Origin of the sequence: Xanthobacter sp. 91 (genome assembly GCF_000702385.1) — a bacterium.
GTDB lineage: Bacteria > Pseudomonadota > Alphaproteobacteria > Rhizobiales > Xanthobacteraceae > Xanthobacter > Xanthobacter aminoxidans.
This window is the reverse complement of the sequence record NZ_JNIB01000001.1, coordinates 3832996-3944277: the sequence shown is the minus strand read 5'-3', so window position 1 is coordinate 3944277 and position 111282 is coordinate 3832996. Positions and strand designations below refer to the sequence as shown.

Below are 111282 nucleotides of genomic sequence, written 5' to 3'. Positions count from 1 at the left end.
GGAGACGGCGGCGCAGCGCTGTCAGGCGCCCCCAAACGCATCCGACGAGAGCGACCTCAGCGCCGCGCGATACTCTTCCCGAAGCCGCGCGCAAAGCTCGGCCGCGCCGGGCAGATCGGCGATGCCGCCCACCCCCTGCCCCGCCGACCAGACATTCTTCCACGCCTTCGCCTCGTTCGACATGTCGAGCTTGGCGTGGCCCTGGAGATTGTCCGGGTCGAGCCCGGCGGCGCGGATGCTGGGCTTCATGAAGTTGGCGTTCACGCCGCTGATGGCCGGCGTGTAGAGGATGTCCGCCGCCGAGGAGGACAGGATCATGTCCTTGAATTCCTGCGGCACCATGGCCTCGCGCGTGGCGATGAAGCGCGTGCCCATGTAGGCGAGGTCCGCCCCGGCCGCGCGGGCGGCAAGGATCTGGGCGCCGGTGTTGATGGCGCCGGCCATGAGGATGGTGCCGGCGAACACCTGCCTGATCTCGGTGACGAGGGCGAAGGGGCTGAGCTGACCCGCATGCCCGCCCGCGCCGGCCGAGACGGCGATGATGCCGTCCACGCCGGCTTCCGCCGCCTTCTCCGCATGACGGCGACTGATGACATCGTGGAAGACGACGCCGCCATAGGAATGCACCGCCTTCACGAGATCGGGCACCGCCCCGAGCGAGGTGATGACGAGCGGCACCTTCTCCTCGACACAGATGGCGAGGTCCGCCTCCACGCGCGGGTTGGACTTGTGGACGATGAGGTTGACGCCGAACGGCGCCGCATTTTCCACCTCGGCAAGGCGCGCCTTGATCTCCCGCACCCAGTCGCGGAAGCCGTCGCTGGTGCGTGCGTTGAGCGCCGGGAAGGTGCCCACCATGCCCGAGCGCGAGACCTCCACCACGAGATCCGGACCGGAGGTGAGGAACATGGGCGCGGCCACGGCGGGGATTTTCAGGCGGCCCTCGAAGGCGGCGGGAAGCGGCATGGGATGGTCCTTGTTCTCGTGCGGCGGGGCCGCCGTCTCGTTTGTAAATTTCGAACCGTCATACCCCGGATCGAGGCACGGGATGACAAGCGCTTACGATGCCGCTCCACCCGCCTTGGCGGCCTGACGGGCAAAGAAAGCGGCGATTTTCTCCTGCGCCTGCGGGCTCTGAATGAGAGCAGCACAATAGTCGCGCTCCACCTTCAGCGCCTTGTCCATTGGCAGGCGCGCGCCCTCGAACACGCAGGAGAGGATGGCGCGCGGCGCTGGGTCTTCCCCCTTGGTCCGCGCCAGCACGCGGGCATTCCAGACTGCGAACAGGTCGCCCGCGGCGGTGCTGGTCGGCGCGAGGCCGGGCAGGCGGAAGCCCTTCACGTCCCATGGGGCGACAGGGTTGACCCGCCCCTCGCGCAAGGCGGCCTTGGCGGCGGGAAGGAGATCGTCCGGCGTCACGATCGCATCGATCAGCCCCACCGCCTGCGCCTCGGCGGCGGTCATGGGCCTGCCGTCCACCAGGATCGGCAAGGCGGCGGCGATGCCCAGGCGCCGCAGCACGCGCTGGGTGCCGCCGGCGCCGGGCAATATGCCGAGCGTCACCTCCGGCAGGCCGTAAAGGCCCTTCGGATTGTCCGCGACGAGCCGGTGATGACAGGCGAGCATCAGCTCCAGCCCCGCTCCCAGCGCCGTGCCGGGCGCGGCAGCCACCACCGGCTTGCCACACGTCTCCAGCCGGCGGAACAGCGCCCCCATGCGGCCGATGCGGCGCGCCGCTTCCGGCAATGTCACGTCCGGCGCCGCGAGGCCATTCATGATGGCAAGATCCGCCCCGGCGAGAAAGGACGACTTGCCCGAGGTGACGATGATGCCGGAGACGGCGCCATCCGCCGCCAGCCGCTCCACCTCGGCCTCCAGCGCCTCCACCAGCGCCCAGCCCAGCGTGTTCACCGATCGGCCGGGCTGATCGAGGATGAGAATGGCGATGCCGTCGCCGTCGATCTCCGTGCGCAGCATGGCTCAGACCCGTTCGATGATGGTGGCGACGCCCATGCCGGCGCCAATGCACAGGGTGGCGAGCGCGGTGGCCTTCCCCGTCCGCTCCAGCTCGTCGAGCACGGTGCCGAGGATCATGGCGCCGGTGGCGCCGAGCGGGTGGCCCATGGCGATGGCCCCGCCGTTCACGTTCACCTGCGCGGGATCGAGCCCCAAAGCGTCGATGAAGCGCAGCGCCACGGCGGCGAACGCCTCGTTGATCTCGTAGAGGTCGATGTCGGCGGCGCTCATGCCCGCCCGCTTCAGCGCCTTCTCGGCGGCGAAAGAGGGGGCGGTGAGCATGATGGTGGGTTCCGAGCCGATCTCCGCGAAGGCGCGGATGCGCGCGCGGGGCTTGAGCCCCGCCGCAGCCCCGGCCTCCCGCGTGCCGACGAGCACGGCCGCCGCGCCGTCCACGATGCCGGAGGAGTTGCCGGCGTGGTGGACATGGGCGATCTCGCCGACTTCGGGATAGCGCAGGCCCGCGATCTCGTCGAAGCCGGGGTCCGCCCCCATGGCCGCGAAGGCGGGCTTGAGGCGGGCGAGATCGTCCATGCTGGAATTGCCGCGCACCGTCTCATCGCGATCTAGCATCACCTCGCCGATAGCGTCGGTGACGGGCACGATGGAGCGGGCAAAGCGCCCCTCCGCCCACGCCCGCGCGGCGCGGTGATGGCTCTCCACGGCGAAGGCATCCACGGCGGCGCGGTCATAGCCCCATTTGGTGGCGATGAGATCGGCGCTGATGCCCTGCGGCACGAAGCGGGTGGCAAAGGCCACGTCCGGGTCCTGGCTCCACGCCCCGCCGTCCGAGAGGATGGGAATGCGCGACATGCTTTCACAACCCGCGCCGATCACCATGTCCGCCTGCCCGGCCATCACCTTGGCGGAGGCCATGTTGACCGCCTCCAGCCCGGAGCCGCAGAAGCGGTTGATCTGAACGCCCGCCACCTCGTCGTCATAGCCCGCGCGCAGCGCGGCGATGCGCGGCAGGCACTGGCCCTGCTCGCCGATGGGCATGACGACGCCCATCACGATGTCGCTCACAACCGCCGTATCGAGGGCGCTGCGGTCGCGCAGAGCGGAAAGCACGGTCGTGGCGAGATGCACGGGCGTCGCCGCATGCAGCGCGCCATCCGGCTTGCCGCGGCCGCGCGGGGTGCGCACGTGGTCGAAGATATAGGCGTCTGGCATGGAGGGTCCTTGCAGCCGCGCCGCTCAGGCGTAGAGGCCTTCGATCTCGGTGGCGTATTTCTTCTGGATGTTGGAACGGCGGATCTTCATGGTCGCCGTCACCTCGTCGTCGTCGTGGTCCAGCTCCTTGGTGAGGAGGTGGAAGCGACGGATGTGGGACACCTGCGCCAGCTCCGCATTGGCCTTGGCGACCTCGCCCTCGATCAGCGCGCGAACCTGCGAGTTTTCGACGAGATTGCGGAAATTGGTGTAGGCGAGCGACTTCTCTTCCGCCCACTTGCCCACCGTCTCGAAATCGATCTGGATGAGCGCGGAGACATATTTGCGCGCCTCGCCGATGACGATGCATTCCTTGATGAAGACGCTAGACTTCGCGACATTCTCGATCTCCGACGGGCTCAAATTCTTGCCGCCCGCTGTAATCATGATGTCCTTCAGGCGATCGACGATCTTCACCTGATCGCCCACAATCTCCACCACATCGCCGGTGTGCAGCCAGCCGTCGCGGAGCGCAGTGGCCGTCGCCTCCTCGTTGCGGTAGTAGCCGGCGAAGACGAGGTCGCCCTTCACCATGAGTTCGTTGTGCGGGCCGAGCTTCACCTCCATGCCCTCCGCGGCCGGGCCGACGCAGCCGGGGCGGAGATCGGTGAGCCGCTGGCCGGTGCACATTCCGGTGGTCTCGGTGGCGCCGTAGACCTCCACCAGAGGCACGCCGAGGGTGCGGAAGAAACGCACGATATTGGGCGAGATGGGCGCCGCGCCGGTCATCGCCACCTTCGCGCGCCTGAGGCCGATGAAGTTCTGCAGCGCGCGGAAGAAAAGCAGGTAGGCCACGAAGAAGAGCGCCCGCTCCTTCAGCGAGCGCTTCGACGGGTGCTTCTCGGCGAACGGCTCGCACGCCTTCACGAGGCGTTCGTACAGCGCGCGGCGCAGGCCGCCTGCCTCCATCATCTTGATGGTGATGGAGGCCGCCAGCTTCTCCCAGATGCGCGGCACGCCGAGGAACATGGAGGGCGCGACCTCCCGCAGGTCCTCCTGGATGGTGCGGATGCTCTCGCCGAAATTCACCTGCGATCCCAGATAGATGGGCGCCATGGTGGTGAGCATCTGCTCGGCCACATGGCAGAGCGGCAGATAGGAGACGTGGGTGGTGGTTTCATCCAGCCCCAGCCGCTCGGCGAGCGCGATCGCCTCGGCGCGCAGGTTGCGATAGGTGAGCATCGCGCCCTTGGGCTTTCCGGTGGAGCCCGAAGTATAGATCATCAGCGCCACATCGGAGAGCGACTGACGCGCCAGCGCGTCCTCGATGATCCCGGGCTGGGCCGCGCGATGGGCGGCGCCCATCTCGATCATCGTGTCGAAGGCGATCACCTCGCCGCCCGCGTAGGTGCGCAGGCCCTTCTTCTCCACCACCACGATGCGCCGGAGCTTGGGCAGTTCGGCCCGGCGCTCCAGCACCTTGTCCACCTGCTCCTGGTCCTCGCAGACGACGATTTCCGCCTCCGCATGGCCGAGCACATAGGCCACCTCATTGGCCGGGCTGGTGGGGTAGACACCCACCGTGACCGCCCCGAGAAGGCCGGCGCCGAGCTGCGTCAGCACCCATTCGATGCGGTTTTCGGAGAGCACCGCCACATGCCCGCCCTCGGGCAGGCCGAGGGCGCGCAGGCCGTGGCCGGCGAGGGCCGCGCGCTCGAAATAGGCCTGCCACGACACCGGATTCCAGATGCCGAAATCCTTCTGGCGGATGGCGGTGCGCGGGCCGATGCGCTGCGCATTGAGACGCAGCATCTGCGGCAGGGTGAGATCGGGGAAGGTGGGTGCGGTCATGGTCGCGCGCTCACGAAAGCCAGCGCTTGCGGCGCTTGTAGTGCTTGATGTCGCGGTAGCTTTTCGCCCCCGCCTCCCCGGCCATGCCGAGGTAGAATTCGCGCACGTCCTGGTCCGCCATCAGCCGCTCGGTGGGGCCGTCCAGCACGATCTTGCCGGTCTCCATGATGTAGCCGTAGTGCGAGACGGCGAGGGCCACCGCCGCGTTCTGCTCCACCAGCAGCATGGAGACGCCCCGCTCGCGATTGATGCGGGCGATGATGGTGAAGATCTCCTCCACCAGCTTGGGCGACAGGCCGAGGGAGGGCTCGTCCAGGAGGATCAGCTTCGGCTCCGCCACCAGCGCGCGGCCGATGGCCAGCATCTGCTGCTCGCCGCCGGAGAGATAGCCCGCGCGGCCGTTGCGGCGCTCGTGCAGGCGGGGGAAATACTCGTAGACCGCGTCGAAGGACGAGGGCTTCGTTTTGCGCCCGGTGAGCGCATAGGTGGCGGCGACGAGGTTTTCCTCCACCGTGAGGTCCTCGAAGATGCGCCGCCCCTCCATCACGTGGAACAGGCCGCGGCGCACGAGGTCGTGCGGCTTCAGCGCGCCGCTCGGCGCACCGTCGAAGGTGATGGCGCCGGAGGTGACGTCGCCGTCCTCCAGCGCGAGAAGGCCGGACACCGCCTTGAGGGTGGTGGATTTGCCGGCGCCGTTGGAGCCCAGCAGCGCCACCACCTTCCCGGCCTCCACCTTCAGCGACAGGCCGCGCAGCACCTGGATCGTCTTGTTGTAGACGACCTCGATGTTGGAGATGTCGAGTATGGCGTGCGCGGTCATATCAATCACTTCTTCAGGCTGATCCAGTCGGATGCCGGCTTCATCTGCTTGTCGGCGGCGTTGAACTGGTAGATGCGGCCGACGGGGACGGAATTTCCGGGCACCGAGATCGGGACGCCGATGATGCCGCCGGTGTCGAAGTCCTTGATGGAATTGAGCGCGGCCTTCAGCGTCTTGCCGTTCAGCTCCTGCCCGGCGGCGAGCGTGCGCTTTGCCGCCTCGCCCATGAGCATGGCGGTGAGGAAGCCCTGCATGTAGCCCGTCGCCTGATAGGTGGGGCGGAGCTTGCGGATCTTGTCGAGGATCGGCGCATCCGGAGCAGTGTCGTAATAGTAACGGTAGGGCATCACGCCCATGAAGCCGTCCGCCGGCGCGCCGACATTGGCCCATAGCGAGTTGTCCATGGACCAGAAAGTGCCCATGAACTTGGTCTTGAGCCCGAGTTGCTTGGCCTGAGACATGAATTCCGGCAGCGGCGCCAGCACATAACCGTGGAAGATGGTGAAGTCCGGGTTTGCGCGGCGCAGCTTCAGCACCTCGGTGGAGACGTCCACGGCGGTGGGCGGGGTGACGATCTGCGCCACCACATCGAGCCCCATGGCCTTCGCCCGCTTCACGCTCGCCTCGATGGGGTCGCGGCCGAATTCGGTGTCCGAGTTCACGAAGACGAGCTTCGCGCCCGGCTGCGCCTTGGCGATGTATTCGAGCAGGATGGCGAACATTTCCACATAGTCCGGCCCGGCCATGAACTGGAACGGATACTTCGCGGGATCGTTCAGCTCGCTGCCGAAGGACGCGCCGGCCATCATGATGGTGCCGCGGCGGTTCAGCTCCTCGTTGATGGTCTTGGCGAAGCCGGTGCTGTCGCCATAGTAGAGATGGATGTCGTTCTGGGTGGTGAGCTTGTTGAACACCGCAACGGACGTATCCACCTTGTAGGCGGTGTCCTCATAGGCGAGGCGCAGCTTGCGCCCGGCGATGCCGCCGGCCTCGTTGGTGAGCTTCACATAGTCCGACATGCCCGCCTCGATGGCGACGCCGGCGAAGGCGAACACGCCGGTGAGTGGGATGGAGCCGCCGATGACGATCTCCTTCTCCTGCGCATAAGCGGTGAAGCCGGGAAAGGCGGAGGCAAGGCCGGCGCCGGCGGCGAGGCCCATGATCTGGCGTCTGTTGAGACTGGTCATTGGCGTTTTCTCCCTTGGATCTTTTTACTTGGTCTTTTCTTGCGTCATGTGCGGAACGGCCACAGATGGAAAAAGCGGCGCGCGCGGCGCACCATTTCCGCAAGTCCATGCGGCTCGAAGACGAGGAACAGGATGATGAGCGCGCCGAACACGATGGTGCGCACCGGCGAGAGCGCCGCGCCGGCATTGGGGAAGATGGGCGCGAGCCAGTCCACCACATACTTCAGCAGCTCCGGCACGAGCGTCATGAAGGCCGCGCCCAGCACCGAGCCGATGATGGTGCCGAGCCCGCCCACGATGACCGCCGCGAGGAAGAAGATGGAGGTAGCGAAGGGGAAGCTCTCCGGCGTCACCACGCGGAAAAAATAGGCCCACATGCCGCCCGCCACGCCCGCGTAGAAGGACGAGAGGGCGAAACTCATCAGCTTGTAGCGCAGCAGCGGGATGCCCAGCACCTCGGCCGAGATGTCCCGGTCGCGGATGGCGATGAAGGCGCGGCCGATGCGGGTGCGGAACAGGTTCGCCGCGCCCAGCACCATCAGGCAGGTGATGGGCACGATGACGAAATAGAGCGCGAACGGGCTCGCCAGTTCCAGCCCGAACAAACGCGCCGGCGCGACATTGATGCCGCGCACGCCGCCCGTCACCGACACCCAGTGGGTGAAGACGAAATGCAGGATCACCGAGGCCGCGATGGTGGCGATGGCGAGATAGAGCCCCTTCACCCTGAGGCTGGGAATGCCCACCAGCACACCCACCAGCGCGGACACGAGGCCGGCGGCGAGGATGTTGAGGAGGAAGGGCGTTCCCACCTGCCCCTCGAAGAAGGCGACCGTATAGGCCCCCACCGCCATGAAGGCCGCCTGCCCGAGGCTGACGAGGCCAGTAAAGCCGGTGAGGATGTTGAGCCCCGTCGCGCTCGCCACGTTGATGGCGACGAGGCAGGCGAGATAAAGCCAGTATTGGTTGAGCACGAAGGGCGCGAGCACCAGCATGGCGAGGAGCACGCCCATCCACGCCCGTTGCGTCGAGGTGACGAGCAGCCCCTCGTCGGCGATGTAGGTTTCCTTGGCGGTTGCGATGCGCATCAGAGCCGCTCGATCTCCACGGTGCCGAACAGGCCGTAGGGCCGGATCATCAGCGCCGCGATGAGGATGGAGAAGGTGGTGACGAGCTTGTACTCGCCGCCGAGGAAGGTGCCGGCCCACGCCTCCACGAGGCCGATGAGGATGCCGCCGACGAGCGCGCCAAGCACGCTGTCCAGCCCGCCGATGATGACCACCACCAGCGCCGAGAGGCCGAACACGCCCATGGTGGGCGAGATGCCGCCGATGGCGCCCACCAGCAGCCCCGCCCCGGCGGCGGTGGCGCAGGCCACCATCCAGGCCAGCGAGAACACCGCCGGCACGTTGATGCCGCATGAATAGGCCGCCGCCTGGTCGGTCGCCGTGGCGCGCAAAGCGACGCCGCCGCGCCAGAACCGGAACAGCAGCAGGAACAGGGCGATCACCAGCGCGGACACCACGAAGCCGATGGCGATCTTGCGCGAGACATAGGCCTCGCCGATGAACACCGGCGCCTGCCCCATGAAGTCCGGCAGCGCACGCGGATCGGTGTTCCAGATCAGCTCCGTGGCGCCGATGAGCACGGACCCGAGCCCCACGGTGAGCATCAGCACCGAGATGGAACTTTCCCCCAGCATGGGCCGGATGAGCGTGCGCTCCACCACGAAGCCGAACAGCGCACCACCGGCAATGGCGAGCGGAATGGCGAGCCATGTGGCGAGGCCGAAGGCGGTGACGAAGGCGAAGAAGAGATAGCCGCCCAGCATCAAGATCTCGCCCACCGCGAGATTGATGACGCGGGTCGCCTTGTAGATCAGCACGAAGGACAGGGCCGTGAGCGATAGCAACGCGCCGGAGCCGAGCCCCGCCAGTGTCACCTCGGTGAAGAAGAGCCAATCCATCAGGCCGCCTCCCCCACGCCGGAGAGGCGGCGCATCAGCTCGGCCGGATCGCCGGAGCCGAGATAAGCGGCGGCGACTTCCGGATTGCCCTGCACCTCGGCGGGCAGCCCCTGCGCGATGACCTTGCCGAAATTCAGCACCACCACATGGTCGGAGATGTCCATCACCATCGCCATGTCGTGCTCCACCATGAGGATGGAGATGCCCCACTCTTCCTTCACGTCGAGGATGAAGCGGGCCATGTCCTCGGTCTCTTCCCGGTTCATGCCGGCGACGGGCTCGTCCAGCATCAGGAGGCGCGGACGCATGGCCAGCGCGCGCGCCAGCTCCACGCGCTTCTGGAGGCCGTAGGAGAGCGAGGCGACGGGCTTGTTGCGGATGTGGTCGATCTCGAGGAAATCGATGATCTGCCGCTCCACCTCGGCGCGCAGCTCCATCTCCTCGGCCCGGGCCGCGCCCCAATAGGTCAGCGCCTGCAACAGGTTGGTCTTCATGTGGGCGTGCCGACCGAGCTTGATGTTGTCGAGCACGGTCATGCCCTTGAAGAGCGCGATGTTCTGGAAGGTGCGCGCCAGCCCCGCCTTCGCCCGCTCCGGCGGGTGGGTGCGGGTGATGTCCGCGCCGTCGAGGCGGATCGCCCCGGTGCGCGGACGGTAGAAGCCGGAAATGCAGTTGAACAGCGATGTCTTGCCGGCGCCGTTCGGGCCGATGAGGGCGGTGATGGAGCCCTTCTTCACCTCGAAGGACACATCGGTGAGCGCCCTGAGCCCGCCGAACCACAGGCCGAGGCCGTCCACCGCCAGATGCGCGGCGACGGGCGCAGGCGTTGCCGCAGAGGCTGGCGCGGCGTTCATGCGCCCTCCCCCGGCCGCGGGCTGGCGCACGGGCGCCGCCCGGCCACAGGGACCGAGTTGACGTGTTCCAAGGCATTCCCTCCAAAGCCGCCGGTTTTCCGGCGATCATCTTGGCTTTACTTCACCTCAACTCTGCGACTTGCTCAGCGCATAGCGCGCGAAGATGCGCTCCACTGGCTCGTCAATCTCGCGGCCGGCCCGCACGAAGCCCTTGCGCCAGTCCACCAGATGCCGGCGCATCCAGGTGCGGGAGAGTTCAAGGTCGCGCGCCCTGACGGCGTCGATGATGAAGCGGTGCGCCTGCGCCATGCGCCCGGCGCCCTCGGGCACCCTCCGGCAGATCATCTCCGTGGAGGGAAAGAACAGCAAGGCGGCGGGCTCGCGCGCCATCTCCAGCACGCGGTTGCCGCAGGCGCGGGCGAGGAGCGCGTGAAATTCCGAATCCAGCTCGGCCACGACGACGGGATTGTTCACCGCCGCCTCGAGGCGCTCCTGGTTATCTTCCAGCGCCGCCAGCATGTCCGCATCCGCATGGACGACCGCGCCTTCGACCGACCCCACTTCCAGCACCATGGCGGTGTCGAACAATTCGCGGAATGTCACGTCCTGCAGCACCAGCGCGCGGCTGATGCGGGTGGAGAGGCCGCCGGCCCGCGGCTCGCAGACGAACAGCTTGCGGCTCGCCTCCCGCCGCACGAGGCCGCCCTGCTCAAGCACGCGGATACCCTCGCGCACCGTGGAGCGGTTCACCCCGAACTGCCGCACCAGCGCCGCCTCTGTGCCGATCTCGTCCCCCGGCCGCAGCCGGCCGGACACGATCTCGGCCTCGATGGCCTCGGCGACCATCTCGTAGGCGGAAGGGACCTTGATGCGGTCGAACCGTTCCATCGCGGGCGGAAAATCCTCAAAAGGACGCTTTGTCGGACAAAAGGCTATTTGTAGCGAAATAGGTTGTCAACGGGGAGAATGGGAAATGCATTTTACGTCATAAACAACTGATAAAAAACACTTTTACTTGTCTTCGCAATTTCGCCCGACATCTTTTGCATCGCATCATTGCAGGCGCACACTGATGCGTTCCCCCGATCGCGCGGCGCGTCGTATCCACCCGTCCCGGACAGTCCCCGGCCCTATTCTTGCGTCGCTCGCCATCGCGCGATCCGAACGCGCGACGTGCCTTGGACGGGTCTGGTCATGCCATTGTTTTTCCAACGAGATTACGCACATCAAGGGCGCGCCCCCGGCGTGTCGCAAAGCAGACGACGCGCAGCGGTCCCCAGCTTCGGGATGGCCGCGCGATGACGGCCGACCCGCCCGAGCCGCTCCGTCGCTTTTGCTGGGACATCCAGTCCATGGTGGAACTGGCGGACGATCCGCGCGAGATCCTGATGATCGGCCGCGACCTCATGGCCCGGCTGGTGGCGCAGGACGACTGGCTGCCGGAGGTGTTCGCCCGGCTCGACGGCGCGCCGTTCCGGCAATACCAGCTCTATGCGGACCAGATGACCCGCTTCACGGTCATCGCCACCGTGCTCGCCCCCGGCGCCGCGCTGCCGGTGAGCGAGCAGATGGTATGGGAACTGGCCGGCGTGCTGCGCGGCGAGGTCGTGCGCCAGCGTCTCGCGCTGCCGGACGGCGCACCGCCGGTGGCACGGGCGGCTTCGAAATGCCTCGGTGCGGGCGCGGTGGATGCCTTCGCGCCCAAGGACGGGGACGGGCTCGCCATCGCCAACGGCTCGTCCACCGCTCCCGCTATCCTGATCGAGGTGCATGGCGCGGAGATCGGCGACCAGCCCCGCCGCACGGTCGGGCCGGACGGCACCGTGGGCAGCTTCACCACCGTCTACGCCAACCCGCCGGAGGCGCCGGCCTGGGACATCCTGACCATCCAGGCGCGCATTGTGGACTGACGGTTGCCGGCTGGCGGGCGGCGGTGCTCTAGTCGTTCCGCGCCCGCCGGCGCGGAGACCTGCGAGATGCTGCGCCGCGCCGTCCTTGTCCTCGCTCTCCTCCTCGCGCCGGCCCTCGCCCATGCCGAGGACCGTTCAGCGGCGGACCGCGCCGCGGAAGCCGCCATCCGCGCCCGCCTCGCCGCCTGGACCGAGGCGTTCAACCGGGGCGACGCCGCCGCCACCTGCGACCTGTTCGCCGACGATCTGAAATCGGATGTCCAGGGCGCGCCCGCAGGGGACAAGGCGGCCGTCTGCGCGCGCATCGCGAAGGCGCTGGCGAGGTCCGGCGGCAAGCTCGCCTATGTCTGCCAGATCCACGAAATCCTGGTGTCCGGCGACCTCGCCGTGGTGCGCCTCACCTGGGTGCTCACCGAGCGGCCGGGCGGCAATCCGCTTTCGCGCGACGAAGGCATGGACATCTTCCGCCGCGACGCCGACGGCCTCTGGCGCATCGCCCGGTTCATGGCATTCGCGGTGGAGAGCGAGAGCACGCCGGGCGGGAAATAGCCACCACCAAGCCCCGCCCATAAAAAAGCCCCGGAGCAGCCTTCGCCGCTCCGGGGCCTGCCTCAGCGCGTGAGGATCAGTTCTTGGACTTGTCCACGAGGGCCTTGGCCTTGATCCAGGGCATCATGGCGCGCAGCTTCTCGCCGACTTCCTCGATGGGGTGGGCGTTGACGCGGGCGCGGGTGGCCTTGAAGGAGGCCTGGTTGACCTTGTTCTCCAGCATCCAGTCGCGGGTGAACTTGCCGGACTGGATGTCGTTCAGCACGCGCTTCATCTCGGCCTTGGTCTCGGCGGTGATGATGCGGGGGCCGGTGACGTACTCGCCGTATTCGGCGGTGTTGGAGATCGAGTAGTTCATGTTGGCGATGCCGCCCTCATAGATGAGGTCGACGATCAGCTTCACCTCGTGGAGGCACTCGAAATAGGCCATCTCGGGGGCGTAGCCGGCTTCCACCAGCGTCTCGAAGCCGGCGCGGATCAGCTCCACGAGGCCGCCGCAGAGCACCACCTGCTCGCCGAAGAGGTCGGTCTCGCACTCTTCCTTGAAGGTGGTCTCGATGACGCCGGCGCGGCCGCCGCCGATGGCGGAGGCGTAGGAGAGGCCGAGGTCATGGGCGTTGCCCGAGGCGTCCTGGGCGATGGCGATGAGGGTCGGCACGCCGCCGCCGCGCTGATACTCGGACCGTACGGTGTGGCCGGGGCCCTTGGGGGCGACCATCAGCACGTCGAGGTCCTTGCGGGGCTCGATGAGGTTGAAGTGCACGTTGAGGCCGTGGGCGAACAGCAGCGCCGCGCCGTGCTTCATGTTGTCGGCGAGGCTCTCGCGATAGATGTCGCCCTGCAGCTCGTCGGGGGTGAGCATCATCACCACGTCGGCGATCTTGGCGGCTTCGGCGGGCGCCATCACCTTGAAGCCCTCGGCCTCGGCCTTCTTGGCGGAGGCGGAGCCGGGACGCAGGCCGATGATGACATCCTTCACGCCCGAGTCGCGCATGTTGAGCGCATGGGCATGGCCCTGGCTGCCATAACCGATGACGGCGACCTTCTTGCCCTTGATCAGGTTCAGGTCGGCGTCGCTGTCGTAATAAACGCGCATCGTGGTCTCCTTATGGGCGTTATCTCGAATTGGGGGATGGCCGCGGCTCCTTTGCACCGGATCGCGGCAAATGGAAACAGGCGTTTCGCCCGGCACCGCTGCCGGTGAACGCCTGTTTCCGATTGGTCACATTGTCAGGCCGCGGTCCTCACATGGCCCATTTCACATGGCCTCCGGGCCGCGGGAGATGGCCACCACGCCGGTGCGCGCCACCTCCACGAGGCCGAGCGGCTCCATGAGCCAGGCGAACTGGTCGATCTTGTCCGACTTGCCGGTGATCTCGAACACGAAGCTCTCGCGGGTCGCATCGATGACGCGGGCGCGGAAGGCCTCGGCGAGCCGCAGCGCCTCGCCACGGGCCTCGCCCACGCCGCGCACCTTCACCATGGCCAGCTCGCGCTCCAGCGCCGAGGCCTCCACGGTCAGGTCGCGCACCCGGTGCACGGGCACGAGGCGGTCGAGCTGGTTCTTGATCTGCTCGATCACCATGGGCGTGCCGGTGGTGACGATGGTGATGCGCGAGAGGTGCCCCTCATGGCTCACCTCGGACACCGTCAGGCTGTCGATGTTGTAGCCGCGGCCGGAGAACAGGCCGATGACGCGCGCCAGCACGCCCGGCTCGTTGTCGACCAGGACGGAGAGGGTATGGCGCTCGATGGGCTCGGAAGAGTTGGGCATGGGTGTCTCGGATGGAATGGCGTGAGGGCGCGGGGGAAGAGGCTCCCTCTCCCCTTGCGGGAGAGGGATGGGGTGAGGGGTATGGTTCAGCTTGGCCAGCGCCGGGCGTTTCGACCCGGCGGCCTCACCCCCTCACCCCCAGCCCCTCTCCCGCGAGGGGAGAGGGGAGGAAGCGAAAGGGCCCGCCTCACACCAGCATCTTGCCCTCGTCGGTGATGGCCTCGTCGAGGTCCACGGCCATGTCGCCGAGGATCATCTCGTTATGGGCGCGGCCCGAGGGGATCATGGGGAAGCAGTTTTCCTGCTGGTCCACGATGCAGTCGAAGATCACCGGCCGCTTGATGGCGATCATCTCCTCGATGGCGGCGTCCAGATCCGAAGGCTTGTCGCAGCGGATGCCCACGCCGCCATAGGCGTCGGCGAGCTTCACGAAGTCGGGCAGCGCCTCGGAATAGGAGTGGGAGTAGCGCGCGCCGTGCAGCAGCTCCTGCCACTGGCGCACCATGCCCATGTACTTGTTGTTCAGGATGAAGATCTTCACCGGCAGGTCGAACTGCACGGCGGTCGACATCTCCTGCATGTTCATGAGGATGGAGGCTTCGCCGGCGATGTCGATGCACAGGGCATCGGGATGCGCCTTCTGCGCGCCGATGGCGGCGGGCAGGCCGTAGCCCATGGTGCCGAGGCCGCCGGAGGTCATCCAGCGGTTCGGCTCCTCGAAGCGGAAGAACTGCGCCGCCCACATCTGGTGCTGGCCCACCTCGGTGGAGATGTAGACGTCCTTGTCCTTGGTGAGATTGTAGAGCCGCTCGATGGCGTATTGCGGCTTGATGATCTCGTCCGACTGCCGGTAGGCGAGGCAGTTGCGCCCCCGCCAGCGGTCGATCTGCGTCCACCACGCATCCAGCGCCGCCTTGTCGATGGACAGGTCGCGGGCCTTCCAGGCGGCGAGCATGTCAGCGAGCACGCGGGTGCAGTCGCCGATGATGGGCAGGTCGACCTTGACGTTCTTGTTGATGGACGAGGGGTCGATGTCGATGTGGATCTTCTTGGAGCCCGGCGCGAAGGCGTCGAGGCGGCCGGTGATGCGGTCGTCGAAGCGCGCGCCGATGCAGACCATCACGTCGCAGCCGTGCATGGCCATGTTGGCTTCATAGGTGCCGTGCATGCCCAGCATGCCCAGCCACTGGCGGTTGGCCGCCGGGAAGGCGCCGAGACCCATGAGGGTCGAGGTGACGGGCACGCCGGTGAGGCGCGCCAGCTCGCGCAGGATGCGGCTCGCCTCGGGACCGGAATTGATGACGCCGCCGCCGGTGTAGAAGATGGGACGCTTCGCCCCGGCCAGCATCTCCACCGCCGCCGCGATTTGCGGCGCCTCGGCGTCGAGCTTCGGCCGGTAGGTCTTGTGCTGGATGTTCTCGCGGCCGACATAGGTGCCGGTGGCGAACTGCACGTCCTTCGGAATGTCGACCACCACCGGGCCGGGCCGGCCGTTCTGGGCGACATAGAAGGCCTCATGCAGCACGCGCGCGAGGTCGTTCACGTCCCGCACGAGGTAATTGTGCTTGGTGCAGGGGCGGGTGATGCCGACCGTGTCGCATTCCTGGAAGGCGTCGTTGCCGATGAGGTGGGTGGCCACCTGCCCGGTGATGCAGACGATCGGGATGGAATCCATCAGCGCGTCGGTAAGGCCGGTGACGGCATTGGTGGCGCCGGGGCCGGAGGTGACGAGCACCACGCCGACCTTGCCGGAGGAGCGGGCATAGCCCTCGGCCGAATGCACCGCCGCCTGCTCGTGCCGCACCAGGATGTGCTCGATGTGGTTCTGGTGGAACAGCGCATCGTAGATCGGCAGCACGGCACCGCCGGGATAGCCGAAGATGTGCTCGACGCCCTGGTCGGCGAAGGCCTGGATCACCATCTCGGCGCCGGTCATCTGCTTGCTCATGGTGCAACTCCCTGCGGGAACCATCCGGTCCCGGCCGGCGCGCTTCGCCGGACTTTTATCCTTGTCTCCACCCGGCCTGCGGCCCGGCTCGATCCTGAAATTCCGCGCCGGCGCCCCGGCTCAGAAACGACGAAGGGGCCCGAAGGCCCCTCGTCACGCGCCACTTCATTCGCCACGGCCTCAGGCCGGACGGAAAGTGGCGCACCACCCTACGAGAAGAATAACGATCTTGCGCATGGCCGCGCTGTCCCTTTCAAAAGTTGCGCGAAATTACCCACGCGCAAGGGGTCCGTCAAGCGCAGATGCACTCCGTTAGGGAATGCGTGGTAGCTTTCCGCGCGTTCCGCCGTGATATTGCCCAAAGTTGGGGGTCTGTATATCAAACCTGCGGTCCGAGAGGATCCCGATGAGGAGGGGCTCTGCCTCATGAAGACGTTCACGCTCGCGATTTCGGCCACTCTGGTCGCGACTGCGCTGTCCGCCGGCGTCGCGCTCGCGGATTGCCAGACCGATGTCGCGTCGGTTCGCGGTGAACTGGAGGAGAAGGGCAAGGCCCTGCAGGCGGTGGTGAACAAGAAGGAGAAGGACCCGCAGGTGCTCTGCCCCGCGTTCCGCGCCTTCGCCGCCGCCGAGCAGAAATGGGTGAAGTTCCTCACCGACAACAAGGACTGGTGCCAGATCCCGCAGCAGGCCGTCGATCAGGCCGCCGCCTCCAACAAGAAGACCGTGGACATCCGCAACCGGGTCTGCGAGGCCGCAGCCAACGGCGCGTCCGGCGTGGGCGGGCCGAACAAGCCGCCGCCGCAGGGCTCCATGTCCAGCGCGCTCGGGATCACCACCGGCTACAGCATCGATGCGGGGAAGAACACTGGCGTCTTCGGCACCCTCAACGGCAACGCACTGAAGTGAGGTCGCCGGATTGAGTGCCCGCGAAGGGGCTGCCGCCCCGCCGATCGCCGATGCCCCGCGTGGTAACTGGGTGGAGCGCCTGGCCCCTGGCCCGGTGCGGCCATACCTGCGACTCGCGCGGATGGACCGTCCGATCGGGTCGTGGCTCCTGCTCCTGCCCTGCTGGTGGTCCACGGCGCTCGCCGCCATCGCCAATGACGACCCCTATCCCTCGCCCAAGCTGCTGGTGCTGTTCGCCATCGGCGCCGTCGCCATGCGCGGGGCGGGCTGCACCTGGAACGACATCCTCGACCGCAAGATAGACCGGCAGGTGGCGCGCACCCGCGGCCGCCCCGTCGCATCCGGACAGGTGAGCGTTCCCGCCGCCTTCGCGTTTCTGGTTTTTCAGGCCCTTGTCGGCCTCGCGGTGCTGCTCTCGCTGCCGCATTTCGCCATCGTCACCGGCATCGCCTCCCTCGGCGTGGTGGCCGTTTACCCGCTGATGAAGCGCGTGACCTCGGTGCCGCAGCTCATTCTCGGCATCGCCTTCTCCTGGGGCGCGCTGATGGGCTGGGCGAGCGTCATGCGCACCATCGCCGATCCCGCCCTGCTGCTGTTCGCCGGCTCGGTGCTGTGGGTGTTCGCCTACGACACCATTTATGCCCATCAGGACAAGGAGGACGACGCCATCGTCGGCGTGCGCTCCACCGCCCTCCTGTTCGGGCGCAGCACCGGCCTTGCCGTGTCGCTGTGCTATGCGCTGGTGGTGTTCCTGTTCGCCGCGGCGCTCATGTCGGTACCGGTGGGGCCGTTCGCCTATCTCGGGCTGATCGGCTTCGCCATTCACCTGTGGATGCAGGTGCGCCGGCTCGACATCGACGATCCCGAGCGCTGCCTCGCCGTCTTCAAGTCGAATCGCGATGCCGGCCTGATCCTGTTCGTGGGCCTCGCCCTCGACACCCTCCTGCCCAACACCATCCTCCCTCTCCTGCCGTAAGGACACCCTTCGGGGCGGTCCGATTGACGCGGTGCAGCATGAGATGGCTTGCCTCGCGGCGTCCGCGCCCCTATTTGGCAGGCAATGAGCACCGAACCGACGCGCGCCGGCGGCGGGGATCATCCCCGTTTCGCCATCGACGACGCCTTCGCCCGCCGTATGGTCCATACGGTGGCCGAGGCCGGCGAGATGGCGCGCGGCATGTTCGCGGCCGGCGTGAAGACCTGGACCAAGGGCAACAATTCCCCCGTCACCGAGGCCGACATGGCGGTGGACGCCTTCCTGCGTCAGCACCTGACGGCGCTTGATCCCGCCGCCGGCTGGCTGTCCGAGGAATCGGCCGATACGCCCGCGCGCCTCTCGGCCTCGAGATTGTGGGTGGTGGACCCCATCGACGGCACCCGCGCCTTCATGGCTGCCGGCAGCGACTGGGCGGTGTCCGTGGCGCTGGTGGAAGCGGGACGGCCGGTGGCCGCCGCCTTGTTCGCCCCGGCCACCGACGAAATGTTCACCGCCATTGCCGGCGCCGGTGCCTTCCACAACGGCCGCGCCCTCGCCGTCGCCTCCCGCGCGCGGCTGGAAGGAGCCCGGGTCGCCGGCCCGCCGGCCGATCTCGACCGCATCGCCCGCGCCGCCCCCATCGAGCGCCTGCCACGCATCCGCTCGCTGGCGCTGCGCCTCGCGCGGGTCGCCACCGGCGAAATCGACGTCGCCTTCGCCGGCGGCAATTCCAATGACTGGGATCTGGCCGCCGCCGACCTCGTCGTCACGGAGGCGCAGGGCCGCCTCACCGGCCACGACGGCATTGCGCTGCGCTACAATGCGCCCATTCCCAGCCACGCCCCCCTCGTCTGCGCCGGTGCGCCGCTGCACCAGGCCGCGCTCGAGGCGATGGGCGCACCCGTTTCTTTCAAAGCCGCATTGGATACGCCATGACTGAGACGAAGAAGCAGTTGCCCCACCTGGTTTTCGGCGGGGAGCTCACCGCAATCGACAGCGCCGAGTTCAAGGATCTGAGCAAGCTCGACATCGTCGGCATTTATCCCGACTATGCCAGCGCAACGGCGGCCTGGAAGGCCAAGGCGCAGCAGACGGTGGACAACGCCATGATGCGCTACTTCGTGGTACACCTCCACCGCCTCCTCGATCCGGAAACCGGCAAGGTTCAGGGCGGGTGAAGATCGGGTTCCTCGTCCCTCACCCGGTGCGGGACGCAACAACAGTGGGCAAACCATAAGATGTGGCGGCGACTGAGGACAAACCGCGCCTTCAAGGTGGCAGCGGGAACGACGTTTGCGTCCTATTTCAAGCTGGTGGCGCATACGACCGATTTCGTCGTCGAGCCCCCGGACGTCTTCGACACCATCGACGAGCACCTGCCGGTGATCGTCACCTTCTGGCACGGGCAGCATTTCCTCACCCCGTTCGCCATGAAGCCCCACCACAAGGCCAAGGTGCTGATCTCCCGCCATGCGGATGCGGAGATCAATGCCATCGCCGCCGAGAAGCTGGGCGTCGGAACCATTCGCGGCTCCGGCGCCACGTCCAAGCGCGACTTCCACCGCAAGGGCGCGGTCTCCGCCACCTACCAGATGCTGGACACCCTGGCGGAAGGCATCAATGTGGCGATGACCGCCGACGTGCCCAAGATCGCCCGCAAGGTGGGCATGGGCGTCGTTACCATTGCACGCTACTCGGGACGCCCTATCATCCCCGTCGCCATGGCGACCCATAATCGCATCACATTGAAGAGCTGGGACCGTGCCAGCCTGAACCTGCCGTTCGGGAAGGGTGCCGCCGTCGCCGGTGCGCCGATCTGGGTCGACCGCGACGTGGACGAGGCCGGCCTCCTCGCCGCCCGCGATCAGGTGCAGGCCAGCCTTGAGGACGTGACCCGCCGGGCCGAGGCGCTGGCCGCACGGACCTCTCGTCGATGAAGGCCTCGACATGAAGGGGCGCAAGCTGCCTCTCACCCTCCGGGCCTACCGGCGGGCGAGTTCCGTGGCGGCGCTGCTGGCGCCGGCCTGGCTCTCCTATCGCGTCCGCAAGGGCAAGGAAGACCCGGCGCGCCTCGCCGAGCGGCGCGGCTATGCCAGCACCGAGCGCCCCCCGGGCCCGCTGGTGTGGGTGCATGGCGCCAGCGTCGGCGAAGTCATTTCCGTCCTTCCGCTGATCGAGCGGCTCTCCCAGCGCGGCTTCCGCGTGCTGCTCACCTCCGGCACGCTCACCTCCAGCCGCGTGGCTGAGCGGCGGGCGCCCCCCGGCGTCATCCACCAGTTCGTGCCGCTGGACGCCCGCGCCTTCGTCGCCCGCTTCCTCGACCACTGGACCCCGGACCTCGTGCTGCTGGCCGAATCCGAACTGTGGCCGAACCTGCTCGCCGAGCTGGGCCGCCGTGGCACGCCCGTCGTGCTGGTCAATGGCCGGCTGTCCGAACGCTCCGCCACCCGCTGGAAAAAGCTTCCCAAGAGCGCGCGGGCGCTGCTCTCCCGCGTGGACCTGTGCCTCGCCCAGAGCGAGGAGGACGGCGCGCGCTTCCGGGCGCTGGGTACGCCGCGGGTGGAAGTCTGCGGCAACCTGAAATTCGACGTGCCGCCCCCCTCCGCCGACACGGCCGAACTCCAGCGGCTCGACAAGGCGCTCGGCAAGCGGCCGATCCTGCTCGCCGCCTCCACCCATGAGGGTGAGGAGGCGCTGATGATCGAGGCGCACGAGATCCTCACCTCCAAGATCCCGGAGCTGGTGACGGTGATCGCCCCGCGCCATCCCGAGCGCGGGCTGGATGTGGCGGCGCTCGCCCAGGCGGCGGACCTCGCCACCCGCCAGCGCAGCCTCGGCGAGCTGCCGGACCGGGAAACCGACATCTACATCGCCGACACCATCGGCGAGCTGGGCCTCTTCTATCGCATGGCGCCGGTGGTCTTCATGGGCGGCTCGCTGGTGGAGCATGGCGGGCAGAACCCGATCGAGCCGGCGAAGCTCGGCGCGGTGGTGCTGCACGGCCCCCATGTCTGGAACTTCGCCAACATCTACGAGCGGCTCGATGCCGACGAAGGCGCGGCGGAAGTCACCGATGCACTGGGCATCGCCCGCGCCGCCTATGCCCTCATCAAGGACCCGCAGCTGCACGGCGAGATGGCCGATGCGGCCCACGCTGCCGTGACCTCGCTGGGCGGCGCGCTGGACCGCACGCTGGTCGCCATCGAGCCCTATCTCGTCCACATCCGCCTGCAGGCCCGCTGATGCTGCGCGCGCCCGCCTTCTGGTGGCGCGACCGGCCGGGCCTTGCCGCCGCTATGCTCTCTCCGGTCGCCGCCGTCATCGGCGGCGTCGCGCTGCGCCGGCTCGGGGAGGCCGGCGGCATGGTGGACGTGCCGGTGATCTGCATCGGCAATCCCACGGTCGGCGGCGCGGGCAAGACCCCCACTGCCATCGCCCTCATCGAACGGCTCAAGGCGCGCGGCGCGCAGCCCTTCGCCCTGCTGCGCGGCCATGGCGGCAAGGCCAAGGCCCCCCTTCGGGTCGATCCAGCCTCCCACACCGCGGCGGATGTGGGGGACGAAGCCCTGCTGCTCGCCATTCATGCGCCCACCATCGTCGCCGGCGGGGACCGGCTGGGTGGCGCGCGGCTGGCGGTGAAGGCCGGCGCGAGCCATGTGGTGATGGACGACGGCTTCCAGAACCCCTCCCTCCACAAGGATTGCACGCTGCTGGTGATCGATGCCGGCGTCGGCGTGGGCAACGGCTGCGTCACCCCGTCCGGGCCGCTGCGCGCTCCGCTGGCCCCGCAGATCGAGAAGGCCGATGCGCTGCTGCTGATCGGCGACGGCGCGCCCGGCGAGACGGTGGCCGGGCTGGCCCGCGCGGCGGATCTGGCCGTGCTGCACGGGCACCTCGCGCCGGAGCCCTCGGCCGTCGCGGCGCTCAGGGGCAAGCCTCTCGTCGCCTTCGCCGGCATCGGACGGCCGGAGAAGTTCTTCGCCACGCTGGAGGCGGAAGGGCTCAATGTGGTCGCGCGCCACGCCTTCCCCGACCATCATCCCTACCGGACGGACGAGATCGCCCGCCTCGCGGCGGAGGCGCGGCGCCTCGGCGCGCGGCTGGTGACGACGCAGAAGGACTTCGTCCGGATCGGCTTCGCGTACACCGTCAGCGCGAAGATCGCGAACCTGCCCGTCAGCCTCGCGCTGGACGGGGGCGATCGGCTCGACGCCCTGATCAGCTGGGCCGAGGCCCGCGTCGCCGCCCGCAGGCTGTAAGGCCGGACCGGCTCAGTGTCGCCGGGCGAGCAGCGCGGTCGCCGCCACCATCAGCCAGCCGAGGATCATCAGGCTGCCGCCAAATGGCGCACTGCCGCCCAGGAGCTTGACGTCCATCAAGGCCCTTGCGGCCAGATCGCCCGAAAAGAGAAGCGTGCCGAGCGCGATGGCGCTCGCCCCCACCTTCAGCAGCACGCCCCCGCGCGTGAGCTGGAGGGCAAGAGCGACCAGCGCCGCCAGCGTCGCGGCGTTGAACAGCAGGAAGTGCGACGCGGTCTCAAGGTTGGTGCCCCCGCCCACATGGGCCGCAGCAGCCGCGGCCGCGACACCGGCCGCACCGAACAGGCCGGCAAGAAGGACGAGAAGACGGGTCCAGAGGTCCATCGGGTGTATCCTGTCGGGCGTTTGCCGGGGCGTTTCCTGGGGCGTTTTTTGCGGGCGCATCGCGGGCGGTTGTCTATACGCCCGGCGGGCGGATCGCGGGAGCCGCGCCGGCTGCGGCATCGCGCGCCGCCACGGCGGTGCGCACCCCGGGGACCAACCAAGGGCTATGAGCCCAAAGTCTTGACCGGCGGTGCCTTGTGAAGCGTCGAGGCGCTCAGCATAATCCGCCCCAACCAAGGCGGGTACCGCCGTGAATGATGGACAGCGGACGAAGCGGTCCGCGCGAGGGAGGCAGAAGAATGTCCGACAAGGTCTATGACGTTCCGTCCCAGTGGGCCCAGAAAGCCTATGTGGACGACGCGCACTACAAGTCCATGTATGCCGCCTCGGTCAACGACCCGAACGCCTTCTGGGGCGAGCACGGCAAAAGGATCGACTGGTTCACGCCCTACACGAAGGTGAAGAACACTTCGTATGACCCGGGCCACGTCTCCATCAAGTGGTTCGAAGACGGCGTGACAAACGTCGCCTACAATTGCGTGGACCGGCACCTCGAGACCCGCGGCGACCAGGTGGCCATCATCTGGGAGGGCGACAGCCCCAACGAGAGCCGCAAGATCACCTATCGTGAGCTGTCCTCCGAGGTGAACAAGCTCGCCAACGTGCTGCGCAACCGCGGCGTGGAGAAGGGCGACCGCGTCACCATCTATCTGCCGATGATCCCCGAGGCGGCGTTCGCCATGCTCGCCTGCGCGCGGCTCGGCGCCATTCACTCCATCGTGTTCGGCGGCTTCTCGCCGGACAGCCTCGGCGGGCGCATCGCCGATTGCGGCTCGAAGGTCGTCATCACCGCCGACGAGGGCCTGCGCGGCGGCCGCAAGGTGCCGCTGAAGGCCAATGTGGACGCGGCCGTGAACCAGATCGACGGCGGCGTGGACCACGTGATCGTGGTGCGCCGCACCGGCGGCAAGGTGGACATGACCCCCGGCCGCGACGTCTATTACGACGAAGCCGCCGCCATGGTGACGGACGAATGCCCGGCCGAGCCGATGAATGCGGAAGATCCGCTGTTCATCCTCTACACCTCCGGCTCCACCGGCAAGCCGAAGGGCGTGCTGCACACCACCGGCGGCTATCTCGTCTATGCGTCCATGACGCATCAGTACGTGTTCGACTATCACCCCGGCGACATCTACTGGTGCACCGCCGACGTGGGCTGGGTGACGGGCCATTCCTACATCGTCTATGGCCCGCTCGCGAACGGCGCCACCACGCTCATGTTCGAGGGCATCCCGAACTATCCGAGCGTGTCCCGCTTCTGGGACGTGATCGACAAGCATCAGGTGTCGATCTTCTACACCGCCCCCACCGCCATCCGCTCGCTGATGCAGGCGGGCGAGGAGCCGGTGAAGAAGACCTCCCGCGCCTCCCTGCGCCTGCTCGGCTCGGTGGGCGAGCCCATCAATCCCGAAGCCTGGGAGTGGTACTACCGCGTGGTCGGCGAGGAGCGCTGCCCCATCGTCGATACGTGGTGGCAGACCGAGACCGGCGGCATCCTCATCACCCCCCTGCCCGGCGCGACGAAGCTCAAGCCCGGCTCGGCCACCCGTCCCTTCTTCGGCGTGCAGCCGGAAGTGGTGGATGCGGCGGGCGGCGTGCTGGAAGGCGCCTGCGAGGGCAACCTCGTGATCGCCGACAGCTGGCCGGGCCAGATGCGCACGGTCTACGGCGACCATGAGCGCTTCGAGCAGACCTACTTCGCCACCTATCCCGGCAAGTACTTCACCGGCGACGGCTGCCGCCGCGACGCGGACGGCTTTTACTGGATCACCGGCCGCGTGGACGACGTCATCAACGTCTCCGGCCACCGCATGGGCACGGCGGAGGTGGAAAGCGCCCTCGTCGCCCATCCGAAGGTGTCCGAGGCCGCCGTGGTCGGCTTCCCGCACGACATCAAGGGCCAGGGCATCTATGCCTACGTCACCCTGATGGACGGCGAGGAGCCCACCGAGGAGCTGCGCAAGGAGCTGGTGGCCTGGGTGCGCCGGGAAATCGGCCCCATCGCCTCGCCCGACCTGATCCAGTTCGCGCCGGGCCTGCCCAAGACCCGCTCGGGCAAGATCATGCGCCGCATCCTGCGCAAGATCGCGGAAGACCAGTTCGACAGCCTCGGCGACACCTCGACGCTGGCCGATCCCGGCGTGGTGGAAGACCTCATCAGCAACCGCCAGAACAAGCGCGACGCGGCCTGAGGGCACGTCTCAGGCGCCCTTCATCGTCACCGTCATGGCCCGGCGCGTCCGGGCCATCCACCGGGCCGATGGAGCGGTGGGACCGACGAAGATCCAGCCCGGCCGCACCGTGGATCCCCGGACAAGCCGGGGGATGACGGCGGCGAAAGCGAAACCAGGACCAAGCCGGCGTCCCTCGGGGCGCCGGTTTTCTTTTGGCACCGGCGCACAAGAAAAAACCGGACGTTCGCGAGAACGCCCGGCGGGAGGAATGCGACGATCATGGAAGCGGCGAGGGGGGCTCGCCGCGCCGCTCAGTGCGAGCGGCTGACCACGGTGTATTCGCCGGCGGCGACCCGCTCGGCGACGCGCGCCATATATTCGGAGCTGGCGGCCTCGCCATAGGTGGCGACGAGGCTGCGCAGGGCGGTGAAGAGCGCGGCCTGCACCAGGCAGTCCTCGTCCAGCCCTTCGCGCACGGCCTCGACCCACGCATCGTTCAGATAGGTCAAGGCGGCGTGGCGGTCATCGGCGGCCATGTCCGAGATTTCGGGCAGGTCGATGACGGGGTTGGTCAAGGTGGACACGTTTGGCTGCCTCCACGCCGCAGAACCGAACGGCGCACCGGATATCTAGCACTTCACGCTGGGGGATTCAGGCGAGTTCTGACCAAAAGGTTAACACAGAAGGGGTCAATTCCCCCCATACCGCACCACGATTTCGTGAGTTAGCCGCCCGCCCTCGTCGAGCTGGCGATCCACCGCCATGCGCGCGGCGGGCGTGCAGCTGCGGTAGACCTCGGCATAGCTGGAATAGCCGCGGTTGAAGCTGGCGATGATCTTGGAGCGGCGGGCGTCCGAGGGCTGCTCGGTGTCGATGAGCGCCTGCATCTCGTTGCGCCAGCGCTGGGCTTCGGCGGTGACGCCGCACAGGGGCCGCAGGTAATGCAGGGCGCCGAGAATCTCAGCGAGGCGCATCAGGTCGCCGTCATAGGGCGGGGGCGCGCCTTCCGTCGGCCCGGCGGCGCGGGACGCGGCGGGGCCGGCGAGCATGAGGCCGGCAGTCAGGAGAAGGGCGAGCGCGCGCATCATCATGGTTCCGCCGCCACTCCTGCGGCGCGCGGCGCGCGCGGTCAAGGGGGCCAACCGGCGGTTCACATCTCGCCCATCAGGAGCGCGGCCTTGGCCACCACCTCGGCGAGCCCCTCGGTGGTGGTGAGGGCGGCGACCTCGTTGGGTCGGAACCAGCCGACCTCGGCGGCTTCCGCGCCGGGCTTCGGCTCCCCGCCGCGCCAGCGGGCGGCGTGGGCGAGGACCACGAAATGCGCCTTCAGCTCCCCCTCCCGGTTGCGCACGATGATATCGCGGGCGGCGGCGAGGCCGACGATCTCGGCCTCGACCCCCACCTCTTCCATCAACTCGCGCACGGCGGCCTCGGCCACCGTCTCGCCCGGCTCCACCCGTCCACCCGGCAGGCTCCACAGGCCGGCGCCGGGATTGGCGGCGCGGCGGGCGAGCAGCACGAGGGGGCCGCGGAACACGGCGGCGCTGGCGGCGAGCGTCGGGCGCACCTCGACCCGCGGGGGAACGGCCGTTTCGCTATCCAGGGTGTCGGACATGAAGGATCTCGGGCGAGGCGATGCAGCCGGAGCCGTGACGGGCGGCTTGTGAGGTTTCGGCCGGAGCTTACCTTTCCCCGATCCGAGGAGCACGCGATTCGTGACTGAGCCAGACGTCCCCGCCAAACCCGTTGCCAAACCCGTTGCAAAGACGACCTCCCGTCGTGCCGGCGCCGCGCCGCGCGCATGGCAGCGCATGCTCTCCGGCCGCCGGCTCGATCTGCTCGACCCCTCCCCCCTCGACGTGGAGATCGAGGACATCGCCCACGGTCTCGCCCGCGTGGCGCGCTGGAACGGCCAGACATCGGGCGCCAACATCTTCTCCGTCGCCCAGCACTCTTTGCTGGTGGAGAAGATTTCCCGCCGCACCCATCCGGACCTGGACGCCCGCTGGCGCCTGTGCGTGCTGCTGCACGACGCGCCGGAATACGTCATCGGCGACATGATCTCCCCCTTCAAGGCGGTGCTGGGGGGCGACTACAAGACCGTGGAGGCGCGCCTCCTCAATGCCATCTGCGTGCGCTTCTCTCTGCCGGTGGGCTGGCCCGATCAACTTTTGAAGATCGTCAAGGCGGCGGACCGTGCCTCGGCCTATTTCGAGGCGACGCGTCTGGCGGGATTTGCGGAAGAGGAGGCGAAAGCCTTCTTCGGCCACCCCGCCCGCCTCGACGCTGGGGTGGAAAAGGACTATCTCACCCCATGGGAGGCGGAAACGGCGAAAGCCCGTTTCCTCAAGAGATTCGAGGAGCTTGCGCCATGATCCATGTCTGCTCCCTCGCCAAGCTGCACGATACGGTCGCGACGACCGGCGCGCGGCATGTCATCACCCTCATCAATGGCGGCACGGTGCTGACCCGGCCGAGCAACGTCGACCCCACCAACCACCTCTTCCTCGGCATCAACGACATCGCCGAGGAGATCGAGGGGCTGGTGGCGCCGGGCGAGGCGCACATGCTCGAACTGTTCGAGTTCGTGCGCGCCTGGCCGCGCCAGACGCCGCTGGTGATCCATTGCTATGCCGGCATCTCCCGCTCCACGGCGGCGGCCTATGCCACGCTCTGCGCGCTGCTGCCCGACCGCGACGAGATGGAGCTGGCCCAGCGCCTGCGCCACGCCTCGCCAACGGCGACGCCGAACCCGCGCATCGTGTCGCTCGCCGATGCAGCGTTGCAGCGGGAGGGCCGGATGGTTGCCGCCATTCACTCGATCGGTCGCGGCGCCGACGCCTTCGAGGGCGAGCCTTTCTCCCTGCCGGTGGCCTGAGCGCAGCCGGAACCTCGACGGGACGGCGCGCGATCTCAGCTCTGCATCGCGCGGGCAGCATGGATGCCGGCTGCGCGCGCGCCCCACTCGCGAGCATGGCGGGCATGGGCTATGCTGCGCCGCAACTTATCCCCGACAGACTGAGCTGCGGGCCTCTGGGCGCCTCTTCGCCAGCCCGCGCCGTCTGCCCTGCCCCGGCCGCCCCGGCCAGAGACCGCCCATGCCCGCTTCCGCCCCGAGCCCGAACCAGCTGGGCTTCGCCCGCATCTTTGCCATGGCCGCCGCAGCCGGCGTCGCCGTGGCGAACATCTATTACAACCAGCCCATGCTGGCGGTGATGGAGGCCGACCTGCCCGGCCCGTTGACGCCGCTGGTGCCCACCGTGACGCAGCTCGGCTATGCCGCCGGCCTGTTCCTGCTGGTGCCTTTGGCTGATCAGCTGGAACGGCGGCGGCTCATCGTCCTGCATTTCGTCGCGGTGGCGGCCGCCGCCGCCTTGTCCGCCTTGGCCCAAGGGCCTGCGGCATTGCTGGCCGCCTCGCTGCTGCTCGGCCTCGGCTCCACGGTGGCGCAGCAGATCGTGCCGTTCGCCGCCCATCTCGCGCCACCGGAGAAGCGCGGGGCGACGGTAGGCACGGTGCTGTCCGGCATCCTCGCCGGCATCCTGCTCAGCCGCACGCTGGCCGGCTTCGTCGCCGCCCACGCGGGCTGGCGCGCCATGTTCTGGCTGGCGGTGCCCATGGCGCTCGCCGCCGCGGGCCTGATGGCCGCCATGCTCCCCCGCAGCAAGCCGGAGGGCGGGCTGAGCTATGCCAGCCTCATGGGCTCGCTCCTCGGATTGTGGAAAGAGTTCCCGGCGCTTCGGCGGGCGGCGATCACGCAGGCGCTGATCTTCGCCTCCTTCATCGCCTTCTGGACCATCCTCGCCTTCCGGCTGGAAGGGCCGCCGTTCGGCCTCGGCTCGGAGGCGGCCGGCCTGTTCGGCATCCTCGGGCTGGTGGGCGTGCTCGCCGCGCCGCTGTTCGGCCGCTTCACCGACCGGCGGGGGCCTGCCAGCGTGGTGGTGCTCGGCGCCGTGCTGGCGCTCGCCGCGTGGCTGTTCTTCTCGCTGTGGCCGCAACTGGCGGGTCTCGCTGTGGGCGTGGTGCTGATCGACCTCGGCATCCAGAGCGCGCTGGTGGGCAACCAGCACCGCATCTTCGCCCTGCGGCCGGCGGCGCGGGCGCGGCTCAACACCATCCTCGTGGGCACCATGTTCCTCGGCGGCGCCTTCGGCTCGGCCGTCGCCACGATGGCGTGGACATGGGGCGGATGGGCCGCCGTCTGTGCCACCGGGCTCATCCTGTGCGTGGGGGCGCTGGTCATCACGCTGGTCGCCGGGCGGGGCGCCTCGGCCAGGGCCTGAACGGCTCAGCCGGCCGCCAGCACGCCCACCAGCCCCGGCACCGGCACGCCCTTCTCCGAGCGGGTGGAGGCCCGCTCCAGCAGCACGACGGTAAGCCCCGCCTCCGCCGCCAGCGTGCGGACATAGTCCTCCCCATGGGCATAGCGCAGCGTCTCGCGCAGCAGCACGCCTTCGCCCTCGTGCGTCTCCAGCGTGAAGGCGAAGAGGCCGCCCGGCGCCAGCGCCGCCCGCGCGGCGTGGAAGATGGGGGCGAGGTCGCCCACATAGCAGAGCGCGTCGGCGGCGAGGACGAGATCGAGGCCGCCGGCCGGCATCGCCCCCAGCGCCGCGCCCATCTCGCCGGCTTCGAGGGCGGCATAGAGGCCGAGCGCGCGGGCCTTTTCCAGCATGGCGGGGGAGAGGTCCACCCCGTCGAGCCGCTCCACGAGCGGCGCGAAGAGCACGCCGGCGAGGCCGGTGCCGCAGCCGAGGTCCAGCGCCGCACCAAAGCGGACGTCGCGCCCCTGGGTGGCACAGGCGGCCCGCACCGCCTCCAGCAGCAGCTCCGGGCCGCGATAGGCGAGTTTCTCGCGCAGCGCCGTGTCGAAGCGGTCGGCATATTGGTCGAACAGGGTGCGCACATAGGCCGCCGACATCACGCCTTCCGCCGCCTCGCCCCCGAGCCGCGCCCGGCGCAGCCCCGCGCCCAGCCGGTCGGCAGGATCGAGCGCCAGCGCCCGGCCATAGGCCTCCCGCGCCGACTCAGCCTCCCCCTGCCCTTCCCGCGCCTCGCCCAGCAGGAACCAGGCGGCGGCGAAAGCGGGCGCCGCCTCCACCGTCTCGGCCAGGAGCTCGGCAGCGGCGGCGAAATCGGCTTCGGCCAAGAAGGCGCGCGCCCAGTCGAGCCGTCGGTCGAGGACGGGATCGCCTGAGGTGTCGAAGGCAGCAGCGGACAAGCTCGATCTCGCAGTTCGAGGGAACCTCGCGCAGGGGCGCAAGTCTCCCCATATAGTGGTGAACCCGCCCGATAAAGTGATGCGCCCGGAAGACCTCCTTTGCCCCTCGCCCAAGGGCCTCTACAGCCCCGCCGGCGATTTCTACGTGGACCCCACCCGCGCCGTGCCGCGGGCGGTGATCACGCACGGCCATTCCGACCATGCCCGCGCCGGCCATGCCCATGTGCTCGCCACCCGCGAGACGCTGGACATCATGGCCTTGCGTATGGGGCCAGGCTTCGCGGGGGCGACGCAGGCGCTGCCCTATGGCGAGGAGATCATCATCAACGGGGTGAAGGTGAGCCTCCATCCCGCCGGCCATGTGCTCGGCTCGGCGCAGGTGCGGCTGGAGAAGGACGGCCTCGTGATCGTCGTCTCCGGCGACTACAAGGACGCCGCCGACCCCACCTGCGCCCCGTTCGAGCCCATTCGCTGCCATGTCTTTGTCAGCGAGGCGACGTTCGGCCTGCCGGTGTTCCGCCATCCCCCGGCGGCGGGGGAGGTGGACAAGCTGCTCGCCTCGGTGCGCATCTTCCCCGAGCGCACCCACATCGTCGGCGCCTACTCCCTCGGCAAGGCGCAGCGGATGATGGCGCTGATCCGCCGCGCGGGGCACGACGCGCCCATCTACGTCCACGGCGCGCTCACCAACATCACCGACTATTATGAAAGCTGCGGCATGGATTTCGGCGAGATCCTGCCGGTGAAGGGCGCGCCGAAATCCGCCTTCGCCGGAGCCGTCGTCATCGCCCCGCCCTCCTCCATGACGGACCTGTGGGCGCGGCGCTTCGCCGATCCCATCACCTGCTTCGCCTCCGGCTGGATGCGCGTGCGCGCCCGCGCCCGCCAGCGGGGGGTGGAACTGCCGCTGGTGGTGTCGGACCACGCCGACTGGGACGGCCTCTGCGCCTCCATCCGCGCCACCGGCTGCGAGGAGTTGTGGGTAACCCACGGCGCCGAGGACGCCCTCGTCCACTGGGCCCACACCCGGCAATTGCGCGCCCGGCCGTTGCACATGGTGGGCTACGGCGAGGAGGACGAGGAGGCGGTGGTGCCGGCGCCGGAGGGGGAGGCCCCTGCCCCATGAACCGCTTCGCCGCGCTGCTGGATCGCATGTCCTACGAGGCCGGGCGCAATGCCAAGATCCGGCTCATGGCGGACTATTTCCGCTCGACGCCGGACCCGGAGCGCGGGCTGGCGCTGGCGGCGCTCACGGGGGCGCTGTCGTTCGCCAATGCCAAGCCGGGCGTGGTGCGCACGCTGATCGCCGAGCGGGCGGACCCGGTGCTGTTCGAGATGTCCTACGACTATGTGGGCGACCTCTCGGAGACCGTCGCCCTCATGTGGCCCCGGCCGGAGGGCGCGCGGCCGCACGCGCCGCTGCTGTCCGAGATCGTCCACGGCCTCTCCACCTTCTCCAAGGTGTCCCTGCCCCGGCATCTGGCCGACTGGCTGGACGGCCTCGACGAGACCGGCCGCTGGGCGCTGCTGAAGCTCATCACCGGGTCCATGCGGGTGGGCGCCTCGGCGCGCCTTGCCAAGACCGCCGTGGCGAGCTTGGGAGAGGTCACGCCCGACGAGGTGGAGCTGGTCTGGCCCGGCCTTGAGCCGCCCTATGAGGAGCTGTTCGCCTGGGTGGAAGGGCGTGGGGCACGGCCGGAGACCTCCAACCCCGCCCCGTTCCGTCCGGTGATGCTGGCCCACGCCATCGAGGAGACGGATTTCACCGCCCTCGACCCGGCCGATTTCCGCGCGGAATGGAAGTGGGACGGCATCCGCGTTCAGGCCGTGGCTGGCACCGGGCCGGACGGCGCGCGCGTGGCGCGGCTCTATTCCCGCACCGGGGAGGACATCTCCGACGCCTTTCCCGATATGGCGGAGGCCATCGCCTTCGACGGCGCCATGGACGGCGAATTGCTCATCGTCCGTGACGGCCGGGTGGAGCCGTTCAACGTGCTCCAGCAGCGGCTGAACCGCAAAACGGTGACGGTGAAGATGCTGGCGGAATTCCCCGCCCACATCCGCGCCTATGACCTGCTGGTGGACGGCACGGACGACCTGCGCGGAGAGCCCTTCGCCGCCCGCCGCGCGCGGCTGGAGGCGCTCGTGGCGCGCCTCCACACCCCGCGCATCGACCTCTCGCCAATGGTGCCCTTCTCGACCTGGGAGGCGCTGACTACCGCCCGCCGCGATCCCGCCTCCGCCGGCGCGGGGGCGGATGCCGGGGCGGTGGAAGGGGTGATGATCAAGCGGGCGGACAGCCTCTATCTGCCCGGCCGGCCGAAGGGGCCGTGGTGGAAGTGGAAGCGCGATCCCCACACGGTGGATGCGGTGCTCATGTATGCCCAGCGCGGGCACGGCAAGCGCTCGTCCTTCTATTCGGACTACACCTTCGGGGTGTGGACGCAGGGGGATGAGGGCGAGGATGTGCTGGTGCCGGTGGGCAAGGCCTATTTCGGCTTCACCGACGAGGAATTGAAGCAGATCGACGCCTTCGTGCGCCGCGCCACCATCAACCGCTTCGGCCCGGTGCGCGAGGTGGTCCACGAGAAGGACGAGGGGCTGGTGTTGGAAGTGGCCTTCGAGGGCCTCGCCCGCTCCACCCGTCACCGCTCCGGCATCGCCATGCGCTTCCCCCGCATCGCCCGCCTGAGATGGGACAAGCCGCCGGGCGAGGCGGACCGGCTGGAGACGCTGGAGGCGTTGCTGGGGTGAAGCGGGCGATGGATTGAATGGCGAGGTGGCGCGGCTCGAGGTGGCGTGCTGCCTGCCCCCACAACACCGTCATGCCCGGCCTTGTGCCGGGCATCTACGTCGGGCCGACAGCGCAACCTTTGCATGCGGCAAACGCATGCTCCCCGGACCAGCGACGGCGGAGCCGGAGCGCCGAGCCGGGGGCCAGCGCAAGAATCCCCGCGCAGCGGGTCAAAGCCCCAGAGCGGTGGGGTTCGGAAGCGCCTTCGGCAGTCCGTTGCGCTGGGCCCCGGCTCGCATTCCGCTACGCTGCATGCGTCCGGGGCGCGAGAGTGGCTCATGCGCCACCGGGCATGACGGCAGGAATGTGCAGCATCGTCAGGCTGCGATTACCCTACTGGCTCGCCCACACGATCCGCGCGATCCAGTCCACCTGATCGAGCGGGATCTGCCGGTCCTCGTGGGCGGGGTTGAGGGAGCGCAGCTCGATGTGGCGGGCGGTCTTGCGCACCAGTTCCTTGGCGAGCACCTCGCCCTCCTTGGTCTTCAGCACCACCCGGTCGCCGCGGCGCGGCTCGGAGGCGGGGGAGACCACCACGATGTCGCCGTCGCGATAGACCGGCTCCATGGAATCCCCCGCGATCTCCAGCGCATAGGCATGGGCGTCGTGCACGTCGGGAAAGACGATCTCGTCCCAGCCGGCGCCCGCCGGGAAGCCCGCATCGTCGAAGAAGCCGCCGGAGCCGGCCTGGGCGAAGCCGATCTGCGGAATGGCATTGAGCGGCCGCGTCGGGGGCGGCGACGCGTCCTCCGCGAAGCCCGCGCCGCCATGGGCGGCTGTCCGGTCGGAGCCGTCCAGCAAGGAGAAGAAGTGCTCCGGGCTGGTGCCGGTGGCGGCCAGCGCCTTGGCGATGCTCTCGGTGGAGGGCCAGCGCGGCCGGCCGTCGATGGTCACGCGCTTGGAGCGGTTGAAGGTGGTGGGGTCGAGCCCCGCCCGCCGGGCGAGGCCGGAGGTGGACAACCCGTGCTGCTCGGCGAGTTCATCGACGGCACGCCAGATCTTACCGTGGGTCAGCATGGGAAAGACGTTCCTTGCCTCGAGCTTCCTTGGCCTCGACAGCGAATCCGGATGCGGACCGGGGCCACCCGCGCGACACCACGCCCCCCGATGCGTGGAAGATATGAATTTGTTCCCCATTTGTACAGGACTTCAGTCCGCATGCAACCATAAGGCGAACACAGTTGCCCTTTCGTTCGTGCCGGCCTATGTGCGTCGCCGATCCATTGAGGAGCATCGCCCGTGACTGCCGCCCCCCTCATCTACAAGATCGCCCCCGCCGCCTTGTGGGCCGCCGCCGAGCAGGCGGGCGTGTTCACCGGGGCGCCGGTGGATGTGGCCGACGGCTACATCCATTTCTCCACCTCCGCGCAGGCGCGCGAGACGGCGGCGAAGCACTTCGCCGGGCAGGCCGACCTGAAGCTGGTGGCGGTGGAGGCGGCGGCGCTCGGCGCGGCGCTGAAATGGGAGCCCTCGCGCGGCGGCGCCCTTTTCCCCCATCTCTACGCGCCGCTGCCGCTCACCGCCGTGAGATGGGTGCGCGACCTGCCGCTCGGCGCGGACGGGGCGCACGTCTTCCCCGATCTGGACTGAAACTCAGCCGAAGGTCCGCCGCTCCAGCGCCGGCAGCCGCAGGGCCTGGAAGCCGCCGCGCGCGAGGAGGAAGGCGAGCATCGCCAGCCACAGGCCGTGATTGCCCAGCGGCCGCAGGGCGAGGAACACGCCGAGATAGACGCCCAGCGAGGCGAGCATCAGGTTGCGCATGTCACGCGACCACAGCGCGCCGATATAGACGCCGTCGAAGGCATAGGCCGTCACCCCCGCCACCGGCAGCAGCGCGGCGTAGAGCAGATAGATGCGCGCCTCGGCCCGCACCTCCGGGCTGGTGCTCATGGCGTCCACGATGGCCGGGCCGGTGATGAGGTAGACCGCCCCCGCCAGCACCGCGAAGGCAAATCCCCACACGATGGACAGCCGCACCCCGGCGGAGAAATCCGCCCGCCGTCGCGCACCCACGGCCGAGCCGCAGATCTGCTCGGCGGCGGTGGCGAAACCGTCGAGGAAATAGGCCGCCACCATCACCATGTTCTGGAGAATGGCGTTGGCGGCGAGGGTCACGTCGCCCGCCCGTGCGCCCTGCGCGGCGAAGAAGGAGAAGGCGAACATCAGCGCCGCGGTGCGGATCATGATGTCGCGGTTGAGCATGACGGTCTGGATGAGGCGCGCCTTGTCGAGCAGCACCGCCTTCGCCACCCCGAGCCGCCCGCCCAGCAGCACGGCGCACAGGACGAGCCCCGCCGCCGCTCCGATGATTTCGGCGACGAGAGTTCCCGCCGCCGAGCCGGCGACGCCCCAGCCGGCGCCAAGCACGAGCGCGGCCGAAAGCACCATGTTGAGGACATTGATTCCCAGCTGGAGCACCAGCGCCCGCCCGGTGCGGCCGAGGCCCACCAGCCAGCCCAGCACCACGTAATTGGCCAGGGTGAAGGGCGCGGCGAAGATGCGGATGGCGTAATAGTCGCGCACCGCCGCGTTCACCTCCTCGCTCGCGCCCGCCAGCGACAGGGCCGCGCTCTCGATGGGCGTGCGCAGGAGCACAATCAGGAGGCCGAGCGCGCCGGCGACCAGCAGGCCGCGCGCCAGCACCGCCCGTTCCTCCACCGCATCACGCCGCCCCACCGCCTGCGCGGCGAGGCCCACCGTGCCCATGCGCAGGAAGCCGAACACCCAGAACAGCATGTCGAAGATGATGGCGGCGAGCGCCACGCCACCGAGCAGCGACGCGCTGCCGAGCCGACCCACCACCGCCGCATCCACCACGCCCAGCATCGGCGTGGTGAGGTGCGCCAGCGTCATCGGCAGCGCGATGGCGAGCACGCGCCGGTGCGTTACGCCCCCCGAGACGGCGGCGAGGGACACGACCTCAGCGCCGGCCGAACACGCGCATGAGCAGCCAGAGCGGAATGACGATGACGGCGCCGAGCAGGAAGTAGCGCCACATGCGCTCCACCGCCTCGAAGCTGAAGCTGAACAGGTTGCGCAGCAGGCGCTGGAGGCTGGTGAAAATGTTCATCGGGTCGAGCCCGAGGGCGGCGAGGATCACGCCCACCACCACCGAGAGCAGCACGAGCCGCACCAGCACCCAAGCGGGCGACCCGCCGAAGAAGCGCGTGAGATCGTTGTTCTCGGACATGGGCGGGGCTCCTGTGACGGCCGTGGTTTAGCACGACCGTCGCGCAGGGGGGAGACGGAGCCTGCCTCAGCCCGCCCGCAGGAAGTCCGTGACCAGCGCGACGGTGGCGGCGGGGTTCTCCTCCATGATCCAGTGGCCGCTGCCGGGCACCACGTCGCCCGTCACGTCGGTGGCGGCGAAGCGCATCACCTCGGCCATGCCGAGGCCGAAGGAATGCTCGCCGCCCAGCGCCAGCACCGGCATGGCGAGCTTGCCCGCCGTGAGGAATTCCGCGTTGTCGACGGCGTCCTGGTCGAAGGCGGCGAACTGGGCGAAGCCCGCGTGCATGGCGCCGGGCTGGGCATAGAGCGCGGCGTAATGTTCCCGTGCGGCCTCCGAGAAGTGGCTGGGATCGGCGGAAAACTCGTTCCAGAAGCGGTCGAGATAGATGCGCTCGCGCCCGGCGACGAGGCGCTCCATGTCCGGCCCGCCGAAGCGGAAATGCCAGAGCAGCGGGTTCTTCAGGATCTCCTCCCACGGGCCCACGCCGGGCAGCGGCGCGTCGATGAGGGCAAACTTCGTGACCCGGTCACGATGGAGCGCGGCGAAGGCGAAGCCCACCATGTTGCCGATGTCGTGGGTGACGAGGGCCACGGTGTCGATTCCGAGCGCATCGAGCAGGCCGGCCATGTCGGCGCCCTGGGTCTTCTTGTCGTAGCCGCCGGGCGGCTTGGCCGAGAGGCCCATGCCGCGCAGGTCCGGCACCACCACGGTGTGGGTGGGCGCCAGCGCCTGGGCGAGCGCGCCCCACATGTCGCCGGTCTCGCCATAGCCGTGGATGAGCAGCACCGCCGGCCCCTGCCCGCCCGTGCGGACATGGAGGGTGGTGCCGTTGGTCTCGATCTCCGCGATGCGGAAATCGGCGGGAAAGGGAACGATCTGGCTCGCTTCGGGGGCAGCAGTCGAAGGCGTCTGGGGCATGGTTTCCTCCCCGCCGCTGGCCGGCGGATGCGCGAGATGCGCTAAGGGAAAGTATGGTCTGTTCCGATGACGACCAGTAGTGGTGCTGCGCGCAAACTTCGCTTGCGCGGCGAAGCTTGCCTCATCGTGATGGCGGGCGCAGAATGAACGGGCACAGCGGCCGCGCGCCCTGCCCCGACGGCGGCAAATTTGCCTCCCGCGCCCAAACCTGCTAACAGCCCCAGCTTCACACGGACGGCCATGCCGATCCCGCCGACCGGGCCGAGAGCCCGGAGGCCCCCGCCCGACAGCGCGATGCGCCCTCGGGCGTGCTTTGCGTTGGCTTGATGTGGCATCCCCTGGATGCTCCTCATCCGGCCCGCGCGGCGCGGGAGATCATCGCCGTCCGGTGTGAAGCTGCAACACCCGGGTGCCCATGTTCGATACCCTTTCCGACCGCCTCGGCGGCATACTCGACAAGCTGAAGCGGCGCGGCGCTCTCACCGAGGCCGACGTCGGCGAGGCCATGCGCGAGGTGCGCCGCGCGCTGATCGAGGCGGACGTGGCGCTGGACGTGGTGCGGTCCTTCACCGACCGGGTGCGCCAGCGCGCCGTGGGCGTGGAGGTCATCAAGTCCGTCACCCCCGGCCAGATGGTGGTGAAGATCGTCCACGACGAGCTCGTGGCGACTCTCGGCTCCGACGCCGACCCCATCGACCTGAACGCCCCCGCCCCGGTGCCGATCCTGATGGTCGGCCTGCAGGGCTCGGGCAAGACCACCTCCACCGCCAAGATCGCCAAGCGCCTCACCGAACGCGGCAAGCGCAAGGTGCTGATGGCCTCGCTCGACACCCGCCGCCCGGCGGCCATGGAGCAGTTGGCCACGCTGGGCAAGCAGGTGGAGGTCGCGACCCTTCCCATCGTCGCCGGCCAGTCGGCCGTGCAGATCGCCAAGCGCGCCATCGAGGCGGCCAAGCTCGGCGGCTACGACGTGGTGATGCTCGACACCGCCGGCCGCGTGACGCTGGACGAAGGCCTGATGGCCGAGGTGGCCGAGGTGAAGGCCGTCACCAAGCCGCATGAAGTGCTGCTGGTTGCCGACAGCCTCACCGGCCAGGACGCGGTGAACACCGCCAAGGCCTTCGACGGCCGCGTGGGCCTCACCGGCATCGTGCTGACCCGCGCCGACGGCGATGGTCGCGGTGGTGCGGCTCTTTCCATGCGCGCCGTCACCGGCAAGCCCATCAAGCTGCTCGGCACCGGCGAAAAGATGGACGCGCTGGAGGATTTCGATCCCCATCGCGTGGCCGGCCGCATCCTCGGCATGGGCGACGTGGTCGCCCTGGTGGAGCGGGCCGCCGAGAATATCGACATCGAGAAGGCGAAGATCACCGCCGAGCGCATGCGCAAGGGCACCTTCGACCTTGACGACCTGCGCGGCCAGCTGGAGCAGATGTCCAAGATGGGCGGCCTCGGCGGGCTCATGGGCCTCATGCCCGGCGTCGCCAAGGTGAAGAACCAGATCGCCGCCGCCAACCTCGACGACAAGGTGTTCAAGCGGCAGGTGGCCATCATCAATTCGATGACCCCCAAGGAGCGCCGCGCCCCCAAGCTGCTCGACGCCTCGCGCAAGCGCCGCATCGCCGCCGGCTCCGGCACCAAGGTGGAGGAGATCAACCGCCTCCTGAAGATGCATCGCCAGATGGCCGACGTGATGAAGGCCATGGGCGGCGCCGCCGGCAAGCGCGGCCCGCTCGCGGGTCTCGCCGGCATGATGGGCTTCGGCGGCGGCGGCCCCTCCCCCGAGATGCTGCAGGAAATGGCGGAAAAGATGGGCAAGGGCGGCCCCGGCGGAATGCCCGGCGCGCCCGGCGGCCTGCCGCCGAACTTCCCCGGCCTGCCCGGCGGTGGCCTGCCGTCCAAATTCCCCGGCGGCCTCCCCGGCCTGCCGAAGGGCTTTCCTGGAGTGGGAGGGCCCGGCAAGAAGAAGTAATTCCGCTCTCTCCCGTCATGGCCGGGCTTGTCCCGGCCATCCACGTCCAGCGGCCGGGCGCATTCCTGCGAGAAGCGTGACGGCGGGACGACGTGGATGCCCGGGACAAGCCCGGGCATGACGGCCTCAGACACTCACATCCACCAATCAAACGACCCAAAGGAAAAAGACCATGTCCCTCAAGATCCGTCTCGCCCGCGGCGGCGCCAAGAAGCGTCCCTACTACCGCATCGTCGTCGCCGACGCCCGCGCCCCGCGCGATGGCCGCTTCATCGAGAAGATCGGCACCTTCAACCCGCTGCTCGCCAAGGATTCCGAGACCCGCGTGGTGCTCGACACCGAGAAGGCGAAGGCCTGGCTCGAGAAGGGTGCCCAGCCCACCGACCGCGTGGCCCGCTTCCTCGACGCCGCCGGCCTGCTGAAGCGCGAAGCCAAGAACAACCCGAAGAAGGCCGAGCCCGGCCAGAAGGCCCAGGAGCGCGCCAAGGAGAAGGCCGACAAGGCCGCCGCGGCTGCCGGTGGCGAAGCCGCCGAGTGAGGCTTTCCTTTCGGGAAGATGAGGAATGGGGGCGCCTGGCGCCCCCTTTTCTTTTGGGGGTGCTTGCCCGTGGCCAGCAGCTTCGACACTCTTTCCACCCGTCATGGCCGGGCTTGTCCCGGCCATCCACGCGGGCAGGCCGGGAATTGGTCTGCGGACGGTGGTGCCGTCGGCCCGACGTGGTTGCCCGGGACAAGCCCGGGCATGACGATTGCTCGTATCCCGCCCTTCTCCTAAAGCGCCCCGGCACCTATCTAAGCCCCAGCCCCGAAAGCTCGGGCGCGGCGGCACCACCGTGACGCTGAGGGCGGTTCCCCCTGTCCGCCGGCCGGGCTAGACAAGGGCGACGCATATTCTGAATCCATTCTGCCCCCTTTGCTGCTTCTGGAGCGCCTGATGTCCGATCCCGTCACCGTCTCGTTCGCCCGGCTCACCGCCGCCGCCAAGGGCGTCCTCGTGGTGCTCACCGACGAAAGCCTCGCCTTCGGCACGCAGGCGCAGAAGCTGGTGAAGGGGGCCGACAAGGCGCTGACCCGCGCGTTCGACGCCGAGAAGTTCAAGGGCAAGGCCTGGAGCGCGCTGGACCTGCTCGCCCCCGCCGGCATCGAGGCGCCGCGCCTCATCATCATCTCGGTGGGCAAGGCGGCGGACCTGAAGCCCAAGGACTTCCTGAAGCTCGGCGGCCTCATCGCCGGCAAGCTCCCCGCCTCCGCCCGCGAGGCGAGCGTGGTGCTCGACCTGCCCGGCACCAAGATCTCCGCCGATTCCGCCGCCGAGGTGGCGCTGGGCATCTCGCTGCGCAGCTACAGCTTCGACCGCTACAAGACCAAGAAGAAGGACGATGCCGAGCCGACCGCCCGCGCCGTGACCCTCCTCGTTTCCGACGAGGCGGCTACCCGCCGCTCCTATGCCGCCCGGCAGGCGGTGGGCGACGGCGTGCTGTTCGCCCGCGACCTCGTGAACGAGCCCGCCAACGTGCTCGATCCGCCGGAATTCGCCCGCCGCGCCGAGGAGCATCTGTCCGGCGTGGGCGTCGAGATCGAGGTGCTGGACGATGCCGCCCTCGCGGAAGCCGGCCTCAAGGCGCTGCTCGGCGTCGGCCAGGGCTCCATCAAGGAAAGCCGCGTCGTGGTGATGCGCTGGAACGGCGGCCCCAAGGATGAGGCGCCCGTCGCCTTCATCGGCAAGGGCGTCACCTTCGACACCGGCGGCATCTCCATCAAGCCGGCCGCCGGCATGGAGGACATGAAGGGCGACATGGGCGGCGCCGCCTGCGTCACCGGCCTCATGTATGCTCTCGCCGCCCGCAAGGCGAAGGTGAATGCGGTGGGCCTCATCGGCCTCGTGGAGAACATGCCCGACGGCGCCGCCCAGCGCCCCGGCGATATCGTCACCTCGCTCTCCGGCCAGACCATCGAGATCATCAACACCGATGCCGAGGGCCGGCTCGTGCTGTGCGACGTGCTCTGGTACGCCAAGGAGCGCTTCAAGCCCAAGTTCATGATCGACCTCGCCACCCTCACGGGCGCGATCCTGGTGGCGCTGGGGTCGGAATATGCGGGCCTCTTCTCCAACGACGACGAGCTGTCCCAGCGCCTCACCCAGGCCGGTCAGGAGACCGGCGAGCGGGTGTGGCGCATGCCGCTCGGCCCGGAATACGACAAGCTGATCGATTCCAAGTTCGCCGACATGAAGAACACCGGCGGCCGCAACGCCGGCTCCATCACCGCCGCCCAGTTCCTGCACCGCTTCGTGGACAAGACCCCGTGGGCGCATCTCGACGTGGCCGGCACGGCCATGTCCTCCCCCGCGAGCGACATCAACAAGAGCTGGGGCTCGGGCTGGGGCGTGCGCCTGCTCGACCAGCTGGTGAAGGATCATTACGAGGGGTGAGGCTCGGCCTCTCTCATCACGTCGTCCTCCGGTCATGCCGGAGGACGACGGCCTGACGAGACAGGACGCTCGCGCCCCCGCGTGCTAGCCTTTCCGCAATGACCGAAATCCTCTTCTACCACCTTGAGCGCCGCCCTCTGGAGCAGGTGCTGCCGATGCTGCTGGAGAAGTCGCTGGAGCGCGGCTGGCGGTGCGTGGTGCAGTGCGGGTCGGCGGAGCGGCGGGACGCGCTCGATTCCCATCTGTGGACCTATAGCGAGGCCTCTTTCCTGCCCCACGGCACGGAGGCGCAGCCGCTGCCCGAGCGCCAGCCGGTGCTGATCGCCACCTCCGAGGCCAACACCAACGGCGCGCAGGTGCGTTTTCTGGTGGATGCGGTGCCGCTCGCCGATGCCTCGCCCTATGCGCGCGTCGTCCACCTCTTCGACGGGCGGGACGACGAGCAGGTGGCCAAGGCCCGCGAGCGCTGGCGCGAGGCCAAGGCGGAGGCCGGCAACGAACTCACCTACTGGCAGCAGGACGAGAACGGGCGCTGGGTACGCAAGGCGTGAGAATTACCCTGCGTTACCGCAGGGAGAATCACCCCGTCGTCCGTCATCGCCCGCCTTGTGCGGGCGATCCACGGTGAGGCCGGGTCCACACCTTCGAACACGGCTCAAGCGGCAAAAGGTGGATCGCCCGGACACGCCGGGCGATGACGGCGCTCACGAAGGGAGGCATTCCTCCCGCACGCATAAGGCTCTGCCTGCCCCTTAAGCCCGCGGACTGCGGCGGAACAGGCGGGTGAGCAGCGTCAGCGCCGGCAGGATCAGCCCCGGCACGGCGGCGAGCGAGGCGTAGGAGGCGACGTTGGCCTGGGTGGCGCGCAGGTCCGCGGCCACCGCATCCATGGCCGATTGGCTCACCTGATTGGCCAGCGCCAGCTCGCGCGAGGGCTTCAGCATGGCGCCGATGATGGCCACGATGAGCGCGAGGAAAAGCCCGCCTCCGCCCACCACCACGGCCGCCCAGATCGGCCCCATGGATTGCTCAAGCGCCAGGAACAGCGCGACGCCCAGCATCACCACGCCGAAGCTCGCCACCAGAGCGGCGAAGGCGAACAGGCCGGCGCGGGCCGCGATGTGGCGCAGGTGGATTTCGGCAATGATGGTGTTGGTGCGCAGCAGAATCTTCAGATTCCGCATCAGCTGGTCGAAATTCATCCCGCGTCCCTTCCTCTGCGCACAACCCTGACCGGCCGGAGCAGCGAGCCTGCCACCGCCCCCGCCAGAAACGACACGGCCATCCATGCCAGGGGGTTCATCCGCACGGCCCGCCGCGCCTTCGCGCCGCCCGCCGCCTCAGGTCCGCCCGGCGGATCGCTTGGCGGCCCCTTGGCCATGGCCGCCTTCAGCGCCACCCCTGCCAGCTCGCTCTTGAGCTCGACCAGCTCGGATTCCCGTTCGTCGCCCATACCGCCTCCCGGAACGTCTCCGGGCGCCTGAGAGGGAAGCACCGTGCGCCGCCCTGTCAAGCCGCCCTGCGCAAGGACAACTTCCGGATCGGTCGATTGATCCCCGCGCCCGGGCTTCAAGGCGACGGAAAGAGGCTCTAGCATCGCCCTCCCGCCCAAGGACGATCCCAAGAGAAGGCCTGCCCCCAATGAGCCCGACCCCCGCCGCGCCGCGCACCCTCGACTATTTCTTCTCCAGCGTGAGCCCCTGGACCTTCCTGGGCCACGGCCCGGTGATGGCGCTCGCCGCGCGCCATGGCGTCAATGTGCGCTTCCATCCGGTGGCCCTCGGCCCCGTCTTCGCCGAAACCGGCGGCCTGCCGCTCGCCAAGCGCGCCCCACCGCGCCAGCGCTACCGCATTCTCGAGCTTCAGCGCTGGCGCCAGAAGCGCGGCGTGGACCTCAACGTCCATCCCGCCCACTGGCCGTTCGACGGCACCCTGGCCGACCAGACCATCCTCGCCGCCATCGAGGCCGGGCACGCGCCCGGCGCGCTGATGGAGCGGATCTTCTCCGGCGTCTGGGTCCGGCAGGAAAATCTCGGCCTGCCCGAGGTCATCGCCGCCTGCGCCGATGCGGTGGGCCTGCCCGGCGCCGAACTGGTGGCGGCGGCGGGCGAGGAGAAGATCGCCGCGCTCTATCTGGAGAACCGCGCCAAGGCGCTCGCCGCCGACGTGTTCGGCGCGCCGTCTTATGTGCTGGACGGCGAGGTGTTCTGGGGCCAGGACCGCATCGACCTCGTGGACGACGCCCTCGCCTCCGGCCGCGCGCCCTACCGGCCGGACGTGGCCTGAAGCCCCCTGCCCCCTTCCGGCCCCGATCGGCGTGATTATCTAGCGGGAATGACGCGGCGGAACGGGCCGCGGACGTGACGGCGGGATTTGGAGGCGCGCATGGTCTTCCCGGCTCATCCGGCGCATTCGGCCGGTCTCGCGGCGGCCCTCGCCGCGAGCCTTCTGGCGGCGCCAGCCCTCGCGCAGGCGCAAGTTCCGCCCGCGCCGCCCGGCGACACCACGGCGCCGCGCTTCTCCTTCGCCCCGGTGGAGGGCGGCGCGCTGAAGCTCGACCGGGAGACCGGCCGCGTCTCCCTGTGCGCCAAGCGCGGCACCGGCTTCACCTGCGAGGCGGTGCCTGATACGCGCGATGCCTATGAGGCGGAGATCGCCCGCCTTCAGGGGGAGGTGGACACCCTGCGCCGCTCGGCCCAGCTTCCGCCGCTCCCGCCCCTGCCGCCGACGCCGGGGCCAAACGCCAGCCCCGACACCTCAGACATGGACCGCGCCCTCGACTATGCCGAGCGCTTCTACAAGCGCCTGCGCGGCCTCATCGACGAATTCCGCGCGCCCAACGGACAGGAGAAGCTCTGAGGGCGCGAAAGGCCGAGGGGTGGGGGCTTCGCCATTGGCCCCGCCCGTCATGCCCGGGCTTGTCCCGGGCATCCACGTCGAGCCGTTTCGCGCTCGCCTGAGTCGTAGTCCCGGCCGAGCCACGTGGATGGCCGGGACAAGCCCGGCCATGACGGCGGGAAAAACAGGGGGCTGGCCGCTGACGCCCCTTCCCTCAGAACTCCGCCAGATACCCGTCGATGCGCTTCAGCGCCTGGTCGGCGATGGTGCCGGGGAAGGCGATGAAGACGTGGCAGCCGCCGGGATAGACCTCCAGCTCCGTGCCATTCCCCGCCGCCGCCCACGCATTGGCCATGAAGAGGGTGTCGTCCACCAGAGGATCGCGGCCGCCGACGATGAACAGCGCCTTGGGCAGGCCCTTGAGGCGCGCCAGCAGCGGCGACACGTCCGGGTCGTCCGCCTTGCCTTCAAGCCGCAGGTAGTTGTCGACGAAGAACTGGATGTCCCGCGTGTTCAGCACCAGCGGCAGGTCGCCCCAGTTGCGGACGGAGGGGGTCAGGCGCAGGTCGTAGCAGCCGGCGGTGAGCACGGCGGCGGAGAAGGGCGTCAGGCCGTGGCGGTCACGCAGCCGCACGAGGGTCGCGACCACCAGCGTGGCGCCGCCCGATTCCCCGCCGATGGCGAAGCGCTCGGTGCCGAAGCGGGCCTTCGCCTCCTTCACCAGCCAGAGGGCGGCCGCCTCGCAATCGTCCGGGCCGGCGGGATAGGGCACTTCCGGGGCCAGCGCATAATCCACCGAGACCACCGCCAGCCCGCAATTGGCGGCGATGCGGTCCAGCAGCGCCTCGTTCTCGCGCGCCGAGCCCAGCGTCCAGCCGCCGCCGTGGATGTGGAAATAGACACCCCTGGGCGCGCCGTCGGGCCTGTAGATGCGCACCGGCACCGGGCCGCGCGGGCCCGGAATTGTCTCTGCCGTGGCGCGCGGGCTCTCCGGCGCCAGCGGAAACACGCCCTTGCCGGCAAGGCGGGCGGCGCGAATCTCGGGCAGCGGGGTGGCCCACCGGTCGGGGATGGCGGACAGGACCTTCACGATGGCATCGTTGACCATGCGCGTGTCGGGCGCGATGGCCGCATCGGCGAACACGGCGGGATCGAGAACCAGCTTCGACATGGAAGAACCCTGATCGTTGGGCGTCGCCGCCCGAAAAGGCGGCGCGGCAGGCCGTGAACTGGTACGTGGCGGGCGAACACCGCGCAAGAAGCGAACACCGCGCAAGCAGGAGGAGACATCACCATGGCGCGCACCAGCCGCACCCCGGCGCGACTGAGCGGGGCCGTGCGCCACGCCGAGGCGACGCTTCAGGTGGAGACGCCCGGCGAGGGCTTCACCGACATCACCCGCGAGGCCACCGCCTTCCTCACCGAGATCGCCGCCGGCGACGGCGTGCTCACCGTCTTCTGCCGCCACACCTCGGCCTCCCTCACCATCCAGGAAAATGCCGACCCGGACGTGCAGACCGATCTTCTCACCGCCCTGCGCACCCTCGCGCCGCGCAATTTCCGCTGGGTGCACGACACCGAGGGGCCGGACGACATGCCGGCCCATGTGCGCACCATGCTCAGCGACGCCAGCCTCTCCATCCCCGTGCGCGGCGGGCGGCCGGGGCTCGGGACGTGGCAGGGCATCTACCTCGTGGAGCACCGCGAGCGGCCCCACCGGCGCGAGGTGGTTTTGACTTTCACCGGAACGCTTGGTCAATTTCCCTGATCGGCTTGTCACCGCTTCGCCACGGATTGATGATCGCAGAATCGATTCGCGCTAACGTTGTGGCGACCGCGCGACAAGAAGCTGAAGCCTTGCGGGGGAGGAAGCATGGTGGAAGATGCCGGGAACGGACTGCGCCTCGTCATCGCCGACGACCATCCCCTGTTCCGCGGTGCCTTGCGGGAAGCGGTGCTCGGCCGCAGCGCCGATGCCAGGATCGAGGAGGTCGGCACCTTCGACGACCTGACGGCGCTCTTGGAGCGCGACCCCGAGTTCGACCTGATCCTGCTCGATCTCACCATGCCCGGCGCGCGGGGCTTTTCCGGCCTCATCTATCTGCGCGCCCAGTACATGGCGATCCCGGTGGTGGTGGTCTCCGGCAACGAGGAGCCGGCGGTGATCCGCCGCTGCCTCGATCTCGGCGCCTCCGGCTTCATCCCCAAGAGCATGAGCGTCGGCAACATGCGCGATGCGGTGGCGCAGGTGCTGAAGGGCGAGACCTTCCTGCCGCCCGACATCAACGTGACCACCAAGGCCGACGCCGAGACCGACGCCATCATCGCCCGCCTCTCCACCCTCACGCCCCAGCAGGTGCGGGTGCTGATGATGCTGGCCGAGGGCCGGCTCAACAAGCAGATCGCCTACGAGCTGTCGGTCTCCGAGGCGACGGTGAAGGCGCACGTCTCCGCCATCCTCCAGAAGCTGGGCGTGGAAAGCCGCACCCAGGCCGTGATCGCGGTGTCCAAGGTGGAACAGGGCCTGTGGAGCCATCCGCAGGCGTGAGCACGGACCGGCCCGTTCTGCCACGGTAGGAACCTCTTCACCGGTCACGCTCATAAAGCAGGGCGAGGACCGGGATGCCGCGCGCAGCATCCCGCAGCGGCACGCCACCGGCGTTCCGGGAATGGCGGAAGGATCGAGATGACCGAGCAAAGCCTCAGCCCGACCGGCTCCGAAGCCCCCCGGCGGCGCACCCTGAAGGAGGCCGTCGCGCTCTATACCCAGCGCGACGTGCTCTCCGTCAGCCTGCTCGGCTTCTCCTCCGGCCTGCCTTTGGCGCTCACCGGCGGCACGCTCTCGCTGTGGATGAAGGACGTGGGGGTGACGCTCACCGCCATCGGCCTGTTCAGCCTCGTGGGCCTGCCCTACACGCTGAAGTTCCTGTGGGCGCCGGTGCTGGACGCGGTGGACGTGCCGATCCTGTCCCGCCTGCTCGGCCGGCGGCGCGGCTGGCTTCTGGCCTGCCAGGTCGTTCTCATCGCCGCCATCGCGGCGCTCGCGCTCCAGGACCCCATCAGCGCCCCCTTCGGCGTCGCCGCCTGCGCGCTGGCCGTCGCCATCGCCTCGGCGACGCAGGACATCGCCGTGGATGCCTTCCGCGTGGAACGGCTGGAGAGCGCGAGCGAACAGGCCGCCGGCATGGCCGGATACGTCACCGGCTACCGTATCGCCATGCTGGCCACCGGCGCCGGCGTCATCGCGCTGGTCGCCTATCTGGAAACGGCGCTGGGCCTGCCGCGCGGCACCAGCTGGTTCTGGGGCTACATGATCGCCGCCGGATGCGTCGCCATCGGCCTCGTCGCCACCCTGTTCGCCCGCGAGCCCAGGGCACCCGTGCGCGCGCCGGATGAAGGCACCGGGCACCGGCTGGTCGCCACCACCGTGGGCGCGTTCGGCGAGTTTCTGCGCCGCAACCAGGCGGTGATGATCCTGCTGTTCGTGATGCTGTTCAAATTCTGCGATGCCTTCGCCGGCGTGCTCACCGGGCCGTTCGTGCTGGACATCGGCTTCAGCAAGGCCACCTACGTGGAGATCGTGAAGGTGGTGGGCTTCGGCGGCACCATTGCCGGCAGCTTCGTGGGCGCGTGGATCGCCCGCGAGCGTCCGCTGGTGACGTGCCTGTGGATCTCCGGCGTCCTCCAGATCACCTCCAACCTCGGCTTCACGCTCCAGGCCTATGTGGGCCCGAACGAGGCGGTGCTGACGGGCGTCATCCTCATCGAGAACTTCACCAGCGCCATCGGCACGGTGATCTTCGTGGCCTATCTCTCGGCCCTGTGCGGCGCGCGGGAGCACACCGCCACCCAGTACGCGCTGCTGACGGCGCTGACCGCGGTGGGACGCACCCTGCTCGGCTCCTCCAGCGGGGCCATCGCCGAGGCGTCGGGCTGGCCGCTGTTCTTCGTCCTCACCGCCGTCGCCGGCCTGCCGGGCCTCGCCGCCCTCGGATGGCTCCAGATGAAGGGGCACTTCGCCGAACTGGCGCGGGACAGGGCCTGACCGGCCCCCTCAGCGCCGGCCGAAGGCGGGCCGGCTGAAGAACAGCAGCACGAGGGCGAGCGGGATCATGATGTGATCCAGGATCTTGCCCGGCGGGGCGTGGGTGACATCCAGCGGGCGCATGTGGCCGAGCAGGTAGCGGCCCGCATATTCCACGACGATGAACACCAGCAGCAGCGGAATCAGCGCCCGATAGCGCGCCAGGGCGACCACATAGAGCAGCCCCATGATGAGCTGCGACAGGCCCCAGAGCGCGAACACGAAGATCACCGCCTGCCCTGCCTGGACCGGCGAGAAGGTGTCGAGCGGAATGTGCGCCACCGACTGCGCCCCGCCATCCGGCGCGAACATGTGGAACAGGCTGCGCCCGATGGTCATGGCGGTGATCGCCGCGAACACCGCCACCACCGCACGGTGGCCGGGGAAGTGGTTGTCGATGCGGTCCGGCAGGATCCAGTTCATGCGGCGCTCCGGGCAGAAACAGAGGCGGCACGCGAGACGAAGCCGCCGCCCGGACTTATGGCATCGCTTGGCGCCCGGACCCGATGGCGGAAAATGGCCCGAAGGGTGGGTCCGTCATTGTCTGTCTCGGGCCGGCTCCCACGGCCCTCTCGCCGTCATGCCCGGGCTTGTCCCGGCTATCCACGTCGGGCCGATCGAGCGGGGGTCCCAGAACTGTTCCCGGCCGACCCACGTGGATAGCCGGGACAAGCCCGGCCATGACGGCGGTTCAGGGGATAATAGCCAGGACAAACCCCGAACGACCGCTGCGACGAGCGGCTGCTACCGCCGCCGCCCCGCCTGCTGGGCCACCTGCAACACCACCCGCTCGCAGATGGCGGGGGCGAGCGGCGCGTTGCGGCGGGCGGCGAGGACCGCGTCGTCGACGGCGAGCAGCGCCTTCATGCAGCGGTCGGGGTCGAGGCCACGCAGGGCCTTTTCCAGCTTGGGCTTGCGCGAGAAATGCACCGGCGGGCGGGCGGAGCCCACCACGCTCTCGGGGCTCGATCCCCCCGCCACGGCCAGCGTCATGGGGTGCAGCGCGGTGAGCGCGCGCAGCAGGCCGCCCAGCACGGCATCCGGCCGCGTCGCCGCGCCGAAGGCCTTGGAGAGGGCCGCCAGCGCATCCCGCGTCTCGCCGGCCAGCGCCGAATCCACCACGTCGTCCAGCGCCAGCGCCGAGGCGTCGCCGACGATGAGGCGCACGTCCTCCAGCGTCACGCGCTCGGTGCCCATGCCATAGAGGATGAGCTTGGCGATCTCCCCGCGCGAGGCCAGTCGGTCGCCGCCGATGAGAGAGACGAGCAGCTCGCGCGCGTCGCGATCGATGGAGAGGCCGGCCTCCGCCATCATCTGATCCACGAGGCGGGCGAGGTCGCGCTCGCTGTCGGCGTAGCAGGCGATGGCGAGGGCGTTCTGGGCGTTCTCGCACAGGGTGCGGAGCGGCGCGCCCTTCTTCAGGTCGCCGGCCTCCACCACCACCAGCGCGTCGCAGGGGTTGGAGAGCACCGGCTGGATCGCCGGCACGATGTTCTTGGAGCCGGCGCGCACCCACACCACCCGCTCGCCGCCGAACAGGCCGATGGTGGAGGTCTCGTCGATCAGCCGGCGGGGATCGGAGGCGATCTCGTCGCCCTCCAGCCGCACCAGCGCGAAGGGATCGTGGGCATCGGGCACGGCGCGGCGCACCAGTCCCTCGGCGCGTTCGCGCACGAGGCCGGTGTCGGGGCCGTAGATGAGGATGACGCTCTTGGACCGGTCGCGCCGGGCGAGCGCCGCGTCGGCGTCGCCGGGCCGGACCGCGACCATCCGCTCAGCTCGCCGAACGGGCCGGCGGCGCGTTGCCGGTGCGGATGAACCACGCGGCAAGCTGCGCCTTGATCTGGTCCGCCACGGAACGGGCGGCCCGCTTCTCGGCGTCGATCTGGGCGCTGTAGTTGGCGAAGCGCTGGTCGCTGGTGTCGATGGTGGCGGAGCCGGTGGCGGCGCCTTCCACCTGGGTGATCTTCTTCTTGTCGTCCGCCTTGATGATGCGCCAGTTGGCGGTGACGCGGATGATCTGGTTCTCGGGCAGGCCAGAGGCCGAATTGATGAGCGCGGTGGAGACGGACGAATCCACCGTGATGATCATCTGCAGCGGGGCGCCCTTGGGATTCCCCTCGCCGCCGGTGAGGGCGAAGATCAGGTCGTTGCGCAGATCATTGCCGAGCCGCCCCTGGATCTGGACGATCTCCACATCCCGCATCTTGTCGAGCAGCGCCGGGCCGCCGGTGGTGGAATTCTCGGCATAGAGCGGCTGGAAGCAGCCCGCGAGCGCCCCGGAAAGGGCGCACACCAGCATCAGCCGCCCCAGAAGGGCGGCGGGGCGCATGCGGAAGGACGGATCAGGCGACGACATTCACGATCCTCTGCGGCACCACGATGATACGCTTCGGCGCGCGTCCGTCGAGTGCCCGCTGGACGCTTTCCAGCGCGAGCACGGCGGCCTCGACCTCGGCCGGGGTCGCCTCGCGCGGGACGACGATATCGTCGCGCTTCTTGCCATTGATCTGGATCGGAAGTGTGACCGTGTCGCGGCGCAGCAGATCGGCCTCGGTGGCCGGCCAGGAGGCCTCCGCCACCAGCGTGCTCTCCTGCGACCCGTGGCCGAGCGCGACCCAGCACTCCTCGGCGAGGTGCGGCGTCATGGGCGCCACCACGCCCGTCAGCATCTCGGCGGCTTCGCGCAGCGCGAAGGCAAGGTCTTCCGGCACCTCGGGCGCCGAGCGGGCGGCGGCGACGGCCGAGCCGAACACGTTGGCGAACTCGTGGACATGCGCCACGGCCACGTTGAAGCGCAGCCGCTCGATGTCCTCGGCGACCGTCGCAACGAGCCCATGAGCGGCGCGGCGCAGGCCCAGGGCCTGCTCGCCAAAGGTCGCGGGGCGCGCGGCGCCCGGCTTGGCACCCAGCTCCACCGCCTCGTTCACCAGACGCCACACGCGCTGCACGAAGCGCCAGGCGCCCTCGATGCCGCCCTGCGTCCACTCGCTGTCGCGCTCGGGCGGGGTGTCGGAGAGCATGAACCAGCGGGCGCAGTCCACGCCGTAGGTATCCGCCACCACCTCGGGCGCCACCACGTTGCGCTTGGACTTGGACATCTTCTCCGGCGGGGAGACGGTGACGGGCGTGCCGTCCGAGATCCGCACTGCCTTGCCGTTGCCGAGGAGCTTCACCTCCTCGGGGAAGAGCCACTTGCCCTCGGTATCCTTGTACGTCTCGTGGACGATCATGCCCTGGGTGAAGAGGCCGGCGAACGGCTCTTCCAGGTCCACCCGGCCGCAATGCTTCAGCGCGCGGGTGAAGAAGCGGGAATAGAGCAGGTGCAGGATCGCGTGCTCGATGCCGCCGATATACTGGTCCACCGGTAGCCAGTGGCTCACCGCCGCCTTGTCCAGCGGCTTCTCCACGTTGTCGGAGGCGTAGCGCAGGAAGTACCAGGACGAATCCACGAAGGTGTCCATGGTGTCCGTCTCGCGCCGGGCCGGCTTGCCGCACTTGGGGCACGGCACGTCGCGCCACGCCTTGGCGCGGTCCAGCGGGTTGCCGGGACGGTCGAACGTCACGTCATCCGGCAGTTCCACGGGCAGCTGGTCGCGGGGCACGCCCACCGGGCCGCAGTCGTCGCAATGGATGACCGGGATGGGGCAGCCCCAGTAGCGCTGGCGCGAGATGCCCCAGTCGCGCAGCCGGAAGTTCACCCGCCGCGTGCCCTGCGGCTCGCCCGCCACGCGGAAGCGCTCCAGCTGGCGGGCCACCGCCTCCTTGGCCTCGGGCACGCTCATGCCATCGAGGAAGGCGGAGTTGAACAGGGTGCCGTCGCCGTCATACGGCCCATCGGCCACCGAGAAGGTGGCGGGGTCGGCGCCCTCGGGCAGCACCACGGGGGTGATGGCGAGGTCGTATTTGGTGGCGAAATCGAAGTCGCGCTGGTCGTGGGCCGGGCAGCCGAAGATGGCGCCGGTGCCGTAGTCCATCAGCACGAAATTGGCGACGTAGACCGGCACGGTGCGCGTGGCGTCCAGCGGATGGACGACGCTGAGGCCGGTGGCGTAGCCCTTCTTCTCCTGCGTCTCGATCTCTTCCGCCGAGGTGCCGCCGCGCTTGCACTCGGCGATGAAGGCGGAGAGCTGCCCGTCCGTGCCGGCGAGGTGCTTGGCCAGCGGATGATCGGGGGAGAGCGCGAGGAAGGAGGCGCCGAACAGGGTGTCCGGGCGGGTGGTGTAGACCTTCACCGCCTTGGTGCCGGCGGGCAGCTTCTCCGCACCCGCCTTGGCGAACTCGAACAGCACTTCGAGCCCTTCCGAGCGGCCGATCCAGTTGCGCTGCATGAGGCGCACCTTGTCCGGCCAGCGGTCGAGCGTGTCGATGGCGTCGAGCAGTTCCTGGGCGAACTGGGTGATGCGCAGGAACCACTGCGACAGCTTGCGCCGCTCCACGATGGCGCCGGAGCGCCAGCCGCGGCCGTCGATGACCTGCTCGTTGGCGAGCACGGTGTTGTCCACCGGGTCCCAATTGACCTCGCTCTCCTTGCGATAGGCGAGGCCGTTGTCCAGGAAGTCGAGGAAGATGCGCTGCTGCTCCACGTAATAGGACGGGTCGCAGGTGGCGATCTCGCGGTTCCAGTCGAGCGACAGGCCGAGCAGCTGGAGCTGCTCGCGCATGGAGGCGATGTTCTCGTAGGTCCAGCTCTTGGGGTGGATGCCGCGCTCGATGGCGGCATTCTCCGCCGGCAGGCCGAAGGCGTCCCAGCCCATGGGATGGAGCACGTTGAAGCCCTGCATGCGCTTGTAGCGCGCGAGCACGTCGCCCATCACATAATTGCGGCCGTGGCCGATATGGATGCGCCCCGACGGATAGGGGAACATCTCCATGACGAAGAATTTCGGACGCGGGTCGTCGTTGCGCGTGCGGAAGATGCCGCGCTCGGCCCAGGTCTTCTGCCACTTCGGCTCGGCTTCGCGGGCGTTGTAGCGGTCTTGAGTGCGGTCTTGCGCGCGCTCGGCGGCGTTGTCCGGCATACGATCTTGGGTCATGGGTCCGTCAGGCGTCGAAACGGCCGGGACTAGGACAGAAACAAACCCTGCGGTCAACCGTCCCGCACCGCCGAAGGTGCCCCGGACCAGCGACGGCGCAGCCGGAGCCCCCCGTTCCCCGGACAAGCGACACCGAAGGTGGAGCGCTGAGCCGGGGTCCAGCGCAAGACTCCCGCGCAGCGGGGCCGTCCCTCCCCTCTCCCCTTGCGGGAGAGGGGTCGGGGGGTGAGGGGGGCGGCCTCGTCATGCGTCGCGATGCCGGTTCTCGCGGCACCACACCCCTCACCCCACCCCTCTCCCGCAAGGGGAGAGGGGGCACGGCCAGCACCTTCCGTCGATGCTGCATGCGTCCGGGGCACGAAGGCGGTGCAAGTGCCCCCGCCCATTTCACTGAAGGACGACGGCGGCCGGTTTGGCCTTGCCACATGCCGGCCCATCGTCCATCAAACCGTGGGGACATCAATCTGGAGGGTGGCGATGACGGCGCCGGGTCGCGGGATGAGAGTCGCTTCGGGAATTGCCGCAACACTCCTCCTGACCACCCTATCAGCCGCGCCTGCGCTTGCGGCGGACGGGGTTCCCGCCCTCAACGGCGCGAAGCTTCCGCTGCTCTGGGGCATCCCCTTCGCCGGCATGCTGCTGTCGATCGCCCTGTTCCCGCTGCTCGCGAACCACTTCTGGCACCACCATTACGGCAAGGTGGCGCTGTTCTGGGGGCTGGCCTTCGCGGTGCCCTTCTCGCTCACCTACGGCCCGTCGGCGACGGCGCACGAGGTGGTGCACACGGCACTCTTGGAATACATCCCCTTCATCATCCTGCTGTTCGCCTTGTTCACCGTGTCCGGCGGCATCCTCGTCACCGGCAATCTCAAGGGAACGCCGCTGGTCAACACGGTGATCCTGGCCTTCGGCACGGTGATCGCCAGCCTCATCGGCACCACCGGCGCCTCCATGGTGCTCATCCGCCCGCTGCTGCGCGCCAATGACGACCGCCGGCACAATGTGCACACGGTGGTGTTCTTCATCTTCCTGGTGTCGAACATCGGCGGCTCGCTGACGCCGCTGGGCGACCCGCCCCTGTTCCTCGGCTTCCTGAAGGGCGTGAACTTCTTCTGGACCACCACCCACCTGCTGCACGACACGGCGGTGATCGCGGCCATCCTGCTCGTCGCCTATTACCTGCTGGACCGCTTCTTCTACGCCCGCGAGGACGAGGTGATCCGCAATCCGCCGGACCCCACCCCGGCGACCGACAGCCTCGGCCTGCGCGGGGCGCAGAACCTGCCGCTGCTCGGCGGCATCATCGGCGCCATCCTCATCTCGGCGCTGTGGAAGCCGGGCATCAATTTCGACGTCTACGGCACCCATCTGGAGCTGCAATGGGTGGTGCGCGACGTGCTGCTCGTGGTGTTCGCGCTGATCTCGCTGGCCATCACCCCGGCGCTGGTGCGCGAGCGCAACGGCTTCGACTGGGAGCCCATCCTGGAAGTGGCGAAGCTGTTCGCCGCCATCTTCCTCACCATCATCCCCGTCATCGCCATCCTGAAGGCCGGCGCCAGCGGCGCCCTCGCCCCGCTGGTCAACCTCGTCACCACGCCGGACGGCCAGCCGGTGAACGTCTGGTACTTCTGGCTGACGGGCGCCCTCTCCGCCTTCCTCGACAATGCCCCGACCTACCTCGTGTTCTTCAACCTCGCCGGCGGCGATCCCCACCAGCTCATGGGGCCGCTCGCGGTGACGCTGGAGGCGATCTCGGCCGGCGCGGTGTTCATGGGCGCGCTGACCTATATCGGCAACGCGCCCAACTTCATGGTGCTCTCCATCGCCCGTCATCGCGGCGTGAAGATGCCGAGCTTCTTCGGCTACATGGCCTGGTCGTTCAGCTTCCTGCTGCCGCCCTTCGCGCTGATCACCTGGCTGTATTTCGTCTGAGGGGGCGGGCATGACGGTGGCATACGCACCACCCTCGCGCCCCGGACGCATGCAGCGTGAGCGGAATGCGAGCCGGGGCCCAGCGCAAGGGACCGCCGTAGGCGCTTCCGGGCCTTACGATCCTCGGGCTTTGCCCCGCTGCGCGGGGAGTCTTGCGCTGGCCCCCGGCTCGGCGCTCCGGCTTTTGCCGTCGCTGGTCCGGGGAACAGGCCGCCGGCGTCGCCGGCGCCCGTCGGGCCCCCTACTCCCCCGCCAGCCGAAGCGGTGCACCCTGCGCCGCTTCCGCCCACCTGAGCCGCGCCTCGGCCTCGGCCATGTAGCCGCGGGTGAGCGGCACCGCCTCCTGGCGGCGCGCCAGCTGGATCTGGAACACGTTCAGGCCCTGATGGCGGAAGCCCATCTCGCTGGCGGCGAGGTAGAATTCCCACATGCGGCAGAAGCGCTCGTCGGTGAGCCGCGCCGCCTCCTCCCGGCGGGCGAGGAAGCGCTGGCGCCACGCCTTCAGCGTCTCGGCATAATGCAGGCGCAGCAGCTCGATGTCGGTGACGACGAGCCCGCTCTTCTCGATCTGCGGCGTCACCTCCGACAGCGCCGGAATGTAGCCGCCGGGGAAAATGTATTTGGCGATGAACGGGTTGGTGACGCCGGGCGGGTCGGAGCGGCCGATGGCGTGCAGCAGCATCACCCCGTCGTCCTTCAAGAGGCTCCGCGCCTTGCGAAAGAAGGCGCCGTAGTGGTCCACGCCCACATGCTCGAACATGCCCACCGAGACGATGCGGTCGAACGGGCCCTCCACGTCCCGATAGTCCTGCAAGGAGAATGAGACATGCCCCGCCAGGCCCCGCTCGTCGGCGCGGGCAGTGGCGAGCGCCAGCTGCTCCTGCGAGAGGGTGACGCCGGAGACCTCAGCCCCCGCCATCTCGGCGAGATAGAGGGCGAGCCCGCCCCAGCCGGAGCCGATGTCCAGCACCTTCAGCCCCGGCCGGTCCAGCACCAGCTTCGCCGCGATGTGGCGCTTCTTGGCGAGCTGGGCATCGTCGAGGCTCTGCCCCTCATGCTCGAAATAGGCGCAGCTGTACTGCCGGTCGTGATCGAGGAAGAGGGAATAGAGCCGGCCGTCGATGTCGTAATGGTGCGCCACGTTGCGCCGCGACCGCTCGGGCGGGTTGAACTGGGCGATGCGCCGCCCGAGCCGCCGCAGCACATGGAACGCCTTGGCCGGCACGCTGGGATTGAAGGATGCGGGCTGGGACATGAGCAGCGCGAGGAGGTCGGCGATGCTGCCTTCCTCCATCACCAGCGTGCCGTCCATATAGGCTTCGCCGAGCTTCAGCTCGGGATCAAGCACGATGCCCCGCTCGGCCTCGGCGGTGGTGAAGCGCACGGCGAGCGGCTCGGGGATCGGTCCGGCGCGGGGGGAGCCTTTCACGGTGAAGGTGCGGCCCGAGGCCGTCGTCACCTTCAGCGCGCCATCGACGACGACACGACGCAGAAGTGTCTCCAGCAACCGTTCCATCGGCCGCCTCCGGTTTCGTCCGCTCGATCCTTTCCCGCTTCCCGGCACCGGATGGTTCGGGCCACCCCCTGCGCCCCGAAATTCCCGGCCTGAAGCGCCGCAACCTCGAAATGAAAACACCAACCGTGCCGCACCGCAATACGGCACGCGACGATTTGACCCGCGGGGGGCGTGCGGGCCGGATGAGCCCGCCTCAGGGCGTCGGCCCGGTGCAGGCTTCCGAGCGTGTGGCGAGGGCGGTCCACACCTGCTCCACGGCGGTGCGGTTGTTGCAGCGGTCGGCGGTGGGCTCCAATTGCTCGTGCAGGTTCATCTGCACGGGCTTGGAGAGCCACCAGCTCATGGAGACCTGCCGGATCTTCTCCGGCGTCGCCGTGCCCACCGGGCAATGGCCGGCGCTGTCCTCGGGCCAGACCTTGATCTGCACGAGGTTCACCGCGCAGCGCCCGCCGAAGCGGCCATCGAGCCAGGCGGCGGCATGGGCCACGGCGAGCCGGCCGCGCCCGCTGCGCACCGCGCCGATGGCATCGACGGGGCCGACGACCTCAGGCAGAAAGCTCTGCTCCGCCGCGTCCGGCACCACCACGCCGCGGGCGGTGCGCTCCTCGGTGAGCACGCTCTGGGGATCGTTGGAGACGACGAGGACGAAGGGCGCGAGGGCCGGCTCCACGTCCACCATGGCCTGCGCCAGCTCCAGCGCGCTCTCGGCGCCGAAATTCTCGAAATAGCCGCCGTCCACGATGCGATCCACCACGTCCGTGTCCACCTGATAGATGGAGCCGGGGGGCGAGATCACCGGGAAGCGGGCCGAGTTGGTGGCCGCCGTGGAGAGCCGCACGTCGAGGTCCGAGCGCACGAGGCTGTGGAAGTCGATGGCGTGGGTGAAGATGGGGCATTCGGCCGTGGGGCCGCCGCTCGGGCAGCGGCTGGAGGCCGCGTAGGTCGGCAGGATGTCGGTGGTGATGATGCGCTGGCCGGTCTCCACCGACGTGCCGTTGAGCACGAGATAGGGCACCCAGTGCTCGGGATCGCGCGGGGCGCCGAGGAAGGGCTCGGAGAGGCGGCGCGCGGCGCCGGGGCCGGCATTGGCGCCCGCCGCCGCCACATGGCGGGCGAAGCTCGCCTCCCAGGCCTCCTCCAGCAGCGCGGCGCGATCGCGCAGGAAGAGCTGCACCTGATCGTGGAAGGCGAGGCCGAAGAAGGTGGCGGTGAGGAAGTCGTCCGCCGTCATGCTCTCCAGGCAGTCGCGCCAGCCGTGGATGGCGCCGCCGAACCAGTGGGCCGGCGCTTCGGTGGGGCACGGCGGCGCAGTCCCGGTGCGGGCGGACAAGGCGGCGGCCACCACCGCCGCGCCGTAGGAGCCGCCCGAGACGCCGGAGAGGGCGAAGAGGTGGGTGGCGACGTTCTTCCCCTGGCGTTCCTGGCCGTCGAGCACGCTCTGGATGGCCGCCGAGAAGCGCCCGTCGTCCCGCGCCGCGCGGCTCACCTTCGAGCCATCGGCGCGGGTGAAGCCGAAGGCCTGCTTCTGCCGGTCGTAGTCGAGGAAATGGCCGATCACGCTGGCGGTGAAGAAGCCCGCCCGGCTCGCCCCGCCCGCGGCGGCCACGATGATCGGGCGCGGACAGGATGAGGGCTGCTCCGCGCAGCCATTGGCCCGCATCCACAGATGGACGGCCTGGACGAGGCTGGTGCGGCGATAGGCCGGCTCGTCGGCGGTCACGGTGCGCACCGCGTGATTGTCGCCGAACACGTAGACGCCGACGGCCCCGGCGATGAACAGGCCGGTCAGGATCGGCACATGGAAGCGCCGCCCCACCGAGGACAGATAGGCGAGGATCGGCACCCAGCCGCCGAAGATGAGCGGCACGGCAAAGGCGAGCGGCAGGCGCGCGGCGAGCCAGTGCGGGCTCGCCACCAGCACCGCCACCACCAGCAAGGCGTAGAAGAGGAGCGCGAGGCGGCCGGAGGCGTGGAGTTGGCCCGCCGCATCGTCCCGCCTCGGCGCGATCGCCAGCAGGCCGAACACCGGCTTCAGCCACCGCCCGAGCACGCGGTCCAGCGCGGCGAGGGCTCTCACCCGCGTCAGCCGTCCGCGCAGCACGCAATAGAGATAGAAGAGCGGCACCGCCGCGAGCATGGCCCAGACGAGCAGCACCAACTGGTGGTGGGCGGCGGCGATGGCGGGGCGGTCGGCCAGCGTCGGCAGATTGCCGATGGCCGCATTGGCGCCCATGGCGAAGGCGAGGAAGGGCGCAAGGCCGATGAGGCGGGGCACCTCGCGCACCATCGCCGCCATCAGCCGGTCACGCCCGACGATGCCGCGGTGACCGGCCGAGGCATCGCGCCGGGCGACCAGCACCGCGAGGCCGTTGTCCGTCTCCACCAGCAGGCGCGCGGCGTAGTGCACCGGCATGGCCCATAGCAGGAAGACGGCGGCGACGAGGGAGAAAATGGCGCGGGAGAGGCCGGCCGCGGCGCCCACCGGGGCGCCGGCCATGGCCACGTCGAGGGTCACGTCCTGCGCCTGCGTCACCCCCGCCATCAGCGCGAGGCCGAGGAGGACGCTCAGCAGCGGAACCCGGACCACCCACAGCACGAGAGTGAGATCGAGGATGCGGCGCCAGAAATGCGAAACAATGCCCCTGGGCTTCTGCCGCAGGGGGACGTTTGCCGGCCGAGAGCCCGCACGCACACGCTCTATCCTCATGCGTGCCTCCCATCCCCCGCACGCATCTCTAGGATAGAAGTGTTCCGATCCCGCTTACAACTTACGCCCGGTTGAAGGTAGCAGGCGGACGTCGGGATGCGGGATCGAAGGGCCTCAGATCATCGCCATGCCGCCGTTGACGTGCAGCGTCTGGCCGGTGACGTAGGCGGCTTCATTGGACGCGAGATAGACGCAGGCGGCGGCGATGTCCTCGGGCGTGCCGAGCTTGGCGGCGGGCACGGCCTTGAGGATGCCCTCGCGCTGCTTCTCGTTGAGCGCGTCGGTCATGGGGGTGGCGATGAAGCCGGGGGCGATGCAGTTCACCGTCACCCCGCGCGAGGCGACTTCCTGCGCCAGCGACTTGGACATGCCGATCATGCCGGCCTTGGCGGCGGCATAATTGCCCTGCCCCGCATTGCCGGTGACGCCGACGATGGAGGTGATGGAGATGATGCGGCCGGAGCGGCGGCGCATCATGGTGCGCACGGCGGCGCGCGACAGGCGGAAGGCGGCGGTGAGGTTCACCGCGATCACCTGGTCCCACGCCTCGTCGGACAGGCGCATGAAGATGTTGTCGCGGGTGATGCCGGCATTGTTGACGAGAATGTCCACATGCCCGCCCAGCGCCTCCTCGGCGGCGGGGATGAGCTTCTCCACCTCTTCGGTGTTGCCGAGGTTGCACGGCAGCACGAACACGCGCTCGCCGCCCATCTCGGCGGCGATGGCGTCGAGCGCCTCGCGGCGGGTGCCGGAGACGGCGACGGTGGCGCCCTGGGCGTGCAGCGCCTTGGCGATGGCGCCGCCGATGCCGCCGGTGGCGCCGGTCACGAGCGCGGTCTTGCCGGTCAAATCGAACATGTCAGCCCCCAGTTTCTTTCGGGTGTCGCGGCTTTTGCGCCGCCGGTTGTATCGGCTTGGTCGGGTGGTGTCCCGACACAAGGGCGCCCTCGCCCGGATTTTTCCGGGGAGGGCGCCCGTCGGTGAGAAGATGTCAGGCGGCGGAAGCGGCCGCGTTGCGGGCGGCGATGAAGGCGGCCACGTCGTCGGGCGTGCCCACGGCGCTCGCCGCGATCTGCTTGTCGATGCGCTTCACGAGGCCGCAGAGCACCTTGCCGGCACCCACCTCGACCACGCGGTTCACGCCCGCGCCGGCCATGTAGATCACGCTTTCGCGCCAGCGCACGGTGCCCGTCACCTGCTCCACCAGCAGGCGGACGATCTCGGCCGGATCGGTGACGGGGGAGGCGCGCACGTTGGCCACCAGCGGCACGCGGGGCGTCATCACGGTGGAGCCGGAGAGGGCCACTTCCATGGCCTCGGCGGCCGGGCCCATGAGGCGGCAATGGAAGGGGGCGGACACCGGCAGCAGCACCGCCTTCAGCGCGCCGCGCTCCTTGGCGATGAGGATGGCGCGTTCCACGGCGGCCTTGGTGCCGGAGACCACCACCTGCCCGGGGGCGTTGTCGTTGGCCGCCTCGCACACGTCGTCGCCGGCGGCTTCCGCCGCCACCGCGACGGCCTGGTCGTAGTCGAGGCCGAGCAAAGCGGCCATGGCGCCCTCGCCCACCGGCACCGCATCCTGCATGGCGCGGCCGCGGATGCGCAGGAGCCGCGCCGCCTCGGTGACGGTGAGGGCGCCGGCGGCGGCCAGCGCCGAATATTCGCCCAGCGAATGGCCGGCGACGAAGGCCGCCTCGCGGGCAAGATCAAGCCCCGCTTCCGATTCGAGAACCCGCAGCGCGGCAATGGATACCGCCATCAGCGCCGGCTGGGCGTTGGCGGTGAGGGTCAGTTCGTCGGAAGGGCCTTCCCACATCACCCGCGTCAGGCTGTCGCCGAGGGCGGCATCCACTTCCTCGAACACGGCCTTGGCGGCCGGAAAATTGTCGGCGAGGGCCTTGCCCATGCCCACGGCCTGGCTGCCCTGACCGGGAAAAATGAAGGCAGTCTGGGGTGTTGTGCGCGACCCTTCGGTCATGGGCGGCCTCCGGCTGGAAATTGGCGAGCGGAGAGACACCGGGATTGTGGGCGAGTCAAGGCAAGGGGGTGGCAAGAGCCGCGTCAGGGCGATTCTCGAATCGCGTGTCAAGCCAACCTTACGATAAGGAAACTGGGGGTTGGCCACGCCCGCTTCACAATTTATCCATAACGAGCGATGGACATTGGGCGCAGCTCTGCACGTCCGCATCAGAAAGTGGTTCCGCCGTGAAGCCTGAAGTGAAGGCCATCCGGGGATTTCCGGCGCTTCTTGCCGCCGCTCTCCTCTCCGCCACCGTCATCGTCCCCGCCTGCGCGCAGACTCTGACGCCGTCCGGAACCGCGCCTTCCGCGCCGCCCACGTCGACCTTCACCGCGCCGCACCCCGCGCTGATGACCGGGCCCGTGCCCTCCTCCATGATGGAGCCGCCGCCGCCGAACCTGCCCTCGAGCACCGGCATGGCGGCGCCCGCGGCCGAGGCGACGGGCACCAACCCGCACAATCTCATCGCCTATTCCTCGGCGACGGTCGATGGCCCCTACATCGCCATGACCTTCGACGACGGCCCCAACCCCGAGACCACGCCGCGCCTTTTGAAGATGCTGGAGCAGCGCGGCATCAAGGCCACCTTCTTCGTGCTCGGCAGCCGCGCCGTCGCCTCGCCCAACATCATCAAGCAGATGATCGCGCAGGGGCACGAGGTGGCGAACCATTCCTGGGATCACCCCCAGCTGCCCAAGATCCCCGTGGCCGCCGCCGACAAGCAGATCGGCGACACCAACGCCGCCATCGAGCAGATCACCGGCCTCAAGATCCACAATCTGCGCCCGCCCTACGGCGCCATGACCCCGGCGCTGCGGGCGCATCTGCGCGAGAAGTTCGGCTCCACCTTCATCTACTGGTCCGTGGACCCGCTGGACTGGAAGGACCGCAACGCGCAGGTCATCCACGACCGCATCCTGAAGAACGTGCATCCGGGCGCGATCATCCTCTCCCATGACATCCACCCCACCACGGTGGACGCCATGCCGAAGACGCTCGATGACCTCATCGCCAAGGGCTACAAGTTCGTCACCGTCTCCCAGCTCATCGCCATGAACAAGGCGATGCCGGAGCCCAAGGTCGCCTCCCTGAACCCGGCGCCGAAGAAGAAGCCGAAGCCCCAGGGCGCGGCCGCCGCCGCCAACACCACCGGCTCCACCGGCACGAAGCCGGCGACGACCGCGACGGCCAAGCCCGCGAGCGCCAAGCCGACCGCCGCGCCGCGGCCGCCTGCCAGCGTCGGGCTGTATTGAGGGCAGTTCGCTTTCCGCCCCGGCTCAGGCGCTCCGGCGCTGCCAGGCGCGGGGGGAGAGGCCGGTCCAGCCGCGGAACGCCCGGGTGAAATGGGCCGGCTCCGAATAGCCGAGGTCCAACGCGACCGCGGCGATGGAAACTCGGCGCTGCCGCAACAGGCTCTCCGCCTCGGCCCTGAGGACCGACCGGGTGACCTGCTCGAACGTGATGCCGCGAAGCACAAGCCGGCGCTGCAGCGTGCGCGCCGACATGCCGAGCCGCCGCGCCACCGGCGCCAGCGCCGGCCGCCCCGCCAGAAGCTCCAGCCGGATCAGGTGCTCCACCAGCCCCACCAGATCGTCGGGGATGGTCTCCCGCCCCGCGGGCTCCACCCGCTGCGGCCTGGGTGCGGGGTTTTCCGCAAGGAGATGCGCCTCGGGAAAGCTCACAAGGGCGCGGGCGCTGCGGCCAAGATCCGTGCGCAGCACATCCTCGACCGCCGTCCGGCCAGGGAGGGGCGGCCCGGCCACCGCCGCCCGCAGTGGGGTGAAGCGCGGGCCGATGAACCGGCGCAGCAGATCGAGCATGTAGCCGAGGGCGAGGCATTCGTTGAACTGGCGCCCTTCGTCGGAGCGGTCGGTGACGCCATAGGTCCAGTGGGCGATCCCGTCTTCGGCCCAGAGTTCGATTCGCGTCGAGGATTGCAGCAGGGTGCCCATCATGCCGTTGGCGCGGGCGATGGCCACGTCGAGCCGGTCGGCGCCGAGAACGTGGTCGGCGAGGGCGCCGAGGCCGGGGATGCCGGCTTCCACCGACAGCCGCGCCCCCAGCGCCGGATCGCCGATCTCCCGCGCCGCGCAGGCGATGAGGCGCAACTGGTCGCGCAGGAGGATCAGCCGCTCGGGATGGTCCACCAGCCGCAGCGGGAGTTCGGCGGCGCGGAACACCCTCGCGGGTGAGCCGCCCGCGCGCTCCACCACCTCTGCGACCCGCCCCATGGAGCGGGCCTTGGTGAGGCCCCATCCGGTCATCCGCGTCTCGTCCTGTCGCGAAATGGCAAGAACCGCCGCCGGCCCCGCGCCATCCTCGCGGCTGACGGGCGGCACAACCGCCCGCGCACCTTCAGGGATGGAACGCAACATGAGCAAATCTTCTGAAATCGAGGCGCCGGAAGCGGTTCAGGCTGCCCTTCGCACAGCCGTTGGTGCGGTGCAGGCGGAGGTACGGGCGGGCGCAGTGCTCCACCTGCCGGCCCATGACGCCCAATGGATGGCGACTGGAATATCCGTCACGCGGGGCGAGACGGTCACACTCCTGTCTTCGGGCATCGCCTGGCTCTCCCGCGCTTTCGACCTGTTCGTCACCGGCGGTCTGTCGCTCTGGTACCGCATCGGCGACGGCCCCATCGGCAAGGTGGGAGGCGACACCTTCAGCTTCACCGCCGAGCGGGACGGGCCGCTCGAGCTGATCTGCCACCTGGCGGGGCAGTGGATCGACGAAAGCGGGCGCTTCGATCCCGCCTCGACCCTGGAGGACGGTGGCCTTTGCGTCGCGGCTCTGGTCTGGCGCGGCGACCGGGACGCGGGCCTTGCCGCCTTCGCGGCGGTCGATTCCACTGGCCTTGCGGCCCGCGAGGTCGCGCGGATCGCGGCCTTTCGCCCGCTGCCGCCGGGCTGGGCGCCCCTGTGGCGGGTGGGCGCCACCTCCATCTTCTGCGAGGCGGTGGACACGGACGCGCCCCCGCGCATCGCCTGCCGCTGCGTCGAGGATGCCGGCATCATCAAATATCCGCTCAGCCTGGAGCTGACCGACGACCTTGCCATCGCCTGGGACTGGCGCATCCAGCGCCTGCCCTCCACGGTCGCCGAGGACATCGCGCCGACCCACGACTATCTCTCCCTCGCGGTGGAGTTCGACACCGGGCAGGACCTGACCTATTTCTGGAGCTCCTCCCTGCCGGTGGGCACCACCTTCCGCTGCCCGCTGCCCTGGTGGGACCAGGTGGAGACCCATATGGCCGTGCGCTCCGGCGCCGAGGGCCTCGGCCAGTGGCTCGGCGAGCGGCAGCCGCTGCTGTCCGACTACCGGCGCTGCGTGGGCGGCGCCGATCCGGCGCGGGTGGTGGGTGTGTGGATCATCGCCCTGAGCGCCTTCCAGCGCGGCACGGGCCTCGCCGATTTCGCCCGCATCCGCCTGGAAGGCGCGGGTGGGCAAACCTGGATCGGGCCGTAGGAGAGAGAGCCTGGGCGGCCCCCTCCCGCCTTGCCTTTCCGCCGAAACCTGCTATACGCCCCGCTTCCGTCGCACCCGGCCGGGGGCTGAACGGACGGTCTTCTTTTGCCGCGGCCCATCCCACGGGTTTGGCCAAGGCGTCGGAAGACAGGGCGAAAGTCCGTCGTCCCGTGTCCCCGCCTTCCGAGCTTCGCGCCTTTCCGAAAGGCAAGAAGGGCTTGGCGCCGGTGGACGGAAGAGTGAAACCGAAAGGCAGTGAACACATGCCGCTCTACGAGCACGTGTTCCTCGCGCGCCAGGACGTCACGGCGCAGCAGGTCGAGGAACTCACCACCCGGTTCAAGGGTGTCATCGAGGCGAATGGCGGCTCGGTCGGTAAGACCGAGTATTGGGGCGTGAAGTCCCTCACCTATCGCATCAACAAGAACCGCAAGGCCCACTTCACCCTCCTCAACATCGACGCCCCCGCGGCGGCGGTGCAGGAGCTGGAGCGCCAGCAGCGCATCGACGAGGACGTCCTGCGCATCCTCACCCTGCGCGTCGAGGAGCACGAGGAGGGTCCCTCCGCCATGCTCCAGAAGCGTGACCGGGACGACCGTGGCGAGCGCGGAGAGCGTGGCGACCGCGGTGATCGTGGCGACCGCTTCGGCGGCCGTGAGGATCGGCCGCGCCGTCCGCGTCCGACCGATGAAGTGCAGGCCGAGGAGGGCAACTGATGGCTTTCGCATCGTCCGGTGGTGCCGGCGCCGGCGGCGGTCAGCGCCGTCCCTTCTTCCGCCGTCGCAAGACCTGCCCCTTCTCCGGCCCGAACGCGCCGAAGATCGACTACAAGGATGTGCGTCTCCTGCAGCGCTACATCTCCGAGCGCGGCAAGATCGTGCCCTCGCGCATCACGGCGGTCTCCGCCAAGAAGCAGCGCGAGCTCTCCGCCGCCATCAAGCGCGCGCGGTTCCTCGGCCTGCTGCCCTTCGTGATCCGCTGATCGCGTGATCCGCTGAACCGGTTCGCCCTCCTCCGGGAGGGCGAACTTTTTTGAAAGACGCGCTTCGGGGAATGACCCCCGGAACGTCTGCTGGGGCGGCGATGCCGCCTCTAACCGCATCCGCGGGACAGCTTGTCGAGATGGTGTACCTTCTTCTCACAGGCGTGGCTGCCGGCCTCGCATCTGCCCTTCTTGCCGCCGGAGCCGCGGCGGGATCGGCGCTGGCCGTGCCCCTGTTCTATCTCTCGCCTTTGCCGGTGATGATCGCCGGCATCGCCTTCTCGCCGCTCTCGGCGCTGGTGGCGGTTCTCGTGGGCGGGGCGGGGATCGGCCTCGCCTTCGGCGGCAGCCTCGTCCTCACCTACGCGGTCAGCATCGGCGGACCGGCCTTCGCCTTGTCCTATGCGGCCATGCTCGCACGGCCCGATCCGGCCGGCCGCGACGGGCTGGTGTGGTTCCCGGTGGGTGGGCTGGTGCTGCTCTCCGCCGCCGTCTCGACCCTCGCCGTCATCATCGCCTTGTTCGCCGTCGCCGGTGACTACGAGAGCTATCGCCGCACGGTGGTGGCCATGTTCGTGGTGATGTACGAGGCGTTCGTCTCGGGTCAGATGCTGCCCGACAAGCCACAGGCCGATGTCAAGGTCCTGGGCGCTGCCTTCGCGCACATGTTGCCTGCCATGGTGGCGGTGGCGGCCATGGTCTCGCAGCTCGTCTGCCTCTATCTCGCGGCCCGCGCCGCGCTGATCTCCGGCCGCCTCAGGCGTCCGTGGCCGACTTTGTCGGCCTTCCGCCTGCCGCCCGTCACCTCGCTGGTGCTGGCGGTGGCGATCGCCTTGTCCATGGCCGGGGCGATGCTGGGGCTGTCCGCCTCCGCCGCGGCCGCGACGCTGGTGTGCGCCTACGCGCTGGCGGGCTTCGCCGTGGTCCATGCGGTGACCATCGGCCACTCGGCCCGCTTCCTCATCCTCGCCGGGCTGTGGCTCACCGCCGCCGCGCTCAGCTGGCCGATCCTCGCCATGGCGCTGCTCGGCTTCGCCGACGCCATGTTCGACTTCCGCTCGCGCATGGGCTCCGGGCAAAGCCCGCCCGCCGCGAACGACCGCTGAAAAACACCGTAAATCCAACGATCAGAGACAGGAGAACCAAAATGGACGTCATTCTTCTCGAGCGCGTCGCCAAGCTCGGCCAGATGGGCGAAGTGGTGAAGGTGAAGGACGGCTTCGGCCGCAACTACCTGCTGCCGAACGGCAAGGCCCTGCGCGCCACCAAGGCGAACAAGGAGCGGTTCGAGACCATGAAGATCGAGCTCGAGGCCCGCAACCTGGAGCGCCGCAAGGACGCCGAGGCGGTGGCCGAGAAGCTCGCCGGCCAAGCCGTCATCATGATCCGTCAGGCGGGCGAGAGCGGCCAGCTCTACGGCTCGGTCTCCACCCGCGACATCGCCGAGGGCTTCACCGCCAACGGCTTCAGCCTCGACCGCGGCCAGATCGTGATGAACCACCCCATCAAGACCCTGGGCCTGCATGTGGTGCCGGTGAGCCTGCACCCCGAGGTCGAGGTGACCGTGCAGGTCAACGTCGCCCGCAACGCGGAAGAGGCCGAGCGCCAGGCCCGCGGCGAGGACGTGCGGACCGCCCGTGACGAGGACGCCGAGATCGAGGCCGAGCTCGCCATCGAGCGCGCCGCCGTGGCCGCCGAGATCGCCGCCGAGGAAGGCGAGGAAGCCTGATTCTGGCCTGAGGCCTGCGGCGCCGGCACCCCGGCGCCGGTTGCAAGCTTTGAACACGGCGTCCCGGCCTCACCGCCGGGGCGCCGTTTTCGTTTTGGGGAACCGCCCTCGCGCCCCGAACGCATGCAGCGCATGCGGAATGCGAGCCGGGGTCCAGTGCAAAAGGCCGCCGAAGGCGCTTCCTGCCCCCAACGCCCTCAGGTTTTGCCCGCTGCGCGGAACCCTTGCGCTGGACCCCGGATCGGCGCTCCGGCTGCGCCGTCGCTTGTCCGGGGAACCACCCTCGCGTCCCGGACGCATGCAGCGCAGCGGAATGCGAGCCGGGACCCAGCGCAAGAGACCGCCGAAGGCGCTTCCTTGCCCAACGCCCTCAGGCTTTGCCCGCTGCGCGGAACCCTTGCGCTGGACCCCGGATCAGCGCTCCGGCTTGCGCCGTCGGTTGTCCGGGGAACGAGGGCGGGAGAGCGGCGGGGCGATAAGGCGCGCCGTCCTTGTAACCTGGTGCCGTCATCGCCCGGCGCGTCCGGGCGATCCACGGTTGGACCGGGACGGATGATCGCACAGCGCACCAGCGGCGGGGTGGATCGCCCGGACGAGCCGGGCGATGACGATAGTGGGGGGCGGGCCTTCCGTTTCAGCCGAAAAGCAACAGCAGACGCAAAGGCGACGGCGCTCCGGCTGCGCCGTCGCTTGTCCGGGGAACGGCGGATTCCGTCTCCCGCAGGAATCCTCTAAACTCCCGCCATTTCATCGCCGCCGGCCCGACCGGCCCCCATATTTCAATCCTTGGAGCTGCCCGCCATGGCACGCGCCCGTACCGCCTATCTCAACCGGGCCGATGTGCCCGACCGTGCCGCGCTTCAGGCGGCGCTCGATGCCTTCAAGCTCAAGCTGGTGCTGGATGACGGCTATGTGCCGCTTTTAACCTCCGGCTACCTGCCCTGTACCCTCCAGGGCGAGGATGCCGGCTTCACCCTGCGATTTCGCGACGTGGGGGAGGATGGCGGCAAATCTCCCGCCCTCGCCCCCGTGCTGGGCGCGCGGGACGTGGCCGCCGACATCAAGTGGAGCGGCGACATCCGCGAGGAGGTGAGCGCCATGGCGGTGCTCGCCGCCCTCGCCGGCTCATTCGGCGCCGTGGTGCACGACCCGGAGAAGGACGCGCTCATCGCGGCGAAGACGCTCCTCGCCCGCGCCAAAGAGGGTGCCGAGGAGCTGTAGGCTTCAGTGCGCGACGCTTTTGGACATCAGGTTGATGACGATGACGCCGGCGATGATGAGCCCGAGGCCGATCAGCGCCGGCAGGTCCAGCTTCTGGCCGTAATAGACCCAGGCGAATCCGGTGACGAGCACGATGCCGACGCCGGACCAGATGGCATAGGCGATGCCCACCGGCAGCGTGCGCAGGGTGAGCGACAGGCAGAAGAAGGCGATGCAATAGCCCACCACCACGATCACCGAGGGGCCGAACTTGGTGAAGCCTTCCGCCTGCTTCAGCGCCGAGGTGGCGATGACCTCGGCAACGATGGCGATCAGAAGATAGACGTAGCTCATGTGACCCTGCCCCCCGCCGCGGTCGCCCGCAGCCCCATGCGCAGAAGAGGCGCCGGCCCGGCCGCTGTCAACGCTGGGAAATTCCGCAGCGCCCGCCGGCCAGCCTTTCCGTTGGAGGTGCCGTCATCACCCGGCTATCCTCCCTCCTCTTCCTCCTCCCAGCATGACGGCCACCGTGACCGAGCCCTTCACCCCCCGCGACCCCGCCTATGAGACCAAGGTGCGCGACAGCTTCGCCCGCCAGCCCTTCATGACCCTCATCGGCGCCACCCTCGGCGCGGTGGCGCCAGGGCGGGTGGAGATCGTGCTGCCCCATGCGGAGAAGGTGACGCAGCAGCACGGCTATTTCCACGGCGGCTCCATCGGCGCCATCGCCGACACCGCCGGCGGCTATGCCGCCTACAGCCTGTTCCCGCCGGATTCGACCGTGCTGACGGTGGAGTACAAGATCAACATCATGGCCCCCGGCAAAGGGGAACGGCTGGTGGCCGTGGGCGAGGTGACGCGGGCGGGGCGCACCCTCACCGTGGCGAAGGTGGAGGTCTATGCCGAGGCCGGCGGCACCCGCACCCATTGCGCCACCGCCACCCAGACCCTCATGTGCCTCGCCGGCCGCAGCGACGATCGCGATGCGGCCCCGACCCGCGCCCCTTCCGGCGACGCGACGGCCTGATGCTGTTCGCCGCCCCCCTGCTGCCGGGCCGCCTCGTGCGGCGCTACAAGCGCTTCCTCGCCGACGTGGTGCTGGACGACGGCACCGAGACCACCGCCCATGTGGCCAATTCCGGTGCCATGCTGGGGCTCGATGCCCCCGGCAGCCGCGTCCTCCTCTCCCGTTCCCTCAACCCCGCCCGCAAGCTGGCCCTGAGCTGGGAGCTGGTGGAGGCGGATTTCGGCGCCGGGCCGGAATGGGTGGGGGTGAACACCATGCACCCCAATCTGCTGGTGGCCGAGGCCATCGCCGCCGGCCAGGTGCCCGCCCTCGCCGGCTACGCCCGGATGCGGCGGGAGGTGAAATACGGCAAGGCCAGCCGCGTCGACATCAAGCTGGAAGACGACGCCCGCCCCGACTGCTTCGTGGAGGTGAAGAACGTCCACCTCATGCGCGCGCCCGGAAAGGCCGAGTTCCCCGACTGCGTGACCGCCCGCGGCGCCAAGCACCTCGATGAACTGGCCGGCGAGGTGGCGGCCGGGCGGCGGGCGGTCATGGTCTATATCAGCCAGATCGGCTCGGCCGGGTCCATCGCCCTCGCCCGCGATCTCGACCCCGGCTATGGACGCGCCTTCGACCGGGCGCGGGACGCCGGGGTGGAGGCCATCGGCCTCGCCTGCCGGATCACGGCGAACGGTATTAACGTGGAGCGAACCGTGCCCATGCTGGGATGAGGTATCGATTCGAGAGCTGACACCATTGGACAGGCCCCGAACCCCGGGCGAAAACGTGGTGAAACCCGATTCGGAAACCTGGGGTGAATCGCCGATGGCCGTCCCGTTCAGCCTCTCCCGCCGCGGAACCCTGAAGCTCGCCGCGACCCTCGCCGGCGCCCTTGTGGCGGACTCCCTGCTGCCCGCCACCGCCGCCGACGATCCCGACATCGCGGAAATTAAGGCCCTGAAACCAGGCACTTACGTCTGGTATCCCGAGCGCTCGCCGGACGGCTTCGTGGCCATCGTGGTGAATCTGTCGGACCAGCTCTGCTTCGTCTACCGAAACGGTGTCCGTATAGGGGCCTCCACGGTCTCGACCGGCAAGGACGGGCACGAAACCCCTACCGGGGTATTCACAATCCTGGGCAAGGACGTGGACCACCATTCCTCGCTTTATAACGACGCATCAATGCCTTACACGGAGCGCCTGACATGGTCGGGCGTGGCGTTGCACGCAGGCGGCCTCCCCGGATACCCCTCCTCCCACGGCTGCGTGCACCTGCCCCTGGCCTTCTCCAAGCTGGTCTTCGGCATCACCCACCTGGGCACCCCGGTCATCATCGCCGACCGCCATTCGGCGCCAGAAGATGTTTTGCATCCGGGACTTATCATGAGCGAGGGTCTGGAGCAGCAGCTCGCCACCTCCGCGACCGGCGAAGGCGCCCCCCAGGATGCCACCGCCGCCCCGGAGCCCGTCTCCATGGTGGTGAGCCGGGCCGACAGCTCCATCACCGTCCTCAAGGGCGCACAGACCGCCGTGCAGGGTCCGGTGAGCATCCGCGATCCGCAGAACCCCTTGGGAAACCTTGTCTATGTGCTCATGAGCAAGGACGGAGCCGCGCCCCGCTGGAGCGCCGTCTCCTATGAGGGGAACGGCGTCGTGGCCGGCCTGGCGCAGGATGCGCTGGCCCGGATCAGCGTCGATCCCTCCATCAACAAGCAGGTGGCCGCTCTGGTGACGCCGGGCACGACCTTGTTCCTCACCGACCTGCCCGCCCACCCCGGCACCCGGAGCGACGGCGGATTCGTCGTGATGGCACAAAAGGTTACGAGCTGATGCGTCGGCTCGCCGCCGCGGCAATCCTCGCCCTCCTCGGCACCGCCGCGTACGCCCAGAACAACCCCGCAGCCCCGGTGCCGGCCAAGGAGCTGTTCGGCCGCGCCGCCCAGCCCGCCCCCATGGCCGCGCGCAGCATCGGTTTCTATTCCAAGGGCTGCCTCGCCGGCGCCCAGGCGTTGCCCGTCAACGGTCCGAACTGGCAGGTCATGCGCCTGTCCCGCAACCGCAACTGGGGCCATCCGGACCTCGTCGCCTTCCTGGAACGCTTCTCGGCGAAGGTGCCGCAAGTGTCTGGCTGGCAAGGCATTCTCGTCGGCGACATGGCCCAGCCGCGCGGCGGCCCCATGCTCACCGGCCATGCCTCCCACCAGATCGGCCTCGACGCCGACATCTGGCTGACGCCCAGCCCCGGCCGCGAACTCACCCGCGAGGAGCGCGAAAAGCTGTCCGCCTCCATGATGGTCCGCGCCGACCGCAAGGACATCGATCCCGCCAACTGGCGGCCGGACACCTGGAAGGTGATCCGCGCCGCCGCCGTCGAGCCGCGGGTGGAGCGCATTTTCGTCAATGCCGCCATCAAGAAGGCGCTGTGCCGGGAGGCGACGGGCGACCGGTCCTTCCTCGCCAAGGTGCGGCCCTATTGGGGGCACGACTACCACATGCACATCCGCCTCACCTGCCCGGCCTCCAGCCCCGACTGCCGGCCGCAGGAGGCCCCGCCGACGGGGGATGGCTGCGGATCGGAGCTGGATTGGTGGTTCACCGACGCCGTGCTGCACCCCAAGCCGGAGAAGGAACCCTCCAAGCCCAAGCCGCCCCTCACCCTCGCCGATCTGCCCGACGCCTGCGCCGCCGTGCTCGACGCGCGCTGACGGCCTCGCGCGAACGTGCTTGGCCGGGGAGCCGGCCTCCGGCTGGTGCCGCTCCGTTCCCCGGCGCATCATACCGGCGCAGGCCGAAACGGCCGCAGCATCATGGGAGGGCGCAATGCTGAAACGTCTTGGTGTTGGTGCAATCGTCCTGTTTGCGGGCCTGAGCCCGGCGGCGGCAGAGAAATGGGATCTTTCGACCATGACCTGCCAGCAGTTCCTGCAGGCGGACAAGGATACGATCACCATCATCCTTACGTGGCTCGATGCCTACTACAAGGACGACGACGCGCCGCCGGTGATCGACACGGACAAGTTCGTGAAGAATGCCGAAAAACTTGCCGGATTCTGCGCGTCCTCGCCGAGCCTCGGTCTCATCACTGCGGCCGACAAGGTGTTCGACTGATCCCGGAACCCGCCGCCTTAGTCCCGTCTTGAAGAGCTGTCCGCAATTCCGGCCGCCCCGGCCCACGGGACGGCGAGAGGGAGGTTCATGTGTCCGATCTGTCTGATCTGTTTCCCGGATTTGCCTCGCACTACGTGGATACGAAGGCCGGCCGCATCTTCCTGCGGCAGGGGGGAACGGGTGCTCCCCTGCTCCTGCTCCACGGTTTCCCCCAGAGCCACGTGATGTGGCATCGCGTGGCACCCAAGCTCGCCGAGCAGCACACCCTCATCATTCCCGATTTGCCCGGCTACGGCTGGAGCGCGGCGCCGGAGGGCGGAGCCGATCATTTTCCCTATTCCAAGCGCGCCATGGCAGCCGCCATGGTGGAGGTGATGGAAAGCCTCGGCTTCGCCCATTTCTCCGTCATGGGCCATGACCGCGGCGCGCGGGCCGCCTACCGGCTGGGGCTGGACCATCCGGGCCGTCTCGACCGGCTGGTGCTGCTCGACATCGTGCCCACCTACGTGATGTGGCATCGTATGGACCGGGCGCGGGCGCTGCAGGTCTATCACTGGGCGATGCTGGCCCAGCCGAAGCCCCTTCCCGAGAAGCTGGTGGGTGGCAATCCCGCATGGTTCCTCGACTGGACCATGGCGAGCTGGACGGCGCACAAGGACCTTTCGGCCTTCGATCCGCGCGCCATGGCGGCCTATCGCGCAGCGATTTCCTCGCCCGACCGGCTGCACGCCCTGTGCGAGGATTACCGGGCCGGGGCCACCATCGACCTCGCCCATGACGAGGCGGACATCGCCGCCGGCCGAACCCTCTCCTGCCCGACGCTCGCGCTGTGGGGCGCCGCCGGCATCCCGAGCCGGGGCGCCAGCCCGCTGGAGGCCTGGAAGGCGTTTGCCCCGCAGGTGGAAGGACAGGCCATCGAGGCCGGCCACTTCGTGGCGGAGGAAGCCCCGAAGGCGATGCTCGATGTGGCCATGCCGTTCCTGGCGCAGGGACGGCCGTAGACCGACTACCGGCGTTCCTGGAAGAACGCCCGCAGCACCTCGGCCGCCTGCCGCTCGGCGATGCCGCCATAGACTTCCGGCGCGTGGTGGCAGGTGGGCTGGGAGAAAAAGCGGGGGCCGTGCTCCACGGCGCCCCCCTTGGGGTCGGGTGCGCCGAAATAGAGCCGGCGGATGCGCGCGAAGGACAGCGCCGCCGCGCACATGGCGCAGGGTTCCAGCGTCACGTAGAGGTCGCAGTTCATCAGACGTTCGGTCTTGAGCTGCGCGCCCGCCGCGCGGACCACCAGCATTTCCGCATGGGCGGTGGGATCGTTCAGCTCGCGCGTGCGGTTGCCGTTGCGGGCGACAACCTCCGACCCGCGCACGAGAACCGCGCCGACCGGAACCTCGCCCCGCTCGGCTGCCGCGCGCGCTTCGTTGAGCGCCATCTGCATGAAGGTTCCCGACATGGTGCCTTTAACCGCCCCTGATCTCGCCCAGCCCATCGCCGCGCTCGCCGCGCAGCCTGCGCTGTGCTAACTCCCCCTCATGCCGCGCACATCACCGCCCCGCAAGGACAAGAACCGCGTTCCGCGCCAGAAGCGCGAACTCCCCGCCGCCCCTCAGAAGGAGGCAGAGCGCGTCGCCAAGGTCGTCGCCCGCGCCGGCCTCGGCTCGCGCCGCGAGATCGAGGAATGGATCGAGGCCGGCCGCGTGGCGGTCAACGGCGAGGTGCTCACCAGCCCTGCCGTCACCGTCACGCCCGCTGACGCCATCACCATCGACGGGGAGCCTCTCCCCGAGCGGGAGCGCACCCGCCTCTTCCTTTACCACAAGCCCAAGGGCGTCGTGACCACCAACCGCGACCCGGAAGGCCGCACGACGCTGTTCGAGATCCTGCCCAAGGGCCTGCCGCGCCTCGTCAGCGTGGGCCGGCTGGACCTCAATTCCGAGGGCCTGCTGCTGCTCACCAATGACGGCGGCCTCGCGCGCGTGCTGGAATTGCCCGAGACCGGATGGCTCCGCCGCTACCGCGTGCGCGCCAACGGCGAGATCGATCAGGCCAAGCTCGACACGCTCATCAAGGGCATCACCGTGGATGGCGTGGAGTACGGCCCCATCGAGGCTGAGCTCGACCGTGTGCAGGGCGCCAATGCCTGGATCACGGTCTCGCTCCGCGAGGGCAAGAACCGCGAGATCCGCAACGTGCTCGGCGCGCTCGGCCTCGCGGTGAACCGACTGATCCGCGTCTCCTACGGTCCGTTCCAGCTGGGCGAGATCCCCGAGGGCAGCGTCGAGGAAGTGCGCACCCGCGTGCTGCGCGACCAGATCGGAGCTGACCTTGCCACTGCCGCCGGCGCGGATTTCACCGGTCTGTTGGTGGAGCGGGAGATTGAAGAAATCCCCGTGCGTCCCGCCTACCGTCCCGCGGGACGCCGGCAGGCCGAGGCCGACAAGGCCGGCGGGCTGAAAGTGCCATCTCGCCGCGCCAGCCGCGAGCGGGAGGAGTTCGACGCGCCGGTTGAGGATGTCATCCGCCCCGCCGCGCCGCGCGTGCGCCGCCGCGCCAGCGAGGAGCACGGCACCGAGCGCGTGGGCACCGTCGCCGACCGCAAGGGCCGCTCCGTGAAGGTCGAGCGTGTCCGCGCGCCGAAGGACGAGGCGCCGCGCCGCGCCCGTCCGGCGGCAGGCGAAGGCGAGGGCCGCCCCTTCCGTCGCAGCCGGGACGAAGGAGCCGCCGAGCGGCCGCGCCGCGAGGGTCGCCCCTCCTTCCGCGATGACGCGCCGCGTGGACGCGGCCCGCGCGAGGAGAAGGAAGATTTCCGCCGCCGCCCCACCCGCTCCGGCGGCGGCGACGAGCGGCCGCGCCGCTATGAGGATGACGGCGGCTTCAAGCGCTCCGGCCCCCGCCGCGAAGGCGATCGCCCCCAGGGTGACCGTCCGTTTCGCTCCCGCCCCGAGGGACGTGGCGGCGATTTCGGTGACAGGCCGACCCGCAGCCGCAGCTTCGGTGGCGACCGGCCCGAGGGCGAGCGCCTGGCCCGCGCCCGGCCCCGGCCGGAAGGACGCGGCGGCGACTACGGCGACAAGCCCGCCCGCGGCCGCAGTTTCGGCGGAGAGCGGACAGAGGGCGAGCGTCCCGCCCGTGCCCGGCCCCGCCCGGAGGGACGCGGCGACTATGCCGACAAGCCCGCTCGCGGCCGCAGCTTCAGCGGCGAGCGGACAGAGGGCGAGCGCCCCGCCCGTGCCCGGCCCCGGCCGGAAGGTCGCGGCGATTTCGGGGACAGGCCGCCGCGCGAGCGCAGCTATGGCGACAAGCCGGCCGGCCGCACCCGTTCGTTCGAGGATCGTCCGGGCGGCGGAAAGCCGGCGGGCCGACCGGGGAGCAAGCCCGGCGGCTTCGGCGCGAAGGGTCCCGGCAAGGGATTTGGGAAGCCCGGCGGTCGTCCTGCGGGTGGCAAACCCGCTGGCAAGCCCGGCGCGGGGCGCTCCGGCCCCGGCAAGCCCGGCGGTCCGCGCGGCAAGCGCTGACGGGAACGTCTGACCCATGCGCATCGTGGGTGGCCGCCTCAAGGGACGGGCTCTGAAAGGCCCGTCCTCCAGCCTCACGCGCCCCACCTCCGACCGGCTGCGCGAGAGCCTGTTCAACATGCTCGCCCACGCCTATGGCGATCCGTGCGACGGCGCGCGCGTGCTCGACCTGTTCGCCGGCACCGGGGCGCTCGGAATCGAGGCCGTGTCGCGCGGCGCGCGCTTCGCTTTGTTCGTGGAGGAGGCCGCGGAGGCGCGGGGGCTCATCCGCGACAATGTGGAGGCCCTCGGCCTCACCGGCGTCACCAAGGTGTTCCGCCGCGACGCCATCCGGCTCGGCGAAATGGGGCCGGGCGAGCCCTACGGCCTCGTTTTCTGCGATCCGCCCTATGGAAAGGGCCTCGCCGAACAGGCGATCGCCGCGGCGGTTGATGGCGGCTGGCTCACCGCGGATGCACTGCTTATCATCGAGGAGCGCACCGGCCTGTTCGTGACGCCGGACGGCTTCCGCGAGATCGAGCGGCGCGCCTATGACGAGAGCGAGCTGACGTTTATCGAGCGGGCCTGAGCCCCTCCCCTCACCGCTCACTGCGGACGATCACCTCCATCAGCTCCGCCACCTTGCGACGCTGGTCCTCCGCATCGCCCGAGCGGATGGCATGCTCGACGCAATGCCCCACATGATCCTTCAGCACCTCCTCCTCCACCCGCCGCAAGGCGGCGCGGACGGCGGAGAGCTGGGTGATGATGTCGATGCAATAGCGGTCCTCCTCCACCATGCGGGAGAGGCCGCGCACCTGGCCCTCGATGCGGCTCAGGCGCTTCTGGACTTGCTCTTTGGTCGGGCTGCGCATGGCTTGCCATATACCCCCTATGGGTATATTGGACAAGAGAGGATACCCCCAGGGGGTTTATTGACGCCTTGAACATGAGCCAGCGCAAGGCCACCTGCCCCGATGCGGCCTAACGCTGGCAGCCGGATTTGCGGAGCCGCCATGGCACAGGACCACTCGTCACACGACCATTCCTCGCACGGCGGCGATTGCTGCGGTGGCAAGGCACCGCCCCCTCTCGACTTGTCGGCGGTGGCCAAGCCGGCCTTGCCAGAGACGGTGAAGGATCCTGTCTGCGGCATGGACGTGAAGACCGACCCGGCGGCCGGCAAGCCCACGACCGAGCATGAGGGGCGCACCTATTTCTTCTGCTGCAACGGCTGCAAGACGAAGTTCGAGGCGGCGCCAGAGACCTATCTCGCGCCGGTGAAGGACCCGGTGTGCGGCATGATGGTGTCGCCCGGCACGGCCAAATACTCGGCCCGGCACGAGAAGAAGCCCTATTTCTTCTGCTCGTCCTCCTGCGAGACCAAGTTCAAGGCCGATCCCGTGCGCTACGTGGGCGGCAGCGCGCCGCCTCCGCCTGCCGAAATCCCGGCCGGCACCATCTACACCTGCCCCATGGACCCGGAGATCCGGCAGATCGGGCCCGGCATCTGCCCCATCTGCGGCATGGCGCTGGAGCCGGAGGTCGTCACCCTCGACGAGGGGCCGAACCACGAGCTGGTGGACATGACCCGCCGCTTCTGGATCGGCCTCGCCCTCACCCTGCCCGTCTTCGTGCTGGAAATGGGGAGCCACCTTTTCGGCTGGTCGCCGCTGCCGCAACAGATCTCGAACTACGTCCAGTTCGCCCTCGCCACGCCCGTGGTGCTCTGGGTGGGATGGCCGTTCCTCCAGCGCGGCTGGCTGTCGCTGAAGACGCGGCATCTCAACATGTTCACCCTCATCGCCATGGGCACGGGGGTGGCCTATCTCTATTCGCTGGTCGGCACCTTCGCGCCCGGCCTGTTCCCGCACGATTTCCATGCCCATGGCGGCGGCGTGCCCGTCTATTTCGAGGCGGCGGCGGTCATCACCGTGCTCGTGGCCCTTGGTCAGGTGCTGGAGCTGCGCGCCCGCGAGCAGACCTCCAGTGCCATCAAGGCCCTCCTCTCCCTCGCCCCCAAGACCGCCCTGCGCATCCGCGCCGACGGCTCGGACGAGACCATCGACCTCGGCCTCGTCGCGCCCGGCGACCTGCTCCGCGTGCGCCCCGGCGAAAAGGTGCCGGTGGACGGCACGGTGGCGGACGGCCGCGCCGTGGTGGACGAAAGCCTCGTCACCGGCGAGTCGCTGCCCGTCTCCCGCGAGCCCGGCGAGAAGGTTATCGGCGGCACGGTCAACGCCTCCGGCGTCTTCACCATGAAGGCGGAGAAGGTCGGCCGCGAAACCCTCCTCTCCCAGATCGTGCAGATGGTGGCGCAAGCGCAGCGGTCGCGCGCGCCGATCCAGCGGCTGGCGGATCAGGTCTCCGGCTGGTTCGTACCGCTGGTGTTCGCCGCCGCCGTCGTCGCTTTCGCGGTGTGGTTGGCGGTCGGCCCCGAGCCCCGCCTGACCTTCGCGCTGATGGCTGCGGTGAGCGTGCTCATCATCGCCTGCCCCTGCGCTCTCGGCCTCGCCACGCCCATGTCGGTGATGGTCGGCGTCGGCCGCGGCGCCCAGCTCGGCGTGCTGGTGCGCAACGCCGAGGCGCTGGAGCGCATGGAAAAGGTGGACGTGGTGGTGGTGGACAAGACCGGCACCCTCACCGTCGGCAAGCCCAAGGTCATCGCCGTGCGCGCCTTCAACGGCCGCAGCGAGGATGAAGTGCTGCGCCTCGCCGCCGCGCTGGAGCGGGCGAGCGAGCATCCCCTCGGCGCCGCCATCGTGCACGAGGCTGCGGCGCGCGAGCTCGTCACATCCGAACCGTCCGGTGTCGAGAGCCCGGCGGGCAAGGGTATCGTCGGACAGGTGGAAGGACACACGATCGCCGTGGGCCATGCTGCCTTCATGAGCGAAATCAGCGTCCACACTGACCATCAGACGGCCATGGCCGAGAGCTTCCGCCGCGAGGGGGCGACGGCGGTGTTCGTGGCCATCGACGGCAAGGCGGCCGGCCTTGTGGCCATCGCCGATCCGGTGAAGGACACGACCGAGGCCGCGCTGAAGCGGCTGCAGCAGGACGGCGTGCGCGTGGTCATGCTCACCGGCGACAACCGCACCACGGCCCTCGCCGTGGCCAAGCGCCTCGGCATCGTCGAAGTGGAAGCCGAAGTTCTGCCTGCCCGCAAGGCCGAGGTGGTCGAGCGCCTGCGCAAGGAGGGACACGTGGTGGCCATGGCCGGCGACGGGGTGAACGACGCCCCGGCTCTTGCCGTCGCGGACGTGGGCATCGCCATGGGCACGGGCACCGATATCGCCATGGAGAGCGCGGGCATCACCCTGCTCAAGGGCGACCTGGCCGGCATCGCCCACGCCCGCGCCCTGTCGCGTGCCACCATGGCGAACATCCGGCGCAACCTGCTGTTCGCCTTCCTCTACAATGCGGCGGGTGTGCCGATTGCGGCCGGCGTGCTCTATCCCAGTCTCGGCCTGCTCCTGTCGCCCATGGTGGCGGCGGCGGCCATGGCGCTCTCGTCCGTCAGCGTCATCGCCAACGCCCTGCTGCTGCGGGCCTTCACGCCGCGCTGAGCGGCAACGCGCCTTTACAGGCCTCGCCCCCGGACGGAAGATCGATCCGGGGGGCGGCCATGGGGCTTTCGGCAGGGGGCATTTCTGAGCGGATCGGCCGGGCCGGCGCCGTGGCGCGCGGCTTCGGTTCCGCTCTTCTTGGCCTCGCCCTGCCGCCCACCTGCATCGCCTGCGGCAGCATCACTGGCGCGGCGGGAGGATTGTGCGGGCCGTGCTGGGGCAAGCTCTCCTTTATCAGCCGGCCCTATTGCGAGCGGACCGGCGCGCCGTTCAGCCATGATCCAGAGCGCGTGTTCGGCGACGGCTGGCTCTCGGCCGAGGCGCTCGCCGATCCTCCCGCCTATGATCGCGCCCGTGCGGCCGTCACCTTCGATGACGTCGCCCGCGGCCTCGTGCACAAGCTGAAATATGCCGACCGCCTCGATCTCGCAGCGCCCATGGCGCGGCTGATGCTGCAGGCCGGCACCGATCTTACAGGCTCAGCCGAAATCATCGTGCCCGTGCCGCTCCATCCGATCCGGCTGTGGCGGCGCAAGTTCAACCAGGCGGCGCTCCTCGCCCGGCATGTGGCGGCTGCCACGACCCTGCCCGTCGAGGCCGGCGCGCTGGTGCGGCGCCGCCAGACTCCCTCGCAGACCGCGCTGGGGCGCAATGCGCGGCGGGCGAATGTCGCTGGCGCTTTTGCAGTCCCGCATGGTGCGGCGCATCGCATCGAGGGCCGTCGCGTGCTTCTGGTGGATGACGTGTACACGACGGGTGCGACGCTCGACGCCTGCGCGCAGGTGCTCCGCCGCGCCGGTGCCTCGGGTGTGGATGCGCTCACGTTTGCGCGGGTTGTCGAATTCGGCTGACCCCTTATGATGCGACGCTTTCGTGACGGCACGCCCCCGCGCCGTCCCACCTGTCGTGACATCATGAAGCCCATCGAAATCTATACCAAGAGCTGGTGCCCCTATTGCCATTCCGCCAAGGAATTGCTGCGGCGCAAAGGCTTGACCTTCACCGAGATCGACGTGACCACCGACGCCGAAGGCCAGCAGGAGATGATCCGCCGCGCCAATGGCCGCACGTCCGTACCGCAGATCTTCATTGGCGAGACCCACGTGGGCGGCTGCGACGACCTCTACGCTCTGGAGGACGCCGGCCGGCTGGACGCCCTCGCAGCCTGACCCCTGCACGGGGCGTGCGACCGGCAGGCCCCGTGCATTCCCGCCGGGAAGAGCCTATCTGTCGAAGATCGCGCCGCGCCGGGCGCGAAACGGCGATCCAGGCTCCGGCGGCAGCGAAAGAGCAAGCCCCATGACCACCTCGGAACCGACCCCGGCCAAATCCGCGCCCGAAGCGCGCACCGGCAAGACCCTCCGCGTGGGCCTGATCCAGCTGCGAAGCGGCCGCGAACCGGCGGCGAACCTCGATGCCGCGGCCGCCCTCATCCGCGAGGCGGCCCGGGAGGGCGCGCGCTATGTCCAGACGCCGGAAGTGACCAACATCATGGAGCTGGATCGCAAGGTCCTGTTCGAGAAGCTCCAGGAAGAAGGCAACGACGCCACCGTCGCCGCCCTGCGCCAGCTGGCGCGCGAACTGGGCATCACGCTCCATATCGGCTCCCTCGCCCTGAAGGTTTCCGACGCCAAGGCCGTGAACCGCGGCTTCGTCATCGACCCCGACGGCGAGATCACCGGCCGCTACGACAAGATCCACATGTTCGACGTGGACCTCGGCAATGGCGAGAGCTACCGCGAGTCGAATGCCTACCGGCCGGGCGAGCGTGCCGTGCTGACCGATGTGGACGGTATCCGCCTCGGCATGACCATCTGCTACGACCTGCGATTCCCCTCGCTCTATCGGGCGCTCGCCGAAGGCGGCGCCAAGGTGCTCACTGTGCCGTCGGCCTTCACCCGGCCCACCGGGGAGGCCCACTGGCACATTCTGCTGCGCGCCCGCGCCATCGAGAACGGCGCCTATGTCCTCGCCGCCGCACAGGGTGGACGGCACGAAAACGGCCGCGACACCTATGGTCATTCGCTGGTGGTCGACCCCTGGGGCCGCGTCATCGCCGAGGGCGGGACCGACCCGGGCGTCATCCTCGCCGAGATCGACATGGCGGAAGTCGCCGCGGCACGGGCGCGCGTGCCGTCTCTCGCCAACGGCCGCCGGTTCGAGATCGCCGAGCCGGGGCAGATCGGCCACCTCCACGTGGTGCGTGCCTCCTCATGATCCGCTACACACTCAAGTGCGACGACGGCCACGAATTCGAGAGCTGGTTTCCCTCCTCCACCAGCTTCGACACCCAGCGTGCACGCGGCCTCGTCACCTGCCCCACCTGCAATTCGGCCAAGGTCGAGAAGGCGGTGATGGCCCCGTCCGTCGCGCGCACCGACAAGGGGATGCCGGACAGGGAGCCTGTGGGCGCGCCCGCGAGCGTGCCCGACGCTGGTGCGGCTGCCGAAGCGCCTTCCGCCGAGGCGACGCCCGTGGCGATGATGGCGCGGCCCGACAGCGAGTTGCGCACGCTGATCCGCCAGTTGCGCGACCATATCGTCGCCAACTCGGATGATGTCGGTGACAGCTTCGCCGATCTTGCCCGCAAAATGCATGACGGGGAGATCGACCATCGCCCCATCCGTGGCGAGGCGACGGTGGAAGAGGTGAAGGCCCTGCGCGAAGACGAGGTGGAGGTGTTCCCCCTGCCCGTGCTGCCGGAAGATCGGAACTGAGGCCTAGGCCTCGCGCTCCGCCACCATGAAATAGTTCACCGAGAGATCCTCGGTCAGGCGGAAATCGCCGGAGAAGGGCTCGTAGGCGAGGCCCACCTTCTCCCGAGCGGCAAAGCCGGCTGAAGCGAGCGTCGCCTCCAGCTCTTCCGGCGTCACGAACTTCTCCCAGCGATGGGTACCGGGCGCCAGCCAGCGCAGGACGTATTCGGCACCGACGATGGCGAGGGCGAAGCTCTTGGGCGTGCGGTTCAAGGTGGAGAGCGCCAGCACGCCGCCGTCCGCCACCAGACGCCCGGCGGTGCGCACGAACAGGCCGACATCGGCCACATGCTCCACCACCTCCAGCGCCACCACCACATCGAAGCGGGCGCCGCGCTCGGCCAGTGCCTCGGCGGTCTCGGCCTCGTAGGTCACGGTGAGGCCCGATTGCGCGGCGTGGGCGCGCGCGATGTCCACATTGCCGGGAGCCGGGTCGATGCCCGTCACATCGGCGCCCATGCGGGACAAGGGCTCGCTGAGCAGGCCCCCGCCGCAGCCGATGTCGAGGAGGGAGAGGCCCTTCAGCGGGCGCAGCGCACGGGCATCACGGGAGAAATGCCGCACCAGCGTGTCACGCAGGAAGGCGAGGCGCGCCGGATTCATGGCGTGCAAGGGCGCCATCTTGCCCTTCACGTCCCACCATTGGGCGCCGAGCGCCTCGAAGCGGGAGACCTCTTCCGGATCGACCGTGGCGTTCATCTGCGGCATCACGGCCTCCTCGTCGGCGGGCAACATTCCCCACACTTAGGCGCCGCATCCGGCGCGGGCAAGGCCGCGCCGGCGGCCCTGTCAGCGCACCATGCCGACGATGTCCTTCACGTCGCGGATGGTCTGGTCGGCGATCACCCGGGCACGGTCGGCGCCGTCGATGAGAATGGCATCGATCGCAGTCGGATCGGCCATCAGACGCTGCATCTCGGTGCCGATGGGGCCGAGCTTCGCCACGGCCAGATCCACCAGCGCGGCCTTGAAGGCCGAGAACTGGGCGTTGCCGTAATCCGCCAGCACCTGCGCCTTGGTGGTGTCGGACAGGGCCGCGAAGATGCCGACGAGGTTGTCCGCTTCCGGGCGCCCCTTCAGCCCCTCTTCCTCCGAGGGCAACGGCTCCGGATCGGTCTTCGCCCTGCGCACCTTGCCGGCGATGGCGTCGGCATCGTCGGTGAGGTTGATGCGGGAGAAGTCCGAGGCCTCCGACTTCGACATCTTCTTGGAGCCGTCGCGCAGGCTCATCACCCGCGTCGCCGGGCCGGCGATGAGCGGCTCGGTGATGGGGAAGTAGCCCTCGCCATGGCCATTGGAGGCGATGGAGGGGGCGAAGTCCGTGTTGAACTTCTGGGCGATGTCGCGCGTCAGTTCCAGGTGCTGCTTCTGGTCGTCGCCGACCGGCACGTGGGTGGCGCGATAGAGCAGGATGTCGGCAGCCATCAGGGTCGGATAGGCGAAGAGGCCCACGGAGGCGTTCTCGCGGTCCTTGCCGGCCTTCTCCTTGAACTGCGTCATGCGGTTCAGCCAGCCCATGCGGGCGACGCAGTTGAACACCCAGGCGAGTTCGGCGTGGCCGGACACCTGGCTCTGGTTGAAGACGATGTGGGCCTTGGGATCGATGCCGCAGGCGATGAAGGCAGCCGTCACCTCGCGGGTGTGGCGCTTCAGCTCTTCCGGGTCCTGCCAGACGGTGATGGCGTGGAGGTCGACCACGCAATAGATGCACTCGTGGCTCTTCTGCAGTTCCACGAAGCGCTTGATGGCGCCGAGATAATTGCCGAGATGCAGGTTGCCCGTGGGCTGCACGCCGGAAAATACGCGTTCTGCGACCGCCGCCATGGCGAACTCCCCAAAGAGCGGCGCGCCGCTCGACCTGAACACGGGCAACGGCCCGCAAAAGTGAATGCGGCGCGTCATGCCACCTGGGGCGGCACGGCGCAAGGGCACGGCCCGCAACGCTGCTGCCCGGCTCAGATGCGGCCCGTCCAGGCCTTCGAGACGGCCGTCTTCACCACGAGCGCACCGGCGCCGTAGATGACACCGCCGCTGGAGACGAGCCCGACCAGCCGCAGGATGCCCGCCAGCGTCCCCTCCGGCACGGGCCACGTTGCTGCGAGCGCGCCGACCCCGGCCCCCATGGCGAGGCTCGCCGCCGCGAGGCCGGCGGCCGAGAGCAGCACCGGCGTCGAGAAGCGCAACGCGCCGCGGGCGATGAGGATGCCCCCCAGGGCCAGAATCGATGCCGCAGCGGACAGCGCCACAGCCCCCGCCGCGATCAAGGGGCCGCCGACCGTTCCGAGCCCGGCAGCGGCGACCATGCACAGCAGCAGCGAGCCGAGCGCGATTCGCTCCGCCGCCTTGATCTGTCCGGACGTGGAGGCGGCGGCCGAGAGGATGCGCTCCAGCCCCTGCGCCGGCAGCGAGAACGAGAGCACGGCCAGCAGCGCGGCGGTCAAGCGGGCGTCTTCACTGTCGAAGCTGCCCCGCTGGAAGAGCGTGACGACAATGGGCTCGGCCAGGACCGCAAGCCCGACCGCCGCCGGCAAGGCGAAGGCAAGCGCCGCCAGCACCGCCCGGCCGGCATCGTCTGCAGCCTCGGCTCTCCCGCGCCGGAGCAAGGCCGGCACGAGGACCGCCCCGGCGCTGGCACCGACGAGGCCCAACGGGAGGTCCATCAGCCGCTGGGCATAGTTCAGGGCGGCGGCGGCGCCAGGGCTGGCGGACACGGCTGCGACCACGATGATGAAGCGAAGCTGGCTCAGCCCCGCAAACAGCAAGGCGGGCGACGCCGCGCGAAGCACACCGAGCGCCGCCCGGAGATCGCGAGCCGTCAGAACGCGGAACAACGGCTGCGCCGGACAGCCCCTTGCGGCCAGCCTCATGATGGCGAATTGGGCGCAGCCCGCCCCCACCTGCGCCGCCGCGATGGCGAAGGCGGCGGTGTCGCTCTCCATCAGCCCCTTGGCGAGCAAAACGCCGATGACCGCGAGCACAGTGACATTGGCCGCTGCGGGAGCCAACGCCGGCAGCAGCACGCGATGGGTGGCATTGGCGATGCCGCCGAAGATGGCTGCGAGCCCGGCGAGCGGGATGTAGAGCACCACCACCCGACCGCAGAGGATGGCGACGTCCGCCCGCTGCCCGCCCGCCTCGAAGCCCGGCGCCATCAGGCCGATCACCTGCGGCATGAAGAGCGCGACGATAGCCGCGAACACGAGGAGGAGACCGCAGAGCAGCAGCAGGGTCGCGCCCGCGAGCCGGCCAGCCGCCTCATCGCCCGTTCCTGCGGCTTCGTTCGTCGTCCGGGCGAGCGCTGGAATGAAGGCGAGGTTGAAGGCGCCCTCGGCCAGCAGCCGGCGCGCCAGCAATGGCAGCGCCATGGCCGCCGCCAGCGCATCTGCCACCGGCCCGACGCCGAGCACGGCGGCCGTGGCCGCATCCCGCGCAAAGCCCATAACGCGGGACGCGAGGGTTGCCGCCGAGACGATGGAGGTTCGGGCGAGGAGGGACATGAGCCCTGCCTATGCCTCGCTAGGCCGGTTGTGTCGATGGGCTCTGCGCAGAACGTGCCCTCCAAGCCCTGCCCAGGGCGCAAGCCGCGACGGAGAATGCCCGTCACAAACGAAAAACGCCCGCTTGCGCGGGCGTCTTCCGGTCGATCATGCGTCTCAGGCCTGGGGCTGAGGCTCGATGGAGCCGCCGGCACCGCCGGGGCGGGGGCGCTTGGTGGTGGGGATGGCCGAGCCGCGCGGGTTGGACGGCTCGAGCACGCTCTCCCGGTTCGGCGTCTTACCGTCGAGGAGGTCCACGATCTCGTCGCCCGAGAGCGTCTCGTATTCGAGCAGGCCGCGGGCCAGAGCTTCGAGGTCGTCGTACTTCTCGGTGAGGATGCGCTTCGCCTCGGTATAGCCCTCGTCCACGAGCCGCCGGACCTCCTTGTCGATGGTCTGGGCCGTGGCCTCGGACACGTTCTGGTGGCGCTGCATGGACATGCCGAGGAATACGTCCTCGTTGTTCTCGCCGTAGGCCACCTGGCCGAGCAGATCGGAGAAGCCCCAGCGCGTCACCATCATCTTGGCGAGGCGGGTCGCCTGCTCGATGTCGGAGGCGGCACCGGACGTCACCTTGTCGTGGCCGAACACGAGTTCCTCAGCCACGCGGCCGCCCATCATGATGGCGAGACGCGAGGTCATCTGCTCGTAGCTCATGGAGAGCTTGTCGCGCTCCGGAAGCTGCATGACCATGCCGAGTGCCCGGCCGCGCGGGATGATGGTGGCCTTGTGCACCGGGTCGGTCGCCGGAACATTGAGGGCGACGATGGCATGGCCGCCCTCGTGATAGGCGGTGAGCATCTTCTCTTCCTCGGTCATCACGAGGGAGCGACGCTCGGCGCCCATCATCACCTTGTCCTTGGCGTCCTCGAACTCGGCCATGGTGACCATGCGCTTGTTGCGCCGGGCCGCCATCAGCGCCGCCTCGTTGCAGAGGTTCGCGAGGTCCGCGCCGGAGAAGCCGGGCGTGCCGCGGGCGATGGTCTTGAGATTCACGTCGGGGGCGACGGGGATCTTGCGGGCGTGCACCTTCAGGATCTGCTCGCGGCCGACCACGTCCGGGTTCGGGACGATGACCTGGCGGTCGAAGCGGCCGGGACGCAGCAGCGCGGGATCGAGCACGTCCGGACGGTTGGTCGCGGCGATGAGGATGATGCCCTCGTTCGCCTCGAAGCCGTCCATCTCCACCAGCAGCTGGTTGAGGGTCTGCTCGCGCTCGTCATTGCCGCCGCCGAGACCGGCGCCGCGGTGGCGACCCACCGCGTCGATCTCGTCGATGAAGATGATGCACGGCGCATTCTTCTTCGCCTGCTCGAACATGTCGCGCACGCGGCTCGCGCCGACGCCCACGAACATTTCCACGAAGTCCGAGCCCGAGATGGTGAAGAACGGCACGTTGGCCTCACCCGCGATGGCGCGGGCGAGCAGCGTCTTGCCGGTGCCGGGCGGGCCGACGAGCAGCACGCCGCGCGGGATGCGGCCGCCGAGGCGCTGGAACTTCTGCGGGTCGCGCAGGAATTCCACGATCTCGGTGAGGTCGCTCTTCGCCTCGTCGATGCCGGCCACGTCGTCGAAGGTCACGCGACCGTGCGCCTCGGTGAGGAGCTTGGCGCGGCTCTTGCCGAAGCCCATGGCCTTGCCGCCGGCGCCCTGCATCTGGCGCGACAGGAAGATCCACACGCCGATCAGCGCCAGGAACGGCAGCCAGGAGAGCAGCAGGCTCACGAACCACGGCACGTTGTCCGACGGCGCGCGCGCAGTGATCTGCACGCCCTTGCCGTACAGGCGCTGCACGAGCGAGGGGTCGTTCGGCGCGTAGGTCTGGAACGAGCCCGAACGGTCGGAATAGGTGCCGGTGATGTTCGGCCCCTCGATCACGACCTCGCGCACCTTGCCGGCGTCCACGTCGGTGAGGAGCTGCGAGAAGGAGATTTCGTTCGCATTGGTGCGCTGGCCCGGGCTGTTGAACAGCGAGAACAAGGCCAGCAGCAGCAGGACGATGATCACCCAAAGGGCGAAATTACGTAGATTGGCGTTCATTGAACCCTCGTGGGGACAGAAGGTCGGTTCCGCTTCGACGCCTCACCATACGGAAAGGATACCTCCGCACAGCACCGCCGCCGGTGGAACCTCCCGCACCGTCCAGCGCCTAATTTAGGAGCGAGGCCCCGTCTTGCCAAGGAGAGGCGCCTTTTCCGCACTTGAATTCGTCGCGATGCCCTCGGTCGGGCGCCGGGGAGGTGCGCTGGATACGAGCACCTGCCCCTTCCGGACGGCCACACTGGCACCCGCAAGGGTGCGGCGAAATGGAGCAGCCGGCAAAGCGAGCGCGGCCAAAAGCGCGGCCAGCAAAACCTCGAGCTTGGCCAGTTCGACCGGGCCTTCCCTCCCCTGCGCCGTTACGCAGCGGCCGAGAAGACGCAGGGCGATTTCCTCCGGCAGTTCGGCAAACCGAGCGGCCTCGATGGCGACGCCCGATTTGTCGGCGGTAACGAGTTCCGCTTCTGCCCTTTCCGTCACCGCCTCCAAGGCCGAGTCGGCACGGGCGAGACGGCGGGCGAGGCGGGTGAGGCCGCGCGCATCGAGGCCCTCCTGCGCCAAAATGGGGGCGAGTGCCCTTAGGCGCGGGCGTGCGAAGCGAGCATCGAGATTGGAGGGGTCGCTCGCATAGGCGATGTTGGCGGCATCAAGCGTCGCCACGAGGCGCGCCTTCGGCAGATCGAGGAAGGGGCGCAGAAGAATGAGTTTACCCCGTGCCGTCTCAGCGCTCATTGCCGCGAGGCCGGCAAGGCCAGAGCCCCGCGCCATGCGGAACAGCACGGTCTCGGCCTGGTCGTCGCGGGTATGGGCCAAAGCAAGCGCCGGCGCGCCGACCCGATCCGCCTCAGCCGTGAGCAGCGCATAGCGCGCGTCCCGCGCTGCCTCCTGCAGGCCGCGATCGGGCTTTTCGCCCTGCCAGCGAAGCGTGCGATGAGGCACGTTCAATCGAGCGGCCAGACGCGCCACATCGGCCGCCTCCTCGGCTGCCGCCGGCCTCAATCCATGATCCACGGTCGCCGCAAACAGCCGCGGTCCACCCGGGGACTGCGCCCGCCAGCGGGCGGCAAGATGGAGCAGCGCGGTGGAATCAGGCCCGCCGGAAACAGCGAGGAGAACGGCCGGACGGCCGGCAAAGCTGGAAAAGAGGGCATCGAGTTCGCTGTCGGCGACCGCCGAGCGGGAGTCGGGAGACAGGCTTGCGGAATCCGCCGCCATCGGCCTCAGCAACCGATGCGCTTCTGCTCGCGCTCGACGGCCTGCCGGACGGAGGAGGCGGTGCGAGGATATTTCCGGTCCACTTCCTGGAAGGTGGCGCAGGCCGTCTCCTTTTCGCCGAGGCCGGCGAGCGACTGGCCGAGCCGCAGCAGCGCTTCAGGCGCGCGGGCGGAATTCTGGTACTTGGTGGACACCTCGAGGAACGAGGCTGCCGCATCGGAATAGTTCTGCCGCAGGAACAGGCTCTCGCCGAGCATGAAGGTCGCGTCGGCGATCAGGCGGTCGTTGGGAGAAGACTGGATGATCTGGCGGAAGGTCTGCTCGGCGCCGGCATAGTCCTGTCGCTGAAGCTGGGATTGGCCGGCATCGTAAAGCTCGCGCACGGTGGCCCCGGCGGACGGCAGCGCGGCCACCTGCTGCCCGGCGGCCGGGCGGATGGGCGCGACGTCCACCGCGCGCGGCGCGGGCGTGGCGCTCGCGGGAGAGCCGAGCGGCTGGGGCGCGCCCGGCGCGGCCGGGTCCATGTTGGGATCGAAGGCGTCGGAGCGGCGCACCGGAGCGGCCGGCGCTGCCGCCGGACGGCCAGAAGGAAGCACCGCCGGCGCCTGGACCGGCGCGGCAGCAGGCGCCGCAGACGGTGCGACAGACGGACGGCCGCCGCCGGCCTCCTCCAGCCGGCGCACCTGCGCCTCAAGCTGCTGGTTGCGATACTGTAGTTGCTCGACCTGTCCAGTGAGCTGGCGCAGGGTCGATTCCAGCCGCTCCATCCGCTCCATCAGCTCCGGATCCTCGCGCGGAGCTTCCTGCGCGGGCTGGGGCGGCTTGAACAGGTTGCCGAACAGGTTCCCGTCGTTCTGAGCAGCCGCGGGCGCTGCCGTGCCGAGGGCCGCAGCAAAGGCAAGGCCGAAGAGGACGGCATAGGTGCGAACAAGAACACCGACCGGGCGCAGGCGCATCTTCATGTGACTTTTGCTTGGGGCTGGTGGCGAGGAGCACGTCCGGAACAGTGCCGGTTCGAGCCATGCGACTTTACCCCGCCGATCGCGTCCAAAGTGTGACCCGGCAACGACTTGCCGTGGACTGATCAAGGCTCTGCGGGCGCGGACGCGCAAAGGCCGGCACCCATGGGCGCCGGCCTTCGCGAGACATTCGGAAGCAGGATCAGGCGCCGCCGCCGTTCAGCACCGTCACCGCGCGGCGGTTCTGAGACCAGCACGAGATGTCGTTGCACACCGCCACCGGGCGCTCCTTGCCATAGGAGATGGTGCGCATCCGGGCCGGGTCGATCCCGCGGGAGGCGAGGTAGTCACGCACGCTCTGGGCGCGCTTGGCCCCCAGCGCGATGTTGTATTCGCGGGTTCCGCGCTCGTCCGCATGACCTTCGATGGTGAAGGTGTAGCGGTTGTACTGCTGGAGCCACTGGGCCTGACGGTCCAGGGTGGCGCGGGCCTGCGGGGTGAGATCGGTCTGGTCGCTCTCGAAGAACACGCGATCGCCAACGGCGACCACGAACTCCTGAGGGGAACCGGGAGGGCCACCCGCGCCGCCGACGCCGGCATTCTGGTTGGGATTGTTGGCGCACGCGGCAAGCGCCAGCGCGAAGCCAAACAGAGCCGCGAACCGGAAGCCGCGAGCAAGGCTGAGGAAACGCATCCGGTAACTCCCTTCTCAACGCTGCACCGGAGGCTTCGGGTCTAAAGCCGTCCGGTTAAGCGAACGTTCCGTACGCAGCCTCTTGGCCGCTCCGAGAGCCGAAAACCGGAGGATGCGGACCACTCCCGCTCGCCATGGTTTCCGGGCCGTTATCATCGCCTTTCGGGCGGGTACGCGCCTCCCTCTCCCGCGTGCAGAAACCCGCACGGCAGGTGAATGAGGTGTTTGCCCGAAAGGCCGGGAGAGGCGACGACGCCCCTCGTCCGACGCGTCCTTCACTGATGCCGGGACGTGGCGTCATCATGGCGCGGAGGTGCAGGGGTGAAGGCAGCGCAACGGCGGTGGCAGGCGTTGCAAAAGAGCCACAACCGAGCCTTGCTCGGCCCCTCCCCTCATCGCTCCGCCTTCAGGAGCGGCCGGATTCCCAGCGGGCGGCCTGCGCCTGCGCCTTCTTGCGGTCTGCCTCGGGCAGCTTGGCCACCACGTCGTCCAGCATCGGATCACCGAGCCCACGGCTCTTGGCGAGGAGGTGCCAGGCAGCCGCCTTCGTCTTGTCCTCCGGCACGCCGCGTCCAACCGCGAGCAGCCGCGCATAGCGGTTCTGGGCGATGGCATTGCCGGCCAGCGCCGCCTTGCGGAACATGGCGGCAGCGGCGGCCTCGTCCTTGGGCACGCCGGTGCCGTTGAACTGCATGATGGCGAATTCCACCTGCGCCGTGACGTGACCGAGGCGCGCCGCGGCGCCCATCATGCGGGCGGCCGCAGCGACATCCTTGTCGACGCCATTGCCCTCCTTCAGCAGCACGCCGAGGGCATACTGGGCATCTTCCACATCCTTGGCCGCGGCGATCTCGAACCAGCGCGCGGCCTCCGAAGGCTCCTTGGGGACCTTTCTGCCCTGGAGATAGAGCAGGCCGAGATTGTAAGCGGCGCCGGCATTCCCCTTCTCCGCCGCCTGACGGAACAGCTGTGCCGCCGCGACCTCGTCCATGGGAACGCCGCGGCCGGCGAGGGTCATGTTGCCGAGCGCGAACAGCGCTCCGGTCGAGCCGGCATCCGCCGCCTTGCGATACCACTCGATCGCCTTTTTGGGGTCAAGGGGAACACCGAGGCCTTCGGAATAAAGCTCGCCAAGCAGGGTCATGGCCGCCGGATCGGTTCCGGCGCGGGCGCGCTTCAGGGCCTCGTTGAAGGCGGAAACGTAATAGCCGCGCTGGTACGCGCCATAGGCGAGATCCCCCGAGCCGCCCGGCGTATCGAGGCTGGGATAGGAGATCTGCAGGCCCAGGAGTGGCATGGGCGCGGGTTCGCGCGGACGCTGGACGGTCTTTGGATCCGGCTTTGCGGACGGCTTGTTGCCGGCCTTCCCATCGGGCTTGGCCGGCTTGGTCGCAGGTTTGGCCGCGGGTTGAGTGGAGGACGCGGCCCCGCCGGGCTGCTGGGCCTGCGCATACGCCAGGGACGGCGCCAGAGCCACCGCGAGGGCGAGCAGCACGGCGCTGCCTGAAACAGCGAACCTTAGCCTGCTGAATGGCGCGCGGACGGCCGACATCATTGCGCGTCGTCACCCGATACAAGGCGCGCCTGCGCAGCCGCCACCACCTTCGGTGCTTCGCCGGCCGACGCCAGCAGCGCCTCCGACAGGGCGATGAAATCAGCTCCGGCTTCGGCCAGCGCCGTCACCTCGTCGAGGGAAGAGGCGACGCCGACGCAGGGTACCTCGAACAGTTCGGCCCACCATTCCACAAGATCGCGCACACGGAAGAACTCGCCCGGCTCCGGCGCAAGCGCGCCGAAGGCGACGTAATCGGCCCCGCTCTCCCCTGCGATCATGGCTTCATGGCGTGTCGCAAGCCCAGCGGCACCCACAATGGCCGCAGGCTTCAGCAGCCTCAGCGCCGAATCGAGCGCCGGTCCGGCCGCAACGTGCACGCCGTCGAGACCGGCGCTGGCGACGAGCCCCTCGGAGCCTTCGAGGAGTACGGCCGCATCATGCCGCTGCGCCGCCCCCGCGATCTCGGCGAGCCGCGCCGCATCGAGCTTCTCGCCGGCAGGGGTGCGCAGCACCACGCAGGCCACGTCGCCCGCGCGCACCGCGGCCTCCACCATGCGCGGGTCGAGCGCAGGCGTGACGGTGAAGACGAGCATGAGGCGGGCGCCGGTGGCGGGCGGAGGATTGGCCATGGGTCTGATCGGTCTGCCAAGAAATCGGCGAATTGGGGGCACGGACGCGGAATGTCGTCGGCTTTCGCCAGACCATAAGAAAAGGGCCGGCGCAAGCCGGCCCTTCCTGAACGTGATGCGCCCGATGCTCAGGCGGCCTTGCGCTCCTCCTCGGCCGACCACTTGCCGAGGGCCGCGAGGGAGTTCATGTGCGCGCGGTGGGCGAAGGCGGCCTGCGCCTTGGCCACGTTCTCCGGCTTGCCGGACCACGCCTTCTGCGGCGCGGCCTGCAGGGCGCGGCCGTAGGAATAGGTGAGCTTCCAGGGCAGGCCGCCCAGCTTCACCATGGCGTCGAGGTGGGCGGTGGCGTCCTCGTCGGACTGGCCGCCGGAGAGGAAGGCGATGCCGGGCACTGCTGTGGGGACGCAGGCCTTCAGCACGCGCACGGTCTTCTCCGCCACCTCGGCCACCGAGGCCTGCACCGGGCTCTTCTTGCCGGGCACGATCATGTTGGGCTTGAGCACCATGCCTTCCAGGCGGACGCGCTGGTAGTACAGCTCCTCGAACACCGTCTTCAGCGCCCATTCGGTGACGCGGTAGCAGGTGTCGATGTCGTGGGCGCCGTCCATGAGCACTTCCGGCTCGACGATCGGGACGATCTTCGCTTCCTGGCACAGCGCCGCATAGCGGGCGAGCGCGTGGGCGTTGGCGCGGAGCGAGGTGTAGGACGGAATGTGCTTGGTGGTGTCGATATCGATCACCGCGCGCCACTTCGCGAAGCGGGCGCCGAGGTCGTAATACTCCTTGAGGCGACCGGCGAGGCCGTCGAGACCCTCGGTGATGGTCTCGCCGGGGCAGAAGGGCTGCGGCTTGGCGCCGGCGTCGACCTTGATGCCGGGGATGGCGCCGGCCTTCTCGATGACGGAGACGAGCGGCGTGCCGTCCTTCGCCTTCTGCCGGATGGTCTCGTCATAGAGGATGACGCCGGAGATGTAGTCCATGCCCTGCGAGCGGAACATCAGCTCGCGGTAGTCGCGACGGTTCTCCTCGGTGGATTCGACCCCGATGGCATCGAACCGCTTCTTGATGGTACCGCCGCTCTCGTCTGCCGCGAGGATGCCCTTGCCGTCGGCCACCATTTTCTGCGCGATCGCGTCGAGCTCCGCCGTCATGTTCTTCACCTGCCTTGTTGCCGCCCCTCGGCGGGCATGGACGCCGGAGCGTGGCACTCCGGCAGATTGATTGTCGTTTGCGCGCCCGAACCGCGGCGCATCTGTCTGCGCGCCTGCAAGTCCCGGAGCCGGCACCGGGTTCCCGACCGATGCCCTACCCGAAAAGCGCCCGCCGCGGAGGGCCGGGCGGGCGCAATCTTCGTCATTTTATCCCGCAGCGCAATATCAGCGCCGCAGGGCCTCCACGCCCGGAAGCGCCTTGCCCTCAAGCCACTCAAGGAAGGCACCGCCGGCCGTCGAGACGTAGGAGAAGCGCTCCGCCGTCCCCGCGTGGTTCAGCGCGGCCACCGTGTCGCCGCCGCCCGCGACCGACAGCAACCGCCCGTTGTGGGTGAGGTCGCCGACATAGCGGGCCACGGCCACCGTCGCCGCATCGAACGGCGTCATCTCGAACGCGCCGAACGGCCCGTTCCAGACCACCGTCTTCGCCCCGTCGAGCTTCTGCTTGACGATACCGACCGTCTCCGGACCGGCGTCGAGCATCATCTCGTCGTCCTTCACGTCATCGACGCTGGTGACGCGGTGCGCGGCATTGGCCTTGAACTCGGTGGCGACCACCGCGTCCACCGGCAGGACGATCTCGCATCCAGCCGCCTCGGCCTTCTTCAGGATGTCCCGCGCGGTGTTGGCCAGGTCGTGCTCGCAGAGCGACTTGCCCACCTTCTTGCCGAGGGCGGCGAGGAAGGTGTTGGCCATGCCACCGCCGATGACGAGGATGTCCACCTTCTTCACGAGGTTGCCGAGCAGTTCGAGTTTGCTGGACACCTTGGAGCCGCCGACCACGGCGAGCACGGGGCGCTGGGGCGCCTCGAGGGCCTTGGTCAGCGCCTCGATCTCGCTCTCCATGGAGCGGCCGGCATAGGCCGGCAGCTTGCGGGCCAGCCCCTCGGTGGAGGCGTGCGCGCGGTGGGCGGTGGAGAAGGCATCGTTGACATAGATGTCGCCGAGGCTCGCGAGGGCTTCGATGAAGTCCGGCGCGTTCTTCTCCTCGCCCGCATGGAAGCGGGTGTTCTCCAGCACGATCACCTCGCCGGAGGCGAGGCGGGAGACGGCGCTCTTCGCCTCGTCGCCGATGCAATCGGAGGCGAACGCGACCTTGCGACCGAGTTCGCCCTCAAGGGCCTTGGCGACGGGGGCGAGCGACTGGCTTTCGTCGCGGCCCTTGGGCCGCCCGAAGTGCGCCAGCAGGACGGCCTTGCCGCCCTTGCCGGTGATGTCCCGAATGGTGGGCAGGATGGCCTTGAGACGGGTGGCGTCGGTGACGCGCCCGCTCTCCATGGGAACGTTGAGGTCGACACGCACGAGGACCCGCTTGTCGGCGAGGTCCACGGCGTCATCGAGGGTGCGGAAGGCGATCATGATGGCGCCCCCTTTTCCCGGTCAGCCCAGCTTGCCCATGGCGACGGCCGTGTCGCTCATGCGGTTCGAGAAGCCCCACTCGTTGTCGTACCACGACAGCACCCGCACCAGCGTGCCTTCCATGACCTTGGTCTGGTCGAGGTGGAAGGTGGAGGAGTTGGGATTGTGGTTGAAGTCAATGGAGACGTTGGGCTGGTCGGTGAAGCCGAGGATGCCCTTCAGCTGCTGCGAGGCAGCCGCGATGATCGCCTCGTTGATCTCTTCCTTGCTGGTCGCGCGCTTGGCGACGAACTTCAGGTCGATCACCGAGACGTTCGGGGTCGGCACGCGGATGGAGGTGCCATCCAGCTTGCCGGCGAGCTCAGGGAGCACGAGGCCCACCGCCTTGGCGGCGCCGGTCGAGGTGGGGATCATGGACATGGCCGCCGCGCGGGCGCGGTAGAGGTCCTTGTGCATGGTATCCAGCGTCGGCTGGTCGCCGGTGTAGGCGTGGATAGTGGTCATGAAGCCCTTCTCGATGCCGACGGCATCGTTGAGGACCTTGGCCACCGGGGCGAGGCAGTTGGTGGTGCAGGAGGCGTTGGAGACGACGAGGTGCTCGTTCGTGAGCTTCTCGTGATTCACGCCATAGACCACGGTGAGGTCCGCGCCATCGGCCGGGGCCGAGACCAGCACGCGCTTGGCACCGGCGGCGAGGTGCGCCGCAGCCTTGTCACGCGAGGTGAAGATGCCGGTGCATTCCAGCGCGATGTCCACGCCTAGCTCCTTGTGGGGCAGCTCGGCGGGGTTACGCACTGCGGTGACCTTGATGGGGCCGCGGCCCACGTCGATGGTATCTCCGGCGACCTTGACCTCGCCGGGGAAGCGGCCGTGCACGCTGTCGAAGCGGAAGAGGTGGGCGTTCGTCTCCACCGGGCCGAGGTCGTTGATCGCCACCACCTCGATGTCGGTGCGGCCCGATTCGATGATGGCGCGCAGCACATTGCGACCGATGCGACCGAAACCGTTGATGGCCACCTTGACGCTCATATTGGGTCCTCCTGAGCCGGCTTGAAGCCCGGCCTCCCTGAATTGCGTTGCGCGCCCGCGGTTCACCCGCGGCGCGGTCCTCTCGCGCCCGCCGTGCGCCGAACCTCAGGCCTGCCGGAGCTGATCGAGCGCGCGCGCCGCGACCTGCTGGGCAGTAATGCCGAAATGGGCGTAAAGCTCCTTTGCGGGCGCGCTGGCGCCGAACGATGTCATTCCCACGAAGGCGGCGTTCGAACCGACGATAGCGTCCCACCCCATGCGGATCGCGGCTTCCACCGCAACCTTGGCCGGAGCGTCCCCGATCACCTTTGCCCGCTCTGCGGCGGGCCTTTCGAGGAACAGTTCGAACGAGGGGATGGAGACGACGCGGGTGGGAACACCCTGCGCCTCCAACAGCTTGGCGGCTTCAACCGCCAAGGACACTTCCGAGCCGGTGGCGAACAGGCTCGCCTGCGCCGGCCCGGACGCAGCGAGGATTTCGTAAGCGCCTTCCGCCGACCGGTTCACGGCCGTGGCGTCGGTGCGCAGGAGCGGCAGGTTCTGGCGCGACAGGATGAGCGCCGAGGGCCTGTCGGTGGACTGTAGCGCAATCTGCCAGCATTCCGCCGTCTCCACCGTGTCGCAGGGGCGCATCACGAGGAGGTTGGGAATGGCGCGCAGCGCCGCGAGGTGTTCCACCGGCTGGTGGGTGGGGCCATCCTCGCCGAGGCCGATGGAATCGTGGGTGAGCACGTGGATCACCCGCTCGCCCATGAGGGCCGCGAGGCGGATGGCCGGGCGGCAGTAGTCCGAGAACACCATGAAGCCGCCGGAGAAGGGGATGAGCCCCTTGTGCAGCGCCATGCCGTTCATGGCGGCAGCCATGCCGTGCTCGCGCACGCCGTAATGGATGAAGGAGCCGGAGAAGTCGTCCGGCGTCACGGACTTCGCGCCCTTGGCCTTGGTGTTGTTGGAGCCGGTGAGGTCGGCCGAGCCGCCCACCATCTCGGGCACCGCCGGGGTGATGAAGTCCAGCACCATCTCGGACGACTTGCGGGTGGCGACCGCGCCGCCGTCCTTCACTGCCTTTTCCTTGACGGCGACGATGGCGCCTTCCAGCGCCGCGGGCAGCGTGCCAGCGACCCGGCGCTCGAATTCGGTACGCTCCTCGGCCGGGCGGGCGGCGAAGCGGGCTTCCCACGCCTCGCGGGCGGCACGGCCTGCGGCACCGGCGGCACGCCAGCCGTTGAGCGCATCCTCGGGCACCACGAAGGCCGGCGCTTCCCAGCCGAGGGCGGCACGGGTAGCGGCGATTTCCTCGGCGCCCAGCGGCGAGCCGTGGACCTTCTCGGAGCCGGCCTTCTTGGGAGAGCCGAAGCCGATGGTGGTGCGGCAAGAGATCAGGGTCGGCCGGTCGGACGCCTTGGCAGCCTCGAGCGCGGCGAGGATGGCTTCGGGATCATGCCCGTCCACGGCAGCCGTCGCCCAGCCGGAGGCGGCGAAGCGCGCGAGCTGGTTGGTGGAGCCGGAAATGGAGGTGGGTCCGTCGATGGAGATCTTGTTGTCGTCCCACATGACGATGAGCTTGGACAGCTTCAGGTGGCCGGCGAGGTCCGCCGCCTCCTGGCTGATGCCCTCCATCAGGTCGCCGTCGGAGGCGAGGACGTAGGTGTAGTGGTCCACCACATCCGAACCGAAGCGGGCGGCGAGCAGGCGCTCGGCCATGGCCATGCCCACGGCGGTGGCGATGCCCTGCCCCAGCGGGCCCGTGGTGGTCTCGATGCCTTCGGTGACGAAATTCTCGGGGTGGCCGGGCGTCAGCGAGCCGAGCTGCCGGAAGCGCTTGATCTCGTCGATCGTCACCTTCTCGTAGCCGGCGAGGTGCAGCACCGAATAGAGCAGCATGGAGCCGTGGCCGGCGGAGAGCACGAAGCGGTCGCGATCCGGCCAGAACGGACGCGAGGGATCGTACTTCAGCACCTTCGTGAACAGCACGGTGGCGATGTCCGCCGCGCCCATGGGCAGGCCCGGATGGCCGCTGTTGGCGGCCTCGACGGCATCGATCGCGAGGAACCGGATGGCATTGGCCAGACGGTCGTGACTCGTGACGCTGTCGCTCGTGCGGCTGGACATGTTCCCGTATCTCCGGTGCCGGCGCTCATGGCAGCCGGCCGGCTAGAGGCAGTAGGGTTTCACGGGCCCGGCGGCCCGGGTCCGTCGGCAATGCTGGCACGACCACCCGGACCCGGGGCCGGCCTTTGAGCCGCCTTGTACCAAGGCTCACTGCGCTGTCAAACCTGCCTGATCTCCTCGCGTCAAGGCGACGGGCATGGAGCCACCCGCGCTGCATCGTCGCGGCGACGCAACATAACGGATGAGCGAGCGTGCGCCGCGCGGGCCGGCTCGCGCCTCGGTTGCGGGTTGCCTCCTCAGGGCGCCGCATTCATGTTGACAGACTGGAAAGAGCGGCGTTCCGCCGCCCGTCCGACTCGGTTAAAGTCTCGTCATGTATGCGCTGAAGCAACGCCCGCCGCTGCAGGACGCCCCCATCGAGGCGGCGACCCGGCGCCTCCACGCCGCGCTCGACGCGCTGACCGACGCCATCGATCGCCGGCGCGACGCCGATCGCCATCAGGAGGCTCTGCTGGCCCAGCTCCACGCCCTCGGCAATGACCGCGCCCGGCTCGCCGCCGAGCTGGACGTGGCCCAGGCGGAGGCCGGCGAGGTGGAAGAGGCGGGGCGCGAGATCATCCGCCGCCTCGACGTGGCCATGAGCACCATTCGCGACGTGCTCGCGACCCACGGCGGCTGAGGCGATGCCGCACGTCTCCGTCACCATCGCAGGCCGGCAATACAGGATGGCCTGCGACGAGGGGCAGGAAGAGCACCTCATCCGCCTCGCCCGGGACATCGACGACCGCATCACGCAATTGCGCGGCGCGTTCGGAGAGATCGGCGACCAGCGCCTCGTCGTCATGGCCGCCATCACCATCGCGGACGAGCTGGCCTCGGCGCGCGGCCGCATCCGGGCGCTGGAAAGCGATATCGAGAGCCAGCGGGACGCCCGCGCCTCCGCCATGGCCCGCATTGAGGCCAGCGAGGAAGAGGTGGCACGCACCATCGACGCCGTGGCCGAGCGCATCGAGCGCCTCGTGGCGGAACTCGCTCCCAAGGAGCGCGGAACGGTGGGGATGGGCTGAAGCTTCAGGCCGAAGGGACTGGCGCCGCGTCCTTTTCGTCCCTACATTGGCAGTGCGGGGCTGCGGGGCTCGTTAGGAGACATTTCCCCGGGGCCTTATCGATCCTTAAGGGAGCTGTCCCTGACCTTGCCTCCGGGCTTGGACATATGGCGCCCACCTACGTTGTAGGTTTCCCGGGATCGACCTCCGACGGCTTTTGTGGCTCCGCACGTCTTCCCTTCATCCACACGCTTCAAACGACATGGCCTGTGAAGATGCGGCCGGCGAAAGTCTGGCCGCCGAGAAGAAGCGCCTGCGCCTCCTCGCCCTCGGACGGCGCGCGGCCATGGGGCCTCAGGCCCGCGCCGCGGCATCCGAAGCCGCGGCTCGGCAGGCCTCCGCCGCTCTGGGCGACATCTCCGGCCTGACCGTCTCGCTCTTCTGCGCCTTCCGCGATGAGATCGACACCGCCCCGCTTGCGGCTGAGCTGCGCGCCCGGCGCGCCCGGCTCGCCTTGCCTGTCATCCTCGGCCGCGACCGACCGCTGCTGTTCCGACTGTGGCGCGCCGAAGACGCGCTGATCCCCGCAGGAGCTTTCCGCATCCCCGAGCCGCCCGCCCATGCCGAGGAGGTGGTTCCGGACGTGCTGATGGTGCCCCTCGCCGCCTTTGACCGGCGCGGCTTCCGCATCGGCTACGGCGCCGGCTTCTATGATCGTACCCTTGCGCTTCTGCGTGCGCAGCGCCCTGTCCGGGCTCTGGGGTATGCATTTGCGTGCCAGGAGGTCGAACAGGTACCCGCCGAACCCCATGACGAGCCGGTGGACATGATGATAACGGAAAGGGAATCTTTCAGCGTGACGGCGCGCCCCTGACGCCCGCCCGCTGCCCCTCGATCGTGCCTACCGGAAAAGTTCATGCGCATTCTGTTTCTTGGCGACGTCGTCGGCCGCTCAGGCCGCGAATGCGTCGTGTCGCACCTGCCGGGCCTCGTCGCCCAATGGTCCCTCGACCTCGTTGTGGTGAACGGCGAGAATGCCGCCGGCGGCTTCGGCATCACCGAGGCGATCTATGATGAGCTGCGCGCCGCCGGCGCCGACGCCATCACCCTCGGCAACCACTCCTTTGACCAGCGCGAAGCGCTCGTCTTCATCGAGCGCGCCCCCGCTCTGGTGCGGCCGCTGAACTATCCGCCCGGCACGCCCGGCCGCGGCGCGGCTCTGGTCGAAGCGCGCAACGGCGCGCGGGTGCTGGTGCTGAATGTCATGGGCCGCATCTTCATGGACCCGCTCGACGATCCCTTCGCCGGCCTCGACCGCGCGCTGGACGGCGCCACGCTGGGCGAGATGGTGGATGCCATCGTGGTGGATGTTCATGCCGAGACCACCAGCGAGAAGCAGGCCATTGGCCATTTCTGTGACGGCCGCGCCTCCCTCGTGGTGGGCACCCACACCCATGTCCCTACCGCCGACTACCGCATTCTCTCCGGCGGCACCGCCTACATGACCGACGCGGGCATGTGCGGCGCCTATGACGGCGTGATCGGCATGGACAAGGAAGAGCCCCTGCGGCGCTTCACCCGCAAGCTCGCCTCCGGCCGGTTCGAGCCGGCGTCCGGCCCTGCGGCGCTTTCGGGCGTCGCCGTTGAGACGGACGACCGGACCGGCCTTGCGGTGAAGGTCGCGGCCGTGCGCCTCGGCGCCGGGCTTGAGCCGTCCCGGCCGACCTTCTGGGACTGACGCCCCCTACCCTAGCGGCAGGAAAAGCCCGGCAGCGCCATGCTGCACCCGCTTCCTTGCCCTTTTCCCGTCGGCCCGCCTATAAGGCCGGCTCCAGTCAACAGGATCGGTCCGGGCGGCGCCGCTTGCGCGGCGCGCGGGGCGGGTCCGCACAACGGGACGGTGGCCATGGCCGGGCATTCACAATTCAAGAACATCATGCACCGCAAGGGGCGGCAGGACGCGATGCGTTCCAAGCTGTTCTCCAAGCTGGCGCGCGAAATCACGGTCTCGGCCAAGATGGGCCTGCCGGACCCCAACATGAACGCGCGCCTGCGCGCCGCCATCCTCGCGGCCCGCGCCGAGAACATGCCCAAGGACAATATCGACCGCGCCATCAAGAAGGCGGCCGGGGCAGACACGGAGAATTACGACGAGATCCGCTATGAGGGCTACGGCCCGGGTGGCGTCGCGGTGATCGTCGAGGCGCTCACCGACAACCGCAACCGCACCGCATCGGAAGTGCGCTCCTATTTCACCAAGTCGGGCGGCAACCTCGCCGAGACCGGCGCGGTGTCCTTCATGTTCGACCGGGTGGGGCGCATCGAGTATGCCCCCAGCAAGGCGGATGCCGACACCATGATGGAAGCGGCCATCGAGGCCGGGGCGGACGACGTGACCTCCAGCGAGGACGGTCACGAAGTGATCTGCGCTGCCGAGAGCCTGGCGGAAGTGCAGCGGGCGCTGGAGCAGAAGTTCGGAGAGCCGAACAAGGCGGCCCTCGTCTGGCGGCCGCAGAACACGGTGGCGGTGGACGATGAGACCGGCGAGAAGCTGATGCGCCTCGTCGAGACCCTCGAGGACAATGACGACGTGCAGACCGTCACCGCCAATTTCGAGCTGTCCGACGCCCTGCTGGCTAAGCTGAGCGCCTGATCCGGCGCCGGTTTTTCGGAAAATGAGCGCCCGGCAAGGCCGGGCCGCTCGCATTCAGGTACCCTGAGAGGCGGCACGGCCGCCTCTCCTCAGGCCTCAGGCGGCGAACGCCGTGGCCATGGACTTCAGCTCGGCGATGGCGGTGTCGATCTCGCCGCGCTGACGCTCGAGCTGGGCGATCTGCGACAGGCAACGATCGCGCGACAGGGACAGCTCGCTCTCGCCACCCTCATGGGCCGCCACCAGCGCCCGGATCTCCGCCAGGGTGAAGCCGAGGTGCTTGCCCTTCAGGATGACCGCCAGACGCTTGCGATCGGATTCGGAATAGAGCCGGGTCATGCCGTCGCGGCGGGGCGAGATGAGGCCCTTGTCCTCATAGAAGCGCAGGGCGCGCAGGGTGATCCCGAACTCGCGGGAGAGGTCGCCGATGGTGAAGACCACGCCCTCGCGGTAGGCCTCAGCAGCCACATGAGCCTGCGAAGGAACGACGGATCCCAGTCCGTGGTCGAAAGTCTTCTCGAACGTGTTGGCGTCCATGCCTCAATTCCCCTTATCGCGATCCTGTCCGTGGCACGGACGGATGGCCTGTGGCGACCTGTCGTGGTTGCAGCGCCCCCCACGCACGCAGCGTGCGCTTCCCCAGGAGCGGAACCGGCTGTCTCGGGCAGGCTGGAATGAACCAGACCGGACCGGAGGTGCCGCTGCGCCACTATGCCTACCGTCGTGATGACGGACTGGGGAGGTTCTGAGGGATACCGTAGGGGAAAGTAACAGTTACAACTCAATTAAATCATATACTTATGAGACCACACCAAATGCGATAATGGCGAAGGTCACGCTTCGCAAGGTTGCCGCTGCGGAGGGTGCGGCAGACGTATGGGGGACGTTAGGGCGTGCTACCTGACCGAGGTGGAGCCCTGCGCAGCCTGCTCCAGGGACAGGCGCTCCTGTCCACGACAAGCTGGACGACCTCGCGTGGCTGCCTTTCCCCGCGATTTCCACCGCCGCGCCGCAGCGGTGGTAATTAACCGGCGATTTACCTTGATCCGAAATTCTGTGCTGAGGACATCACCGAATCGGGGCATGGTACTTTGACACCTCAAGGTCATCCGTTCGCCCCGCGGGAGGCCGGAATGGAGCGTTTTGAGCGCACGGCCCGGACACGCAAGGGCTTCGAGAGCCATCACGGCTTCGATCCCTATGCGCAGGCCGAACAGCCGGACGTCCCCGCATGGGACGTCTTCGATCTTCCCGCTTCGGCAATCGAAGCTCTCCGGGGGGAAATCGGCATTCTGCGTGAACGTCTGGCGACGGCCGCCCCCAAGCGGGCCGTCACCGAGATGGACCGCGCGATCACGCTTCTGTCTCGCCGCGTCGACGATTTGCGCGAGGCCGGTGCGACCCGTGAGGGATCGGACCAGGCCATCCTCGACGAACTCGCCTCCATTCGTGGCAGCCTTGGCGAGGTGGGGCGTAACGAGCGCTTTGCCGAGCGCTTCAAGGTGGTCGAATCAGGCATCGATGCCCTCGGCCGCAAGATCGATCTTCTGGGCGCCCGTGCCGTGGACCCGGTGGAGGTCGCCCGCCTGCAGAGCCAGATGGGCGAAATGCGCGATCTCGTGCAGCGCCTCGTCACCGGTCCGCAGGGACAGGACGCCATGGCGAAGCTGGCCCAGCGGCTCGGCGCCTGCGCCGAGAGCGTTGCCTTGGCCGGCGAGCAGGCAGCACAGCGCCTGACCGACGCGGCCGGCGATTTCGAGCGCAATGCCGATGCCCTGCTGCGCCGCTTCGCGGACCTGGAAGCCCGCGGCCGCGCCGGCGATGCGGAGGCAACCGAGCGCCTGCGCGCCTCGCTGCTCGAATCGGTCAACGGTGTTCATGCCCGGCTCGATCGCATGTCCGGGCAGATCGCCGATCAGGCGGCGAGCGTCTCGCCCGCGCTCGGCCTTGAAATCTCGCAGCGGCTCGGAGCCATCGCGGCGCGCCTTGCCGCAGCGGAGGAAAGCGGCCGGTCGGGCAGCTCCGTCGTCGATGCGATGGAGCGGCACCTGTCCGGCCTGTCGGACCAGCTGCGCCAGACTCACGACCGGCTCGGCCGCCTCGACGAGATCGAGACGGGCTTGCGGCGCCTGAGCGAGGAAGTCCGCAACGTCCGCGAGGATACCCGCTCGGTCGCCAACGAGGCCGCCGCGGCCGTGGCGGCCAAGGTGTCCGACAATCCGGACGGCGCCGCCGTGCTCGGCTTGAAGCGCGGCCTGGCCGCCCTCGAAGCCCGTCAGGACGAGATGGAGCGCCGGGCCGGCGAGCTTATGGCCGCCGAGCTGGAGCAGCAGCTGGACAGCATTTCCGTTGCCCTCGCCCAGGAGGGAGACGGCACCTACGCCCCCCGGTCCACCGCGGGACGGGCGCCGGCCCAGGAAGCGGCCCAAGACGCGGCCCATGAAGCGGCCTATGAGGAGGCCGCGTACCAGGAGGCTGCGTACCAGGACGCGGGGTATTATCAAGAGCCGTCCTACGACGAGGCGCCCCAACCCCACGCCACCTACCAGGAGCCGGAATTCCAGCCCGCTCCCGAGATCCGGGCCGAGGATGCCGCGCCCCAGCCGCAGCGCCGCGCCGCGGGTGACGCCACCGAGGCCGACGCCCTCGAAAGCGCCCTTCGCGCCGCAGCGACCGATGTGCCGTGGCCCCGCCCGAACCGCCGCGTCGACTGGGGCACGCCCCCCGCGCACGCAAAGGAAGCGGAGGAGGAGCGTCCGCGCCTCGAAAAGCGCGCCCGCAAGGCGGAGAAGGCCCGCGAACGCCGTCCGCACGCGCCGGGCGTGTTCGCCGGCCTGTTCGCGCGGCGCCGTCACATTGCCATGGTGGCCCTGATCGCGGGGGCGACCACTGTCTTCACCGGCCTCAGCGTGGGCATGGCCGTGCGCAACGGGCCGGAGATCGTCACCGGGCTGACTGAAGCCCTGCGCCGGCTCGCCGCACCTGCCATCGCCGGGGTGGCTCCGACAGAACTCCCGCCGGCCATCGGCCCGTCCGCCTTGCAGACCGCCGCCCGCGATGGCGATCCCGCCGCTGCGTTCCTCGTGGCCGGCCGCTATGCGGAAGGCCGCGGCACGGACGTCAATCTCGATGCCGCCACCAAATGGCTCGGCTATGCGGTGCAGCGCGGGTCCGCCCCGGCCGCGCTCAGGCTCGGCGCACTCTATGAGTCGGCCGGCAAGGACATGGGCGAGGCGCGGCGGTTCTACACCTGGGCCGCCGAGCAGGGGAACGTGCGCGCCATGCACGCCCTCGCCATGCTTCTGTCCGAGGGCACCTTGCCCGACCTTAACGGCAAGCCCGACTGGGCCGGCGCGCTCAAATGGTTCCGCACCGCCGCCGATCTCGGCCATCGCGACAGCCAGTACAATCTCGGCGTCATCTATGCCCGCGGCCTCGGCGTGAGCGCCGACGCGGCGGAAGCCTGGAAGTGGCTCGATCTCGCCGCCCGGCAGGGCGACGAGGACAGCGCCCGCAAGCGCGACATCCTGAGCCGAGACGCCGATCCCGCCGTGCTGGCCAAGGCCCAGCAGGCCTCCGCCGCCTTCGTTCCCGCGACGCCGGTCGCCGCCGCCAATACGGTGACCATCAAGCCGGAATGGCAGGAACAGGCGCCCGACGTCGTGGCCAGCGCCACCCCGGCCAAGGCCGCAACGCGGGTCGCAAGCTCCGCCGGCACCGCGCACTGAGGGATGGGATGCCGGTCTGCGGCATCCCCTTTCCCCGGTCCGCCCGCTGGCGCACCTTGGCCCCATGGACCTGAACGCGATTCGCATCCTCGGCCTCGACCCGGGCCTTCGCCGCACGGGCTGGGGCGTCATCGACGTGCTCGGCTCGCGGCTCTCTTTCGTCGCCTGCGGCACGATCCTCCCCCCCGAGGCGGGCGAGATGGCCGAGCGGCTGGCCTTCCTGCATCGCGGCCTGGTGGACGTTCTCCTACGCTTCGCCCCGGCCGAGGCGGCGGTGGAGGAGACCTTCGTGAACATGAACCCGTCATCGACCCTGAAGCTCGGCCAGGCCCGCGGCGTCGTCATGCTCGCCCCGGCGCAGATGGGGCTGCCCGTTGCCGAATATGCGCCCCTGCTGGTGAAAAAGAGTGTCGTGGGCGCCGGGCGGGCGGAAAAAGCCCAAGTGCGCATGATGATCGGCATTCTCCTGCCGAAGGCGACGCCCGAGACCGACGACGCCTCCGATGCCCTCGCCATCGCCATTACCCATGCGCATCATCGTGGCGCGGCTGCGCGTGCGCGCGCGGCGCTGTAAACTCCCCCGCGACCCCGGGGGATATTCGCCATGATCTATGGACAGCTTGCGCTCGTCACGGCGGCCGTCTTCACCGGCGCCGCCTTCTATATCAATGCGGTGGAGCAGCCGGCGCGGCTCATGCTGCCGGACGGCGCGGCGCTCGCCCAGTGGAAGCCGGCCTATCGGCGCGGCTTCGCCATGCAGGCGACGCTGGCTCTGGCCGGCGCCCTGCTGGGCACCGCCGCCTTCGCCACGGACAATGATTGGCGCTGGCTCGCCGGCGCGGTGCTGATGCTCGCCAACTGGCCGTTCACGCTGGTCGGCATCATGCCCACCAACCGGGCGCTCATGGGCGCGCGGGAAGAGGAAGCCGGGCCGCACACGCGCCGGCTTATCGCCAACTGGGGGCAACTGCACATGGTCCGCACCGGCCTCGGCGCCCTCGCCACCTTCGTCTTTTTCACCGCAGCCACGGGCTGAAGGGTCGCACATGATCGGGAAGCTCAAGGGCGTGGTGGACGAACTCAACGAGGACCACGCCATCATCGATGTGCACGGCGTGGGCTATCTCGTCCATTGCTCCGGCCGCACCCTCTCCGCCCTGCCCCGGACGGGCGAGGCGACGGCGCTGTTCATCGAGACCCATGTGCGGGAGGACGCGATCCGCCTGTTCGGCTTCGCCTCGGCGGCGGAGCGGGACTGGTTCCGCCTGCTGCAGGGCGTGCAGGGCATCGGCACCAAGACGGCGCTGGCGGTGCTCTCCACCCTCACCGCCTCCGAGCTGACCCAGGCCATCGCGCTGGGCGACAAGACCACGGTGGCGCGCGCCCCGGGCGTCGGCCCACGGGTGGCCACCCGCATCGTGACCGAGCTGAAGGACAAGATGCCGGGCTTCGGCGCAGGCTCGGTTTCCCTCGCCGACATCGGCGGCGCCCCGGCGGCGGCCCCGGTCGCCGGTGGCGCGGCAGCGGATGCGATGTCCGCCCTCGTCAATCTCGGCTATGGCGCACCCCAGGCCAACGCCGCTATTGCCGCCGCCTTGCGCTCGGCCGGTGAGGACGCCAAGACCGAGACGCTGATCCGCCTCGGGCTGAAGGAGCTGGCCAAGTAGGACGCTCACGGCATCCGCGAGGCGATCTTCAGTTCCTCGCCATCGACCGAGAAGGTGCCGTAGCCTCGGTGATGAATGGTGCGCGGCGCCTTCTGCGCCGGGTCGCGCCACGCCTTCACCACCTCCAGCACGAACAGGTTGAAGCGGTTGACGAGGCGCGTCTCCACCACGCGGCATTCGAGGTTGGCGAAGCACTCCGCCACCAGCGGCGCCTGAACCAGCGCTGCGGGAACGGGCGTGAGCCCGACCGTGGAGAACTTGTCCACCTCTTCGCCGGAGCAGTTGCCCACGGCCACCACCTTCTCCGCCAGCGCCACGGCGGGAATGGCGATGACGCATTCCTTCGTGGCGCGCAGCGCCCTGAAGCTGAAATCGGCGGACGAGACGATGCAGGCGATGAGCGGCGGGGTGAATTCCACCATCATGTGCCAGGACATGGCCATGACGTTGGCCCGCCCCCGCGCCGCCGTCGTGAGCAGGACCACCGGCCCCGGCTCGATCAGCTTGTAGACCTCCGCGAGCGGAAGCTCCTTCATGGCACGGCCCATGGCGACCTCCTGAGGTGGAGGTGGCAGGTTTCCACATGCGGCCCGCGCCCGCATTAATCCAGATCACGCCCGGGAGGTCCGTTCCCCTTCCGTACCCGGCCGGCAGGCACTACAGTCGCGCGAGTCGCTGGTCCCGAGGCGCGCAAGGCTCTCGTCATGAACACCCGCCTCCTCTCGGGCGAAAAGCGCGGCGATGATGCCGCCGATTCCACCCTGCGCCCGCAGCTCCTGTCGGAGTTCGTCGGTCAGGCGCAGGCGCGCGCCAATCTGGAAATCTTCATCAAGGCGGCGCGGGCGCGCGGCGAGGCGCTGGACCACGTTCTGTTCGTGGGGCCGCCCGGCCTCGGCAAGACGACGCTGGCGCAGATCATGTCGCGCGAGATGGGCGTGGGCTTCCGCTCCACCTCCGGGCCTGTCATCGCCAAGGCCGGCGACCTTGCCGCCATCCTCACCAATCTCGAAGAGCGCGACGTGCTCTTCATCGACGAGATCCACCGTCTCTCCCCCGCCGTGGAGGAAATCCTCTATCCGGCCATGGAGGATTACGAGCTGGATCTCGTGATCGGCGAGGGCCCGGCCGCACGCTCGGTGAAGATCTCGCTGCCAAAATTCACGCTGGTGGGCGCCACCACCCGCTCCGGCCTCCTCACCACGCCGCTGCGCGACCGCTTCGGCATTCCCGTGCGCCTCCAGTTCTACACGGTGGAGGAACTGGAGAAGATCGTGGTGCGCGGGGCGCGGGTGATGGGCATCGCCATCGCCCCCGACGGCGCCACCGAGATCGCCCGCCGCGCGCGTGGAACCCCGCGCATCGCCGGCCGGCTGTTGCGACGGGTGCGCGATTTCGCGCTGGTGGCCGAGGCGGAGCGGATCGATCGCAAGATCGCCGACCGCGCCCTCCTCGCCCTGGAGGTGGACGCCGCCGGCCTCGACGCCATGGACCGGCGCTATCTCACGGTGATCGCCGAATTCTACGGCGGCGGACCGGTGGGCGTGGACACGCTGGCTGCTGCCCTGTCCGAGCCGCGCGATGCCATTGAGGAGATCGTCGAGCCCTTCCTCGTGCAGCAGGGCTTCATCCAGCGCACCCCGCGCGGGCGGATGCTGACCGGCGCCGCCTTCCGCCACCTCGGGCTTGCGGAGCCGCCCTCCGTCAAACAGATGCCGCTGTTCGACGAAGGCGATTGAGAGGGGCGACTGACGGACGAGTCGACGGCAGCCCGCGCGGAATGTAAAGCACATTGACATGAGCTGGACCCGGAACGGCGAAACGCGCTCCTACCATCATGGCAACCTGCGGGAAGCCCTGATGCAGGCCGCGCTCGACCTCGTGGCCGAGAAAGGTGTCGCCGGCTTCACCTTCGCCGAGGCGGCCCGCCGGGCCGGGGTGAGCCCTGCCGCTCCCTACCGGCATTTCCGCGACCGGGACGAACTGCTCGCAGCCGTTGCCACCGCAGGGTTCGACCGACTGACCGAGACCTTGCAGGCCGCCTGGCAGGGCGGGCGCCCCAAGGCCTCCGTAGCCTTCGAGCGGGTCGGCCGCGCCTACCTCGCCTTCGCCCGCAGCCGGCCGGCGGAATATGTGGCGATGTTTGAATCCGGCCTTTCTCCCGATCGTCACGAAGGTTTGAAGCAGGCGGGGGACAAGGCTTTCGGCGCACTGCGCGAGGCCGCCGAAGTTCTGGTCTCTCACATTCCCGGCCCCGGCCGCCCGCCGGCTCTGATGGTGGCGCTGCACACTTGGTCCCTCGCCCACGGCGTTGCCTCGCTGTTCGGCCGCGCCGATGGCGGACGGCGCAAGCTGCCCATGGACCCGGACGACCTTCTTGAGGCCGGATTCCTCGTCTATCTGAAGGGCCTCGGCGCCCCCTCCGAGTGAGGCGTCGGCAGGCGCCCATTGACAAGGAGCGTCCTGCGACCTATCTATGTAAATGTTATTTACATTAACCGGGAACGACAGCCATGGAGCTCGCTTACAAGCTCGACAGCTACGGTAAACCGGCGTGGATCGCGCTCACGGTACTGGGCTTCATGGCCTGGTGGCCGCTGGGCCTCGCCATCCTCGCCTTCGCCATCGGCAGCGGACGGTTCGGATGCGGCAAGCGCAGCTTCGCCCGCTGGCAGGAACAGGGAGGAGAGACGATGAAGGGCTTCGGATGCTGGACCCGTTCGGCTCCCTCCAGCGGCAATCGCGCCTTCGACGAATATCGCCAGGACACCCTGCGCCGCCTCGAGGAGGAGCAGAAGGAGTTCCGCGACTTCCTTGATCGCCTGCGTCAGGCCAAGGACAAGGCCGAGTTCGACCAGTTCATGGCCGAGCGCCGCCGCCGCGCCGACGAGCCGCAGCCGGACGCTTCCGGCAACGGCTGACCGCCCGGACCGGCAGGACTGTCGGTCAAGAACGTCGGTACGGTCGCCAACGCCCCCCAGGTTCCGTACCGGCCGAACCGCGCCCTTTGTTCACAAGGGGCGCGGTCTCGTTTATGGGAAGGCGCCATGATCGAGCGT

Annotated in this window: 111 protein-coding genes and 1 other RNA gene (1 of these 112 only partly in view); 60 read left to right on the top strand and 52 right to left on the bottom strand. The window is 69.1% G+C overall.

The genetic code is table 11. The features are described from left to right. Positions 1–21: 21 nt before the first annotated feature. The 10 genes from A37E_RS0118485 to A37E_RS0118440 form a co-directional block, all read right to left on the bottom strand. On the bottom strand, positions 22–966 hold the full coding sequence (locus A37E_RS0118485; protein ID WP_029557964.1) for a nitronate monooxygenase family protein: 945 nt from the start codon (positions 964–966) through the stop codon (positions 22–24). 93 nt (positions 967–1059) lie between these two features. After that, a complete protein-coding gene (locus A37E_RS0118480) occupies positions 1060–1977 on the bottom strand; it encodes an enoyl-CoA hydratase-related protein (protein WP_029557963.1) in 918 nt (305 codons plus the stop codon). A gap of 3 nt (positions 1978–1980) precedes the next feature. Further along, the gene (locus A37E_RS0118475) at positions 1981–3189 is read right to left on the bottom strand and encodes an acetyl-CoA C-acetyltransferase (protein WP_029557962.1); all 1209 of its coding nucleotides are present in this window, start codon (positions 3187–3189) and stop codon (positions 1981–1983) included. A 24-nt stretch (positions 3190–3213) separates the two neighbouring features. Beyond that, positions 3214–5019, bottom strand: coding sequence for an AMP-binding protein (locus tag A37E_RS0118470; protein ID WP_029557961.1), 1806 nt, complete (start codon positions 5017–5019; stop codon positions 3214–3216). 10 nt (positions 5020–5029) lie between these two features. Next, positions 5030–5839, bottom strand: coding sequence for an ABC transporter ATP-binding protein (locus A37E_RS0118465; protein ID WP_029557960.1), 810 nt, complete (start codon positions 5837–5839; stop codon positions 5030–5032). 5 nt (positions 5840–5844) lie between these two features. Further along, positions 5845–7026, bottom strand: a complete 1182-nt coding sequence (locus A37E_RS0118460; RefSeq protein ID WP_029557959.1) for an ABC transporter substrate-binding protein — start codon at positions 7024–7026, stop codon at positions 5845–5847. 44 nt (positions 7027–7070) lie between these two features. Then, entirely contained in the window at positions 7071–8114 is a 1044-nt protein-coding gene (locus A37E_RS0118455; protein ID WP_029557957.1) for a branched-chain amino acid ABC transporter permease, read from the bottom strand. Next, positions 8114–8992 carry a branched-chain amino acid ABC transporter permease gene (locus A37E_RS0118450; RefSeq protein ID WP_029557956.1) on the bottom strand — a complete coding sequence of 293 codons (879 nt, stop codon included), beginning with the start codon at positions 8990–8992 and terminating at the stop codon, positions 8114–8116. The genes A37E_RS0118455 and A37E_RS0118450 overlap by 1 nt, the downstream gene beginning before the upstream one ends. Then, a complete protein-coding gene (locus tag A37E_RS0118445) occupies positions 8992–9846 on the bottom strand; it encodes an ABC transporter ATP-binding protein (RefSeq protein ID WP_051679153.1) in 855 nt (284 codons plus the stop codon). The genes A37E_RS0118450 and A37E_RS0118445 overlap by 1 nt, the downstream gene beginning before the upstream one ends. 126 nt (positions 9847–9972) lie before the next feature. Continuing rightward, positions 9973–10734 (bottom strand): FCD domain-containing protein, encoded by a 762-nt coding sequence (locus A37E_RS0118440; protein ID WP_029557954.1) that lies wholly within the window; start codon positions 10732–10734, stop codon positions 9973–9975. Positions 10735–11144: 410 nt separating this feature from the next. On the opposite strand from A37E_RS0118440, the gene A37E_RS0118435 reads away from it, so the two are divergent. Beyond that, entirely contained in the window at positions 11145–11756 is a 612-nt protein-coding gene (locus tag A37E_RS0118435; protein WP_038193367.1) for a hypothetical protein, read from the top strand. A 66-nt stretch (positions 11757–11822) separates the two neighbouring features. Next, positions 11823–12305 (top strand): nuclear transport factor 2 family protein, encoded by a 483-nt coding sequence (locus tag A37E_RS0118430; protein WP_029557952.1) that lies wholly within the window; start codon positions 11823–11825, stop codon positions 12303–12305. 76 nt (positions 12306–12381) lie between these two features. On the opposite strand, the gene ilvC is transcribed toward A37E_RS0118430, so the two are convergent. The 3 genes from ilvC to A37E_RS0118415 form a co-directional block, all read right to left on the bottom strand. Next, a complete protein-coding gene (ilvC, locus tag A37E_RS0118425) occupies positions 12382–13401 on the bottom strand; it encodes a ketol-acid reductoisomerase (protein ID WP_024279649.1) in 1020 nt (339 codons plus the stop codon). A gap of 162 nt (positions 13402–13563) precedes the next feature. Then, positions 13564–14079 carry an acetolactate synthase small subunit gene (gene ilvN / locus A37E_RS0118420; RefSeq protein WP_029557951.1) on the bottom strand — a complete coding sequence of 172 codons (516 nt, stop codon included), beginning with the start codon at positions 14077–14079 and terminating at the stop codon, positions 13564–13566. A 187-nt stretch (positions 14080–14266) separates the two neighbouring features. Beyond that, a complete protein-coding gene (locus tag A37E_RS0118415) occupies positions 14267–16027 on the bottom strand; it encodes an acetolactate synthase 3 large subunit (RefSeq protein WP_029557950.1) in 1761 nt (586 codons plus the stop codon). Positions 16028–16453: 426 nt separating this feature from the next. On the opposite strand from A37E_RS0118415, the gene A37E_RS0118410 reads away from it, so the two are divergent. From A37E_RS0118410 to lpxK, 7 genes are all read left to right on the top strand, one after another. Then, complete coding sequence (locus A37E_RS0118410) at positions 16454–16936, top strand: hypothetical protein (RefSeq protein ID WP_051679152.1); 483 nt, start codon at positions 16454–16456, stop codon at positions 16934–16936. Positions 16937–16946: 10 nt separating this feature from the next. Further along, positions 16947–17912: a 4-hydroxybenzoate octaprenyltransferase gene (ubiA, locus tag A37E_RS0118405; protein WP_029557948.1), complete on the top strand. Its 966-nt coding sequence runs from the start codon at positions 16947–16949 to the stop codon at positions 17910–17912. 84 nt (positions 17913–17996) lie between these two features. Beyond that, positions 17997–18848, top strand: coding sequence for a 3'(2'),5'-bisphosphate nucleotidase CysQ (locus tag A37E_RS0118400; protein ID WP_081837667.1), 852 nt, complete (start codon positions 17997–17999; stop codon positions 18846–18848). Beyond that, the gene (locus A37E_RS0118395; protein ID WP_024279655.1) at positions 18845–19090 is read left to right on the top strand and encodes a DUF4170 domain-containing protein; all 246 of its coding nucleotides are present in this window, start codon (positions 18845–18847) and stop codon (positions 19088–19090) included. Before A37E_RS0118400 ends, A37E_RS0118395 begins: the two co-directional genes overlap by 4 nt. A gap of 60 nt (positions 19091–19150) precedes the next feature. Further along, a complete protein-coding gene (locus tag A37E_RS0118390) occupies positions 19151–19849 on the top strand; it encodes a lysophospholipid acyltransferase family protein (protein WP_029557946.1) in 699 nt (232 codons plus the stop codon). 10 nt (positions 19850–19859) lie between these two features. Then, the gene (locus tag A37E_RS0118385) at positions 19860–21155 is read left to right on the top strand and encodes a 3-deoxy-D-manno-octulosonic acid transferase (RefSeq protein ID WP_029557945.1); all 1296 of its coding nucleotides are present in this window, start codon (positions 19860–19862) and stop codon (positions 21153–21155) included. Beyond that, positions 21155–22171: a tetraacyldisaccharide 4'-kinase gene (gene lpxK, locus A37E_RS0118380; protein WP_245279373.1), complete on the top strand. Its 1017-nt coding sequence runs from the start codon at positions 21155–21157 to the stop codon at positions 22169–22171. Before A37E_RS0118385 ends, lpxK begins: the two co-directional genes overlap by 1 nt. A 12-nt stretch (positions 22172–22183) precedes the next feature. Here the strand turns inward: lpxK and A37E_RS0118375 are convergent, their stop codons facing one another. After that, on the bottom strand, positions 22184–22555 hold the full coding sequence (locus A37E_RS0118375; RefSeq protein ID WP_024279659.1) for a DUF423 domain-containing protein: 372 nt from the start codon (positions 22553–22555) through the stop codon (positions 22184–22186). 299 nt (positions 22556–22854) lie between these two features. Between A37E_RS0118375 and acs the strand changes: the two genes are divergently transcribed. Further along, the gene (gene acs / locus A37E_RS0118370; RefSeq protein ID WP_029557943.1) at positions 22855–24807 is read left to right on the top strand and encodes an acetate--CoA ligase; all 1953 of its coding nucleotides are present in this window, start codon (positions 22855–22857) and stop codon (positions 24805–24807) included. Positions 24808–25100: 293 nt separating this feature from the next. On the opposite strand, the gene A37E_RS0118365 is transcribed toward acs, so the two are convergent. The 3 genes from A37E_RS0118365 to A37E_RS0118355 form a co-directional block, all read right to left on the bottom strand. Next, positions 25101–25373, bottom strand: a complete 273-nt coding sequence (locus A37E_RS0118365) for a hypothetical protein (protein ID WP_024279661.1) — start codon at positions 25371–25373, stop codon at positions 25101–25103. Between the two features lie 105 nt (positions 25374–25478). Then, the gene (locus A37E_RS0118360; protein ID WP_029557941.1) at positions 25479–25880 is read right to left on the bottom strand and encodes a TIGR02301 family protein; all 402 of its coding nucleotides are present in this window, start codon (positions 25878–25880) and stop codon (positions 25479–25481) included. A gap of 59 nt (positions 25881–25939) precedes the next feature. Next, complete coding sequence (locus tag A37E_RS0118355; RefSeq protein ID WP_051679151.1) at positions 25940–26404, bottom strand: NUDIX hydrolase; 465 nt, start codon at positions 26402–26404, stop codon at positions 25940–25942. A gap of 196 nt (positions 26405–26600) precedes the next feature. Here A37E_RS0118355 and A37E_RS0118350 point away from each other — a divergent pair, with 196 nt between their 5' ends. The 3 genes from A37E_RS0118350 (at position 26601) to A37E_RS0118340 (ending at position 29072) form a co-directional block, all read left to right on the top strand. Beyond that, positions 26601–27164 carry an HD family hydrolase gene (locus tag A37E_RS0118350; protein WP_051679150.1) on the top strand — a complete coding sequence of 188 codons (564 nt, stop codon included), beginning with the start codon at positions 26601–26603 and terminating at the stop codon, positions 27162–27164. After that, complete coding sequence (locus A37E_RS0118345) at positions 27161–27667, top strand: tyrosine phosphatase family protein (protein ID WP_024279665.1); 507 nt, start codon at positions 27161–27163, stop codon at positions 27665–27667. The genes A37E_RS0118350 and A37E_RS0118345 overlap by 4 nt, the downstream gene beginning before the upstream one ends. 220 nt (positions 27668–27887) lie before the next feature. After that, on the top strand, positions 27888–29072 hold the full coding sequence (locus tag A37E_RS0118340) for an MFS transporter (protein WP_038193363.1): 1185 nt from the start codon (positions 27888–27890) through the stop codon (positions 29070–29072). A 5-nt stretch (positions 29073–29077) separates the two neighbouring features. Here A37E_RS0118340 and A37E_RS0118335 read toward each other — a convergent pair whose 3' ends face one another. After that, complete coding sequence (locus tag A37E_RS0118335) at positions 29078–30007, bottom strand: methyltransferase domain-containing protein (RefSeq protein ID WP_029557937.1); 930 nt, start codon at positions 30005–30007, stop codon at positions 29078–29080. Positions 30008–30086: 79 nt separating this feature from the next. On the opposite strand from A37E_RS0118335, the gene A37E_RS0118330 reads away from it, so the two are divergent. After that, positions 30087–31133 carry a ligase-associated DNA damage response exonuclease gene (locus tag A37E_RS0118330; protein WP_029557936.1) on the top strand — a complete coding sequence of 349 codons (1047 nt, stop codon included), beginning with the start codon at positions 30087–30089 and terminating at the stop codon, positions 31131–31133. Continuing rightward, entirely contained in the window at positions 31130–32761 is a 1632-nt protein-coding gene (locus A37E_RS0118325) for a cisplatin damage response ATP-dependent DNA ligase (protein ID WP_029557935.1), read from the top strand. Before A37E_RS0118330 ends, A37E_RS0118325 begins: the two co-directional genes overlap by 4 nt. A gap of 373 nt (positions 32762–33134) precedes the next feature. On the opposite strand, the gene A37E_RS0118320 is transcribed toward A37E_RS0118325, so the two are convergent. After that, positions 33135–33818: a helix-turn-helix transcriptional regulator gene (locus A37E_RS0118320; protein WP_029557934.1), complete on the bottom strand. Its 684-nt coding sequence runs from the start codon at positions 33816–33818 to the stop codon at positions 33135–33137. A gap of 222 nt (positions 33819–34040) precedes the next feature. Between A37E_RS0118320 and A37E_RS0118315 the strand changes: the two genes are divergently transcribed. After that, entirely contained in the window at positions 34041–34391 is a 351-nt protein-coding gene (locus tag A37E_RS0118315) for a DUF952 domain-containing protein (RefSeq protein ID WP_029557933.1), read from the top strand. Between the two features lie 3 nt (positions 34392–34394). On the opposite strand, the gene A37E_RS0118310 is transcribed toward A37E_RS0118315, so the two are convergent. The 3 genes from A37E_RS0118310 to A37E_RS0118300 all read right to left on the bottom strand — a co-directional run bounded on the left by A37E_RS0118310 (position 34395) and on the right by A37E_RS0118300 (position 36951). Then, positions 34395–35717 carry an MATE family efflux transporter gene (locus A37E_RS0118310; protein WP_029557932.1) on the bottom strand — a complete coding sequence of 441 codons (1323 nt, stop codon included), beginning with the start codon at positions 35715–35717 and terminating at the stop codon, positions 34395–34397. Positions 35718–35721: 4 nt separating this feature from the next. Next, positions 35722–35991 carry a DUF6460 domain-containing protein gene (locus tag A37E_RS0118305; RefSeq protein ID WP_029557931.1) on the bottom strand — a complete coding sequence of 90 codons (270 nt, stop codon included), beginning with the start codon at positions 35989–35991 and terminating at the stop codon, positions 35722–35724. Positions 35992–36057: 66 nt separating this feature from the next. Beyond that, positions 36058–36951, bottom strand: a complete 894-nt coding sequence (locus tag A37E_RS0118300; protein ID WP_029557930.1) for an alpha/beta hydrolase — start codon at positions 36949–36951, stop codon at positions 36058–36060. Positions 36952–37366: 415 nt separating this feature from the next. Here A37E_RS0118300 and ffh point away from each other — a divergent pair, with 415 nt between their 5' ends. The 4 genes from ffh to A37E_RS0118280 all read left to right on the top strand — a co-directional run bounded on the left by ffh (position 37367) and on the right by A37E_RS0118280 (position 41905). Beyond that, complete coding sequence (ffh, locus tag A37E_RS0118295; protein ID WP_029557929.1) at positions 37367–38923, top strand: signal recognition particle protein; 1557 nt, start codon at positions 37367–37369, stop codon at positions 38921–38923. A 172-nt stretch (positions 38924–39095) separates the two neighbouring features. Then, the gene (rpsP, locus tag A37E_RS0118290; RefSeq protein WP_029557928.1) at positions 39096–39461 is read left to right on the top strand and encodes a 30S ribosomal protein S16; all 366 of its coding nucleotides are present in this window, start codon (positions 39096–39098) and stop codon (positions 39459–39461) included. Between the two features lie 396 nt (positions 39462–39857). After that, on the top strand, positions 39858–41354 hold the full coding sequence (locus A37E_RS0118285) for a leucyl aminopeptidase (RefSeq protein WP_029557927.1): 1497 nt from the start codon (positions 39858–39860) through the stop codon (positions 41352–41354). A gap of 98 nt (positions 41355–41452) precedes the next feature. Then, positions 41453–41905 (top strand): DNA polymerase III subunit chi, encoded by a 453-nt coding sequence (locus tag A37E_RS0118280; RefSeq protein ID WP_029557926.1) that lies wholly within the window; start codon positions 41453–41455, stop codon positions 41903–41905. Positions 41906–42106: 201 nt separating this feature from the next. Here the strand turns inward: A37E_RS0118280 and A37E_RS0118275 are convergent, their stop codons facing one another. Further along, positions 42107–42556: a phage holin family protein gene (locus A37E_RS0118275; protein ID WP_051679149.1), complete on the bottom strand. Its 450-nt coding sequence runs from the start codon at positions 42554–42556 to the stop codon at positions 42107–42109. Then, positions 42553–42807, bottom strand: coding sequence for a hypothetical protein (locus A37E_RS0118270; protein ID WP_029557924.1), 255 nt, complete (start codon positions 42805–42807; stop codon positions 42553–42555). The genes A37E_RS0118275 and A37E_RS0118270 overlap by 4 nt, the downstream gene beginning before the upstream one ends. 188 nt (positions 42808–42995) lie before the next feature. On the opposite strand from A37E_RS0118270, the gene A37E_RS0118265 reads away from it, so the two are divergent. Continuing rightward, positions 42996–43640 carry a 2-hydroxychromene-2-carboxylate isomerase gene (locus tag A37E_RS0118265; protein WP_029557923.1) on the top strand — a complete coding sequence of 215 codons (645 nt, stop codon included), beginning with the start codon at positions 42996–42998 and terminating at the stop codon, positions 43638–43640. A 99-nt stretch (positions 43641–43739) separates the two neighbouring features. Continuing rightward, positions 43740–44213 carry a hypothetical protein gene (locus A37E_RS0118260; RefSeq protein ID WP_156026376.1) on the top strand — a complete coding sequence of 158 codons (474 nt, stop codon included), beginning with the start codon at positions 43740–43742 and terminating at the stop codon, positions 44211–44213. 193 nt (positions 44214–44406) lie between these two features. Here A37E_RS0118260 and A37E_RS0118255 read toward each other — a convergent pair whose 3' ends face one another. Next, on the bottom strand, positions 44407–45363 hold the full coding sequence (locus tag A37E_RS0118255; RefSeq protein WP_029557921.1) for an alpha/beta hydrolase: 957 nt from the start codon (positions 45361–45363) through the stop codon (positions 44407–44409). 123 nt (positions 45364–45486) lie between these two features. Here A37E_RS0118255 and A37E_RS0118250 point away from each other — a divergent pair, with 123 nt between their 5' ends. From A37E_RS0118250 to A37E_RS0118240, 3 genes are all read left to right on the top strand, one after another. Then, the gene (locus A37E_RS0118250) at positions 45487–45960 is read left to right on the top strand and encodes a secondary thiamine-phosphate synthase enzyme YjbQ (RefSeq protein ID WP_081837666.1); all 474 of its coding nucleotides are present in this window, start codon (positions 45487–45489) and stop codon (positions 45958–45960) included. Between the two features lie 105 nt (positions 45961–46065). Continuing rightward, complete coding sequence (locus A37E_RS0118245; protein WP_024279688.1) at positions 46066–46740, top strand: response regulator transcription factor; 675 nt, start codon at positions 46066–46068, stop codon at positions 46738–46740. Between the two features lie 138 nt (positions 46741–46878). After that, positions 46879–48237, top strand: coding sequence for an MFS transporter (locus A37E_RS0118240; RefSeq protein WP_029557919.1), 1359 nt, complete (start codon positions 46879–46881; stop codon positions 48235–48237). 9 nt (positions 48238–48246) lie between these two features. On the opposite strand, the gene A37E_RS0118235 is transcribed toward A37E_RS0118240, so the two are convergent. The 4 genes from A37E_RS0118235 to leuS all read right to left on the bottom strand — a co-directional run bounded on the left by A37E_RS0118235 (position 48247) and on the right by leuS (position 53312). Further along, entirely contained in the window at positions 48247–48699 is a 453-nt protein-coding gene (locus tag A37E_RS0118235; RefSeq protein WP_029557918.1) for a hypothetical protein, read from the bottom strand. 321 nt (positions 48700–49020) lie between these two features. Next, entirely contained in the window at positions 49021–50046 is a 1026-nt protein-coding gene (gene holA / locus A37E_RS0118230; RefSeq protein WP_029557917.1) for a DNA polymerase III subunit delta, read from the bottom strand. A 4-nt stretch (positions 50047–50050) separates the two neighbouring features. After that, entirely contained in the window at positions 50051–50635 is a 585-nt protein-coding gene (gene lptE, locus A37E_RS0118225) for an LPS assembly lipoprotein LptE (protein WP_051679147.1), read from the bottom strand. Further along, the gene (gene leuS, locus A37E_RS0118220; RefSeq protein ID WP_029557915.1) at positions 50622–53312 is read right to left on the bottom strand and encodes a leucine--tRNA ligase; all 2691 of its coding nucleotides are present in this window, start codon (positions 53310–53312) and stop codon (positions 50622–50624) included. Before leuS ends, lptE begins: the two co-directional genes overlap by 14 nt. Positions 53313–53810: 498 nt before the next feature. Between leuS and A37E_RS0118215 the strand changes: the two genes are divergently transcribed. After that, on the top strand, positions 53811–55244 hold the full coding sequence (locus tag A37E_RS0118215; RefSeq protein WP_197023010.1) for a sodium:proton antiporter: 1434 nt from the start codon (positions 53811–53813) through the stop codon (positions 55242–55244). Positions 55245–55485: 241 nt separating this feature from the next. Here the strand turns inward: A37E_RS0118215 and A37E_RS0118210 are convergent, their stop codons facing one another. The 4 genes from A37E_RS0118210 to fabD form a co-directional block, all read right to left on the bottom strand. Beyond that, positions 55486–56760 carry a cyclopropane-fatty-acyl-phospholipid synthase family protein gene (locus A37E_RS0118210; protein ID WP_029557913.1) on the bottom strand — a complete coding sequence of 425 codons (1275 nt, stop codon included), beginning with the start codon at positions 56758–56760 and terminating at the stop codon, positions 55486–55488. Positions 56761–56953: 193 nt separating this feature from the next. Next, positions 56954–59452, bottom strand: a complete 2499-nt coding sequence (locus A37E_RS0118205; protein ID WP_029557912.1) for a hypothetical protein — start codon at positions 59450–59452, stop codon at positions 56954–56956. 129 nt (positions 59453–59581) lie between these two features. Continuing rightward, positions 59582–60325 carry a 3-oxoacyl-[acyl-carrier-protein] reductase gene (fabG, locus tag A37E_RS0118200; protein WP_029557911.1) on the bottom strand — a complete coding sequence of 248 codons (744 nt, stop codon included), beginning with the start codon at positions 60323–60325 and terminating at the stop codon, positions 59582–59584. A gap of 133 nt (positions 60326–60458) precedes the next feature. Then, on the bottom strand, positions 60459–61445 hold the full coding sequence (gene fabD / locus A37E_RS0118195) for an ACP S-malonyltransferase (RefSeq protein ID WP_029557910.1): 987 nt from the start codon (positions 61443–61445) through the stop codon (positions 60459–60461). 227 nt (positions 61446–61672) lie between these two features. On the opposite strand from fabD, the gene A37E_RS0118185 reads away from it, so the two are divergent. Continuing rightward, on the top strand, positions 61673–62740 hold the full coding sequence (locus A37E_RS0118185) for a polysaccharide deacetylase family protein (RefSeq protein ID WP_156026374.1): 1068 nt from the start codon (positions 61673–61675) through the stop codon (positions 62738–62740). A gap of 24 nt (positions 62741–62764) precedes the next feature. Here the strand turns inward: A37E_RS0118185 and A37E_RS27020 are convergent, their stop codons facing one another. Then, positions 62765–63862 carry an AraC family transcriptional regulator gene (locus A37E_RS27020; RefSeq protein ID WP_156026373.1) on the bottom strand — a complete coding sequence of 366 codons (1098 nt, stop codon included), beginning with the start codon at positions 63860–63862 and terminating at the stop codon, positions 62765–62767. On the opposite strand from A37E_RS27020, the gene A37E_RS0118175 reads away from it, so the two are divergent. The 6 genes from A37E_RS0118175 to A37E_RS0118150 all read left to right on the top strand — a co-directional run bounded on the left by A37E_RS0118175 (position 63861) and on the right by A37E_RS0118150 (position 68884). Further along, a complete protein-coding gene (locus A37E_RS0118175; RefSeq protein WP_197023009.1) occupies positions 63861–64952 on the top strand; it encodes a DUF3047 domain-containing protein in 1092 nt (363 codons plus the stop codon). The two genes, A37E_RS27020 and A37E_RS0118175, sit on opposite strands and share 2 nt — an antisense overlap. Positions 64953–65215: 263 nt before the next feature. Beyond that, the gene (rpsF, locus tag A37E_RS0118170; protein WP_024279700.1) at positions 65216–65668 is read left to right on the top strand and encodes a 30S ribosomal protein S6; all 453 of its coding nucleotides are present in this window, start codon (positions 65216–65218) and stop codon (positions 65666–65668) included. Further along, positions 65668–65934: a 30S ribosomal protein S18 gene (gene rpsR / locus A37E_RS0118165; RefSeq protein WP_024279701.1), complete on the top strand. Its 267-nt coding sequence runs from the start codon at positions 65668–65670 to the stop codon at positions 65932–65934. Before rpsF ends, rpsR begins: the two co-directional genes overlap by 1 nt. Positions 65935–66074: 140 nt before the next feature. Further along, positions 66075–67040 (top strand): DUF2232 domain-containing protein, encoded by a 966-nt coding sequence (locus tag A37E_RS0118160; protein WP_029557905.1) that lies wholly within the window; start codon positions 66075–66077, stop codon positions 67038–67040. Positions 67041–67081: 41 nt separating this feature from the next. Further along, positions 67082–67663, top strand: a complete 582-nt coding sequence (rplI, locus tag A37E_RS0118155) for a 50S ribosomal protein L9 (RefSeq protein WP_024279703.1) — start codon at positions 67082–67084, stop codon at positions 67661–67663. Positions 67664–68464: 801 nt separating this feature from the next. Continuing rightward, the gene (locus A37E_RS0118150; protein ID WP_029557904.1) at positions 68465–68884 is read left to right on the top strand and encodes a hypothetical protein; all 420 of its coding nucleotides are present in this window, start codon (positions 68465–68467) and stop codon (positions 68882–68884) included. A gap of 3 nt (positions 68885–68887) precedes the next feature. Here A37E_RS0118150 and A37E_RS0118145 read toward each other — a convergent pair whose 3' ends face one another. Then, positions 68888–69217, bottom strand: coding sequence for an SMR family transporter (locus tag A37E_RS0118145; RefSeq protein WP_029557903.1), 330 nt, complete (start codon positions 69215–69217; stop codon positions 68888–68890). Positions 69218–69392: 175 nt separating this feature from the next. Between A37E_RS0118145 and A37E_RS0118140 the strand changes: the two genes are divergently transcribed. The 6 genes from A37E_RS0118140 (at position 69393) to A37E_RS0118115 (ending at position 73981) form a co-directional block, all read left to right on the top strand. Continuing rightward, the gene (locus A37E_RS0118140) at positions 69393–69890 is read left to right on the top strand and encodes a PaaI family thioesterase (protein ID WP_245279372.1); all 498 of its coding nucleotides are present in this window, start codon (positions 69393–69395) and stop codon (positions 69888–69890) included. Then, positions 69890–70603 (top strand): DNA/RNA nuclease SfsA, encoded by a 714-nt coding sequence (gene sfsA, locus A37E_RS0118135; protein WP_029557901.1) that lies wholly within the window; start codon positions 69890–69892, stop codon positions 70601–70603. Before A37E_RS0118140 ends, sfsA begins: the two co-directional genes overlap by 1 nt. Positions 70604–70697: 94 nt before the next feature. After that, positions 70698–71702 (top strand): L,D-transpeptidase, encoded by a 1005-nt coding sequence (locus tag A37E_RS0118130; RefSeq protein WP_029557900.1) that lies wholly within the window; start codon positions 70698–70700, stop codon positions 71700–71702. Further along, positions 71702–72577 carry a penicillin-insensitive murein endopeptidase gene (gene mepA / locus A37E_RS0118125; protein WP_029557899.1) on the top strand — a complete coding sequence of 292 codons (876 nt, stop codon included), beginning with the start codon at positions 71702–71704 and terminating at the stop codon, positions 72575–72577. The genes A37E_RS0118130 and mepA overlap by 1 nt, the downstream gene beginning before the upstream one ends. A 115-nt stretch (positions 72578–72692) precedes the next feature. After that, positions 72693–72980, top strand: coding sequence for an HdeA/HdeB family chaperone (locus tag A37E_RS0118120; protein ID WP_156026371.1), 288 nt, complete (start codon positions 72693–72695; stop codon positions 72978–72980). A gap of 89 nt (positions 72981–73069) precedes the next feature. Then, positions 73070–73981, top strand: coding sequence for an alpha/beta hydrolase (locus A37E_RS0118115; protein ID WP_029557897.1), 912 nt, complete (start codon positions 73070–73072; stop codon positions 73979–73981). 5 nt (positions 73982–73986) lie between these two features. On the opposite strand, the gene A37E_RS0118110 is transcribed toward A37E_RS0118115, so the two are convergent. After that, the gene (locus A37E_RS0118110) at positions 73987–74430 is read right to left on the bottom strand and encodes a nucleoside deaminase (protein ID WP_024279712.1); all 444 of its coding nucleotides are present in this window, start codon (positions 74428–74430) and stop codon (positions 73987–73989) included. 79 nt (positions 74431–74509) lie between these two features. Between A37E_RS0118110 and A37E_RS0118105 the strand changes: the two genes are divergently transcribed. Together A37E_RS0118105 and rsmD are read left to right on the top strand one after the other, a co-directional pair. Beyond that, the gene (locus A37E_RS0118105; RefSeq protein ID WP_029557896.1) at positions 74510–76492 is read left to right on the top strand and encodes a pseudouridine synthase; all 1983 of its coding nucleotides are present in this window, start codon (positions 74510–74512) and stop codon (positions 76490–76492) included. A gap of 16 nt (positions 76493–76508) precedes the next feature. Continuing rightward, positions 76509–77060: a 16S rRNA (guanine(966)-N(2))-methyltransferase RsmD gene (gene rsmD / locus A37E_RS0118100; RefSeq protein WP_029557895.1), complete on the top strand. Its 552-nt coding sequence runs from the start codon at positions 76509–76511 to the stop codon at positions 77058–77060. Between the two features lie 10 nt (positions 77061–77070). On the opposite strand, the gene A37E_RS0118095 is transcribed toward rsmD, so the two are convergent. Further along, positions 77071–77346: a metal-sensitive transcriptional regulator gene (locus tag A37E_RS0118095; RefSeq protein ID WP_024279715.1), complete on the bottom strand. Its 276-nt coding sequence runs from the start codon at positions 77344–77346 to the stop codon at positions 77071–77073. Positions 77347–77487: 141 nt separating this feature from the next. Between A37E_RS0118095 and A37E_RS0118090 the strand changes: the two genes are divergently transcribed. From A37E_RS0118090 to A37E_RS0118070, 5 genes are all read left to right on the top strand, one after another. Continuing rightward, complete coding sequence (locus A37E_RS0118090; protein ID WP_081837663.1) at positions 77488–80037, top strand: heavy metal translocating P-type ATPase; 2550 nt, start codon at positions 77488–77490, stop codon at positions 80035–80037. Positions 80038–80096: 59 nt separating this feature from the next. Beyond that, entirely contained in the window at positions 80097–80888 is a 792-nt protein-coding gene (locus A37E_RS0118085) for a ComF family protein (protein ID WP_038193351.1), read from the top strand. A gap of 63 nt (positions 80889–80951) precedes the next feature. Next, the gene (gene grxC / locus A37E_RS0118080) at positions 80952–81206 is read left to right on the top strand and encodes a glutaredoxin 3 (RefSeq protein ID WP_024279718.1); all 255 of its coding nucleotides are present in this window, start codon (positions 80952–80954) and stop codon (positions 81204–81206) included. A 130-nt stretch (positions 81207–81336) separates the two neighbouring features. After that, positions 81337–82254 carry a carbon-nitrogen hydrolase family protein gene (locus tag A37E_RS0118075; RefSeq protein ID WP_029557892.1) on the top strand — a complete coding sequence of 306 codons (918 nt, stop codon included), beginning with the start codon at positions 81337–81339 and terminating at the stop codon, positions 82252–82254. Beyond that, on the top strand, positions 82251–82754 hold the full coding sequence (locus tag A37E_RS0118070) for a DUF1178 family protein (RefSeq protein WP_029557891.1): 504 nt from the start codon (positions 82251–82253) through the stop codon (positions 82752–82754). Before A37E_RS0118075 ends, A37E_RS0118070 begins: the two co-directional genes overlap by 4 nt. Before the next feature lie 3 nt (positions 82755–82757). Here the strand turns inward: A37E_RS0118070 and ubiG are convergent, their stop codons facing one another. From ubiG to tkt, 13 genes are all read right to left on the bottom strand, one after another. Further along, a complete protein-coding gene (gene ubiG, locus A37E_RS0118065; protein ID WP_029557890.1) occupies positions 82758–83501 on the bottom strand; it encodes a bifunctional 2-polyprenyl-6-hydroxyphenol methylase/3-demethylubiquinol 3-O-methyltransferase UbiG in 744 nt (247 codons plus the stop codon). An 81-nt stretch (positions 83502–83582) separates the two neighbouring features. Next, the gene (gene trpS / locus A37E_RS0118060; RefSeq protein ID WP_029557889.1) at positions 83583–84617 is read right to left on the bottom strand and encodes a tryptophan--tRNA ligase; all 1035 of its coding nucleotides are present in this window, start codon (positions 84615–84617) and stop codon (positions 83583–83585) included. A gap of 131 nt (positions 84618–84748) precedes the next feature. Further along, a complete protein-coding gene (locus tag A37E_RS0118055) occupies positions 84749–86290 on the bottom strand; it encodes a lipid II flippase MurJ (protein ID WP_051679144.1) in 1542 nt (513 codons plus the stop codon). Between the two features lie 156 nt (positions 86291–86446). Further along, the gene (ftsH, locus tag A37E_RS0118050; RefSeq protein ID WP_029557887.1) at positions 86447–88369 is read right to left on the bottom strand and encodes an ATP-dependent zinc metalloprotease FtsH; all 1923 of its coding nucleotides are present in this window, start codon (positions 88367–88369) and stop codon (positions 86447–86449) included. 114 nt (positions 88370–88483) lie between these two features. Further along, complete coding sequence (gene tilS / locus A37E_RS0118045; RefSeq protein ID WP_029557886.1) at positions 88484–89584, bottom strand: tRNA lysidine(34) synthetase TilS; 1101 nt, start codon at positions 89582–89584, stop codon at positions 88484–88486. Positions 89585–89589: 5 nt separating this feature from the next. Further along, entirely contained in the window at positions 89590–90546 is a 957-nt protein-coding gene (ybgF, locus tag A37E_RS0118040) for a tol-pal system protein YbgF (RefSeq protein WP_051679143.1), read from the bottom strand. 199 nt (positions 90547–90745) lie between these two features. Beyond that, positions 90746–91237: a peptidoglycan-associated lipoprotein Pal gene (gene pal / locus A37E_RS0118035; protein ID WP_024279727.1), complete on the bottom strand. Its 492-nt coding sequence runs from the start codon at positions 91235–91237 to the stop codon at positions 90746–90748. A gap of 406 nt (positions 91238–91643) precedes the next feature. Further along, positions 91644–92534: a tetratricopeptide repeat protein gene (locus A37E_RS0118030; RefSeq protein ID WP_197023008.1), complete on the bottom strand. Its 891-nt coding sequence runs from the start codon at positions 92532–92534 to the stop codon at positions 91644–91646. A gap of 254 nt (positions 92535–92788) precedes the next feature. Continuing rightward, positions 92789–93421 (bottom strand): thiamine phosphate synthase, encoded by a 633-nt coding sequence (locus A37E_RS0118025; RefSeq protein WP_029557883.1) that lies wholly within the window; start codon positions 93419–93421, stop codon positions 92789–92791. Positions 93422–93549: 128 nt separating this feature from the next. Continuing rightward, positions 93550–94572: a class I fructose-bisphosphate aldolase gene (locus A37E_RS0118020; RefSeq protein ID WP_029557882.1), complete on the bottom strand. Its 1023-nt coding sequence runs from the start codon at positions 94570–94572 to the stop codon at positions 93550–93552. Positions 94573–94797: 225 nt separating this feature from the next. Then, positions 94798–95991, bottom strand: a complete 1194-nt coding sequence (locus tag A37E_RS0118015) for a phosphoglycerate kinase (protein ID WP_029557881.1) — start codon at positions 95989–95991, stop codon at positions 94798–94800. Between the two features lie 21 nt (positions 95992–96012). Continuing rightward, positions 96013–97020, bottom strand: a complete 1008-nt coding sequence (gap, locus tag A37E_RS0118010; protein ID WP_024279732.1) for a type I glyceraldehyde-3-phosphate dehydrogenase — start codon at positions 97018–97020, stop codon at positions 96013–96015. Positions 97021–97125: 105 nt separating this feature from the next. Further along, positions 97126–99132, bottom strand: coding sequence for a transketolase (gene tkt, locus A37E_RS0118005; RefSeq protein ID WP_029557880.1), 2007 nt, complete (start codon positions 99130–99132; stop codon positions 97126–97128). Positions 99133–99505: 373 nt separating this feature from the next. Here tkt and A37E_RS0118000 point away from each other — a divergent pair, with 373 nt between their 5' ends. The 6 genes from A37E_RS0118000 (at position 99506) to A37E_RS0117980 (ending at position 102831) form a co-directional block, all read left to right on the top strand. After that, the gene (locus A37E_RS0118000; protein ID WP_051460620.1) at positions 99506–99811 is read left to right on the top strand and encodes a DUF4164 domain-containing protein; all 306 of its coding nucleotides are present in this window, start codon (positions 99506–99508) and stop codon (positions 99809–99811) included. A 4-nt stretch (positions 99812–99815) separates the two neighbouring features. After that, positions 99816–100199 carry a cell division protein ZapA gene (locus tag A37E_RS0117995; protein ID WP_024279734.1) on the top strand — a complete coding sequence of 128 codons (384 nt, stop codon included), beginning with the start codon at positions 99816–99818 and terminating at the stop codon, positions 100197–100199. A gap of 54 nt (positions 100200–100253) precedes the next feature. Next, positions 100254–100408, top strand: a non-coding RNA gene (ssrS, locus tag A37E_RS26565) — 6S RNA. A gap of 32 nt (positions 100409–100440) precedes the next feature. Beyond that, entirely contained in the window at positions 100441–101052 is a 612-nt protein-coding gene (locus tag A37E_RS0117990; protein ID WP_029557878.1) for a 5-formyltetrahydrofolate cyclo-ligase, read from the top strand. Positions 101053–101094: 42 nt separating this feature from the next. Beyond that, the gene (locus A37E_RS0117985; RefSeq protein WP_029557877.1) at positions 101095–101916 is read left to right on the top strand and encodes a TIGR00282 family metallophosphoesterase; all 822 of its coding nucleotides are present in this window, start codon (positions 101095–101097) and stop codon (positions 101914–101916) included. A gap of 168 nt (positions 101917–102084) precedes the next feature. Beyond that, the gene (locus A37E_RS0117980) at positions 102085–102831 is read left to right on the top strand and encodes a YebC/PmpR family DNA-binding transcriptional regulator (protein ID WP_029557876.1); all 747 of its coding nucleotides are present in this window, start codon (positions 102085–102087) and stop codon (positions 102829–102831) included. A gap of 96 nt (positions 102832–102927) precedes the next feature. On the opposite strand, the gene A37E_RS0117975 is transcribed toward A37E_RS0117980, so the two are convergent. Continuing rightward, a complete protein-coding gene (locus A37E_RS0117975; RefSeq protein WP_024279738.1) occupies positions 102928–103368 on the bottom strand; it encodes a MerR family DNA-binding transcriptional regulator in 441 nt (146 codons plus the stop codon). 596 nt (positions 103369–103964) lie between these two features. On the opposite strand from A37E_RS0117975, the gene A37E_RS25460 reads away from it, so the two are divergent. From A37E_RS25460 to ruvA, 4 genes are all read left to right on the top strand, one after another. Then, positions 103965–106559: an SEL1-like repeat protein gene (locus A37E_RS25460; RefSeq protein WP_038193345.1), complete on the top strand. Its 2595-nt coding sequence runs from the start codon at positions 103965–103967 to the stop codon at positions 106557–106559. A gap of 64 nt (positions 106560–106623) precedes the next feature. Beyond that, positions 106624–107133, top strand: a complete 510-nt coding sequence (gene ruvC, locus A37E_RS0117965; RefSeq protein WP_024279740.1) for a crossover junction endodeoxyribonuclease RuvC — start codon at positions 106624–106626, stop codon at positions 107131–107133. Positions 107134–107163: 30 nt separating this feature from the next. Further along, positions 107164–107595 carry a DUF1772 domain-containing protein gene (locus A37E_RS0117960; protein WP_081837661.1) on the top strand — a complete coding sequence of 144 codons (432 nt, stop codon included), beginning with the start codon at positions 107164–107166 and terminating at the stop codon, positions 107593–107595. A gap of 10 nt (positions 107596–107605) precedes the next feature. Beyond that, positions 107606–108226, top strand: coding sequence for a Holliday junction branch migration protein RuvA (ruvA, locus tag A37E_RS0117955; RefSeq protein WP_029557874.1), 621 nt, complete (start codon positions 107606–107608; stop codon positions 108224–108226). Between the two features lie 5 nt (positions 108227–108231). On the opposite strand, the gene A37E_RS0117950 is transcribed toward ruvA, so the two are convergent. Beyond that, positions 108232–108762 (bottom strand): flavin reductase family protein, encoded by a 531-nt coding sequence (locus A37E_RS0117950; RefSeq protein ID WP_029557873.1) that lies wholly within the window; start codon positions 108760–108762, stop codon positions 108232–108234. Positions 108763–108930: 168 nt separating this feature from the next. Between A37E_RS0117950 and ruvB the strand changes: the two genes are divergently transcribed. The 4 genes from ruvB to ybgC form a co-directional block, all read left to right on the top strand. Beyond that, positions 108931–109962: a Holliday junction branch migration DNA helicase RuvB gene (gene ruvB / locus A37E_RS0117945; protein WP_029557872.1), complete on the top strand. Its 1032-nt coding sequence runs from the start codon at positions 108931–108933 to the stop codon at positions 109960–109962. A gap of 58 nt (positions 109963–110020) precedes the next feature. Further along, entirely contained in the window at positions 110021–110653 is a 633-nt protein-coding gene (locus A37E_RS0117940) for a TetR/AcrR family transcriptional regulator (protein WP_029557871.1), read from the top strand. Between the two features lie 83 nt (positions 110654–110736). Further along, positions 110737–111144 carry a DUF2852 domain-containing protein gene (locus tag A37E_RS0117935; RefSeq protein WP_024279746.1) on the top strand — a complete coding sequence of 136 codons (408 nt, stop codon included), beginning with the start codon at positions 110737–110739 and terminating at the stop codon, positions 111142–111144. Between the two features lie 126 nt (positions 111145–111270). Further along, positions 111271–111282 carry the beginning of a tol-pal system-associated acyl-CoA thioesterase gene (gene ybgC, locus A37E_RS0117930; RefSeq protein WP_029557870.1) on the top strand. The gene runs 498 nt beyond the window's last position, so 12 of the gene's 510 nt are visible here — the first part of the coding sequence; the start codon lies at positions 111271–111273; the stop codon falls past the right edge of the window.

Bases quoted from the DNA above. Each gene is read 5' to 3' on its own strand.
- A37E_RS0118160 (WP_029557905.1), top strand. From the start codon at position 66,075: ATGGTGTACCTTCTTCTCACAGGCGTGGCTGCCGGCCTCGCATCTGCC.
- A37E_RS0117975 (WP_024279738.1), bottom strand. From the start codon at position 103,368: ATGGACGCCAACACGTTCGAGAAGACTTTCGACCACGGACTGGGATCC.
- A37E_RS0118400 (WP_081837667.1), top strand. From the start codon at position 17,997: ATGAGCACCGAACCGACGCGCGCCGGCGGCGGGGATCATCCCCGTTTC.
- rplI (WP_024279703.1), top strand. From the start codon at position 67,082: ATGGACGTCATTCTTCTCGAGCGCGTCGCCAAGCTCGGCCAGATGGGC.
- A37E_RS0118345 (WP_024279665.1), top strand. From the start codon at position 27,161: ATGATCCATGTCTGCTCCCTCGCCAAGCTGCACGATACGGTCGCGACG.
- ffh (WP_029557929.1), top strand. From the start codon at position 37,367: ATGTTCGATACCCTTTCCGACCGCCTCGGCGGCATACTCGACAAGCTG.
- A37E_RS0118465 (WP_029557960.1), bottom strand. From the start codon at position 5,839: ATGACCGCGCACGCCATACTCGACATCTCCAACATCGAGGTCGTCTAC.
- A37E_RS0118245 (WP_024279688.1), top strand. From the start codon at position 46,066: ATGGTGGAAGATGCCGGGAACGGACTGCGCCTCGTCATCGCCGACGAC.
- A37E_RS0118070 (WP_029557891.1), top strand. From the start codon at position 82,251: ATGATCCGCTACACACTCAAGTGCGACGACGGCCACGAATTCGAGAGC.
- A37E_RS0118090 (WP_081837663.1), top strand. From the start codon at position 77,488: ATGGCACAGGACCACTCGTCACACGACCATTCCTCGCACGGCGGCGAT.
- A37E_RS0118415 (WP_029557950.1), bottom strand. From the start codon at position 16,027: ATGAGCAAGCAGATGACCGGCGCCGAGATGGTGATCCAGGCCTTCGCC.
- A37E_RS0118215 (WP_197023010.1), top strand. From the start codon at position 53,811: ATGAGAGTCGCTTCGGGAATTGCCGCAACACTCCTCCTGACCACCCTA.
- A37E_RS0117960 (WP_081837661.1), top strand. From the start codon at position 107,164: ATGATCTATGGACAGCTTGCGCTCGTCACGGCGGCCGTCTTCACCGGC.
- A37E_RS0118260 (WP_156026376.1), top strand. From the start codon at position 43,740: ATGGTCTTCCCGGCTCATCCGGCGCATTCGGCCGGTCTCGCGGCGGCC.
- A37E_RS0117990 (WP_029557878.1), top strand. From the start codon at position 100,441: ATGGCCTGTGAAGATGCGGCCGGCGAAAGTCTGGCCGCCGAGAAGAAG.
- A37E_RS0118150 (WP_029557904.1), top strand. From the start codon at position 68,465: ATGGCACGCGCCCGTACCGCCTATCTCAACCGGGCCGATGTGCCCGAC.
- tilS (WP_029557886.1), bottom strand. From the start codon at position 89,584: ATGGCGGCGGATTCCGCAAGCCTGTCTCCCGACTCCCGCTCGGCGGTC.
- A37E_RS0118085 (WP_038193351.1), top strand. From the start codon at position 80,097: ATGGGGCTTTCGGCAGGGGGCATTTCTGAGCGGATCGGCCGGGCCGGC.
- A37E_RS0118300 (WP_029557930.1), bottom strand. From the start codon at position 36,951: ATGCCCCAGACGCCTTCGACTGCTGCCCCCGAAGCGAGCCAGATCGTT.
- A37E_RS0118440 (WP_029557954.1), bottom strand. From the start codon at position 10,734: ATGGAACGGTTCGACCGCATCAAGGTCCCTTCCGCCTACGAGATGGTC.
- A37E_RS0118430 (WP_029557952.1), top strand. From the start codon at position 11,823: ATGCTGCGCCGCGCCGTCCTTGTCCTCGCTCTCCTCCTCGCGCCGGCC.
- A37E_RS0118455 (WP_029557957.1), bottom strand. From the start codon at position 8,114: ATGCGCATCGCAACCGCCAAGGAAACCTACATCGCCGACGAGGGGCTG.
- A37E_RS0118395 (WP_024279655.1), top strand. From the start codon at position 18,845: ATGACTGAGACGAAGAAGCAGTTGCCCCACCTGGTTTTCGGCGGGGAG.
- A37E_RS0118340 (WP_038193363.1), top strand. From the start codon at position 27,888: ATGCCCGCTTCCGCCCCGAGCCCGAACCAGCTGGGCTTCGCCCGCATC.
- A37E_RS0118275 (WP_051679149.1), bottom strand. From the start codon at position 42,556: ATGAATTTCGACCAGCTGATGCGGAATCTGAAGATTCTGCTGCGCACC.
- A37E_RS0117940 (WP_029557871.1), top strand. From the start codon at position 110,021: ATGAGCTGGACCCGGAACGGCGAAACGCGCTCCTACCATCATGGCAAC.
- fabG (WP_029557911.1), bottom strand. From the start codon at position 60,325: ATGTTCGATTTGACCGGCAAGACCGCGCTCGTGACCGGCGCCACCGGC.
- A37E_RS0118145 (WP_029557903.1), bottom strand. From the start codon at position 69,217: ATGAGCTACGTCTATCTTCTGATCGCCATCGTTGCCGAGGTCATCGCC.
- A37E_RS0118110 (WP_024279712.1), bottom strand. From the start codon at position 74,430: ATGTCGGGAACCTTCATGCAGATGGCGCTCAACGAAGCGCGCGCGGCA.
- trpS (WP_029557889.1), bottom strand. From the start codon at position 84,617: ATGGCGGCGGTCGCAGAACGCGTATTTTCCGGCGTGCAGCCCACGGGC.
- A37E_RS0117950 (WP_029557873.1), bottom strand. From the start codon at position 108,762: ATGAAGGAGCTTCCGCTCGCGGAGGTCTACAAGCTGATCGAGCCGGGG.
- fabD (WP_029557910.1), bottom strand. From the start codon at position 61,445: ATGACCGAAGGGTCGCGCACAACACCCCAGACTGCCTTCATTTTTCCC.
- A37E_RS0118360 (WP_029557941.1), bottom strand. From the start codon at position 25,880: ATGATGATGCGCGCGCTCGCCCTTCTCCTGACTGCCGGCCTCATGCTC.
- A37E_RS0117935 (WP_024279746.1), top strand. From the start codon at position 110,737: ATGGAGCTCGCTTACAAGCTCGACAGCTACGGTAAACCGGCGTGGATC.
- A37E_RS0118235 (WP_029557918.1), bottom strand. From the start codon at position 48,699: ATGAACTGGATCCTGCCGGACCGCATCGACAACCACTTCCCCGGCCAC.
- A37E_RS0118105 (WP_029557896.1), top strand. From the start codon at position 74,510: ATGCCGCGCACATCACCGCCCCGCAAGGACAAGAACCGCGTTCCGCGC.
- A37E_RS0118445 (WP_051679153.1), bottom strand. From the start codon at position 9,846: ATGAACGCCGCGCCAGCCTCTGCGGCAACGCCTGCGCCCGTCGCCGCG.
- A37E_RS0117985 (WP_029557877.1), top strand. From the start codon at position 101,095: ATGCGCATTCTGTTTCTTGGCGACGTCGTCGGCCGCTCAGGCCGCGAA.
- rsmD (WP_029557895.1), top strand. From the start codon at position 76,509: ATGCGCATCGTGGGTGGCCGCCTCAAGGGACGGGCTCTGAAAGGCCCG.
- mepA (WP_029557899.1), top strand. From the start codon at position 71,702: ATGCGTCGGCTCGCCGCCGCGGCAATCCTCGCCCTCCTCGGCACCGCC.
- rpsR (WP_024279701.1), top strand. From the start codon at position 65,668: ATGGCTTTCGCATCGTCCGGTGGTGCCGGCGCCGGCGGCGGTCAGCGC.
- A37E_RS0118410 (WP_051679152.1), top strand. From the start codon at position 16,454: ATGAAGACGTTCACGCTCGCGATTTCGGCCACTCTGGTCGCGACTGCG.
- A37E_RS0118325 (WP_029557935.1), top strand. From the start codon at position 31,130: ATGAACCGCTTCGCCGCGCTGCTGGATCGCATGTCCTACGAGGCCGGG.
- gap (WP_024279732.1), bottom strand. From the start codon at position 97,020: ATGAGCGTCAAGGTGGCCATCAACGGTTTCGGTCGCATCGGTCGCAAT.
- A37E_RS0118385 (WP_029557945.1), top strand. From the start codon at position 19,860: ATGAAGGGGCGCAAGCTGCCTCTCACCCTCCGGGCCTACCGGCGGGCG.
- A37E_RS0118210 (WP_029557913.1), bottom strand. From the start codon at position 56,760: ATGGAACGGTTGCTGGAGACACTTCTGCGTCGTGTCGTCGTCGATGGC.
- A37E_RS0118390 (WP_029557946.1), top strand. From the start codon at position 19,151: ATGTGGCGGCGACTGAGGACAAACCGCGCCTTCAAGGTGGCAGCGGGA.
- A37E_RS0118025 (WP_029557883.1), bottom strand. From the start codon at position 93,421: ATGGCCAATCCTCCGCCCGCCACCGGCGCCCGCCTCATGCTCGTCTTC.
- ftsH (WP_029557887.1), bottom strand. From the start codon at position 88,369: ATGAACGCCAATCTACGTAATTTCGCCCTTTGGGTGATCATCGTCCTG.
- A37E_RS0118330 (WP_029557936.1), top strand. From the start codon at position 30,087: ATGCGCCCGGAAGACCTCCTTTGCCCCTCGCCCAAGGGCCTCTACAGC.
- A37E_RS0118250 (WP_081837666.1), top strand. From the start codon at position 45,487: ATGGCGCGCACCAGCCGCACCCCGGCGCGACTGAGCGGGGCCGTGCGC.
- A37E_RS0117980 (WP_029557876.1), top strand. From the start codon at position 102,085: ATGGCCGGGCATTCACAATTCAAGAACATCATGCACCGCAAGGGGCGG.
- A37E_RS0118480 (WP_029557963.1), bottom strand. From the start codon at position 1,977: ATGCTGCGCACGGAGATCGACGGCGACGGCATCGCCATTCTCATCCTC.
- A37E_RS0118285 (WP_029557927.1), top strand. From the start codon at position 39,858: ATGTCCGATCCCGTCACCGTCTCGTTCGCCCGGCTCACCGCCGCCGCC.
- A37E_RS0118240 (WP_029557919.1), top strand. From the start codon at position 46,879: ATGACCGAGCAAAGCCTCAGCCCGACCGGCTCCGAAGCCCCCCGGCGG.
- A37E_RS0118175 (WP_197023009.1), top strand. From the start codon at position 63,861: ATGAGCAAATCTTCTGAAATCGAGGCGCCGGAAGCGGTTCAGGCTGCC.
- ilvC (WP_024279649.1), bottom strand. From the start codon at position 13,401: ATGCGCGTTTATTACGACAGCGACGCCGACCTGAACCTGATCAAGGGC.
- A37E_RS0118485 (WP_029557964.1), bottom strand. From the start codon at position 966: ATGCCGCTTCCCGCCGCCTTCGAGGGCCGCCTGAAAATCCCCGCCGTG.
- lptE (WP_051679147.1), bottom strand. From the start codon at position 50,635: ATGTCGTCGCCTGATCCGTCCTTCCGCATGCGCCCCGCCGCCCTTCTG.
- rpsF (WP_024279700.1), top strand. From the start codon at position 65,216: ATGCCGCTCTACGAGCACGTGTTCCTCGCGCGCCAGGACGTCACGGCG.
- A37E_RS0118460 (WP_029557959.1), bottom strand. From the start codon at position 7,026: ATGACCAGTCTCAACAGACGCCAGATCATGGGCCTCGCCGCCGGCGCC.
- A37E_RS0118470 (WP_029557961.1), bottom strand. From the start codon at position 5,019: ATGACCGCACCCACCTTCCCCGATCTCACCCTGCCGCAGATGCTGCGT.
- ruvA (WP_029557874.1), top strand. From the start codon at position 107,606: ATGATCGGGAAGCTCAAGGGCGTGGTGGACGAACTCAACGAGGACCAC.
- A37E_RS0118375 (WP_024279659.1), bottom strand. From the start codon at position 22,555: ATGGACCTCTGGACCCGTCTTCTCGTCCTTCTTGCCGGCCTGTTCGGT.
- A37E_RS0118015 (WP_029557881.1), bottom strand. From the start codon at position 95,991: ATGATCGCCTTCCGCACCCTCGATGACGCCGTGGACCTCGCCGACAAG.
- A37E_RS0118030 (WP_197023008.1), bottom strand. From the start codon at position 92,534: ATGCCACTCCTGGGCCTGCAGATCTCCTATCCCAGCCTCGATACGCCG.
- A37E_RS0118355 (WP_051679151.1), bottom strand. From the start codon at position 26,404: ATGTCCGACACCCTGGATAGCGAAACGGCCGTTCCCCCGCGGGTCGAG.
- holA (WP_029557917.1), bottom strand. From the start codon at position 50,046: ATGGTCGCGGTCCGGCCCGGCGACGCCGACGCGGCGCTCGCCCGGCGC.
- rpsP (WP_029557928.1), top strand. From the start codon at position 39,096: ATGTCCCTCAAGATCCGTCTCGCCCGCGGCGGCGCCAAGAAGCGTCCC.
- A37E_RS0118075 (WP_029557892.1), top strand. From the start codon at position 81,337: ATGACCACCTCGGAACCGACCCCGGCCAAATCCGCGCCCGAAGCGCGC.
- ubiG (WP_029557890.1), bottom strand. From the start codon at position 83,501: ATGCCGCAGATGAACGCCACGGTCGATCCGGAAGAGGTCTCCCGCTTC.
- A37E_RS25460 (WP_038193345.1), top strand. From the start codon at position 103,965: ATGGAGCGTTTTGAGCGCACGGCCCGGACACGCAAGGGCTTCGAGAGC.
- A37E_RS0118450 (WP_029557956.1), bottom strand. From the start codon at position 8,992: ATGGATTGGCTCTTCTTCACCGAGGTGACACTGGCGGGGCTCGGCTCC.
- A37E_RS0118000 (WP_051460620.1), top strand. From the start codon at position 99,506: ATGTATGCGCTGAAGCAACGCCCGCCGCTGCAGGACGCCCCCATCGAG.
- pal (WP_024279727.1), bottom strand. From the start codon at position 91,237: ATGCGTTTCCTCAGCCTTGCTCGCGGCTTCCGGTTCGCGGCTCTGTTT.
- A37E_RS0118320 (WP_029557934.1), bottom strand. From the start codon at position 33,818: ATGCTGACCCACGGTAAGATCTGGCGTGCCGTCGATGAACTCGCCGAG.
- A37E_RS0118350 (WP_051679150.1), top strand. From the start codon at position 26,601: ATGCTCTCCGGCCGCCGGCTCGATCTGCTCGACCCCTCCCCCCTCGAC.
- A37E_RS0118475 (WP_029557962.1), bottom strand. From the start codon at position 3,189: ATGCCAGACGCCTATATCTTCGACCACGTGCGCACCCCGCGCGGCCGC.
- A37E_RS0118120 (WP_156026371.1), top strand. From the start codon at position 72,693: ATGCTGAAACGTCTTGGTGTTGGTGCAATCGTCCTGTTTGCGGGCCTG.
- A37E_RS0118265 (WP_029557923.1), top strand. From the start codon at position 42,996: ATGAGCCCGACCCCCGCCGCGCCGCGCACCCTCGACTATTTCTTCTCC.
- A37E_RS0118270 (WP_029557924.1), bottom strand. From the start codon at position 42,807: ATGGGCGACGAACGGGAATCCGAGCTGGTCGAGCTCAAGAGCGAGCTG.
- A37E_RS27020 (WP_156026373.1), bottom strand. From the start codon at position 63,862: ATGTTGCGTTCCATCCCTGAAGGTGCGCGGGCGGTTGTGCCGCCCGTC.
- lpxK (WP_245279373.1), top strand. From the start codon at position 21,155: ATGCTGCGCGCGCCCGCCTTCTGGTGGCGCGACCGGCCGGGCCTTGCC.
- A37E_RS0118020 (WP_029557882.1), bottom strand. From the start codon at position 94,572: ATGACGGCGGAGCTCGACGCGATCGCGCAGAAAATGGTGGCCGACGGC.
- A37E_RS0117995 (WP_024279734.1), top strand. From the start codon at position 99,816: ATGCCGCACGTCTCCGTCACCATCGCAGGCCGGCAATACAGGATGGCC.
- A37E_RS0118255 (WP_029557921.1), bottom strand. From the start codon at position 45,363: ATGTCGAAGCTGGTTCTCGATCCCGCCGTGTTCGCCGATGCGGCCATC.
- ybgF (WP_051679143.1), bottom strand. From the start codon at position 90,546: ATGAAGATGCGCCTGCGCCCGGTCGGTGTTCTTGTTCGCACCTATGCC.
- ruvB (WP_029557872.1), top strand. From the start codon at position 108,931: ATGAACACCCGCCTCCTCTCGGGCGAAAAGCGCGGCGATGATGCCGCC.
- A37E_RS0118305 (WP_029557931.1), bottom strand. From the start codon at position 35,991: ATGTCCGAGAACAACGATCTCACGCGCTTCTTCGGCGGGTCGCCCGCT.
- ilvN (WP_029557951.1), bottom strand. From the start codon at position 14,079: ATGCCCAACTCTTCCGAGCCCATCGAGCGCCATACCCTCTCCGTCCTG.
- A37E_RS0118280 (WP_029557926.1), top strand. From the start codon at position 41,453: ATGACCGAAATCCTCTTCTACCACCTTGAGCGCCGCCCTCTGGAGCAG.
- leuS (WP_029557915.1), bottom strand. From the start codon at position 53,312: ATGACCCAAGATCGTATGCCGGACAACGCCGCCGAGCGCGCGCAAGAC.
- A37E_RS0118435 (WP_038193367.1), top strand. From the start codon at position 11,145: ATGACGGCCGACCCGCCCGAGCCGCTCCGTCGCTTTTGCTGGGACATC.
- ruvC (WP_024279740.1), top strand. From the start codon at position 106,624: ATGGACCTGAACGCGATTCGCATCCTCGGCCTCGACCCGGGCCTTCGC.
- A37E_RS0118130 (WP_029557900.1), top strand. From the start codon at position 70,698: ATGGCCGTCCCGTTCAGCCTCTCCCGCCGCGGAACCCTGAAGCTCGCC.
- grxC (WP_024279718.1), top strand. From the start codon at position 80,952: ATGAAGCCCATCGAAATCTATACCAAGAGCTGGTGCCCCTATTGCCAT.
- tkt (WP_029557880.1), bottom strand. From the start codon at position 99,132: ATGTCCAGCCGCACGAGCGACAGCGTCACGAGTCACGACCGTCTGGCC.
- sfsA (WP_029557901.1), top strand. From the start codon at position 69,890: ATGCTGTTCGCCGCCCCCCTGCTGCCGGGCCGCCTCGTGCGGCGCTAC.
- acs (WP_029557943.1), top strand. From the start codon at position 22,855: ATGTCCGACAAGGTCTATGACGTTCCGTCCCAGTGGGCCCAGAAAGCC.
- A37E_RS0118095 (WP_024279715.1), bottom strand. From the start codon at position 77,346: ATGCGCAGCCCGACCAAAGAGCAAGTCCAGAAGCGCCTGAGCCGCATC.
- A37E_RS0118055 (WP_051679144.1), bottom strand. From the start codon at position 86,290: ATGTCCCTCCTCGCCCGAACCTCCATCGTCTCGGCGGCAACCCTCGCG.